The sequence below is a fragment of the Microseira wollei NIES-4236 genome, assembly GCF_020521235.1.
GTDB classification, from domain to species: Bacteria; Cyanobacteriota; Cyanobacteriia; order Cyanobacteriales; family Aerosakkonemataceae; genus Microseira; species Microseira wollei.
Genome location: NZ_BLAY01000011.1, coordinates 1 through 83,822 on the forward strand (window position 1 = coordinate 1; position 83,822 = coordinate 83,822).

General features: G+C 46.4%; 71 protein-coding genes, 8 pseudogenes and 1 riboswitch. Of the genes and pseudogenes, 45 read left to right on the forward strand and 34 right to left on the reverse strand.

Annotated elements, in window-relative coordinates; genetic code table 11:
• A pseudogene (locus MiSe_RS05120) lies at positions 1–828 on the forward strand (RNA-guided endonuclease InsQ/TnpB family protein); the annotation flags it as partial.
• Between the two features lie 12 nt (positions 829–840).
• On the opposite strand, the pseudogene MiSe_RS53655 reads toward MiSe_RS05120, so the two are convergent.
• The 3 genes and pseudogenes from MiSe_RS53655 to MiSe_RS05140 all read right to left on the reverse strand — a co-directional run.
• Positions 841–1,105 (reverse strand): annotated as a pseudogene (locus MiSe_RS53655) (DUF1016 N-terminal domain-containing protein); the annotation flags it as partial.
• A 114-nt stretch (positions 1,106–1,219) separates the two neighbouring features.
• Complete coding sequence (locus MiSe_RS05135) at positions 1,220–4,063, reverse strand: WD40 repeat domain-containing protein (protein WP_226575737.1); 2,844 nt, start codon at positions 4,061–4,063, stop codon at positions 1,220–1,222.
• Positions 4,064–4,426: 363 nt separating this feature from the next.
• Positions 4,427–5,173, reverse strand: a pseudogene (locus MiSe_RS05140) (AAA-like domain-containing protein); the annotation flags it as partial.
• Between the two features lie 529 nt (positions 5,174–5,702).
• Between MiSe_RS05140 and MiSe_RS50775 the strand changes: the two are divergent.
• The 8 genes from MiSe_RS50775 to MiSe_RS05175 all read left to right on the forward strand — a co-directional run bounded on the left by MiSe_RS50775 (position 5,703) and on the right by MiSe_RS05175 (position 14,705).
• The gene (locus tag MiSe_RS50775; RefSeq protein WP_264196348.1) at positions 5,703–7,016 is read left to right on the forward strand and encodes a calcium-binding protein; all 1,314 of its coding nucleotides are present in this window, start codon (positions 5,703–5,705) and stop codon (positions 7,014–7,016) included.
• A gap of 150 nt (positions 7,017–7,166) precedes the next feature.
• Positions 7,167–7,745 (forward strand): AAA-like domain-containing protein, encoded by a 579-nt coding sequence (locus MiSe_RS50780; RefSeq protein ID WP_264196350.1) that lies wholly within the window; start codon positions 7,167–7,169, stop codon positions 7,743–7,745.
• A gap of 2 nt (positions 7,746–7,747) precedes the next feature.
• Positions 7,748–8,125, forward strand: coding sequence for an AAA-like domain-containing protein (locus tag MiSe_RS50785; protein ID WP_264196352.1), 378 nt, complete (start codon positions 7,748–7,750; stop codon positions 8,123–8,125).
• A gap of 25 nt (positions 8,126–8,150) precedes the next feature.
• The gene (locus tag MiSe_RS05155) at positions 8,151–11,084 is read left to right on the forward strand and encodes a UPF0182 family protein (protein ID WP_226575591.1); all 2,934 of its coding nucleotides are present in this window, start codon (positions 8,151–8,153) and stop codon (positions 11,082–11,084) included.
• A 211-nt stretch (positions 11,085–11,295) separates the two neighbouring features.
• Positions 11,296–11,772 (forward strand): HIT family protein, encoded by a 477-nt coding sequence (locus MiSe_RS05160; RefSeq protein ID WP_226575593.1) that lies wholly within the window; start codon positions 11,296–11,298, stop codon positions 11,770–11,772.
• A complete protein-coding gene (locus MiSe_RS05165) occupies positions 11,747–11,899 on the forward strand; it encodes a hypothetical protein (RefSeq protein ID WP_226575595.1) in 153 nt (50 codons plus the stop codon). The genes MiSe_RS05160 and MiSe_RS05165 overlap by 26 nt, the downstream gene beginning before the upstream one ends.
• 1,598 nt (positions 11,900–13,497) lie before the next feature.
• Entirely contained in the window at positions 13,498–13,863 is a 366-nt protein-coding gene (locus MiSe_RS05170; protein ID WP_226575597.1) for a helix-turn-helix domain-containing protein, read from the forward strand.
• Positions 13,864–13,883: 20 nt separating this feature from the next.
• Positions 13,884–14,705 (forward strand): RNA-guided endonuclease InsQ/TnpB family protein, encoded by an 822-nt coding sequence (locus MiSe_RS05175; protein WP_226575604.1) that lies wholly within the window; start codon positions 13,884–13,886, stop codon positions 14,703–14,705.
• A gap of 234 nt (positions 14,706–14,939) precedes the next feature.
• Here the strand turns inward: MiSe_RS05175 and MiSe_RS05180 are convergent, their stop codons facing one another.
• The 3 genes from MiSe_RS05180 to MiSe_RS05190 all read right to left on the reverse strand — a co-directional run bounded on the left by MiSe_RS05180 (position 14,940) and on the right by MiSe_RS05190 (position 18,022).
• The gene (locus MiSe_RS05180; protein WP_226575606.1) at positions 14,940–15,770 is read right to left on the reverse strand and encodes a zinc-binding metallopeptidase family protein; all 831 of its coding nucleotides are present in this window, start codon (positions 15,768–15,770) and stop codon (positions 14,940–14,942) included.
• 4 nt (positions 15,771–15,774) lie between these two features.
• Entirely contained in the window at positions 15,775–16,506 is a 732-nt protein-coding gene (locus tag MiSe_RS53660) for an ABC transporter ATP-binding protein (RefSeq protein ID WP_444980462.1), read from the reverse strand.
• 619 nt (positions 16,507–17,125) lie between these two features.
• Positions 17,126–18,022, reverse strand: coding sequence for a branched-chain amino acid ABC transporter permease (locus tag MiSe_RS05190; protein WP_226575610.1), 897 nt, complete (start codon positions 18,020–18,022; stop codon positions 17,126–17,128).
• Between the two features lie 192 nt (positions 18,023–18,214).
• Here MiSe_RS05190 and MiSe_RS05195 point away from each other — a divergent pair, with 192 nt between their 5' ends.
• The 5 genes from MiSe_RS05195 to MiSe_RS05215 all read left to right on the forward strand — a co-directional run bounded on the left by MiSe_RS05195 (position 18,215) and on the right by MiSe_RS05215 (position 23,320).
• Positions 18,215–18,517, forward strand: coding sequence for a hypothetical protein (locus tag MiSe_RS05195; protein ID WP_226575612.1), 303 nt, complete (start codon positions 18,215–18,217; stop codon positions 18,515–18,517).
• 99 nt (positions 18,518–18,616) lie between these two features.
• The gene (locus MiSe_RS05200; protein ID WP_226575614.1) at positions 18,617–18,904 is read left to right on the forward strand and encodes a cytotoxic translational repressor of toxin-antitoxin stability system; all 288 of its coding nucleotides are present in this window, start codon (positions 18,617–18,619) and stop codon (positions 18,902–18,904) included.
• A gap of 222 nt (positions 18,905–19,126) precedes the next feature.
• Positions 19,127–20,713 carry a glucose-6-phosphate isomerase gene (locus MiSe_RS05205; protein WP_226575617.1) on the forward strand — a complete coding sequence of 529 codons (1,587 nt, stop codon included), beginning with the start codon at positions 19,127–19,129 and terminating at the stop codon, positions 20,711–20,713.
• 343 nt (positions 20,714–21,056) lie between these two features.
• Entirely contained in the window at positions 21,057–21,497 is a 441-nt protein-coding gene (locus tag MiSe_RS05210) for a cupin domain-containing protein (RefSeq protein ID WP_226575619.1), read from the forward strand.
• 200 nt (positions 21,498–21,697) lie between these two features.
• Entirely contained in the window at positions 21,698–23,320 is a 1,623-nt protein-coding gene (locus MiSe_RS05215) for an alpha-keto acid decarboxylase family protein (RefSeq protein ID WP_226575621.1), read from the forward strand.
• Positions 23,321–23,867: 547 nt separating this feature from the next.
• Here MiSe_RS05215 and MiSe_RS05220 read toward each other — a convergent pair.
• Together MiSe_RS05220 and MiSe_RS05225 are read right to left on the reverse strand one after the other, a co-directional pair.
• Positions 23,868–24,536: a 2OG-Fe dioxygenase family protein gene (locus MiSe_RS05220; protein ID WP_226575623.1), complete on the reverse strand. Its 669-nt coding sequence runs from the start codon at positions 24,534–24,536 to the stop codon at positions 23,868–23,870.
• Between the two features lie 145 nt (positions 24,537–24,681).
• Complete coding sequence (locus tag MiSe_RS05225; protein ID WP_226575625.1) at positions 24,682–25,443, reverse strand: HpcH/HpaI aldolase family protein; 762 nt, start codon at positions 25,441–25,443, stop codon at positions 24,682–24,684.
• Positions 25,444–25,562: 119 nt separating this feature from the next.
• On the opposite strand from MiSe_RS05225, the gene MiSe_RS05230 reads away from it, so the two are divergent.
• Positions 25,563–26,213, forward strand: a complete 651-nt coding sequence (locus MiSe_RS05230) for a response regulator transcription factor (protein ID WP_226575627.1) — start codon at positions 25,563–25,565, stop codon at positions 26,211–26,213.
• Between the two features lie 3 nt (positions 26,214–26,216).
• On the opposite strand, the gene MiSe_RS05235 is transcribed toward MiSe_RS05230, so the two are convergent.
• From MiSe_RS05235 to MiSe_RS05245, 3 genes and pseudogenes are all read right to left on the reverse strand, one after another.
• On the reverse strand, positions 26,217–26,732 hold the full coding sequence (locus MiSe_RS05235; protein WP_226575629.1) for a low molecular weight protein-tyrosine-phosphatase: 516 nt from the start codon (positions 26,730–26,732) through the stop codon (positions 26,217–26,219).
• Positions 26,733–26,772: 40 nt separating this feature from the next.
• Entirely contained in the window at positions 26,773–27,417 is a 645-nt protein-coding gene (locus tag MiSe_RS05240) for an HAD-IA family hydrolase (protein ID WP_226575631.1), read from the reverse strand.
• 435 nt (positions 27,418–27,852) lie between these two features.
• Positions 27,853–28,266: pseudogene (locus tag MiSe_RS05245) on the reverse strand (DUF6816 family protein); the annotation flags it as partial.
• On the opposite strand from MiSe_RS05245, the gene MiSe_RS05250 reads away from it, so the two are divergent.
• Complete coding sequence (locus MiSe_RS05250; protein WP_373872748.1) at positions 28,223–28,810, forward strand: hypothetical protein; 588 nt, start codon at positions 28,223–28,225, stop codon at positions 28,808–28,810. The pseudogene MiSe_RS05245 and the gene MiSe_RS05250 sit on opposite strands and share 44 nt — an antisense overlap.
• Here MiSe_RS05250 and MiSe_RS52550 read toward each other — a convergent pair.
• Both MiSe_RS52550 and psbZ read right to left on the reverse strand, forming a co-directional pair.
• Positions 28,725–29,024: a DUF6816 family protein gene (locus MiSe_RS52550; RefSeq protein WP_373872753.1), complete on the reverse strand. Its 300-nt coding sequence runs from the start codon at positions 29,022–29,024 to the stop codon at positions 28,725–28,727. The two genes, MiSe_RS05250 and MiSe_RS52550, sit on opposite strands and share 86 nt — an antisense overlap.
• A 733-nt stretch (positions 29,025–29,757) precedes the next feature.
• Positions 29,758–29,946, reverse strand: coding sequence for a photosystem II reaction center protein PsbZ (psbZ, locus tag MiSe_RS05260; protein WP_226575633.1), 189 nt, complete (start codon positions 29,944–29,946; stop codon positions 29,758–29,760).
• Positions 29,947–30,178: 232 nt separating this feature from the next.
• Here psbZ and MiSe_RS05265 point away from each other — a divergent pair, with 232 nt between their 5' ends.
• The 8 genes from MiSe_RS05265 (at position 30,179) to MiSe_RS05300 (ending at position 41,835) form a co-directional block, all read left to right on the forward strand.
• A complete protein-coding gene (locus tag MiSe_RS05265; RefSeq protein ID WP_226575750.1) occupies positions 30,179–33,136 on the forward strand; it encodes a CBS domain-containing protein in 2,958 nt (985 codons plus the stop codon).
• 433 nt (positions 33,137–33,569) lie between these two features.
• Complete coding sequence (locus MiSe_RS05270) at positions 33,570–34,430, forward strand: STAS domain-containing protein (protein WP_226575636.1); 861 nt, start codon at positions 33,570–33,572, stop codon at positions 34,428–34,430.
• 64 nt (positions 34,431–34,494) lie between these two features.
• Positions 34,495–34,851 carry an STAS domain-containing protein gene (locus MiSe_RS05275; RefSeq protein ID WP_226575638.1) on the forward strand — a complete coding sequence of 119 codons (357 nt, stop codon included), beginning with the start codon at positions 34,495–34,497 and terminating at the stop codon, positions 34,849–34,851.
• Between the two features lie 63 nt (positions 34,852–34,914).
• On the forward strand, positions 34,915–36,000 hold the full coding sequence (locus tag MiSe_RS05280) for an RNA-guided endonuclease InsQ/TnpB family protein (protein WP_226575640.1): 1,086 nt from the start codon (positions 34,915–34,917) through the stop codon (positions 35,998–36,000).
• Positions 36,001–36,149: 149 nt separating this feature from the next.
• Positions 36,150–36,548 carry an anti-sigma regulatory factor gene (locus MiSe_RS05285; protein ID WP_226575642.1) on the forward strand — a complete coding sequence of 133 codons (399 nt, stop codon included), beginning with the start codon at positions 36,150–36,152 and terminating at the stop codon, positions 36,546–36,548.
• A gap of 379 nt (positions 36,549–36,927) precedes the next feature.
• A complete protein-coding gene (locus MiSe_RS05290; RefSeq protein WP_226575644.1) occupies positions 36,928–37,950 on the forward strand; it encodes a SpoIIE family protein phosphatase in 1,023 nt (340 codons plus the stop codon).
• Positions 37,947–39,737, forward strand: coding sequence for an ATP-binding protein (locus MiSe_RS05295; protein WP_226575646.1), 1,791 nt, complete (start codon positions 37,947–37,949; stop codon positions 39,735–39,737). The genes MiSe_RS05290 and MiSe_RS05295 overlap by 4 nt, the downstream gene beginning before the upstream one ends.
• 16 nt (positions 39,738–39,753) lie before the next feature.
• Positions 39,754–41,835: a hybrid sensor histidine kinase/response regulator gene (locus tag MiSe_RS05300; RefSeq protein ID WP_226575648.1), complete on the forward strand. Its 2,082-nt coding sequence runs from the start codon at positions 39,754–39,756 to the stop codon at positions 41,833–41,835.
• A 39-nt stretch (positions 41,836–41,874) separates the two neighbouring features.
• Here the strand turns inward: MiSe_RS05300 and MiSe_RS05305 are convergent, their stop codons facing one another.
• The 6 genes and pseudogenes from MiSe_RS05305 to ffh form a co-directional block, all read right to left on the reverse strand.
• Positions 41,875–42,837, reverse strand: a complete 963-nt coding sequence (locus MiSe_RS05305) for a PhoH family protein (protein ID WP_226575650.1) — start codon at positions 42,835–42,837, stop codon at positions 41,875–41,877.
• Positions 42,838–42,976: 139 nt separating this feature from the next.
• A pseudogene (iscB, locus tag MiSe_RS05310) lies at positions 42,977–44,251 on the reverse strand (RNA-guided endonuclease IscB).
• 331 nt (positions 44,252–44,582) lie between these two features.
• Positions 44,583–44,756 (reverse strand): 30S ribosomal protein S21, encoded by a 174-nt coding sequence (rpsU, locus tag MiSe_RS05315; RefSeq protein WP_226575652.1) that lies wholly within the window; start codon positions 44,754–44,756, stop codon positions 44,583–44,585.
• A gap of 681 nt (positions 44,757–45,437) precedes the next feature.
• Entirely contained in the window at positions 45,438–45,797 is a 360-nt protein-coding gene (locus tag MiSe_RS05320) for a KH domain-containing protein (RefSeq protein ID WP_226575654.1), read from the reverse strand.
• A gap of 25 nt (positions 45,798–45,822) precedes the next feature.
• Positions 45,823–46,083, reverse strand: coding sequence for a 30S ribosomal protein S16 (gene rpsP / locus MiSe_RS05325; protein WP_226575656.1), 261 nt, complete (start codon positions 46,081–46,083; stop codon positions 45,823–45,825).
• A 358-nt stretch (positions 46,084–46,441) separates the two neighbouring features.
• The gene (gene ffh, locus MiSe_RS05330; RefSeq protein WP_226575664.1) at positions 46,442–47,905 is read right to left on the reverse strand and encodes a signal recognition particle protein; all 1,464 of its coding nucleotides are present in this window, start codon (positions 47,903–47,905) and stop codon (positions 46,442–46,444) included.
• A gap of 439 nt (positions 47,906–48,344) precedes the next feature.
• On the opposite strand from ffh, the gene hpsL reads away from it, so the two are divergent.
• From hpsL to MiSe_RS05360, 6 genes are all read left to right on the forward strand, one after another.
• On the forward strand, positions 48,345–50,009 hold the full coding sequence (gene hpsL / locus MiSe_RS05335) for a hormogonium polysaccharide biosynthesis protein HpsL (protein WP_226575665.1): 1,665 nt from the start codon (positions 48,345–48,347) through the stop codon (positions 50,007–50,009).
• A gap of 57 nt (positions 50,010–50,066) precedes the next feature.
• Positions 50,067–51,047: a hormogonium polysaccharide biosynthesis glycosyltransferase HpsN gene (gene hpsN, locus MiSe_RS05340; RefSeq protein ID WP_226575667.1), complete on the forward strand. Its 981-nt coding sequence runs from the start codon at positions 50,067–50,069 to the stop codon at positions 51,045–51,047.
• A gap of 165 nt (positions 51,048–51,212) precedes the next feature.
• On the forward strand, positions 51,213–52,379 hold the full coding sequence (hpsO, locus tag MiSe_RS05345; protein WP_226575758.1) for a hormogonium polysaccharide biosynthesis glycosyltransferase HpsO: 1,167 nt from the start codon (positions 51,213–51,215) through the stop codon (positions 52,377–52,379).
• A gap of 48 nt (positions 52,380–52,427) precedes the next feature.
• Positions 52,428–52,907 carry a GNAT family N-acetyltransferase gene (locus MiSe_RS05350; protein WP_226575669.1) on the forward strand — a complete coding sequence of 160 codons (480 nt, stop codon included), beginning with the start codon at positions 52,428–52,430 and terminating at the stop codon, positions 52,905–52,907.
• Positions 52,908–53,193: 286 nt separating this feature from the next.
• Positions 53,194–54,354: a hormogonium polysaccharide biosynthesis glycosyltransferase HpsP gene (hpsP, locus tag MiSe_RS05355; protein WP_226575671.1), complete on the forward strand. Its 1,161-nt coding sequence runs from the start codon at positions 53,194–53,196 to the stop codon at positions 54,352–54,354.
• Between the two features lie 114 nt (positions 54,355–54,468).
• A complete protein-coding gene (locus MiSe_RS05360) occupies positions 54,469–55,107 on the forward strand; it encodes a peroxiredoxin (RefSeq protein WP_226575680.1) in 639 nt (212 codons plus the stop codon).
• 59 nt (positions 55,108–55,166) lie between these two features.
• Here MiSe_RS05360 and MiSe_RS05365 read toward each other — a convergent pair whose 3' ends face one another.
• The gene (locus MiSe_RS05365; protein WP_226575689.1) at positions 55,167–56,270 is read right to left on the reverse strand and encodes an acyltransferase family protein; all 1,104 of its coding nucleotides are present in this window, start codon (positions 56,268–56,270) and stop codon (positions 55,167–55,169) included.
• A 1,331-nt stretch (positions 56,271–57,601) separates the two neighbouring features.
• Between MiSe_RS05365 and MiSe_RS05370 the strand changes: the two genes are divergently transcribed.
• The 9 genes and pseudogenes from MiSe_RS05370 to MiSe_RS05410 all read left to right on the forward strand — a co-directional run bounded on the left by MiSe_RS05370 (position 57,602) and on the right by MiSe_RS05410 (position 65,810).
• Positions 57,602–58,576, forward strand: a complete 975-nt coding sequence (locus tag MiSe_RS05370) for a cysteine synthase A (RefSeq protein ID WP_226575693.1) — start codon at positions 57,602–57,604, stop codon at positions 58,574–58,576.
• 105 nt (positions 58,577–58,681) lie between these two features.
• On the forward strand, positions 58,682–58,834 hold the full coding sequence (locus MiSe_RS52555; protein WP_373872749.1) for a hypothetical protein: 153 nt from the start codon (positions 58,682–58,684) through the stop codon (positions 58,832–58,834).
• Between the two features lie 18 nt (positions 58,835–58,852).
• Positions 58,853–59,077: pseudogene (locus MiSe_RS52560) on the forward strand (alcohol dehydrogenase catalytic domain-containing protein); the annotation flags it as partial.
• 6 nt (positions 59,078–59,083) lie between these two features.
• On the forward strand, positions 59,084–59,689 hold the full coding sequence (locus tag MiSe_RS05380) for a zinc-binding dehydrogenase (RefSeq protein ID WP_373872754.1): 606 nt from the start codon (positions 59,084–59,086) through the stop codon (positions 59,687–59,689).
• 4 nt (positions 59,690–59,693) lie between these two features.
• Positions 59,694–59,981: a (2Fe-2S) ferredoxin domain-containing protein gene (locus MiSe_RS05385; protein WP_226575695.1), complete on the forward strand. Its 288-nt coding sequence runs from the start codon at positions 59,694–59,696 to the stop codon at positions 59,979–59,981.
• A gap of 595 nt (positions 59,982–60,576) precedes the next feature.
• Entirely contained in the window at positions 60,577–63,132 is a 2,556-nt protein-coding gene (locus tag MiSe_RS05395; protein ID WP_373872750.1) for a DUF4139 domain-containing protein, read from the forward strand.
• Between the two features lie 142 nt (positions 63,133–63,274).
• Positions 63,275–63,778, forward strand: a complete 504-nt coding sequence (locus tag MiSe_RS05400; RefSeq protein ID WP_226575697.1) for an Hpt domain-containing protein — start codon at positions 63,275–63,277, stop codon at positions 63,776–63,778.
• A 97-nt stretch (positions 63,779–63,875) separates the two neighbouring features.
• Positions 63,876–65,615, forward strand: coding sequence for a mucoidy inhibitor MuiA family protein (locus MiSe_RS05405; protein WP_226575699.1), 1,740 nt, complete (start codon positions 63,876–63,878; stop codon positions 65,613–65,615).
• A gap of 54 nt (positions 65,616–65,669) precedes the next feature.
• Positions 65,670–65,810: a hypothetical protein gene (locus MiSe_RS05410; RefSeq protein ID WP_226575700.1), complete on the forward strand. Its 141-nt coding sequence runs from the start codon at positions 65,670–65,672 to the stop codon at positions 65,808–65,810.
• On the opposite strand, the gene MiSe_RS05415 is transcribed toward MiSe_RS05410, so the two are convergent.
• From MiSe_RS05415 to MiSe_RS05430, 4 genes are all read right to left on the reverse strand, one after another.
• Positions 65,807–66,232, reverse strand: a complete 426-nt coding sequence (locus MiSe_RS05415) for a hypothetical protein (RefSeq protein WP_226575702.1) — start codon at positions 66,230–66,232, stop codon at positions 65,807–65,809. The genes MiSe_RS05410 and MiSe_RS05415 overlap by 4 nt on opposite strands.
• Positions 66,233–66,386: 154 nt before the next feature.
• Positions 66,387–66,965, reverse strand: coding sequence for a Uma2 family endonuclease (locus MiSe_RS05420; RefSeq protein ID WP_226575704.1), 579 nt, complete (start codon positions 66,963–66,965; stop codon positions 66,387–66,389).
• 97 nt (positions 66,966–67,062) lie between these two features.
• Positions 67,063–68,202 carry a CAF17-like 4Fe-4S cluster assembly/insertion protein YgfZ gene (gene ygfZ, locus MiSe_RS05425; protein ID WP_226575705.1) on the reverse strand — a complete coding sequence of 380 codons (1,140 nt, stop codon included), beginning with the start codon at positions 68,200–68,202 and terminating at the stop codon, positions 67,063–67,065.
• A gap of 26 nt (positions 68,203–68,228) precedes the next feature.
• Positions 68,229–68,732 (reverse strand): hypothetical protein, encoded by a 504-nt coding sequence (locus MiSe_RS05430; RefSeq protein WP_373872751.1) that lies wholly within the window; start codon positions 68,730–68,732, stop codon positions 68,229–68,231.
• A gap of 4 nt (positions 68,733–68,736) precedes the next feature.
• On the opposite strand from MiSe_RS05430, the gene MiSe_RS05435 reads away from it, so the two are divergent.
• Complete coding sequence (locus tag MiSe_RS05435) at positions 68,737–69,456, forward strand: M15 family metallopeptidase (RefSeq protein WP_226575707.1); 720 nt, start codon at positions 68,737–68,739, stop codon at positions 69,454–69,456.
• 480 nt (positions 69,457–69,936) lie between these two features.
• Here the strand turns inward: MiSe_RS05435 and MiSe_RS05440 are convergent, their stop codons facing one another.
• The 6 genes and pseudogenes from MiSe_RS05440 to MiSe_RS53665 all read right to left on the reverse strand — a co-directional run.
• Positions 69,937–70,497, reverse strand: coding sequence for a hypothetical protein (locus MiSe_RS05440; RefSeq protein WP_226575714.1), 561 nt, complete (start codon positions 70,495–70,497; stop codon positions 69,937–69,939).
• A gap of 107 nt (positions 70,498–70,604) precedes the next feature.
• Positions 70,605–70,790 (reverse strand): hypothetical protein, encoded by a 186-nt coding sequence (locus MiSe_RS05445; RefSeq protein WP_226575716.1) that lies wholly within the window; start codon positions 70,788–70,790, stop codon positions 70,605–70,607.
• 68 nt (positions 70,791–70,858) lie between these two features.
• On the reverse strand, positions 70,859–71,836 hold the full coding sequence (locus MiSe_RS05450) for an RRXRR domain-containing protein (RefSeq protein ID WP_226575718.1): 978 nt from the start codon (positions 71,834–71,836) through the stop codon (positions 70,859–70,861).
• A pseudogene (gene ltrA / locus MiSe_RS05455) lies at positions 71,829–73,617 on the reverse strand (group II intron reverse transcriptase/maturase). The gene MiSe_RS05450 and the pseudogene ltrA (MiSe_RS05455) overlap by 8 nt, the downstream one beginning before the upstream one ends.
• A gap of 573 nt (positions 73,618–74,190) precedes the next feature.
• The gene (locus MiSe_RS05460; protein WP_373872752.1) at positions 74,191–74,406 is read right to left on the reverse strand and encodes an RRXRR domain-containing protein; all 216 of its coding nucleotides are present in this window, start codon (positions 74,404–74,406) and stop codon (positions 74,191–74,193) included.
• A gap of 216 nt (positions 74,407–74,622) precedes the next feature.
• Positions 74,623–74,694 (reverse strand): annotated as a pseudogene (locus tag MiSe_RS53665) (XRE family transcriptional regulator); the annotation flags it as partial.
• Between the two features lie 109 nt (positions 74,695–74,803).
• A riboswitch (TPP riboswitch) is annotated at positions 74,804–74,900 on the forward strand.
• 7 nt (positions 74,901–74,907) lie between these two features.
• Here MiSe_RS53665 and thiC point away from each other — a divergent pair.
• From thiC to MiSe_RS05485, 4 genes are all read left to right on the forward strand, one after another.
• Positions 74,908–76,281 carry a phosphomethylpyrimidine synthase gene (gene thiC / locus MiSe_RS05470; RefSeq protein ID WP_226575720.1) on the forward strand — a complete coding sequence of 458 codons (1,374 nt, stop codon included), beginning with the start codon at positions 74,908–74,910 and terminating at the stop codon, positions 76,279–76,281.
• An 89-nt stretch (positions 76,282–76,370) separates the two neighbouring features.
• Entirely contained in the window at positions 76,371–76,610 is a 240-nt protein-coding gene (locus MiSe_RS05475; RefSeq protein ID WP_226575722.1) for an ATP-binding protein, read from the forward strand.
• A 170-nt stretch (positions 76,611–76,780) separates the two neighbouring features.
• Complete coding sequence (locus MiSe_RS05480; RefSeq protein WP_226575724.1) at positions 76,781–77,539, forward strand: tetratricopeptide repeat protein; 759 nt, start codon at positions 76,781–76,783, stop codon at positions 77,537–77,539.
• A gap of 36 nt (positions 77,540–77,575) precedes the next feature.
• The gene (locus MiSe_RS05485) at positions 77,576–78,442 is read left to right on the forward strand and encodes an alpha/beta hydrolase (RefSeq protein ID WP_226575726.1); all 867 of its coding nucleotides are present in this window, start codon (positions 77,576–77,578) and stop codon (positions 78,440–78,442) included.
• A gap of 150 nt (positions 78,443–78,592) precedes the next feature.
• Here the strand turns inward: MiSe_RS05485 and pyrE are convergent, their stop codons facing one another.
• Positions 78,593–79,201, reverse strand: coding sequence for an orotate phosphoribosyltransferase (gene pyrE, locus MiSe_RS05490; protein ID WP_444980461.1), 609 nt, complete (start codon positions 79,199–79,201; stop codon positions 78,593–78,595).
• Positions 79,202–79,284: 83 nt separating this feature from the next.
• Here pyrE and MiSe_RS05495 point away from each other — a divergent pair, with 83 nt between their 5' ends.
• Positions 79,285–79,722 (forward strand): hypothetical protein, encoded by a 438-nt coding sequence (locus MiSe_RS05495; protein WP_226575730.1) that lies wholly within the window; start codon positions 79,285–79,287, stop codon positions 79,720–79,722.
• Positions 79,723–80,252: 530 nt separating this feature from the next.
• Here MiSe_RS05495 and ltrA (MiSe_RS05505) read toward each other — a convergent pair.
• The 3 genes from ltrA (MiSe_RS05505) to MiSe_RS05515 all read right to left on the reverse strand — a co-directional run bounded on the left by ltrA (MiSe_RS05505) (position 80,253) and on the right by MiSe_RS05515 (position 83,508).
• Entirely contained in the window at positions 80,253–82,049 is a 1,797-nt protein-coding gene (ltrA, locus tag MiSe_RS05505) for a group II intron reverse transcriptase/maturase (protein WP_307731186.1), read from the reverse strand.
• Positions 82,050–82,100: 51 nt separating this feature from the next.
• A complete protein-coding gene (locus MiSe_RS05510; RefSeq protein ID WP_226575732.1) occupies positions 82,101–82,349 on the reverse strand; it encodes a hypothetical protein in 249 nt (82 codons plus the stop codon).
• A gap of 298 nt (positions 82,350–82,647) precedes the next feature.
• Entirely contained in the window at positions 82,648–83,508 is an 861-nt protein-coding gene (locus MiSe_RS05515) for an RNA-guided endonuclease InsQ/TnpB family protein (RefSeq protein ID WP_226575734.1), read from the reverse strand.
• Between the last annotated feature and the right edge of the window lie 314 nt (positions 83,509–83,822).

Below are 83,822 nucleotides of genomic sequence, written 5' to 3' on the forward strand. Positions count from 1 at the left end.
CAAACATCGACTGCTCAAAGATTAAAGAATTTACCATCCTACCTAAGAATGGTGCATTCTATCTTGAGCTTTCCTATCCAGTCCAAAAAGAAAAGCACGATTTAGATATCAATCGTGCTTTATCAATAGATTTGGGAACCGCCGATAATCTAACGGCATGTGTCGATACCTTGGGCAACTCTTTCTTGATTGACGCTCGCGCTATGAAGGCGATGAATCAATTGTGGAACAAAAAGGTATCGACTCGCAAACAGGGTAAGTCAGAGGGATACTGGGATAAATGGTTGGATAGGATTACTCGCAAGCGTAACCATCAAATACGCGACGGAATTAATAAGGCGACTAAGATTGTTATTCAACACTGCTTGAAGCACCAGATCGGTACTTTAGTTGTCGGGTGGAATGAAGGCTTTAAGGAAAGCGCTAATCTTGGTCGAATCGAGAATCAGAAATTTGTTCAGATGCCTTTGGGAAGACTAAAAGAGCGACTGAAGCAGCTTTGCATTTTGCACGATATTAGGTTTATAGAAACTGAAGAAGCTTACACTTCTCAGGCTAGCTTTCTTGATGGTGACTCCCTGCCCAAATATGGCGAAAAGCCAGAAGGGTGGAAAGCATCTGGTAAGCGCATATATCGTGGTTTGTATTGCTCTTCCAACGGTTTGGTTATTAATGCCGATCTGAATGCTTCTGCAAATATTTTGCGTAAAGTAGCCAGCTTTTCTTCGCTTGGACTTAGGCTTACTGGGTAGGCGGTGTTTGACGACCGCAGCGAGAGTTAGGCTTTGGCAAAAGCCTTCTCTGTCCGCAGAATCTCAGTCTCTTTAGAGCTGAGAGTGTCAAATACATCAGATTGGATCGAGAAAACCCTTTCAGATCGGGGAACTCTCGATGGAGATCTTTGGAGAGCTGTTCGATTACTTTTGCCCCCCATCCTTCCTCTCGCTGCCGTTCCAGAATAGAGCGCCCGATTTGCCAATAAAGGAAGATCAGTTCCTGGTTGACGGCGAGAGCTGCCCGAACCTGAGCAGTGCGGATGCGTTCTTTGAGGTCACGCAAGAAGTCATCGTACTTCGTCAGGGAGGAGAGATGTTTGCTTCGGCATGGTTAGCAGAGAGATAGAGAAGCATTCTGGTGGGAAGGAGTAATCTCCTTCTGTGAATTCCTTGATGAATTCGTTAGGAGGAGCGATCGCAGAGTATCGTTTAAGTGTCAGCTTTTATAATTTATCTTTGCAAATACGATTATTTCCTTCTTTTTCAGCAGCAATCTGCAAGTAATCTCGTACCCAGTTGCAGGCATAAGTCATTTCGTCGAGTTGCGAAATCTTGTCTAAGTTCCATAGCAGAAATACTTGCTCGTCACCCGCAGATACAAGCATTTTTCCATTCTGAATAAATGCTGCGCTTCTGACAGCAGAATTATGGCGTTTTAGGGTTTTAACTAGCGAGCCGTTGCTGTTCCATATTTTGATAGTACCATCCATTGATCTGGATACAATATACTGTCCATCATCACTAAAATTGACATCTAATACAGCCGCTTGATGTCCTTTAAGCGTGGCGATCGCGCTGCCATCTGTTCGCCAAAGTTTAACCGTTTTGTCTTCCGAACCAGCGGCGAACAGGTTTTCTTTGGGACTAAAGGCAATACTATTAATAGGAGCTTGATTAGCGGCGATCGCTTTCAGCAATTTGCCATTTGTATCCCAAATTTTGAGGTTGTTATCTAAACCTCCCGATCCGATGAATTTGCTATCGAAACTAAATGCGACTGCCTTGACCGATGCTTGATGACCAACCAAAACTCTGGTTGGTTTGCGATCTGGAATCAGACCTGTTCGCTCGCGCTGCCAGAGTTTAACCAGATTATCGGATGATGCCGTTACAAACCACTTACCGTCTGAACTGAAAGCAATACTACTAACGTAAGGTCGCTCTCCACTTCCAACTTTGGGATTGACCTCTAACGTTTGCAAGCGCGTGCCATCAGACTTCCAGAAAATAACCGTACCATCGCGGGAAGCCGTGGCAAAAAATCGCCCGTCGGGACTGAAAGTTACGTCGTAAATGGGTAGTTCGTGGGCAATAAAAGTTCGATTGGGACGATGGTTAAATTCTCCGGCTGCATTCCGTTGCCAAAGGTTGATTACTCTTTTAAGTCCTACAGAAATGATGCGCTCTTGATTAGGACTGACTGCTACTTGCCGCACTCCACCAGCTTCGGCTATTAACGAGTTAATTAGGGAATGCTGAATTTTCCAGACTCGGATTGTACCGTCTTCAGATGCAGAGGTAAGTAAGTTTCCTTGTAAATTAAAGGCAATTCCCGTCACGCTTCCCTTATGTCCTAGCAGAGTTGCTAATAGTAGGCTCCCTTGACCTGTGTCATCAGGTTTATTTTCTCGCTTTTTCCGGGACTTTGGAGAAGTTGAAGGGAGACCTAACCCCCCAACCCCCTTCTCTGGGAGGGAAGGGGGAGAATTTAGAGGCTCTTTTGTTGTGGGAGAGAGGTTTTCTGGATTATTTGAAAATTCAGGTTCAGTTTGACTTGTTTTATCGGGTCTAAAAGGTTGAGGTGGAGGAAAATCTTCTAAATTTCTGCGATCGCCTCTCGGAGGTCTGGAAGGAAAATCTTCTAAACTTCCGCGATCGCCTCTCGGAGGTCTGGGAGGAAAATCTTCTAAACTTCTGCGATCGCCTCTCGGACGTCGGACTGGAGGTAAGTTTCCTAAACCTTTTTCTTCAGGTTTAGGAGTTGTAGCTGTAGTGCCTTCCCCGACGCGAGCTAGAAGTCGAATTGTGGCATCCTGTCCGGCGGTGGCAAGTAACTGTCCATCTGGACTGAATGCGATCGCCGAGATTCCTGCATTCGGTAGAGTATAGGTTTGAAGTTTCTTCCCGTCGAGTTGCCATAGCACAGCCGAGTGCATATCAGCGTGAGCAATTTTTTTCCCATCTGGGCTAAAAGCTAGCTTGTGAACAGCTCGTATTAAAGGAGGAAAGATTCTAACTAATCTCCCATCTGTTCGCCATAGATGAATAGAATTACCAATCGCAGCTGTAGCCACAAACTGACTGTCGGGACTAAATGCAACTGTTAGCCCTTTTGCAGGTAAGGTTGCGATTAAAGTGCCGTCACTGCGCCAAAGTTTTACCGTTTGTTCTTCACCAACCGAAGCAAATAACTGACCATTTGGACTGAACTTGGCTTCTCCGACTTCGGTTTGATCTGAGTTCAGTATTTTCAGCAATTTGTTGCCATTAATATCCCATATTTGAATCGTGCGATCGGCAGAAGCAGATAAAATTCGTTGTCCATCTGGACTGAAACTAACTGCGTTAGCTGGGACTGTATGCGCCGGACTTTTGCCATCTACTGACATTTCTCTAACAAACTTGCCTTCTTGTTGCCAGAGTTTAACTCTGCCATCTGTTCCGGCAGAAGCAATCAGTTTGCCATCGGGAGCGAGCGCAATATCTTTAATCGCCGTCCCCACAGACCAGCGATTTAATTCTTCAATACCGTAGATCGTCCGTTGAAGTACGTCCTGCACTTGCTCTTGGAGTGCGGTGTCTGCATTATTTAGGTTTTGAAGTTCTTGTTTTGCCTTAATGGCATCGATGATTGCTTCCAGTTGGCGATGGGAATCAAAGTTTCCTTCAGATGAAGATATCAATGCTTTGATGGCGCTAATTTTGGCTTCCCGTTCGCTGATTCTGGCTTGGCGATATTGCCATAAGGTAGCAATTCCCAGACCTAATGTAACTACCAAAGCTGTGCCGATGGCGATGGAAAATCGCTTTTGCAATCGAGCGTTGCGTTTTTCCTGAACCAGTTGAGCTTCTACAGCTTTAATGCGAGCGGCTTCTAATGATTGTTGGACTTGGATGCGATCGCTCTCCACAGAAGCAGCTAAAAACTGATAATCCAAATCGCTCAATCGTTTTCCCTGGGACCATTGTTGTGCATCCCGCAGCGCTTGTCCGCGCAACAGTCGCGACTCATCTTGCCGTTCGGATACAATCCAAGCATCCAGCGATTGGGAATAAGGACGCAACATTTTCAGTTGCCAATCGACCCATTGCAGGTGAAAGACTTCGGCATAAATCTGGTTTTTCACCGGCAAATAACCCTTTTCTTTTATAGCCAGTCCTGATAGTATCAGTTCTATTTGTTCGCGACTGTCATCGGCGGGAATCTGTTCTCCCTGCAAAATTTGCTGATAAATTCCTAGCAATCGTCCGGCGCTATCTTGATTGTTGAGAATGCGGTTGCGAATCCTCCGCAAATGTTCTGGTTCTTCTTGCGCTTCCCATTCTTTGAGGATTCTTTCTCTAACAAGGGTTTCCACCCAATAGGCTTCGTTACCGGGAGGAATTCTCAAGCTGTTGGTGACCGTATCTTGGCTAGAATCTCTCGCTAGCTGACAGAGTTTTTGGGTTAAAAAAGGTTGTCCGTTCGTCCACTTGAGGATTGCTTGCAGCACCGCTTGCACGTCGCCAGTTTGCAGTTTGAATCCTGGGGCTAGGGTTTGAGCTTCGCTGAGGGTGAAGCCATTTAGCTCGATCGCCGTACCGATATTGAACGGGGTGCGTTTGCGATCGCGGATAAAATCAGACGGAGTTGCCACGCCAAACAATGCAAAACTAATCCGCCGATATTCAGGGTCAACGGCTCGCTGATTGTAACAATATCTAATTAATGCAAAGAAGTCATCGACGGCCAAAGGTAAAGTTAGAATGCTATCAATTTCATCGATAAAAATAACCAGTTTTTATTGAGGAAATTTCGGGAGAAGAACATCGCTAATAAATCGACTCAGCCGTTGTAACAGAGAAATATCTACTTCATCATTCCACCAAGTTTTAAAGTTAAATTTGCCCAGCAGCCCGAAGCTTCGCAATAAGTCGAGGGTGATACCCTTATACCATTGCAGCGGCGTAATGTTTTCGCTACCAATATTGGTGATATCCAGCACCGCACAGCGATAACCTGCTGCTTCTAAACGATGGCGCGTGTGTACCAGTAATGAAGATTTGCCCATCTGTCGGGCGTTAAGTACGTAACAAAACTCGCCTCGTTTGAGAGCGGTATAAAGTTCTATATCCGCTTGCCGAGCGATATAGCTCGGAGCGTCAGTCGTGAGGCTACCCCCGACTTGGTAAAGCATGGCGCTGTGATTGCGATCGCATTAGCATTTTACTCGAAGATACCGCAGGAGCCAGAAAGATGGCGAAAAGTTTTCATTTTTAACTTTATTAACCGTAAAGGAACCGAGTTTCTCTGAAAAATATTCGAATTGGAACCAGAGAGCGCAGCAAGAAACAAAGGTGATAGGTTGCCCAAGCCTAAGTCCTGGTTTTTTTACCAGGCAATCGGCGAGGGCGCACCTCCAGCGAGCAGATCCAATCATTCCTAGGTTGGGTTTTGTCCCTCAGACCCTAACCTACAGCTAATTAACTACAACTAATTAACCAGTTTTTCCGGCTAACTTAGCCATTTATTTATAAGAGATTACTTAACTTTATACTATCTTTAAAAATGGCTGACGCAGTTTCTCCTAAACCAGATTATATGAGATTTATGAGATTGAGCATATGAGATTTATGAGATTTTAGGGGTTCTCAATGCCGGGTTGTGTTAGCCAAACTGAGAGTATAAATCAGTTAACGACTCAAACAACAGCAACAGAGGAACCCATGACTAACACAACAGCTATTCAAAACTTGGTCAATGACTTGGTTAAGGTCAACGGTATATTTGGTTTATATAGTTACGCTAGTGCTGTCGATCCTGCAACCGTTTTAAACAATTTAACTAGCAAGACTTCTGACGAATTACTTGACTATCTCGAACAAGCATGCGTTAGCAGCACAACTATCTCAAATTTTGAAAATATTTTTTCACAATCAAACGGTACTTCTCTTTTAACCAGTCTGCTCTCAACCTATAATGGAGGTTTTTCCTACAATATTAATCAAGGTAATAGCAACCTTACTGGCAGCACTGGCAATGATTTGATCGTTAATATAGATGATATTACTGGCAGCTTAACAGGCAACGCTGGCAACGATCTTTTATTAAATGCTAGTTCGGCAAGCAGCACTCTTAAAGGTGGTGATGGCGATGATGTTTTAGCCAACCTCAGCACCGCCAGCAGCACCCTAGAAGGTGGGAGTGGAAACGATCTTCTGGTTAGCATCAGCACCGCAACCAGCACGCTCAATGGCGACGCTGGCAACGATACTCTGATCAACTTAGGCTACAACGCTCAGATGTCTGGCGGCGACGGTGCCGATGTCCTCGTCGGTTGGGATGGCAACGATACGCTGACGGGTGGCAATGGTGCCGACAATTTAAGCGGAGGCGCTGGTGCTGACAAGCTCACGGGAGGCAGTGGCAACGACACCGTGACCGGAGGAGGAGGAGCCGATACTTTTCAATTTTCGGCTGAATACGGTATTACTTCATGGCAGAAAATTGGTTTCTTTAAATTCCCAATCAAATTTGGTTGGCAAAACAGATCAGGAATCGATGTAATTAAAGATTTCAACGCCTCACAAGGAGATATCATCGAGATCGATACTAATTCTTCGTCTTCTGCTGCTACTCTTCGCTCTAATCTCAGTTTCAATGCCTCTACAGGTCAACTTTCTTTTGCTGGCAACGTTGTAGCGACGCTCGAAGGTGTTACCAGCTTCAACACTAGCAGCGTTCAGTTTATGTTACAAACAGTGTGGGAGTGCGAGACCGAACCACTGTCGATCGCCAACACGGATATGCAAAGCTTGGAGAATGCGCTAGCGTTCATTGAGGAAGCCGTATATAAGCATAGCGGCGAACCGCTCACCGATTTGCAAAAATTGATTCTGCGCGCAGCTTGGGAAGGCAATCAGAAAACCTACAGCCAGATCGCGGCTGAATATAACTATTCTGACAAATATCTCCAGCAGGTCGTTGGCCCTAAACTTTGGCAATTGATATCGAACGCTTTAGGGCAAAAAGTTACCTAATCAAATCTCAAAGTTATCCTTACCCAGCAGTTAGCAACTCAAGAGGATAGCAGCAAATCTCCAGCAACAAGAGAGGTTTATTCGGCTAAAAATGCGATCGAATTAGAGTATCCAACCGACAGCGTACCGTTAGGTTCGCCTTTCTACGTGATGCGTACTCCTCACGAACCAAACTGTTATACAAGCGCACTCAAACCAGGCGATCTAATCCGGATTAAAGCCCCTCGACAAATGGGAAAAACTTCATTAATGAAGCGGATTTTAGCTTATGCCAAGGCCAATGAAATTCAAACTGTAACGCTGAACTTTCAACAAGCTGAAAAACAGATACTTAATAATCTAAACACTCTCTTACGGTGGGTCTGTGCCAATATATCGCGGCAACTCAATATGAGTCCTAAGCTAGATGACTATTGGGATGAAGATATCGGCAGCAAAATGAGTTGTACCCTTTACATGGAAGGTTATTTACTCGAAGCCACAGAAACACCTCTTGTACTAGCTTTAGAGGAAGTGAGCGAACTGTTTGACTATCCCAGCGTCGCTCAAGAATTTCTCACTATGCTGCGCAGGCACGAGTACACAAAAGCTGAGCCAAGCTGGCGCAAACTGCGTCTAGTCATGGTACAATCTACTGAAAACTACGTTGCTTTACCGATTAATCAATCTCCTTTTAATGTAGGGCTAGAATTAGCGCCCTTTACCCCACAACAAGTTCAGGAGGAATAGAAGTGAATGGTTTGCATCTATCCAGCGAACAACTAAACCATTTAATGGAATTGCTTGGCGGGCATCCCTACCTGGTTCGCCTTTTGCTCTATCATTGGGCGCAACAACCAGATAGCTTAGAACAATTGCTAGAAACTGCCCATACTGATGCGGGAATTTATCGCGATCATCTCCACCGCTATCTTTGGACATTGCAACAGTACCCCAAACTAAGTGCTGCTTTTGAGCAAGTGTTGAATTCCACCACTCCCGTTGCCATCGAGCAAATGCAAGCTTTTAAGCTTAACAGCATGGGTTTAGTCAGTTGGCGCGGCAATTGCGTCACCTTGACTTGTAATCTGTATCGACAGTATTTTGGCGCTCAAATCCTGTGTAGCTAAAAATAGCCCTCTAGGTAGATAAATTATGGTTGTTAAACGTATTTTTCGACTGGTGGTGCTGCTTTTGGGACTGTGGTTGGGGTTTGACTTTGTTTCCTACCTGGTGACGGAAATTCTGTGGTTTAAAGAAGTCGGAGATTTGCCAGTATTCCTCACCAGAATTAGAACCCAACTGGGGTTGTGGGCGATCGCATTCGGCATCACAGCAGCGTTTCTCCTGTGTAACCTCGATCTGGCACAACGACTCAAGTATCCCACGGATTTGAGCAGAGTAGCAGAGGAGCAGAGGGGATCTTGGGCAGGTGGGCAGAGGAGAGAAAATTATTTACTGAAGGAATCTGGACTTAGACTGCGTTGGTTGCTGCCCATCGTGCTGGGACTGATGTTGCTGGTAGCATTAATGCTGCTGCACTACGGTCAGGTTGTCTTCAGCTTTTGGCATCCGGATCTGAAGAAACCTTTGATATCGCCGCCATTGCCGCCACGCTTCGATCCTACTTCGATTGGGGAATTGTTCGTACCAGAATTGCAAATTTGGCAGTTGGGTTTAGTGGTGGGAGTGGCGATCGCTATCCTTTGGTTATGCCAATTTTGCCTAAAACTGTGCGCAATTGCGCTCAGTTTAAGTTTTGGTGCGATCGTTTCGGCACACTGGGATAAGATTTTGCCATATTTCCATCCCACCGCGTTTAACCGCACCGAACCACTATTTAACCGGGATATCAGCTTTTATGTCTTCAACTTGCCTATTTTGCAACTCTTGGAATTCTGGCTGTTGGGATTATTTTTATATGGATTAATTGCAGTTGCCTTGATTTATCTGCTGTCGGGAGATAGTTTGAGTCAGGGTAGTTTTCCTGGCTTTTCTTTAATGCAGCAACGCCACTTGAATGGATTGGGCGGTGGCTTTATGCTGAGCGTAGCGTTCAGTTATTGGCTGCAACGCTATGAACTGCTGTATTCGAATCGCGGAGTTACCTACGGCGCTTCTTACACCGACGTGACGGCACAGTTGCCAACTTACACGACACTGTCGCTGGTGTCCCTGGCGATCGCTGCTTTCCTATTGTGGAAAACTGTGTTTTGGTTGCCAACAAAGAAGGCAGAAACTGTTAAAATTGCTCCCATTCTTTTTATTACCTTCTTTTTCCTTTTAACTGGTTCCTATTTAATTCCCGCCGTAGTACAGCGCCTAGTTGTTCAACCCAACGAACTGGCACGGGAACGCCCTTACATTGAGCGCAGTATCGCCCTTACCCGTCAGGCATTTGGTTTGGAAGATATTGACGTTGAAACCTTCGATCCTAACAATCAACTCAACTACGATGCTATCAGAGCAAATCCGCTGACTATCCGCAATATTCGCCTTTGGGATACTCGTCCGCTTCTACAAACTAATCGCCAGTTACAGCGAATTCGCCTTTATTACGAGTTCGCTAACGCTGATATTGACCGCTACACGCTGAAATTAGAAGAGGGAGCGGAAAAGCAACAGGCGATTTTAGCAGCAAGGGAATTAGATTACAGTGCCGTACCCTCGGAAGCTCAAACTTGGGTCAACGAACACTTAGTTTATACCCACGGTTACGGCTTTACTATGAGTCCTGTTAATACTGTTGCACCTGGGGGTTTACCGGACTATTTTGTTAAGAATATTAGCGGTCCTACTGCTACGGGAAACGGCGGTGCTTTGGAGACTTCTAGCGCCAACATCCGCGAAAGCATTCCTATTAGTCGTCCTCGAATTTACTATGGGGAAATTACCAATACCTACATTATGGCTCCCACTAAAGTCGAAGAATTCGATTATCCCAGTGGGGAGGATAACGTTTACAACACCTACGATGGTCTGGGCGGGATTAAAATTAAAAATTGGTGGCTACGGTTGCTATTTGCCCAGTATTTGAAAGATTGGCAAATGCTTTTGACGCGCAACTTTACCCCCGAAACAAAGTTATTATTTCGCCGCAATATTAACGAACGAGTGCGAGCGCTCGCTCCCTTTTTACGCTACGATAACGACCCCTACCTTGTAGTGACTGATGCCGAGGGAATCGGCACCAGAAGAGACACAATAACTAACAATTACCTATACTGGGTGATCGATGCTTATACCACGAGCGATCGCTACCCTTATTCCGACCCAGGCAACTATGAATTTAACTACATCCGCAACTCGGTCAAAGTCGTAATTGATGCCTATAATGGCTCGATTTTCTTCTTCGTCGCCGATCCCACCGACCCATTGATTAAAACCTGGCAAAATATCTTTCCTGGACTGTTCAAACCCTTGAGCGAAATGCCGGTAACGCTTCGCAATCATATCCGGTATCCAGAAGATTTTTACAGTACCCAATCTGAGCGCTTTTTAACTTACCACATGACCGACCCGCAGGTCTTTTATAACCGGGAAGACCAGTGGCAAATTCCTCAAGAAATTTATGGTAGCGAACCGCAGCCGGTGCAACCATATTATCTGATTATGAAACTGCCGACGGCGGCGTCAGAAGAGTTTATTTTGCTGCTTCCTTTTACTCCTACCCAGCGTAATAATTTAATTGGTTGGTTGGCGGCGCGGTCGGATGGCGAGAACTATGGCAAGCTTTTACTCTACCAATTTCCTAAGCAAGAATTGGTTTTTGGCCCAGAACAAATTGAAGCTAGAATTAACCAAGATCCGGTTATTTCTCAGCAAATTTCTTTATGGAATAGACGCGGATCGCGGGCAATTCAGGGCAATCTGTTGGTGATTCCCATCGAGCGATCGCTCCTCTACGTCGAACCATTGTACCTGGAAGCCGAACAAAATAGTTTGCCTACATTAGTCAGAGTTATTGTCGCCTACGAAAATAGAATTGTCATGGCAGAAACTTTAGAACAAGCACTTCAAGCTATTTTCCAGCCTCAAAAACCGCCAGCACCTGCTATTATTCGCTCGGTTGAAGAAGCTAGTTCCTAATTTCAGATTTATCAGATGAAAGCACAATCATGCTAATAACTCAAGTTGCTAGTTATCTCATGCATAGAAGCGAATGGCTAATGGCTAATGGCGAGATTGGTAAAAATCCTATATTAGCAATTAGCAATTAGCAATTAGCAACGCCAAAGTTTATAACTAGCAACTTGCGTTAATAGATAAATGCCTTGCTTGCAGCACAATTGCTGGAAAATTGCAAGCCCCTGGAGGAGTAATTTATCAAGACAATTATTGGGTTGTAGAACATTCTCTGGGCCCAGTGTTAGTGCGGGGCTACCTAATTATCAAGCTGAAGCGGCATTGCGAACACTTAGCCGAACTTACACCAGAAGAATCCCGCGCAGGCGGTATAATCCAAAGCACCTGTTTAGCACTCTCAAAGGTAATTAAACCAGATAAGATTCACGTTTGTTCCTGGGGCGAAGAAGTCAAGCACATTCACTTTCACGTGATTCCTCGCACCAGGGATATGCCTGTAGGAAATCTCAAACTGCTGATTTACCTACGTATGAAAAAAATATTCAATCAACTAGGGTTAAATCAATGGGTAACTGATGAAGAAGCAGCAGCAGTTGCTGTTAAAGTACGCCAAGAAATTGCACGGTATTTTACGAAGGAATCATTTTATAGCGGATTGCAGCCCTATGATATCAAATCCGGTTGCATCTGAATCATTAGTAGGGGCACGGCAAGGGAGGAATTGTGCTGGCGACAAAGCTTACTTTAGCCTTAGCCCCTACTACTACGGTTTGTTGGTCAAGCGCGCTGCCATTTTTGCTGCGCGCTTGACCAACTAAGCCTTAAGGCTTTGCTTCACTAGCTTGGAATCCACTGTATAGCCCCTCTATGCTAGGGCTTTAACTTTTGAGGGGGTTTGGGGGAGCTATAAGTCCCACGTCCTACCCCGATAGGCAGGGCTACTTCATTGTGATGAGAGAAAACTTGTCTCCCTACATTTGGCGTTTGCCACCTTGGTCAACGAGAACAGAGGCATACAGCTTCCAACTTTTCTCTGGCGACAATGAAACAGCCCTGCCCCGATAGGGGAGGCGTGGGATACATGGACTCCCCCAAGCCGATTTTATCCGGAAGGGTCCCGGTAAAATCGGCAATGGATGTAGGTTTATAGATCATTGGTTCCGTGTTAGAATCGGTGACATGACTCTGATCATGAACTACTGCTACCGAATTTATCGTGCGACTCGTTTTGCTGAAACTTCCTGGCAATTAGCTTTCAAGAACCCGCAGCACCTTACTAATTGCCAATGAACCCGTAGCACCTTAAGGAAGGGGAAGCAAGCAAGGATTGAACCTTGACAACTCAGTGACTATGGAGATTAAATTCCTCCCACCTTTACATCGGGCTGAATATCGTCTCCCACCTTTCACAGGAGGGCTTCCTGGTACTGGCAGTGCATGGGAGAAACGCGGATAAGCTGGAAACCTCATCTGGTGACACCGCTAGAGAAGATATATACGGTGAGCGCACAGCGAATCTTCTATATCTCGTCGTCACGGTAGGTCTGTGAAAGAGGTTGCAAAACTGGCTCTTTGATTAAATGAGGAGCGACCAGTGAAGGGAAGTACAGAGGGATAAGAGTGTTTAAACAAGCCCCTACGGGACAGCGACTCGAATCCAAAGCTGGAAAACCAGAAGGGTAAACACAGATGCTCAAAATAGGAGCAAGAGGTCAGGGCTGTTGTAACGGATAGAGTGCAACAGAGATGTACCCGGTAAGACCTCCGGCCTAGTGAAGACACCTAAGTATATCGAGAAATAGTCACTGGGAACGATGTAACCTATTAATCTCTCTTCTCAAAAGAGATGTGTCCCCTGAACCTACGTAGCAAAATGGGTCTAGTAACTGACATCAATTTTACACCTGTAGAGGGTACATGAATTGTCTGTTAAGGCTAGAAACACATCTTCAAGTGAAGCAGGTAGCCAACCGTATGAATTAATAGGTAGGACATCCTAAGAAGCCAATGCCTCCGGGAAAGCCGGATGTGGATATGCAGACGTAGGAAGAGCGTAAGACCCTCCACAGGGTCGGTGGAAGCTCCCAGAATAGTAGCTCTCTATAAGCCTAATACGCAGGTTTCGTAGCGTGGGATGAACTTCATGGGTACAGTGAACCAACGGGTGAACGGGTAATTGCCCCCGTGAAAGGCGAATGCAAAACGTCGAACGTCCTAGTAGTCATCAAGGCGGTGAAGAGAAAGAGCGAACTGGTAGGAGTCAAGGTCTAACGGAGTAATCCAACGGACTATCGTTGACAAACGACCACGCGCAGGAGCCGTGTGAGCGCGAAAGTCTCAAGCACGGTTTTGAATGAGAAGTGAAGGAAAGCGATTTCCTCATTGACTCTAACCAAACGCCAGTCAAGAGCAGACAATGCTGCATTGGCTGGAAATATCTCGCCAGGTGTACAACTACGCTTTGCGAGAAATCAAAGACTGGGTGAATTCGCGTAAATGTAGCTTGGACTATTGTTCGCTGGAAAGAGAATATATCATTCCAGCCGACAAGCCGTTCCCCACCTATTACGCTCAACAGAACGCGCTTCCCAAGGCGAAAAAAGAATTTCCTCAATTGGGAGAAGCGCCCTCTCAAGTTCTGCAAACTACCATTCGGAGATTGCACGACGCTTGGAACTATTTCCAAGACAGAGGGTTTGGCTTTCCTCGCTTTAAGAAGTTTGGACAAATCAAGTCCATGTTCCTCAGTTCAAAACCAATCCGATTACTGGGTGGCAGATAGGTCTGCCCAAAGTTGGGAAAATGCCCATCAACTTGCACCGACCCATCCCAGAAGGGTTTGTGGTCAAGCAGGCACGGGTGTTGAGAAAAGCTTCTAGGTGGGAAGTGGTAGTTACGATAGAGTCTGATGTATCAATACCAGACGCTCAACCTCATGGAGATGCGCTGGGTATCGATTTGGGACTAGAGAAATTTTTGACAACCTCTGATAGAGAGTTTATCGCTAGACCCCGCTTCCTGACATCCTTGTACCGCAAGCTTCAATTGCTGCAACGCAAGTATGCCAGAACGAAAAAGGGTTCATCAAACCGCGAGAAAGCAAGGGAAAAGGTTGCCAAATTCCACAACCATATAGCAAGCGTTCGCAAAGATTGGCAGTTCAAACTGGCTAACCATCTGTGTACCAAAGAGGGTATCGGGATGGTGTTTGTTGAAGATTTGAACTTGAAAGCGATGTCGAGAGGGATGTTGAGAAAACACACTCTTGATGCAGCTTTCGGTCAGTTTCTCAACTTGCTCGAATGGGTAGCAAAGAAGCATCAAGTCTATTTTGCGCGTGTCAACCCGGATGGAACGTCTCAAACTTGTCCTAAGTGTGGAACGCACACAAGCAAGAAAGAGCTTTCTCAACGAGTGCATAAATGCGATGTTTGTGGATATGAAACACATAGAGATCATGCAGCATCGGAAGTAATTCGGTTGCGTGGTCTGGAACAATTGAGTACCGTGGGACTCACGGGAATAGAAAACGCCTATGCAGTCGGTCTGCCGGGGGCAGGGGAAATTCTGTCTAGGTCAGAGGCGAAAACTCGTAAGAGAAAAACTAGGAATGCCTTATCGTGAGGTTTGGAAGCCTACACTTACCGCGAGAGCAAAAGTGTATGAGGATGTCACATCTACTTGCCCTACTGTTGGCGCGTGTGGAATAAGGGGGGTGATGCCAGCGGATTTGGTATTAGTCCACTTAAGTGGACTTAAGCTATTAGCCAGTGATTTTAATCACTGGCTGGCTGGCGGGCTGGCGGGCTAGCGGGATCAACAGGTGCAACCTCTAAATATAACGTATATTATACCCTATTATTTTTCATATTCATTCTCCATAAATTCAATAATATCCTTTACATACTCCATTGTTTCTTCTGCCTCATGAAGTACAATATATTCAGCAGGATTGGAGCCGTAACTGTTGTGGTATCCACAAGTTAAATTGATGGCATTTTTACATCTTCCATTATATTTTATAGCAAATACATCTGTTCCGCGTCCAACTACTTCTTGTCTTGGCTTACCCTTTTTAATCGATAAATCGACGAGAGATTTAGCCAAAAATTCCTCACAAATTTGGGTGGCAAAAATTTCGGTAACAATTTCTTGATGCGGCTGATTTCCTCGATCGATTTGAACGAGTAATTCAAAATCGATTAGTTCTGGGAAATCCACTTGCTTAGCTGAAACCAATCCAATTTCTTCATCTGTGGTCAAAAGAATACCCAAGGGCGAGTCAGTTGTTACGGCTAACCATAATGCGTTCGCTACCCCTACTCTATCATCCCCGCCGACTTGCGCTAAACAACTTTCATCCTGAATTACAGCAACTAAATTTTCGAAATGCATCAGGTTTTTAATCGCGGGATTTACTATATAATCCCGTGCTGTTCCCTTGGGAGGTATTCCCTGCAATTGAGCGTGATCTCGGCAGACATCGGTATGACTAACTAGGCATACTTTTGGATTTCCTCGAATGGCTAAAAGATTATGGATACTGGAAAATTCTCCAGATCTTTGGGAGAGATATCGATCTTCTTGGATGGAGAAATTGCGCGACGCCAGAACTTCTTTTATATAAGAACGAAGTTCTAATTCGCTCAGTTTACAACAGGTGACAATCAGTTCGGCAAATTGAGTCAAAATATTACTGTCCTAAATAAGCTGACAAAACTTGCGGGTTAGTTTGAATTTCGGCGGGAGTTCCGGAGGCGAGATTTTTTCCTTCCGCGACAACCCAAACGCGATCGCATAACGACATAATCACATCCATGTTATGTTCGATAATCAGAAAGGTCATGCCTTCGCGATTCCAATTTACGATGCGATCGCATATTTGTTTAATCAGCGTCGGATTGACTCCCGCCGCCGGTTCATCTAATAATATTAACTGCGGATGAGTCATCAAAGCGCGTCCCATTTCTAATAGCTTGCGCTGTCCTCCCGACAAAGACCCCGCATAATCATTCGCCTTTTGCGCCAGTCCAACGGATTCTAGAATCGCCATCGCTTCTTCCCGCAACTGTCTTTCTTCAGTTTTAATTTGCGGTGTTTTAAACCAGACATTCCAGAAATTTTCACCCGTTTGTTTTTGCGCGGCTAATAGCATATTTTCCATCACCGAAAGTCGGGAAAGCACCCGCGCTACTTGAAACGTGCGAACCATTCCCATTTGGGCAATTTGATGGGGTTGTAATTGTTGAATCGGTTCGCCGTCAAAAATCACGCGCCCCCGATCTGGGCGGATAAAATTAGACAGTAAATTAAATAAGGTAGTTTTACCAGCACCGTTAGGGCCAATTAATCCAGTAATACTACCTTTTGCTACTTTAATTTCGGCTCCATCTACTGCTTTAATTCCACCAAAACTTTTATACAAACCGCTAGCTGCGAGTAAAGGAACATCTAGGCGTCGTGGTTGAGTTTTGCCTTCTTCTAAGAGATTGGTATTTGTTTCGGACACCGTTAAAGGAATCCCTGGCGGCGATACCGATTCCCCTGCGGGTATATCTTCAATTTCTGCCAGAATATCTTCCACATCTGAAGACACGGTAAAAGGAATCTCTGTTGGCGATTGCGAGTCGGGTATATCTTCAATTTCTGCCAGAATATCTTCCACATCTGAAGACACGGTTAATCGAATCTCTGTTGGCGATTGCGAGTCGGGTATATCTTCAATTTCTGCCAAAATATCTTCCACATCTGAAGACAGGGTAAAAGGAATCTCTGTTGGCGATTGCGAGTCGGGTATATCTTCAATTTCTGCCAAAATATCTTCCACATCTGAAGACACGGTTAATGGAATGTCTGTTGGCGATTGCGAGTCGGGTATATCTTCAATTTCTGCCAAAATATCTTCTACATCCGCCTGGGACACGGTAAGCGGAATATCCCCGGAAGGATTTTGTGGCTCTGGTGACAAATCTTCTATATCGTTGAGGATATCCTCGATATTTTGAGGCGTATCGAAAGGAATATCGGAATTTTTTTCGGGCTGATTATTTGCCAAGGGTCAATTCCTCCTTTTTGCCCAAGATACCTTGGGGACGCCAGCGCATCAGTAGGATTAAAATCAAGCCAATTACCATAATCCGAAAAGCGCCTAACCGGGAAGCATCCAAAGGCATAATTTGAGGTAAAACAAAGCGAGTCACCGCATCGTAAGCCCAATAGATGATCGTACCCAGGATCGTACCTATATTGTTACCTGCGCCGCCCAAAACGACTATAGTCCAGGCGTCGAAAGTCACAAGCGGCTCAAAATTATTCGGATAAACCGTGGTTAACTGCCAAGCGTAGAACGCACCAGCCAAACCAGCGATCGCTCCCCCTAACATTAAAGCTTGCAACTTGTACCAAAACACATTTTTACCCAAAGCTTTGGGAATTTCCTCATCTTCGCGGATGGCTTTGAGGATTCTACCCCAAGGCGATCGCACGAACCGTTCTAACAGCCAGAACACTAGAAACAACACCAACAAAGCCAGTACCATTAACGCAGGTTTATCGCCTCCTAGCGGCAGCGGGAAGCCTTGCACGCCAAATACTCCAGACTTCCATTCCTTACCGATGGGCAAATCCTGATTGTTGACTACAAGGCGAATCACTTCCGCGACGCCAATTGTCACAATAGCCAGGTAATCTTCCCGCAGTCGCAGCGTTGATATCCCCATCAACAATCCCAACAACGCCGCTAAAGCCATACCCACCAAAGTCGCCAAGATCAGCGGAACGCCCTGCAAACTTAACAGTACCGTAGTATAAGCGCCAACCGTCATAAATGCGACATGTCCGAAGTTAATCAGACCCGTAAAGCCCCACTGTAAGTTTAGACCCAAACAGAACAGGGCATATATCGCCGTAGAAATCGCCAAAAAGACCAGATAGCCAATCATACAGAGTTTCGGGGATAAAATGGCAGAACTTGCGATCGCATTACAGCGGATTGCACTGTGAGTGAGGTACAGCCTTCAGGCTTTGTTTGTATAGCGGCAGCATTAATGCTGCCGCTATACAAACGAATGCTTACCATCAACTTAGGCTGCAATCCGCTGTAACTGCCCCAAACAGTTTACAGGGCGAGTAGGATGGTAGCCAAAGCTCCGCTAAAGCATTTTACTGTAGCAAAGCGAACGCGCAGTATCGACAACAACTATCGATTTTTGGTTATGGATTTTACCAGACGCAGATTACGCCGATTAAACGACCAAATCTTTGAATATATAGAAGCACCCTGCCCAGAGGAAGACTTAGAAAAAGCCTGGAAGGTGATGCAAAGTCTATACTACGACCTTTACATGCTCAGAGCGATCCGCGAAGCCAAGGAAGCCGTGCAGCCAGGGGATACCATGCTATACGAAGAAGCCTTGCGGGTATACCGTTCCCTGTAATTTTCCTTCAGCCTCATCACTCTCAAGCATTCGGCAGTTCGATCATCTGCCGAATTGCTATTTTATTTTCTCATTGGAATGCGACGAATACACGAAAATATGGTAAACGAAACCAAAGAAAGCCAGTCTATAGGACTAGACCTACGTTACACCCGTTCGTTTTTAGTCGATCTGAGGGACTTAGAGTTCTCAGATCAGGAGCGGATATTCGCACTCATCTTTCAAAAATATAGACGGATCGAGCATATTTACGACTTGCCCGGACTGGTGAAGCTTGACGCCGAAGGCACCTTGTACCGCTGTACCCTAGACAAATACACCATCGGCTTGGAATTAAAGGGTAATATCATAAAATTTTGGCGAGTCCTCCCCACGCCAGTAATTTAGAACATGGGGAAGATGGGAAGCTCAAGAGCAGGTGAGCAGGGGAGCAGGTGAGCAGGGGAGCAGGGGAGAATGTACGTTCAAATTCCCCTGGAGCACCTTTTGCACCTTTTGCCCCTGATCTCCCTCACGTCTTGCTAAGTTGAAAAGATACTTGAGGATGAGATTGGCGATTTGGCAGCGTCCTAAACTGAGGTTAGACAAACAACTCAGGATAGGATTTCTATGGATGCCTCGTCACTTTGGCAGCGTTACCAAGACTGGTTATATTACCACGAAGGATTGAGATTTTACCTGGATGTCAGCCGGATGCGGTTTGACGACGCCTTTGTCGAGTCAATGCAGCCCAAGTTTGAGAAGGCGTTCCAGGATATGGCAGCATTGGAAGCAGGAGCGATCGCCAACCCCGATGAAAACCGCATGGTGGGTCACTACTGGCTGCGAGATCCAGACCTCGCCCCCACCCCACAACTCAAACAAACCATCATCGATACCCTAGAAAAAATCGAAACCTTCGCCCAAAAAGTCCATAGCGGCGAAATACATCCCCCCAACGCCCCCAAATTCACCGATATTATTTCCATCGGTATCGGCGGATCTGCCCTTGGTCCTCAATTTGTCGCCGAAGCATTAGCCCCCGACTTTCCTCCCCTGGCGATTCATTTTATCGACAACACCGACCCCGCTGGCATCGATCGTACTCTTAGCAGGCTAAGCGTACGCTTAAACAGTACCCTAGTCATAGCGATCTCCAAATCGGGCGGCACTCCAGAACCCCGCAACGGCATGATTGAAGTCCAAAAAGCCTTTGCGCTTCAAAACCTCGACTTTCCCCAACAAGCCGTCGCCATTACCGGCGTTGGCAGTAATTTAGATAAAGTCGCCAAATTCCAACGTTGGTTAGCAACTTTCCCCATGGAAGACTGGGTAGGCGGACGCACCTCGGAAATGTCCGCCGTCGGGTTACTCCCAGCCGCGCTACAAGGTATCGCCATTCGCGATATGCTAGCCGGTGCCAAAGAAATGGACACCGCTACCCGCGTAGCGGATCTTAAACATAACCCCGCCGCCCTCCTCGCCCTCTCCTGGTACTACGCCGGAAACGGCAAGGGCGAAAAAGACATGGTCGTATTGCCCTACAAAGATAGCCTGCTGCTATTTAGCCGCTACTTGCAACAGCTGGTGATGGAATCTCTGGGTAAAGAAAAAGACCTCAACGGCAATACGGTTTATCAAGGCATCGCCGTTTACGGTAATAAAGGTTCCACCGACCAACACGCCTACGTCCAACAGTTGCGCGAAGGCGTCCCCAACTTCTTCCTCACCTTTATTGAAGTATTAGAAGACCGGCTGGCACCATCCCCAGAAATCGACCCCGGAGTCACATCGGGAGATTATCTTTCCGGTTTCTTACAAGGAACCCGCCAAGCATTGTATGAAAATCACCGAGATTCGATTACCGTCACCATCCCGCAAGTTAATCCTCGCACCGTTGGCGCATTAATAGCGCTATACGAACGCGCCGTCGGTCTTTACGGCTTCTTGGTCAACATCAACGCCTACCACCAACCGGGTGTCGAAGCTGGTAAAAAAGCAGCCGCCGCCATCTTGGAATTACAAAAACGAGTCGTACAGGTTCTGCGCCAGGAAGGCAAGCCGCTTTCTCTGGCTCAAATAGCCGAGAAAGCCGGTGCTACTGACCAAATCGAGGCAATTTACCAAATCTTACGCCACCTCGCCGCCAACAATCGCAGCGTCACCTTACAAGGCGACTTCGGCAAACCCGCCAGCTTAACCGCCAAAGCGCTTTAACCGGGCATTGGGGAAAAGATCCCCACAAAGGGCGGGTTTAATTCAATTGCCCGTTCGTGGCAAATATTGCAGGACTTACCCACGACGATCCTAGAAACCGGGTTTCCAGCTGGGATCTCGAGTTCCCTTTCCCAACGATTTTTCATAGAAACCCGGTTTCTTTGCGTCAGTCCTGTATTGGTCAAACCCGCCCCTGCTGCCTCGCAAACCCGACAATTTTAGTCGTATTTTACATACCATAATTTTGACATATTTTGTGATGCAAGCAACAAATTTTTAGATTGTTTCAGTTAGACTAGAACCAAAGCAAAGATTAAGAAACATTAGGTTTGCATAGATCGGTATGGGCAAAAGCAGAGGAATCGAGAGCCGCCAGCTGGAGTCTATTAAAAGCGGTATGGCGCAGTTTTATACTCCCCAGTCCAGCAACGAAACGATGCTGGTGCAGATAGCAGCAAATACAGTTGACGATTTATTTGTACACCGATATCAAACCGACCAACTATTGGTTGTGCGGGGTAGCTTTGTTTTAGTGACGTTGGAAGATCGGCAGTATCGGTATACACTGATGAGCGATCGCTTCCCAATGGTCGTCACCATTCCACGCGGTGTGCTTCACGGCGCAATTAATCTGACTAATGAATCCTGTTTGCTAGTCAATGCCGTCCTGCGACACGGACCCACCCACGAGAGAGATTATCGTCCGATCAAACGACCTTTCCCCTACGATTTGGAAAAAGTACAAGCATTAATGAAACAACTCGACCAACCCGTTACAGTTTAAGGAAAGAAGTGAAAAACCCGACAATTTGTAGAAACCCGGTAAGCATTTTTGCTTAGTTTAATAAAATAGTAAATTTTTTTGATTTACGTCAAAAAACTTCATAATTTCCTAATATAAACTCCAGGCACTTGTTAGATTGAAAGTAGCGGTTCGAGTGCGGGAAAGATCGACAATTTAGGCGCACTCCAACCCGAAGCAAAATGGTTCAACTAGCACCCCATATTTTTCAACTTTTATACGCACAGGGCGTGCATCATGCCTTCGGCATACCGGGCGACTTCGCTTTGACACTCTACGACGCCCTTGCAGACAGCCAGATCCAACCAATAGTAATGACTCACGAACCTGCGGTTGGCTTCGCTGCCGATGCCTACGCCCGCATTCGCGGTTTGGGTTTAGCTGTAATCACCTACAGTGTCGGTGGGTTGAACATGGTTAACGCCACCGCCGGGGCCTATGCCGAAAAATCACCGCTAGTTGTTTTAAGCGGGAGTCCAGGCGTGCGGGAAAGACGGGAAAAGGATTTACTGCACCATAAAGTTAAAACCTTTGATACGCAGCGGCGGGTTTATGAGGAAGTGACGCTTTATGCGGTAACGCTGGATGACCCGAAAACCGCTGATGCACAAATCCATCACGCCATCAACTACGCGCTGACATTCAAACGTCCCGTTTACCTAGAAATTCCGCGGGATATGGTTTACGCGGAAATCGAGGAAACCGAACAACCTCCCAATCCCCTGAAGCAGACCAAACCCCAGGCGTTGGCGGAAGTTTTAGCAGAGACAACGCAGATGCTAAAGGCGGCAACTTCGCCAGTCATACTTGTAGGCGTAGAAGTGCAGCGCTTTGGGTTGCAGGAAACCGTAGTGGCGCTGGCAGAGAGGTTAGGCGTACCCGTGTGTTCTACGCTGTTGGGCAAGTCGGCGTTTCCCGAAGCTCACCCGCAGTACGTCGGTATCTATAACGGCGAAACCGGAGATTTGCGAGTGCGCGATTTGGTGGAAAAGTCCGACTGCTTGCTGATGGTGGGCGCGTTCATGACCGATATTAACCTGGGTTTGTTTACCGCGCACCTCGACCCCGGGCGCACCATCTACGCGACTTCCGAACGCATTGCGATCAAATATCACCAGTACGGCGATGTTCTGTTTGAAGACTTTGTCAAACAGTTAGCACAGTCGAGTCTACCCCATCACGATCCGGCAAAAATTGTGCCGATGCAGCCGCGAGTTGCCCCTTCTGTGGGTGCAATTTCGATGAGTGGACTGCTGTACGAACTCAATCAATTTATTGATCGGGAAACGCTGCTAGTAACCGATGTGGGCGATCCGCTGTTTTCTGCCAACGACATCAAGATGCAGGAAGGTTCGTCGTTTCTCTGCCCCGCGTACTATGCCAGTATGGGCTTTGCCGTACCGGGAGCGATCGGGGCGCAGCTGGCGACGCCATTTTCGCGAGCGATCGCTCTAGTCGGCGACGGGGCGTTTCAAATGACGGGTATGGAGTTAGTCACCGCAAAGCGACTCGGACTCAACCCCATTGTCATTCTGATCGACAACGGTTGCTATGCCTCGCTGCGGGCAATGGCACATCAGCAGTCTAACTTGGTTAATATCTCTAGTTTGGACTACGCGAAGCTGGCTGAAGTTTTGGGTGGGCAAGGTTTCACAGTTAAAACGAGCGAAGAACTCCGCAAGGCGCTACACGTAGCACGAGAAAGCGACGCCTTCAGTATCCTTGACGTTCATCTCTCGCCAGATGATGTATCCCCCACGCTGACGCGGTTAAGCGGTTTATTTGCTCAAACTTTGAAGGGATAACCGAAAGGTCTGGTGGCAATGTTACAAACAACAGGACTTGCGCCAAGAAACTTTGGTGATACGAAAAATCCTTGGGAAAGGGAACTCGAGATCAAGGTCGAAACCGGGTTTCTGGCAACGCCCTTGCGTAAGTCCTGACAACAAATGGCTAATCGTGAGTTGATTACAGCGGATTGCTTTTCGTGTGAGGTACAGCCTTTTGGCTTGTTTGTGTAGCGGCACAATTAATTGTGCCGCTACACAAACGAAGGTGTACCTCATACGGCTGCAATCCGCTATAACAACAGGACTTAGGCAAAGAAACTTTGGTGAGCCGAAAAATCCTTGGTTTGGGAACGAGAAATCAAGGTCGAAACCGGGTTTCTGGCAACGCCCTTGCGTAAGTCCTGAACAAATCTCGACCATTAGCCATTCGCTACGATCCCAGGACTTACGCAGCAACTCCAGATCTGGTGGAGATGGTGCGTTACTTACGCGAAAGAAACCGGGTTTCTCTGAAAAATCGCGCAGCAAGAAACCCGGTTTCTGGATGTCAGGTCTGAATTTTTTAATCCTGTAACAAGCTAGGAGAAGTCAGAACAAAAACGTCCCTCGTTCCTTGACCCGGAGAAAGCGGTTTAATCGGAGTGGTAAAATGAAAGAACTCGCGGTCGTTAACTAATAGCAGTTCTCCCGGCATCAGGACTTTATTAAAAACCGGCTTTTCCTTTTTAGCTACATACAAATGGGTTTCCCCGCCTGCAATATTTTCCCTATCAACGGCAAAAATTACTACAAACTCACAGCCATCTCTATGAATTCCTTCCGGTGCAGGGTTGCCGAAATTATCCGGCGAACAGCTAGTCCTAATTTGATGAACTCCGATTTCAACTCCGGGATTGAGCTTACAGTAATGGCTAAATTCAAACACAAGTTTCTTAAACTCATCGAGTTCTATCATTGCATCATCAATTTCGGCAAATTCTCGCTTGACCCCGCCCAATAACGGATTGTAGTTCTGGCTTTGGAAAAAATAGCCGTGAGGTAGCTTAATTAACTCACTCCCAAAAATTTTGAACCGGGATAATCTTCTGGAACGGTAATTGCCTTTTATGTAAGGGTCAACCGGAAGATCTCTAAAAAATCCCTTGAAACCCTCTAGCTTAATAGAATCGACTTTTTCTAAAGCAAAACTAATCGCGTAAGCAGATTCCGCTGATCCCCATAGCGTTTGCATTTAATTTAACTCCTTATACGTTGCTCCTATCTCCAGTATTTATTTCTGGAGGCTGATACTTCCAGTGTAGATCAAAATTTTTTATAGTGTCACTAAGTAGACGACAAAAAGTGCAAAGTTATGGTAAAGAAGCAAACATTTCCCTTTAACCGCGTACTGCTTTCAGCAAAGTTTGGCACGCCCGCAGGAAAACGCCCACATCGACGCCGAGGGCGATATACTGTACTCCGGCATCAATCCACTGCTTGGCGGTTTGCGGGTTATCGGCAAAAGTCCCGACAGCTTTCCCGGCGTTGCGGATAGTCCCGACTGCGTTTTGCATCAGTTCGATGACGCGCGGATCTTGCACCTGTCCTGGAATACCCAAACTCTGGGACAAATCGTAAGGGCCGAGAAAGATAACGTCAATGTGAGGCACGCTGACAATTTCTGCCAAGTTATCCACGCCGCGTTTGCCTTCGACGTGAACCACAACCATAGATTCCTCATTCAACTGGTCTGTAATTTGCGTCCCGGCTGATGAGTAAACCCCCGCGCGGGTGTAAAATGAAAGACCACGCTCTCCCAAGGGGCTGTATTTTGCACCCCGAACGACAGCAAGGGCATCGGCTAAGGTTTCGATCTGAGGGACTTGGACGCCTGCGCTGCCAATATCAAGCGCTCGTTGGATTTGCGGTGCATCGTTCTTGCGGACGCGGACGATGGGGGATAATCCCACGCAGTCGGCGGCGCGGCAGAGGTCTTCAGCAACCAATGGATGCAGGGGACCGTGTTCTAGGTCGATGACGACAAAGTCAAATCCCGCGTGTCCGCAGATCTCGATAAACGCGGGATAGGCGCAGTTAGTAAATAAACCAAGTACGACTTCGCCTTGCTGGAGTTTTTGTTTGAGCTGGTTTTTACGCATGATCTAACTAGGGACAGTAACTTAAAAATCGATTTTCTTTAAAAAAATTGATCGGGGTATTCACGTTTTGGGTTGTCTTAACATAGGCTAGGGATAGGGATGCTAGCCATCTGTGATCCATGTCATTGCTGATTGTATTTGTAGATGATGACCCAGGGATTCGCTTGTCTGTCAGCGATTACCTGGAAATGTCCGGTTATATGGTCATGACGGCTAAGAATGGTCAAGAAGCGCTGGCTTTAGTCGAAGCGTATCAACCCCACTTGCTCGTGACAGATATTGTGATGCCAAAAATGGATGGCTATGAACTCGTGCGGCGAGTACGTCAGCGACCAGAATTCCGCCTGCTACCTGTAATCTTTTTAACGGCGCGAACGAATACCGAGGAACGCATTCGAGCTTATGGGTTAGGATGCGATTTTTATCTAGCCAAACCATTTGACATCAAGGAACTGGGGGCAATGATTCGCAACTTGCTGGATCGAAGTCGGGTAATCCAAGACTCGCTGTTACGGGAACAGGTAGCAACCTTGCCAGCTGAGCAGGATGAAAATACGGCGATCGCCACCATTACCTGCAAGCTGACTAAGCGAGAACAGCAAGTACTGGAATTGCTGACTCACGGTCAAAAGAATGGTGAAATTGGGTTGCATCTGCACTTAAGTCCCCGTACAGTGGAAAAATACGTCACCAGCCTGCTGAGAAAAACCTGCACCAATAACCGGGTAGAACTGGTGAGGTTTGCCATGGAAAATCGCATGGTGGAATAGCTGTCAGTCGTCAGTCGTCAGTTGTTTGTGAGTGGTGACAGATGACAATCGCTCGTTGACAATATACTGCAACAACCCTTCACAGGCGTCCAATAGCAGCTCGATTACCCGATTGAATCCCTCTGCTCCACCATAGTAGGGATCGGGAACTTCTTTCAGCGTATGACGGGTGCAGAAATCGCACATCAGTCGCACTTTGTCCCGATATTTTCCCGCCAGATCGAGCAAGAGGATATCCGAGTAATTATCGCGATCCATTGCCAGAATCAGATCGAAGTTTTCCAAGTCTTCTTTGTGAAACTGACGCGCATGACCTTTCATAGGAATTCCCCGCTTGCTCGCAGCGGCAACCATGCGGCGGTCGGGCGGACTACCGATATGATAGCTAGAAGTGCCAGCTGAATCGCAGATAATCGAGCCGCTCAAACCCGCTTGCTCGATCAAGTGATTCATAATATTTTCTGCCGAGGGCGAACGGCAGATATTACCCAAACAGACAAAGAGTAGCTTGTATTGCATCCGTCGCAAGTATGAATTGGTTTCTAATCACTTTACACTTCTATGTTCGCTTCAGCCAGATTCCCCGGATACCAACCGCATTTGCTCCTTGATAATCGGCGTCAAAGCTGTCACCGATGTGCCATGCAGCTTCAGCGGCACACTCGTGTTTTTCCAAACCCTTGATAAAAATTTCCGGTTCTGGTTTTGCTGCACCGACTTCAGTAGAAATTGTAATCGAGGTGAAAAACTCTGCCAAATCGAGGGCTTTGAGTACCAAGTATAAACGGGAGTCAAAATTAGACAGCACCCCCAGTTTAATTCCGGCGTTGTGCCAGTGTTCCAAAGCGGGACGGACATCGGGATAAACTGTCCAGGGAAGGGCAGTGGCAAAGTGGGTATACAGTTGGATAAAGAAAGTCTCAAAGTCGCTAAATTGGTCGATCGCACCAACTGCTTGGAAAGTTGAGCGAGCGATCGCACTCCACCACTCAAACTCACGTGCGACTATCTGCTCTGGTTCTACCCCTGGGAACGCCATCGGACTGCTTTGCTGAAAGCTTTTGTAGAAAGCTGCATCCAACACCGACGCCGGAACATCCACCCCAAAGTCTCGCGCTATTTCACCGTAGACTTCACCCACACTACCTTTAACGCCAAACAGCGTCCCGACGGCATCTAAAAAAATTACCTTTGGTTGAATCATTTTTGAATTTTAGATTTTAGATTTTGGCAGTGGTCATTGGTAATAACTCAAGTTGCTAGTTATCTCTCTGGGAGCGGCTAATGGCTAATGGCTAATGGCGAGATTGGTAAAAATCCTAGATTAGCAATTAGCAATTAGCAAGCTGGCAACGCCAAAGTTTATAACTAGCAACTTGCGTTAATAGGTAATTGGTAATTGGATTCATTAGTCGTTGAATCCTGACAATTACCTATTACCCTCGTGACCACGGATCTACCTGGGAACGCCATTACCAGCTTCCTTGGATCTAACTATCAACTTACGTTAAGATACAGGACTTACGCAAAGAAACTTTGGCGATCCGAAAAATCCTTGGGAAAGGAAACGAGAGAGCAAGGTCGAAACCGGGTTTCTGGTCTCGTCGTGCGTAATTCCTGACATAGTTATTTTTTGACTTTAGTAATTAAAAAATTCTAACCGATAGCGATACAAAGCAACAGGTTTTTTACCCACAGCCAAGTAATTCGGGTCTTGGGGAGACAGGTAAACCGCTGTAATTTGATCTGCCTCGATTAAAGTTCCTGGTGTCTTTTGGTTTCGATAGGCCGTTGTCGTTTCCACCTCATTTAAGTATATATCTTTTGTTCCCCGAAACACTTGCTGACAAACTTCCGTGCTGATAAATAGATCGGGGGAAGGCATCTCGGTTGCTCTACTGGTAACAACTGAAACCAATTTGCGCTCGCCAGGGAGATAAGTAATTTGACGATTGGGGTTATCCGGATCGACCTTAACCGATAGAATTGAGCGATCGCCCAAAACCGCCTTGCCAATATTCAACCCATTAAAAGCGCGATCCGCCACCACCGAACCCGCGAATTTTGATTTTTGTCTTGTTGTCTCGTTCTCGTTGTCTCGTTCCCAGGTTCCTACCTGGGAATGTCTCGTTCTCAGGTTCCTACCTGGGAATGTCTCGTTCTCAGGTTCCTACCTGGGAATGGGGATTGTTGTCTCGTTCTCGTTGTCTCGTTCCCAGGTTCCTACCTGGGAATGTCTCGTTCTCAGGTTGTCTCGTTCCCAGGTTCCTACCTGGGAATGTCTCGTTCCCAGGTTCCTACCTGGGAATGTCTCGTTCTCAGGTTCCTACCTGGGAATGGGGATTGTTGTCTCGTTCTCGTTGTCTCGTTCCCAGGTTCCTACCTGGGAATGTCTCGTTCCCAGGTTCCTACCTGGGAATGTCTCGTTCCCAGGTTCCTACCTGGGAATGTCTCGTTCTCAGGTTGTCTCGTTCCCAGGTTCCTACCTGGGAATGTCTCGTTCCCAGGTTCCTACCTGGGAATGTCTCGTTCCCAGGTTCCTACCTGGGAATGTCTCGTTCTCAGGTTCCTACCTGGGAATGGGGATTTTGGATTGAGCCTTGACAATGCTAGATTACTTGGATTAACCACTTGAAACCTAACCTGAAAAGTTATTGGTTGATTCAGATACCGACGATTACTTTCAAACCCTGGCGTTACAATATTTGGTGCTAACGGATCCGCCAAATCTACCAAAGTACTCGTAACCTTCCAAGTCCCTACCATCCAATCAGGATAAATCAAATCAAAAGCCCCCACAACCGCCTGCACGGGCGGTTTACCATCCCAGTTAGGAAATTGCGCCAACCTATCAGCCAAAGGCCCAGCTAGCGCCTCTCCACCCCAGATCAGCCACGCTAATACTAAACAAAAACTCCAAAATCTTCTCAACTTCTCTTGGCGTCCTAGCGAAGATAGCGCGTTCAAAAATTAAACAGCTTCCACAAGGAAATTATTACTATTTAACGCAAGTTGCTAGTTATAAACAATGGCGTTGCTAATTGCTAATTGCTAATTGCTTATCTTGGATTTTTACTGACATTAGCCATTAGCCATTAGCCATTAGCTGCTATGCATGAGATAACTAGCAACTTGAGTTATTTATGCCCTCGCGGATGCTCTTCTCAAACAAAACTTACCCACGTCGATGCCATCACTTTTTCGGCCTATATCTATAGTTTCCCAAGCAACGATTTTTCATAGAAGCCCGGTTTCTTTGCGTAATTCCTGCCATACTAATCAAGCTAATGCCAGACAGGATCTTTGGATAAAATTTCTCTGACTGGCTGCTCATTTGCATCCTCAGAACTTTAGCTCTTGGATGATCTTTTTGGGTAGGAGCGAGCCGAAAATAGCGGGCAAATAACCTTGGCTGCTGCGCTTCTATTTGTCTTGCCCGCTCTTGTCGGCTCTTTTCGAGTAGCAACTTGATTTAATAGGTAATGGGTAATGGAAATAGCTAACCAATGACCTATTACCAATGACCAATTACCAATAAACTGAGTTAAACCACAAACGAGTTCAACACGGCTACCAGAAGCACCAGAGCGATCCAGACGCCAGAACCTAGCCAGAGCAATCTTTTCGATTGATCCCAATTCTGGGGGGAAGCATAGGCGACTGGAACGCCAACTACCATCACAAAGGACATCACAACCAGAGCTAATAAAGCTAATTGAAACAAAATTGTCATTGCGGTTTCTCCCAATACAGCAATCGAGTCGATCAAACAACGGTACAGCTTGCAGCCCAAGAGGGTCTCGATCTCCCCCAGTAGTACGCTACCAAAAAATGACCCGCTGCAACAGTCAGATGTCAAAATTTAGGTAATGGGTAATGGGTAATTGATCGTAAGTCTCGCACCCTCTATGCTCCATGCCCCATGACCCATGACCCATGACCCATTACCCATGACCCATGCGCCGATGGATTTAGTTTTATGCCACACTACTGCTGATTTTGATGCCTTGGGCGCTGCTGTCGGGTTGACGCGGCTCAAACCGGGGGCGAAAATTGTCCTCACAGGCGGCGCTCATCCGGCGGTGCGGGATTTTTTGGCATTGCACCGGGACGAGTATGCTTTGATTGAACGTCGCTCGGTTAATCCTAAAAAGATTCGCTCGATTGCTGTAGTTGATACCCAATTGCGCGAGCGCACTGGTAAAGCCTCGGAATGGTTCGACTTACCTCACCTTACCGAAATTGTAGTTTACGACCACCACCCCAACGCAGAAACCGATATCCCCGCCACGCGATCCCAAATCGAACCCGTCGGCGCCACGACTACCCTGATCGTCGAACACTTACAAAAATTAGCAGAGGAGCAGAGGAGCAGAGGAGCAGAGGAGCAGAGGAGCAGAGGAGCAGAGGAGCAGAGGAGCAGAGGAGCAGAGGAGCAGAGGAGCAGAGGAGTACAAGAGAATGTACATTCAAATTCCCCAGATCCCCTCTGCACACCTGCCCACCTGCCCACCTGCCCACCTGCACCCATTCTGACGCCTGCGGAAGCGACGGTGATGGCACTGGGTATCCACGTCGATACGGGTTCGCTAACTTATGATGGCGCCACGCCGCGAGATGCTGCTGCTTTAGCTTGGTTGATGGCGCAAGGGGCAAGTTTGCCGGTAATTGCAGAATATATCGATCCGGGATTATCACCCAAATTGCAACACCTGCTCAAAGAAGCGTTAGAAAAATTACAAAAAACAACCCAGTGGGGCTATACAATTTCTTGGGTGCTGCTGCAAACTCCTGGTTATATTCCAGGGTTGTCTAGTCTCGCTTCTCGGTTAGTAGAAATTACCGAAAGCGATGCCTTGCTGCTGGCGGCGGAATATGCGGCGCGGTCAGATGCTAATGAAGATAAAGATGCGGCTTTAAATCTGCCATCTGAAATCTCAAATTTGCGATTAACTGTAATTGGTCGCAGTCAAATCGAAGGCGTTGACCTCAACCAATTATTTCAACCTTTGGGAGGCGGCGGACATTCCCAAGCTGCTGCTTTAATTCTACGGGGCGTCGAGCCGCAGCCAGCTTTAGAACAATTGGTAGAACAATTGGTAGCGCAAATTCAACAACCGCCGACGGCGCGAGAATTGATGTCATCGCCAGTCAGAACAATTCGCCCAGAAACTACTATAGGAGAAGCGCAGCGCGTTCTATTACGATACGGTCATTCGGGTTTATCTGTAGTCAACGCAAAAGATGAATTGGTAGGCGTTATTTCGCGGCGCGATATCGATATTGCCTTGCATCACGGCTTTGCTCACGCGCCGGTAAAAGGCTACATGACGACCAATTTAAAAACGATTACCCCCGATACGCCGCTAACAGAAATAGAGTCGATTATGGTGACTTACGATATAGGAAGGTTGCCCGTATTGTCAAATAATCAGTTAGTGGGAATTGTCACCCGCACCGATGTTTTGCGACAGTTGCACCAAGATAAAACCAGGGGGCGAGAAATAGACCCAGAAAGGGAAAGAAATGGGAATCTTTCTTATTGTCCCTTGCCGCTTTCTCAATTGCGAGATCGCATCGCCCCCCCACTTTGGCACCTCCTCACCGCCGCCGCCAATGCTGCGGAAAAACGCGGTTGGCATCTTTACCTTGTAGGCGGTGCGGTGCGAGACTTACTTTTAGCCGATAGTGCTGAAGGTGAAGATATAGATTCGCCCATCGCCCTGCAAGATATTGATATGGTTGTGGATGGCTTTCACCGCGCGGCGGATGCGGGTGCTGGGGTAAAATTAGCCAAGGAATTGCAAAAAATTTATCCCCATTCCCGATTAGAAATTCACGGCGCGTTTCAAACTGCTGCTTTGTTGTGGCATAAAGATCCGGAATTAGATAATCTCTGGGTAGATATTGCCACAGCTAGAACTGAATTTTATCCTTATCCGGCGGCGAATCCAGAAGTCGAAGCGAGTTCGATTCGCCAAGACCTCTACCGTCGCGATTTTACTATTAACGCCCTCGCAGTGCGAATAACTGCGCCCCGCGCCGGTAAACTGCTCGATTTTTTTGGCGGTTTGTTAGATTTACAAGCGGGACAAATTCGGGTATTGCACGCGAATAGTTTTATTGAAGATCCGACGCGGATTTATCGCGCCGTCAGGTTTGCGGTGCGGTTGGGATTTGAAATTGAACCCCAAACACAAGGATATATTAGACACGCGATCGCCAGCGGGATTTACGAACAAATTCAAGAAAAAAATAGCCGCGCCCCCGCCCTAGAAACTCGGCTCAAAAGCGAATTAAAATACATCTTGCACGCTCCTTATTGGAAACCGGCATTGCGCTTGCTAGCAGAATTGGGAGCTTTGCGCTGCATCCATCCCACCCTAGAATTAACCGAACAATTGTGGTGGCAAGTGCGTTTAGTAGACCGCTGTTTGCAAAGGTTTGACCGGGAAAAAACCCTAGAACATTGGCAAATGCGTCTGGAAGTTTTAATTGCTGCCTTAAAACCGCCCTATCCTGGAAAAGTTGCTTCAAATCTTCAGTTACCCGCAGATAGCATCCAGCGGTTGAGTCAGCTACAAGAGGCTAAAACTAATATTGTAGAATCTTTACCCAAGTGCGAACGCATGAGTGAAATTGTGTTGCTGCTGCGTCAATACCAGCTGCCAACCTTAATTTTAATCGCCGCCTTTAGTCAGCGTGAGGTAAGACACCAAATTTGGCGTTATTTGAGCGATTTGAGCCATATTAAAGCACCCTTGAATGGAAACGACTTAAAAGCGCTAGGATATAAACCTGGGCGTCAGTTTAAAGAAATACTCGATGCCCTGCTAGTAGCAACATTGGATGGAGAAGTGAGCGATCGCACCTCTGCCCTGGCATATCTAGCACAACGCTATCCCCTAAGAGAGGGAAAGTAAATATGTTCAGAGCTTGCACCAATCTCCCAACCCGCCCGGAAATAAATTTCCGGATTGTAGAGACGTTACATGTAACGTCTCTACAAGTCGGTTAAAACCGACTCAATGCCATCAAACCAGTCCGTTAAAACGGACTTTCGCTGCTCGCTGTGGGAATTTATATCATGTCCGCGAGAGATCAGTTGTGTATAGTTGATTGTGCGAAAAAGCGTTTTTTCTCCCCCAGCTCCCCCATCCCCTTTGCTCCCCCAGCTCTCCAAACGCAACCGATGCAACCGGACATGATATTATTCCCTGGCGGGGTATAACATTGGTGCAAGATCTAAATATGGCGAAACAAACATCTATCTAAATATAGACTTTTCCGAACCAGCAAATAGAGTATTTTTTACAGTAAGCTTGCATCTCAGCTTGTGGAGGGGCGATCAATTCAATGGTCTTGAAAAGCAAAAATAGAATAGCAGAAATATTGGATAGATACGAAGCCGACTTGCTCGCCGACTGGCTCTTGGAACTAGACGCTTCCGGTATTCGACGGGATGACCGCATGAAGCTATCCGAGTTGCGCGAACAATGTTCCGAGTTCCTCAGCTTGTTACGTAGCGCCGTACAGCATGGCAACTTGAGCGATATTCAAACCCCAGAGTGGGGTAGTATGCGGCAAATGCTGGCAGATATTTCTCGTTCCCGCGTCCAGCAAGGCTTTTCCCCCAAGGAAGTCGCCAGCTTTGTTTTTTCCTTCAAAAAGCCTTTGTTTGCTCGCTTAAGCCAAGAATTGGAAAAAGAAGGCGCGATCCTAGCTGAAGAAATTTGGCTTTCTACGACGTTAATAGACCAGCTGGCACTTTGGACGACGGAAGTCTATCAAAAAGCGCGCGAGGAAGTAATCCAACGCCAGCAGGAGGAAATGCTGGAACTTTCCACCCCCGTCGTCAAATTATGGGAAGGTATTTTAGCATTGCCGATGATCGGCACCCTCGACAGCGCAAGAACTCAGGTTGTAATGGAAGCGCTGTTGCAGCAAATTGTCGAAACTGGCTCCCAAGTTGTAATTATCGATATTACAGGCGTGCCAACTGTCGATACCCTAGTAGCTCAGCATTTATTAAAAACCGTCGCTGCTGCCCGTTTAATGGGGACTGACTGCATAATCAGCGGTATCCGTCCCCAAATTGCTCAAACTATCGTCCACCTGGGCGTAGACTTGAGCGATGTGGTCACAAAAGCGACGCTAGCAGATGCGTTAGCGCTAGCAATGCAACGCCGAGGACTCACCGTAGTCCAACGCACCTAAATAATACTAAGGACGCTGGCAATTAGCAATTAGCAATTAGCAATTAGCAATTAGCAGGTACTTTGTGGAACGCATTCCCATACTTCAAATGGGTTCATTTCTCCTGGTAACGATCCAGGTAGATATGCACGATCGCTTAGCCCTAACATTACAAGATGACCTCACCAACCGCATCGTCAAAACCGGGGCGCGAGGCGTCCTGATCGATATTTCATCCCTGGAAATTGTAGATTCTTTTATCGGGCGCATTCTGGGCAATATTGCTAGCATGTCGCGCATTTTAGATGCGGAAACCGTTGTGGTCGGGATGCAGCCAGCAGTTGCGATTACACTGGTAGAGTTAGGTTTGTCCCTCACAGGTGTCCGCACCGCTTTAAACGTAGAACAAGGAATGGCGATGTTGCGGAAGTCGTTGGGGTAAGGAACTGTAACTAAATATCTTATCAATTCTGATCATTTCTTCTGGTATGAGGAGGTATCTGAAGTGCTGTTAGGTTTCAAAACCGAATTGAAACTAAACGTTAGGCAACGGACACAGTTAGCCAAACATTGCGGAGTAGCTCGCCATGCGTGGAATTGGGGATTGTGGCTCACCAAAAACATTCTCGACCATAACAAAGCCAACCCCAACGAAAAGCTCAAGTTTCCCACAGCGATTGACCTGCATAAACTGTTAGTAGCTATGGTGAAATCAAAAAATCCCTGGTATTACGAGTGCAGTAAATCCACACCGCAACAAGCATTAATGGCATTGCGCGAAGCTTGGAAACGTTGCTTCAACAAGACTGCCGGAGTGCCGAGATTTAAGAAAAAAGGACGGCACGATGCTTTCACGTTGGAAGGAACGGTCAAAATCTTGGGGAGTAACAAAATTCAAGTACCCGTAATTGGCGTTCTTAAAACTTATGAAAGGCTGCCACAAGTATTAACTAAATCTTGCACGATATCCCGTCAAGCTTCCAGGTGGTTTATCAGCTTTCGCAATGACTGCGAACAGCAAGAGTCAGACCGAATAAGCATTGTAGGAGTTGACCTCGGCATCAAAGCATTGGCTACTCTCAGCACAGGTGTTGTGATAATCAAAGCTAAATCCTACAAAAAATATGCAGCCAAGCTATCAAGAATGCAATGGCTAAATCGCCAGAAAGTAATCGGTTCAAACAACTGGAAAAAGGCACAACTCAAGATTGCTAGATTGCACAAAAAAATAGCCAATATTCGCTCCGATACGTTGCACAAGCTAACGACACTACTTGCCAAAAACCACGGTGTAGTTGTCATAGAAGACTTGAATGTATCTGGGATGATGGCTAATCATAAGCTGGCTGCATCTATTGCTGAACAGGGTTTCTTTGAGTTTCGCAGACAGTTGACCTACAAGTGCAAGTTGTATGGCTCAAAACTCGTTGTGGTTGACCGATGGTTTCCATCCAGCAAAACTTGTTCTAATTGCGGAACTAAAAAAGAAACACTCGGACTCTCTGAGCGAGTGTTTGAGTGCAGTCATTGTGGCAAAGTAATTGACCGCGATTTAAACGCAGCGATTAATCTGTCAAAAACCGTCAGTTAGACGGGGTTAGCCTGCGGACTGGTGAGTGCCGACACCGCCAGGATGAAGCAGGAAGTAAGCTTCCAACTACACATGAGTAGATTTGTCTAGTTTTGAGTAGTTGTGAGTAGGTCTTATGTAACGGTTCCCTCCAGAGGAAAACGACAGCCATGCTAGAACGTGAGATAGTCGAGATTCGCTCCTCATCAGACGTTGTGGTGGTTCGGCAGAAAGTGCGAAGTCTGGCGGTAGAATTGAAGTTCAGCTTGGTAGACCAAACCAAAATCGTCACCGCCGCCAGCGAACTGGCGCGGAATACGGTGGACTACGGTAAGGGAGGAACGGTGACGCTGGAAGTCCTCAACGTCGGAACCCGTAAAGGTTTGCGCCTGACGTTTGAAGACAATGGTCCCGGCATTCCAGATATCGATCTGGCATTGAAAGACGGTTACACCACGGGGAGTGGTTTGGGGTTGGGGTTAAGCGGCGCTAAAAGGCTAATGCACGAGTTTGAAATTGCCTCTGAAGTTGGTAAAGGAACCCGCGTCACAATTACGCGCTGGCGTTAATGTTTTAGAGGGTAAAAGATATCGAACGGAATTTTTGCTCTCAAAATCGGGACTGACGCCAATAAACTTACCCAGAAACCCGGTTTCTAGGAATGAAACCCAACCACCCTAAACCTTGAATCTGTTGAATTTCCCTCGACTCTATCCAACTTACCCAAAATTAGTATAACTACCACCGAGTAGAGCAAAAATTTTGATAACCTTTATCTAAACAGTCATAAATCTATCTTAAGGTAGGCGATATACTTAGCAAAAGCTTGTTGAATATATGTCTAAAGTCAGATAGTCAATTCCAGAAAAATATGCAAGTTGATTTGAACCGGAATTTTAAGCTACTCAATTAGTATAAAATCTACAGTATAACCGGAAAAATCTCCTCATGAAAGATTGTATTGCCCTACCAATTACAGAAACCTCGCAAGTCGGAGAAGCGCGCAGGTTTGCCTCCGCGCTGGCGACGGATATAGAATTCAACGAGACAGAACGGGGCAAAGTAGCAATTATCGTCACGGAATTAGCAAACAACCTAATTAAACACGCAAAAAACGGGGAAATCATTCTGAGAAGTTTGAGAAATAACGCAGAATATGGCATAGAAATTATCGGCTTAGACGCTGGACCTGGAATGGCGAATATCCCACAATGCCTGCGGGATGGTTTTTCCACGGCAGGAACGACGGGGACGGGTTTGGGGGCAATTGGGCGTCAATCTACTGTTTTTGACATTCATTCGGTGCCGGGGGTGGGTACTGTTTTAGTCGCACAACTTTGGCCTAAGAAAAACGCAGGAATTGCCTTGCGGAATACCGAACCTTTAGAAATTGGTGTGGTGAATTTGCCCAAACTGGAACAGGAAATATCCGGCGATGATTGGGCTGTGGTAAATTTGTCTAACCGCAGTTTAATTTTAGTGGCGGATGGATTGGGAGCGGGAATTTTAGCAGCAGAAGCAGCGCGGGAAGCGGTGCGAATCTTTCGTGCCAAAGCTGCACTCAATCCTAAAATAATTATGGAAATGGCTCACGCGGCTTTAAGAAGTACGCGAGGGGCGGCGGTAGCAATTGCGGAAATTAATCGAGTTGAAAAAACCGTACAATATGTGGGAATTGGCAACATTTCGGGTGCAATCGTGACGGGAAATAAAAGCCAAAGTATGGTTTCTTATAATGGAACGGTAGGGCATCAAATTCGCAAAATTGAGGGATTTGTTTATCCTTGGAACGATGGCTCGATTCTAATTATGCACAGCGATGGTTTAGGCACTCAATGGTCGTTAGAACGCTATCCTGGCTTGATTTCGCGCCATCCGGCTGTAATCGCCGGAACCCTATACCGAGATTTTAAGCGATCGCGCGATGACGTAACTGTATTGGTGGCAAAACAAGTAACAACTGACGAATGATTTATCCAATTCTGACTGTAGAAATACGCTTCGAGCAAGATATTGTTTTGGCACGCCAGCGGGCGCGTCAAATTGCTAACTTATTGGGGTTTGATATCCAAGAACAAACGCGCATCGCTACAGCAGTGTCAGAAGTTGCCCGCCACGCTTTCCAGTATGCAGGTAAAGGCAAATTCGAATTTCTGATAAAAGGGCAATCTCCCCAAGTATTTGTTACCCGCATTTCCGATAGCGGTGAGGGAATAGCCAATTTACAAACCAACTCGCATAATGGGATGGGATTGGTAGGGGCGCGACGTTTAATGGATGAGGTGATAGTTGAATCATCCCCTGGGCGGGGAACTGGGGTGCAACTAATTAAGCAGTTTCCCAAGCACGGGACTTCCCTAACCAAGACTCAATTAAATCAAATCGTAGATCAACTGACGCGCCTGCCTAAAGATCCATTTGCCGAAATTCAACAGCAAAATCAGGAACTATTGCAAACTTTAGAAGAATTACAAAAGCGACAGGAAGAATTAGCGCAACTCAACCAAGAATTAGAAGATACTAATCGGGGAGTAATCGCGCTTTATGCCGAGTTAAACGATAAAGCTGAATCACTCAAACGCGCCAGCGAACTCAAAACCCGCTTTCTTTCTAATATGAGTCACGAGTTTCGCACGCCGCTGAATGCAATTCTGAGTCTTTCCGATATGTTGTTAAACCATCTGGATGGAGATTTGACAGCAGAACAAGAAAAGCAGGTAACCTTTATTCGCAAGTCAGCAGCGTCGCTGACTGACTTAGTTAACGACTTGCTAGATTTGGCAAAAGTCGAAGCTGGAAAAGTCGATGTTCGCGTCACCGCTTTTGAAGTGACGGATTTGTTTAGCGCGTTGCGAGGAATGCTGCGCCCCCTGCTAACTAATAACGCCGTTGCTTTAATTTTTGCAGAACCCAGCGCTATTCCCACCCTAAAAACCGATGAAGGAAAAGTTTCTCAAATTATGCGTAATTTTATTTCCAATGCGCTTAAATATACCGAAAAAGGAGAAGTGCGAGTAACTGCTAAAATGGGGGCGAACCAAACCGTTATTTTTTCCGTCGCAGATACGGGTATCGGCATTGCACCTGAAAACCAAAGCCGCATTTTTGAAGAATTCGTCCAAGTCAATCATCCCCTACAAAAACGGGTGAAAGGAACTGGGTTAGGGCTACCCTTGTGTAAAAAACTATCCGAGTTGCTGGGAGGAAGCGTTGCTCTCCAAAGTACCCTGGGGGTTGGTTCCACATTCTCTGTTACCCTGCCTATCGTTTATTGTGCAGCGCCAGAAACGGATTTTGGGGCAGGGAATGACGGCGATAATTTCACTAACAATCCAAAAATTAACAACCAAAATGCCCAATCCGCATCAAATTTACTTAAAAAAATTTTAATTATTGATGATGAGGAAGTGTCTCGTTATACAATTAAAAGTTGGCTGGCGGATATTCGCTGTACTGCGATCGAAGCCGCCGATGGTTACGAGGGGTTGTATCGAGCGCGAACAGAACAACCGCAGGCGATCTTGCTGGATTTGCTAATGCCTGGGTTAACTGGATTCACCGTTTTAGAGCAGTTGAAATCCGATCCGGCAACCTCTGCAATTCCAGTAATTATAGTCACCTCGAAGCGCTTGGAGGCTCAGGAATACGAGCAGCTGGCAGCAAGAGCAGTTGCGATTGTTTCTAAAGAAAGCAACTCGCGGGAGGAAGCGATCGCTCAACTAAGAGCAGCATTCTTAAAAGCCGGATTAAATTTTTAAAGATGAGGGATGAATCATGGAGGACGAACTAAAACAATCGCGAATCATCCTAGTTGTAGACGATGATGACGCCAATCGCTATGTTGTTTCTCGCATTTTGCGTCAGGCAGGTTTCCTGGTCAAGGAAGCAGCAACGGGTAGTGATGCTTTGCAATTGGCAACCGAGCAACCAGATTTGATTATTTTGGATATTAAACTGCCGGATATCAACGGGTTTGAAGTGTGCCAGCAACTCAAAGCAGAACCCGCTACCAGTTTAATTCCCGTCTTGCATCTTTCTGCGTTTAAAGTCACTGCTGCGGATAAAGTCCACGGGTTAGACAGCGGCGCAGATGGCTACTTAACCCACCCAGTGAACCCACTGGAATTAATTGCTACAGTCAAAGCGCTGTTACGCATCCGCCAGACTGAAAAACAATTACAGCAAAGCGAAGAAAAATTCCGCGCTATCTTTAATCAGACATTTCAGCATATTGGAATTTTGTCACCAATTGGTTCGATTATTCAAGTCAATCAGTCGGCATTAGATTTTGCTGGACAAAAGCTAGAAAATGTGGTAGGACGTTTTTTGTGGGAAATGCCTTGGTTTTCTGCCTCGCCCGTCTCTCTAACCTGCACTGAGCAGCAGTTGCAAAAAGCGATCGCACTAGCTGCTACAGGTAAGTTTGTGCGGTATGAAGTCCAGATGCAAGGCGCTTTCGATACAGTCGCGACGTTCGACTTCTCGATCAAACCGATACTAGACGAGAGGGGAAACGTGGTACAGCTAGTTTACGAAGGAAGGGATATAAGCGATCGCAAGCGTGCAGAAGAAGAACTGCGTCGTGCTAACCAAGTCAAAGACGAATTCCTCGCCGTACTGTCCCACGAGTTAAGATCGCCGCTGAATGCGATTTTGGGTTGGTCGCAACTACTGCGTACCCGTAAGGTAGATGGAGTAGCGACTTCTCGCGCATTGGAAACAATTGAGCGCAATGCCAAATTGCAGACTCAAATGATTGAAGATTTGCTCGACATTTCCCGGATTATTCGGGGCAAGATAGAACTCAATATTGCCCCAGTCAACCTAGTTGTACCAATTGAAGGCGCGATCGCCACGATGCAGTTGGCAGCACAAGCTAAAGCAATTCAAATTCAAACCGCATCAGACCCCAATGGGGCAATAGTTTTAGGCGATCGCAACCGCTTGCAGCAAATTGTCTGGAATTTGCTTTCCAACGCGATCAAGTTCACCCCCCCTGGCGGACAGGTGGAAATCCGACTCGAACGGGTAGAGCAGGGGATCTCTGGAGATGGGGAGATGGGGAGATGGGGAGATGGTGAGATGGGGAGATGTGGAGATGGTGAGAATATAGATTCAAACTCCCCTCTGCACACCTGCACACCTGCCCCTCTGCCCCTCTGCCCCCCTGCCCCTCTGCCCTATGCTCGAATAACAGTCAAGGATACGGGTAAAGGCATTAGCGCTGATTTTCTGCCTTACGCCTTCGATTATTTTCGCCAAGCAGATAGTTCGATGACTAGAAATCATGGGGGACTGGGACTCGGTTTAGCGATCGTGCGGCATCTGGTAGAGTTGCACGGCGGTACAGTTTACGCCGCAAGTCCGGGAGAAGGAAAGGGAGCAACCTTCACCGTCATGCTACCGCTGATCAACGATCGATCCCCGACAAAACCCGACAGGGATGGGTGGGAGAGTTACGCAGATCTCAGCGGCGTGCAAGTGTTGGTAGTTGATGATGAACCCGATACCCGCGAATATATTACCTTCGTATTACAAGAGTCTGGGGCAGTCGTCACCGCAGTTGCTTCGGCAAACGAGGGACTCAAGGCACTTGACAAATCGCTACCCGATGTGCTTTTGAGTGACATTGGGATGCCGGGGAAAGACGGATATGCTTTGATGCGAGAAATTAGAGAGCGATCGCCAGAAGAAGGAGGAGAGATTCCGGCGATCGCGCTGACGGCATATGCCAGAGTTGAAGACAGCGAACAAGCTTTATTAGCAGGCTTTCAAATGCACGTATCTAAACCCGTCGAACCCGATAATTTAATCACCGCGGTTGCTAATTTAATTGCAAACAAAGCTAATGGCTAATGGCTAATGGCTAATGGCTAATTGGTAAATTTTTTGGCATTAACTACCAGCTTTTTCATGTCGTTCGTAAGCTTCCACAATCTTTTGCACTAGGGAATGGCGCACGACATCTGCTTGGGTTAGCTGACAGAAGCCAATGCCTTCTACATGTTGCAGGATTTTTTGCGCCACGGATAGACCAGAGGGTTGATTCGGCGCTAAATCGGTTTGGGTAATATCTCCAGTTACGACCATGCGAGAACGAAATCCCAGGCGCGTCAGCAGCATTTTCATCTGCGCGGGGGTGGTATTTTGAGCTTCATCGACAATCACAAAGGCATTGTTAAGGGTACGTCCCCGCATGTAGGCGATGGGAGCGACTTCAATGATGCCGCGTTCCATCAGATTGGGGATTTTTTCTGGGTCGATGAGTTCGTATAAAGCATCGTAAATCGGACGGAGATAGGGGTTGACTTTTTGCTGGAGATCCCCTGGTAAAAACCCCAACTTTTCACCCGCTTCTACTGCTGGTCGAGTTAAGATTAACCGTTCGTACTCGTTGGCTAAAAGTGCTTGAACGGCTAAAACGACGGCGAGGAAGGTTTTACCGCTACCAGCAGGTCCGATGCAAAAAGTCAAGTCGTGGGTGCGGATAGCTTTAACGTACTGTCGCTGACGGAAGGTTTTGGCGCGGATTTCTTCGCCTTTGCGGGTACGATAAAGAACGTCGCGCTGTAAATCTTGCAACTCGTCGGTGCGGTGGGTATCGAGAGCGTGACGCGCGGTGAGAATATCGACGCTAGAGATAATTTTGCCTTTGCTCCAGAAATCTTCAAGCGAGCGCACCAATCTTACAGCGAGGTCAACTTGATTCTCAGTACCTTTGATCTGTAAGTCTTGTCCCCGCATTACCAACATCGCACCTGTTTGCTTCGACAGGGTTTTCAGATTTTCTTCTTTGTCGCCAGATAGAGCGATTGCGCTTTCTATACTTGGCAGTTGAATTGTCGTCCCCTCTACCATTCCTGTGACTTCCTCCCACACTAAATGCTACGCATTATAGTGTGGGCTTCCTAACTCACCGAAAGTCAGAGGGTGGAAGCCCCTGCATTTATCCATGGGGAGGAAACCCGTAGGCGAATTTATTCGCCGTCCAAATATCTTAGAATCCATACGAATAGCCATCTTTTTGATGAATTGGTGTACAAAATCTGTAACTAATGCCAGCAACACGACCTACCTTGGTGGCAATATCAAAGCTTCCAGTTTTACGGCATAGTAAGCGTCCGACCTATTCGCCTATCTTTTTCCCGGAAGTGACAACAGCTTTGACAATATCGCCAGTTCTGAAGCCAAAGTGAATCTGTTTATGTTCGCGGTGTCTAACAGGAAAACCATAACGGTCAGTACCGCACATTTGGCGAGTCCCCCACCCAGTACACTTAATGCGTAATGGTTGCTGGGTCAGTAGCTTTATGCTGTCAATGCTTCCGACACAAGCCGCATCAATCCAGTGTTGTTTGGGTAGCTCAAACCGAGTCCGGTTATATTTGGTTTGTCCTCCAGTCCCCGTGGTTGTAGGGAGGAGAGTTTTTAATGTCCCCAACAATGCCCACCGAGTAGAGTTAACAGCGGATGCATCTTTTAATGGTTGTTTAGCTTGACTATGAATTGTCTCTAGCCTCGCAGGGTCTTTCTTGAGCAACTCATCAATTGATTTATTTCCCTTTTTGACATTGCATTTTTGACAGCTTAGAGTGAGGTTGGATACTCGGTTGCTACCACCCTTGGCTTTTGGGTGAATATGTTCAATTTGCAACGGGACACCTTCTTTACTGCAATAAGCACACTTGCGCCCCCACTTCTCTAAAAGATACTGCCTAACTTCATAGCCAGCGAGTTCGCCCTGTTGATACTCCACACCGTCAATTTCTGGGTTTTGTAGTTTTTGGGTGTCGAACTTAACCAGTTCCATGAAAATTTGGGCAATGGGTGTATACCGGCAAAGACGTTTTACCCAAGTCTCAACGGTGAGAACACGATGCATCAGGGATGGGGGTAGCCATCCGTCTTTCCGCTGGCGATTATCAAAACGTGGCTGCCGATACCTAGTTTTCCGGTTACGACGGCTACGGCGTAGTGACAGTCTAGACTCCAATGAATCCTTAATCTGCCATCCTCTATGCTCTAATTCAGCACACCAGATAACCTTGTCGCCATCTAAAATTGAAATTCCTGAAACCCTACTACCGGGGTCAAGTTTGATAACTAATGGCTTGATAACAGGGCTGTTGACTGCATGTTGCAATATTAGGGTAAAGGGATACATTCTGAACACAGCGGCTTTACCTTTGTCCAGCAGTTCCCTTGCTCGTTTTGGCCTAACTGGATTTAATGGTTTCCTGTTTTTATCAACAACAAAAACATAATTTTGCATTGCTGCATACACCTTGCGGGTAATGTTTGCTATGCCTCCTGCCTCGGCACGCTGCGCGAACGACAATGTTTAAGGTCGGTAACTATCCAAACGACACTCGTTTATTCTCCATACACCTGTTTAATCGTGAGGTTCTAGGGTTCAGGACTAGCAAGCATCCTGAAGTAGGTCTTTAACTCTTGCCTTAAACGAGTAGTCTGGTCAGGTTGGAGAGAATTGCAAACCCCTGCCTTCTAGGCATGGGGTCTGCTATCAACTAGAGAACCCTGACAAGCTCTACAGGCGTCCAATCGCGTCCTATAAGATCGGCCTTCCAGCCAGATCGGCATTTCTAGTACGATCGCTTGCGGGAAGCTTCCGCCTTACGCTTGCGGCGGAGGCTGGGTTTTTCGTACCGTTCGCGACGCTTGACTTCCGACAAAATACCGGCTTTTTGAATCTTCTTTTTAAAGCGTCTTAACGCCGAATCTATCGATTCATTTTCTCCTAAACGGACTTCTGCCACGCGCTATTATTCACCTCACTTATGCTCTTAGTTTGGATTGTTAATTAGCGACTGATTGGTTACTTGTAGACACGTTAACTGCAACGTCTCTACAGCGATCGCCTCTATAGTATTGCACCTGAAAAGTCCCTATAATTAAACAGCTGTTTTAGAGCCATTTAGGCCAGCAGCTTGTAGGAAGTACTTTTCACGCCTCAATACTACGTCATCGACCGGGCTGTTTAAGGAGTTTTCGCCATCTCCACAGACAATTGTACCCAACTGCGACAGAACCTCAAGGTGCTGATCGCCTTTCATTCCACGAGCTAAAAGCACATAGAAGGAAAGGCGAGCGTCCTTGATTGTAATGGTTTTGCAACTTCTGCCTTTCAAAACGTGTGTAAACCTGTTGGTTTCTTGGTTTGACCCAAGCACATCGCATCTTTTGCCAGATGTATGCCCTGACGCGGGGAAGAGACGAGTAGTACCTGTCTGTTGTCTCAAACAAATACGGTTTTTAGACCGTTTGGGGCATTTCTGCCTCCACCAACGCCAATCAACGTTTTTTGATTCTATGGCTGTGGCGTCAACCCTTAACTTCCGTAGTTCGTCACGCTACGTTTTTCGGCATAAACATTGGTAACGATGTTTGATGATGTTTGCCGAAAGAAGTGTTGGCGATCGCCATCTCCCATCTACATGCTAGCTGCGGAAGCGGATTCTGGGCGAAGACCTGGGAACCGGAGCTTTGCGAGGTGGGGAAGTTCTTGTGGGAGGATCATGGCTTCCCGCACCATTTTCTCTCTCTGGCCCTATACCACCGTAAATATCCAGGTAGACTGATTGTCCAGCGGCTTTGGCCGCCGCTTCAATCACTGTCCGGATTGCCTGAATATTCCTGCCACCCCGACCAAAGACTCGCCCTTTATCTTCTCCTTCAAACGCCAGACGAATCCAAACTTTTGGTTTGCTGGGGTTTGTTTCGCAGTCTATCTTCAACGAACTTGGCGACTCTAAGAAAGGCTGCACTAGAAATCGCACCAGTGCAGCATAATCTGGCATAGCTACTTGGGCTGGGATGGAGGGTTTACTGGGTGGCTTTTGCGCGGACCTGCTCGAAAACATTAGCTTTTTCCAAGATGTGGCGAACGGTGTCTGTTGGCTGCGCTCCTTGTTGGATTCGCTTAACGATCGCAGGAATGTCTAGCTTTGTTTCGTCGGTTCTGGGGTTGTAGAAACCCAGTTCTTCCAAAGGACGACCATCGCGACGCGAGGTACTTTTCATGGCAACGATCCGGTAGCTAGCTTCCCGCTTTTTGCCGTATCGTTTTAATCGAAGTTTGATCATGTTGCAGCAATCATGCTCTCAATTGTGACTAATCATCCATTGTACGTGCTATACAGAACTTGGCTAAACTTCTTACCCAGAGTTCACCATTCAACTAGAATTACTTTCTCTTGGGTCTGCTTCCTGCTTCCACCAAGGGAGTCGGCTCCTTCTTGTCCACAGGCGTCAATTCGGGTGTAGCCCACCCTATGAAGCTTTGGAGCGCGGGTGTACAAACGTGACGTTAAACTTCCCTAAGCTTTAGGGTGCGTTAACGAAGTGTAACCCACCATCTCTATCATATGCATTGTCGCTGGGTAAGTCCCGTCTCAGTTTGACGCGCCCAAGGCTGGTTTTGCCAGGGTTGCCCCCTTTGACTTCAAAGTTGACCAAAGCCTTTTTTCTTTTTGTCTTTTTTCTTTTTCGGCTTGGCTGCCCCCTGGTTATAACCCCGCCAACCGGGTGGCGCTGGACGGTTGCCCCCACCAAAGGGAGAAAGACCCCCTCCCGGCATTCCAGGCATTCCCGGCATGGCAGGCATCCCGCCCCCTTGGCTCATTTGCTGCATCAGACTCCGCATTTTTTGGAAATCGCTCACCAGCTTGCTGATATCCGATTCTTGGTAGCCGCACCCGCGGGCAATTCGACGGCGGCGACTGGGGGACGCCGATAGCAAATCCGGGTTTTGGCGTTCCTCTTTGGTCATCGAATTAATCATCGCTTCAGCCCGCTTTAACTGGGCTTCTCCTTGCTGGAGTTGGTCGGATGAGAGCTTGTTCATCCCTGGAATCAGCTTGAGCAAACCCCCCAGGGACCCCATATTTTTCAGCAGCCGCAACTGCTTGAGAAAATCCGTAAAATCAAACTTCGCTGCCAGGATTTTCTCTTGCATCTTGGCGGCGTCTGCCAAGTCCATTTCTTCCTGGGCTTTTTCTACCAGCGTCAGGACATCTCCCATCCCCAGAATGCGCGACGCCATCCGGTCTGGGTAAAACGGTTGCAGCGCTTCTACCTTTTCCCCGACGCCGACAAACTTAATCGGCTGACCGGAAACCCGCCGCACCGAAAGCGCTGCCCCACCGCGCGTATCCCCGTCCAGCTTGGTTAAAATCGCACCCGTAATGCCGATTTGATCGTGGAACGTGCGGGTGAGGTTCGCCGCCTCCTGCCCCGTCATCGAATCCACTACCAGCAAGGTTTCGTGGGGTTTAACCGTCTGCTTGATGCGGGCTAATTCCGCCATCATGTCTTGGTCGATTTGCAGGCGACCTGCGGTATCGATTATTACCGTATCTATGCCTTCTGCCTTGGCTCTTTCTACGCCCTGACGGGCAATTTCCACTGGGTTGGCATCAGTGCCCAGTTGAAATACGGGTACGTTAATTTGCTGACCCAGAGTAACGAGTTGGTCAATCGCCGCTGGTCGATACACGTCCGTCGCCACGAGTAGGGTAGAGCGATTTAACTTTTGCAGGTGTAAAGCCAGCTTAGCAGTAGCCGTAGTTTTACCCGTCCCCTGCAACCCCGCCATTAGCACGATAGTCGGGCGAGTTTCTGCGATCGCTAGGGGGACATTGGTTTCCCCCATCACGGCTACCAACTCGTCGTAGACAATTTTGATAAACTGCTGGTCGGGTCGCACGCCAGCAAAGACTTCGGCTCCTTGTGCCTTGACTTCGACCTCGGCAATAAAATCTTTAACGACCTGGAGGTTTACGTCTGCTTCTAAGAGGGCGCGACGCACTTCCCGCAGTGCCTCTTGTATATTCGACTGGGAAATGCGATCCTGCCCCCGCAGTTTCTTCCAGGCAGCTTCTAAGCGTTCGGATAGGGCATCAAACATAGAATCGGTACTTTATCAGATATCAGTTAACGAGTGAAGTACGCACCACCAGACCTAGGGGGTCTGGTGGGGGCTTCCAGTTTCATTCGCCGTTGCCACGTTGGCTCTCCGGAACAGGCATCCGGTGATGGTCTGACACAGGGTCCACGATCTTGCCGTTCCAAGCATCAGTGTGCCATCATCGCAAAAGGTTAGTCTTCGCGCCAGGAGTGACGATTGGTGGCTCGACAATTATACCTAAGTGCGATCCCTATGAGCCAACAGGTTAAGAGCTTCTCTTTATTGTATGCCTTTAGAGCAAGTTTCCAAATATTGGTAACTTAAGCTGGCATTTTTCCAGCATAATTATCAAAGATAGCGAGATTCATTTAATTAAAATTAGCGGTTAATCAACTATTATCGTTAACCTTTAACTCGAAAGCAGCTTGAGATTTCATTCATGGCAAAAACTAACTCAAAGAAGAAATCTAAAAAACAGGCTGCATCTGAAACTCCTAAACTCAGTCCCAAGGAGGAAGCCGCAATAAAAAGGCAGGCGGCGAAGCAGCGACAAGAATTCATCACCTACACGAGTGCCGTTGTCGGTGGATCGCTGTTTCTGGGCTTAATGCTGTTTCCAGTTGGCGGAGAGAAAGCCACAGTCGGGGTATTTGTCGGGTTAGTCGCGATGTGTCTGTCTTTCAAATATTACCGTCAAGCGCTTTGGGCATTTCTGATCTATGTGCCATTTGGTGGTACGGTTGTGTATGCGGTTGCTGGCGGAAATGCGCTATTCCAACTGGCAAAAGATGGGTTTTACATTCCGGCAGTCGTTACCCTTTATCAGGAATGTAAGCGGAAACGGCAGCCTTTTCTGATTCCCGAAAATCTCAAACAGCCGTTGATATTTTTACTGGTGCTTTGTTTGCTGACACTGCTGGTTGTCAACGGCGCCCAGCAGTTTGCACCTAAAAAAACTGGTCAGCCGATTATCCTGGGACTGATGGGGCTGAAAGTTCTGCTGGGATACCTGCCCTTAATCACCTGTGGTTACTATCAGATCCGCAATAAGAAAGAGTTGCTATTTTTGACCCGATTGCATCTGGTTCTGGCGATTATTTGCTCGGCTTTGGGGTTTATTCAGTACTTTTTCCTCACCAGCGGCAAGTGTGTGGGAACGCGGGGGATGTCTGGAGAGGCTTTATTTAAGGCAACCCTAGAAGCACGGTGTTTGGTGGGTGGTGCGTTGGTGTTTAGTCCTGAAGTTGGGATGATTCGCTTGCCAGGGACGTTCGTTTCTCCCTGGCACTGGGCTTGGTTTTTGATTGGTAATGCCTTTATGACGTTTGCCACTGCTTTTAGCGACCCCTCGCCGCTGTGGCGGATGTCGGGTTTGGTTGGCATGGCTGGGGTTTTTGTCAATGCGGTGATTTCTGGTCAAAGAATTGCTCTGGCATTGGTTCCCGTAGTCACGATTATTTTGTTGGTGCTAACTGGTCAAGTGGCTAACTTGAAACGGTTTATACCCATAGCATTAGGACTTGGGGTGCTGGGGGCTGTTGCTGCGGCGATGTTCCCCGCAATTATCCAAGAACGGGTGCAAAGCTTTGTAGACCGCTGGAATGCTTCACCCCCCACTGATTTTATTGCCGCTCAGGCGGGTAACACCTCTGGCAGACAAGAGGGAATTTTTGGAGCGGGTTTGGGACGTGCTACAAACTCGGCACGAGCTTTTGGCAACGTGGAGTTAATCGAAACTTACTATCCCAAAATGTTTCACGAAATCGGCCCGTTGGGGGTGGCGGCATTTTTGGGACTGGTGACAACCCTAACTTTCGTCACCTTCAAAGCTTACCGCTCGGTGAAGGAAAAAAATTTACGCAGCTTTGGTGCCAGTTTTTGGGTGTTTGTTTTGGTCATCAGTTACAACACTTACTGGTATCCTTTGGATACCGATCCGGTTTGCGTTTATTACTGGTTTTTTGCCGGAGTGATTTTAAAATTGCCGGAAATAGATAAGCAGGAACGGGAAAAATTAGCCGCAGAGGAGGCAAACGATCCGAAAAATAAAAAGAAACGAAGTCTCAAATCTAATAAAACCGCTACTACAAAGAAGGCGGCGTAACTGGTAGATAATAAAGCCAGTGGCGAGGCTAGAACTGACAAAAGGAGCTGCTTGACCGTGACTTGGCCTTTGATTTCGGTAGTTATTCCCACTTACGGACGCGAGGAACCTTTGCGGGATACGATCGCGGATGTATTGCAGCAAGATTATCCAAATTATGAGGTGCTGGTGGTCGATCAAACAAAGACGCACCAGAGCGAAACTCAAGCTTATTTGGAAAAACTGGCGGCGGATGGCAAAATTCGCTGGTTTTGCGTTGATTGGGCGAGTTTGCCGGGGGCGCGGAATTATGCGGCGCGGCGGGCAATGGGGGAGATTATTCTGTTTATTGACGATGATGTTCAGCTCAAACCCGGTTATTTAGCTGCCCATGCCCGTAATTATATAGATCGTCCGGAGGTGGGGGCAGTTGCTGGGCGAGTTTTCGACCGGATGAAACTAACTGATTCCGGCGGAGAATTGACGATTGAGGATTTACCCCCCCAGGCGATGGACCCCGGAATTGCTTGGTATTACATTGATTTGGTGCATACAGTAAAGCCGCAGCAAGTAATTTCGGCGAGGGGATGCAATATGTCTTTTCGTCGGGAAATCTTTACGAAGTACGGACTGCACTTTGACGAACGGTTTAAAGGCAGTGCGGTGCGGGAGGAATCGGATTTTTGCTTAAGGTTGCGGCAGACTGGTTATAAGATTTGGTACGACCCAGAGGCGGATTTAGTTCACTTGGGGGAGGAAACGGGGGGTTGTCACGATATTAGTACTCGCAGTCTCCGATACCAAATCACCTTCTATCACAACCACTTCTTAATGGCACTCAAAAACTTAACGCCTTTCCAACAAATGCGATTATTTGCTCGCTTGTTTGACTGTCACGTCTTGGGGAATCCTCCTTGTAATAAAAGTGGTTCTCCCATCAAAATTATCACCCGCGCTGGATTCTACTCGCTGGGATTTATTAACGCACTGGGAACCATGCTCAAATCTACGATTGATGACGGTCAAATTTACACTCAACAAGATAGCGTTAATGGGTAATGGCGTTCCCAGGCGACCGCCTGGGTCACGAGGGTAATGGCGTTACTAGGCTCTGCCCTGGTCACGAGGGTAATGGGTATTAATTTAGATTTTATTGCTATATTTTTACCAATTACCAATTCCCAATTACCAATTCCCAATTACCAATTCCCAATTCCCAATGTTATGAAAATTTTAGTTGCTAGCCACACCTATATTGTTGACCTCAATCGCGAAAAGCTACGGGCTTTAGCTACTCTGGAACCGGGAATTGAAGTCACCGTGGTTGCGCCGCGCCGCTGGCAACCCGGTGGCGTTCAAAATAAGACGATTGAAACGCAATTTTTACAGGAAGGTTCGTTTCAAGTTGTGCCGGTTTCTAATTTTAGTCAAAACAATCAAGGATTGCTTACTTTTGGCGCTGATTTGATTTCTTTGTTGCGCCGATTTCGCCCTGATATTATTCAGGTTGAACAGGGTTCTAAGGCTCTGGCTTATGCTCAATTTATTTTCCTGAATCAGATGCTGGGATTAAAGGCAAAGAATGTATTTTTTACTTGGTGGAATTTGCCTTATGAATTAAAGTTTCCCGTTTCTGTTCTGGAAGCTTATAACCTGAGCAACACTCACGGAATTGTAGTGGGAAATAAAGATGGGGCTGAAATTTTGCGCCAGCGCGGCTACAATGGCCCGATGAAAGTTATGCCGCAACTCGGTGTTGATGAAATTCGGTTTAAACCCCAGCGTCAACCAGAATTAGCGGCAAAATTGGGGATAAATTCGACTGATTTTGTTGTCGGGTTTGTCGGGCGATTTGTTGAGGAAAAAGGATTGCTGACGCTGCTATCAGCACTGGCGGGGTTACATGATAAACCCTGGAAATGGCTCTTACTAGGTCGCGGCCCTTTGCAATCAAATTTAATGGAACTGGCAGCAGAAAAGGGAATAAAAGATAAACTGATTTGGGTAGAAAGCGTTCCCCACGATGAAGTTCCTTGCTATATCAATTTGATGCATACTTTAGTGCTGCCTTCCGAAACAACTTATAAGTTTAAAACTCTGACGGCAGCGGGGTGGAAAGAACAGTTTGGTCACGTGTTAATTGAAGCAATGGCTTGCAAAGTGCCGGTGATTGGTTCTGATTCTGGCGAGATTCCCCATGTGATTAAAGATGCTGGTTTAGTCTTTTCAGAAGGGAATGTGGAAGATTTGCGAAATTGTTTATTGCAGTTGATGGAACAACCTGAATTAAGAGATAATCTGGCTGAGTTGGGTTATCAACGGGCAATGGAACAATATACAAACAAAGCTTTAGCTAAGCAATTGTTGGATTTTTATAAGGAAATTAGTTAAACGAACCACAGAGGACACGGAGAAGGATGGGAAGGGGGTAATTTGAGAATGCTAGGAGAACAAGATATTAAGATAAGAGAGGCAAATAAACAGGAAGACTCTCTGATTGCCAGACATTTTTATCAAATGTGGCGGGACAATGATGTTCCTACCCAATCTATCCAGTATAATTGGCTTGAAATTACGCTTCAATTTATAGAACGCGCGCGTCAAGAACTCTGCTACAAAGCTTTTGTAGCAGAGATTGATGGTGAAGTGGTTGGGTCTGCTGGGTGTCAGCTTTTTGCTGGTTTATACCCACAGGCGCTAGCAGAAGAATACCGGAAATATGGATATATTTGGGGTGTCTATGTTGAACCGCCTTTCCGAGGACAGGGTATTGCTAAAAAACTTACTGGTATGACAGTGGATTATTTAAAGTCCCTTGGCTGTACTCAGGCTATTCTACACGCTTCTCCATCAGGCAAACCTGTTTATTCTAGCCTTGGCTTTTCACAAAGCAATGAAATGCGGTTGGATCTGATTTGAAAATTGGTAATGGGTAATTGGTAATGGGTAATAGACTTATCAGGACTTACGCAAAGAAACCGGGTTTATCTGAAAAATCGTTGAGCCAGGAAACGAGAGATATACAAAGAAACAAAGGTGATGGCAAGGTCTTGCGTCAGTCCTACTTATGTTGAAAATAAAGTATAGGGCTGCTAGTGTCGCCCACACCACAAGACTTTGTGCGGAGGTATAGTTAACTTTTGCAAGAGTGTTACCAATTACCAATTACCAATTACCCATTACCAATCACCAATTATCTAAAATTATGCGAATTCTGCAAATTGTTCCTTCAATTTCTTTAGTTTACGGTGGCCCCAGCCAAATGGTGCTGGGTCTTTCTGCTGCTTTGGCTAGGGCAGGGGTTGAGGTGACGGTTCTCACTACTGATTCTAATGGAGATACGGGGCAACCGCCGCTGGATGTTCCCTTATATCATCCCGTCGAACAAGATGGGTATCAGGTGCGGTATTTCCGCTGTTCTCCTTTCCGCCGCTATAAATTTTCCCTCGATTTGTTGCGTTGGTTATATCAACACGCCAAAGAGTTCGATCTGGCACATATTCATGCTTTGTTTTCGCCTGTTTCTTCTTTTGCGGCGACTGTGGCGCGATCGCGCCACCTACCCTACATTCTCCGTCCCCTCGGCACTCTCGATCCAGCCGATTTACAGAAGAAAAGGCAGCTAAAACAAATCTATGCCGCGCTGCTGGAAAAACCTAACATCGCCGGTGCTGCCGCTATCCACTTTACCAGCCTCCAGGAAGCTAAAGTTTCAGAACGATTCGGTGTTTCTACCAAGGATTTGGTCATTCCCTTGGGTGTCACCCCTTCTCCCACCCACAACAAGGGCGAATTGCAATCCAAAATTCCGATAGTGCTTTATATGTCGCGGATTGACCCAAAAAAGGGGTTAAATTTGCTACTTCCAGCTTTAGAAAATCTTTTAGCTGAGGGATTTAAGTTTCATTTTGTGCTGGCTGGTGGGAATCCGCAAGACCAGGCTTATGAGGCGAAAATAAAGGCACAGGTACAGGGGTCGCCGTTAGTAGAACACACTACTATTACTGGATTTGTCACGGGCGATCGCAAAACAAACTTCCTACAACAAGCCGATCTATTTGTCCTGCCTTCTTATTACGAAAACTTTGGGATTGCCGTAGCAGAGGCGATGGCATCTGGAACGCCCGTGGTAATTTCAGATGGAGTTTATATTTGGCAGGATGTGCAGCAGGCAGAAGCTGGCTGGATTGCATCTCTTACCCTAGAATCACTGATGAAAGCGTTAAGATTAGCACTTAGTAATGCTGAAGAAAGACGGCTTCGGGGTGAAAGGGGGAAAGAATATGCGTTGAGGCATTATAGTTGGGATGCGATCGCGCAACAGACCATCGGGGCATATCAAGAAATTCTGTCCGAAAGAGCATAGTAGAGGGCTTTGGGCAAATTGTAAAAAGATCTAAAGCCCGACCGGAGAACCGGATTTTATGGCACAATCGCAAAGTAGATAATTGATCGGTTTCAAAATCAGGGGAAACTTGTTATGGCGCTTAGATTAGGCGACACTGTACCCAACTTTACTCAAGCCTCTAGTGAAGGCGAAATCAACTTTTACGACTGGGCAGGCGACAGCTGGGTGGTTCTATTCTCGCACCCTGCGGATTATACACCTGTTTGCACGACGGAATTAGGGGAAGTCGCCCGCCTCAAGCCAGAATTTGACAAGCGCAACGTGAAAGCGATCGCTCTGAGCGTAGACGATGTAGAATCCCACAAAGGCTGGATCGGCGATATTGAAGAAACCCAAAGCGTCCAGCTCAATTATCCGATTCTGGCAGACCCGGATAAAAAGGTTTCTGACCTTTATGACATGATCCACCCCAACGCCAGCAATACGGTAACAGTTCGGTCTGTGTTCGTGATCGACCCGCAAAAGAAACTGCGTCTGACCTTTACCTATCCTCCCAGCACGGGGCGCAATTTTGATGAATTGCTGCGGGTAATTGACTCTCTGCAACTAACGGATAATTACAGCGTGGCAACTCCTGCCAACTGGAAAGATGGGGAAGATTGCGTAATTGTCCCATCCCTCAAAGATCCGGAAGTGCTGAAGCAGAAATTCCCCAAAGGATATGAGGAAATTAAACCCTATCTGCGGATGACGCCTCAACCCAATAAGTAAGGCAAAAGTCAAATAGGGTGAGCAATACTCACCCTATTTTCTTTTCCCATATTGTTAGCTTATACTTTAAAGTGTCGCTTTAAATTGTTGATGGGCTGCTCGATATACTGCCATGAAAGCATTGCCACAACAATCGTGGTTACAGTGTTAAGCACAAATTGAATTCCCACTGACTTGGGATAGGAAAAGCCCAAATAATTCAGGATAGTAGGAACAACCGCTCCAGCTACAAAACTGTGATAAATGTATATTCCATAACTAATCTTACCCAGGTAGACAAGCGGTTTGAATTCTAAAATACTCCCTGTAATGTTCCCGAAACCCCGTGCAGCGCCATCTACTACCCAGACAAAAAACAAAGCGTTGATACTATCTTGAACGACTAATCTGAGTCCAGGATCTATATGGTTTTTGGTAATAATGAGAGCGAAAGACAACGAACCTCCGATCCAAAAACCCAAATTAGATAACAAACTCTTAGCTCTAGATCTATTCTGGTTGTAATTGTAAAATGCTAATAAAGCTCCTAAGCCAAGGGAATCAAAGCAGGCGGGGGTAAGCAGGTTGATTCTAATTCCGTCGTTTAATGCCATTTGCAGGCATAAAATCCTGAACAAAGGCGCGATTATAATTGTTGAGTAAATTAGCTTATCAAGATGCTTTTTAGGCACGAATAAAACAAACAAAGGCCAAAATAAATAAAATTGAAACTCAATAGCTAAAGACCAAAAGGGTGAATTAATATCCCACTTATGCCAAGCATAGTAAAAATTGGATAAGTAGGTAAAATGCCAAATAAAAGATGGATGAAGCCCTAGAAAAAATCTTGTTGTTAAAAAAAGAGTGAGATAATAAATAGGTAAAATTCGCAGGAAACGCCGGATATAAAAATTGCGTATATTAACCCAAATGCGTTGATTACCTTCTAGGTTTTCCCTAGTATTTAATAAGATAAAGGTAATCAGAAACCCACTAAGTACAAAGAACAACTTGACCCCAAGTGTACCTACTCCAACCGTGGAATTCAAAAAAAATTGTTGAGGTAGCCAGTGGTAAACCAGTACACCAAATACAGCTATTGCTCGTAAAGCATCTAGCTGAATCATGTGTTTTAACTGATTTTGTTTTTTGACTTTTCCGGTGAGTTGGAGTTGTAATTGCATGGAGATTTTGGAATGGCGAATGCATGTTGAATGGTGACGGTTTCTGTCTAGTAGCCGCCTTGTAAACCAAGGAAAATATGCACATAAAAATATCAGTAAACCCTTAAGGGTTTACTATATGCACCCCAAAAAAAGCTCCCCTCAACACCTACGATTAAGAGCAAGTAGGCGGCGCAAGAATTACTGTTAATGAAAGAGTGGCGAAAAGGCTAGCGCACCTAGTTACCAGTCGCCACTGGGGATTAAATATTAGCCAAAAGACGGGTATTCATTTTCACAAACCTTTCACAAAATATTAGCTGTAGGCCAATCAATGCATAACCATATTGCCTGACTGTCAATCGAGATAACAGGGAACAAACTTACCGACAGAAGTCATAGGCATACACTCGATATTGCTGGCACTATATCCATAATCATACTGTAAATTTTTAGATCTGTGTCAAGATCCCCCTGGAGTAAACCAACCTCAACAATGAAATTAGTGGGTGGCTCTGGGTCACTTTAATTTTTAAATATGCTATGGCATAGGTCGGGGATCGCTTGTCTTTATTGGCGTTCGCATATTTATTTAATATAAAAAAACATCAACAAAAAGTAGGAATAATGCATAAATACTGAAGTATTAAGCAACTAGAAAAAGTTTTCATAAATCGGCAGTTCCTATCTGCAGGAAAATACGGTAAAGTTGAGAACGAGGTAAAAAATGAAGCGATAGCAGGGTATCCCAGAAAATTGAAGAGGACGCGGGGACACCCCATGGTAGGAGCCAGGGGATTCCAACTTTGAAGAAGACGGGTCAAATGGGAGACAAGGGAGAGGGTCGCTGTGATGAAAAACTCCCCGCGTCCCCGTGTCTTCTTCTCTTCTCCACAAATAAATTCGGGAGGCTCAAGACTAGGTGCTGCTCACTGGAGAAGGGTGCAAGAGAGCATCTCCCCTTCCCCGCGGAGCGAGCGTCGTTTTGGTCAAGGGATCGGTAAAGCTGATTAATTGGCTCAAATGCTTGCAGCCGTAGGCATTTGCCATACCCGCTGGTCAGAGGGTCTGATGAAACCAGGTTTGGCACGCCAAAAACTCTTGTGGGGTAGGCATCCTGCCTGTCTTTGATATCATGTCCTTAGGTATCGGTAGTATATGGATGGCTAATTGCTAATTGCTCGCTTGCTAATTGCCAGCTTGTCAATTGCCTCCAGAGCAGCCATTAGCGATTAGCTATTAGCAGTTACACAACCGTTGCTATTGGACATGATCTGACTTGGTATTCGGTCCTTGTCTAATACCGATATAGGTCAAAATCTTTATAGCGAATGACATTAGGTAAATTGACGATGGAGATCAAAGACGGATTTGTCGGCACAATTGGCAACACGCCGCTGATTCGCTTGAACAGCTTTAGCGAGGAAACTGGATGCGAAATTTTGGGTAAGGCAGAATTTCTCAATCCAGGCGGTTCGGTTAAAGACCGCGCTGCGCTCTATATCATAAAAGAGGCAGAAGAAAAAGGCTTGCTCAAACCAGGGGGTACGGTTGTCGAGGGAACCGCTGGCAATACGGGAATTGGACTGGCGCACATTTGCAATGCCAAAGGCTACAAATGCCTAATTATTATCCCAGATACTCAATCTCAGGAAAAAATGGACGCATTAAGGACGCTGGGTGCGGAAGTCCGTCCCGTTCCCGCCGTCCCCTATAAAGACCCCAATAATTATGTCAGGCTATCCGGTCGAATTGCATCTGAAATGGAAAATGCCATTTGGGCGAATCAATTTGATAATTTAGCAAACCGCCGCGCCCATTACGAAACGACGGGAAAAGAAATTTGGGAACAAACCGATGGCAAAATTGATGCTTTTACCTGCGCTACCGGAACGGGTGGAACTTATGCGGGAGTGTCGATGTATCTGAAAGATAAAAATCCCAACGTTAAAACAGTTTTGGCAGATCCGATGGGTAGCGGACTTTACAGTTATGCCAAAACGGGAGAAATCAAAATAGAAGGAAGTTCGATTACAGAAGGGATTGGTAACAGCCGCGTTACGGCGAATATGGAAGGCGCACCCATCGACGATGCGCTCCAAATTGATGATAAACAAGCAGTAAAGGCGATCTATCAACTGCTAAGAAAAGATGGACTGTTTATGGGTGGTTCTGTGGGAATTAATGTAGGTGCGGCTTTTGCGCTTGCTAAACAGATGGGGCCTGGTCATACAATTGTGACAATTCTTTGCGACGGCGGTGCGCGGTATCAGTCGCGGTTGTTTAATCAGGAATGGTTAGCGGCAAAAGGTTTGTTACCTGATTAGTCAGTCGTCCCGCTAAAAAGCAGCGGGGCGGGTTTATATAAACTGTCGATTCACTTTATATATGGTTGGTAAAACCCGCCCCTACACAACTAAAAACTGACAACTATGCAAATCAACGCATTGGTAGCTTATCAGTCTGGTGAAGGCTTGAAGCCTTATAGTTTTGAACTACAGCCACTGCAAAGTTATGACTGCTTAATTAAAGTTTTAGCTTGCGGTATCTGTCACTCGGATATTCACATGATCGATGGTGACTGAGGGAACTCCCGGTATCCGTTAGTACCCGGTCATGAAGTTATTGGGGAAGTGGTCGAGGTTGGGAACCAAGTACGGCATCTTAAAGTGGGCGATCGCATAGGTGTAGGATGGCAAATGTCATCCTGTCTGCAATGCTCTGATTGTCTCAAAGGTAACGAAAATCTCTGCGACCAAAGCCAAGCATTGATTGTAAAAGGCTATGGCGGTTTCGCCGATTACTTAACGATAGATTCGCGTTTCGCCTTTCCCATCCCCCCCGGAATTGACACCGAAGTTGCAGCGCCGCTGTTGTGCGGCGGTATCACTGTATACTCGGCTTTGCGCTATGCTGGCATGACTTGCGGGCAAGAAATTGGCATAATTGGCATCGGCGGTCTGGGTCATTTGGCGGTGCAGTTTGCCAGTCATTTGGGAAATAGCGTCACGGTTTTTACCACCTCTGATGATAAGGCGCAGTTTGCTACCCAACTAGGGGCGCGTCACGTCGTGGTTGTACCCCCCGGAGCATCCCCGCCCGCTGCCAAACAAAAGTTAAATATAATACTCAGTACGGTTCCGATTGCCTTAGATTGGGAGGCTTATTTGCAATATCTCGATTCTGACGGGACTTTATCGCTAGTCGGCGTGCCTTCGGAGCCGCTGAATATACCGCTGTTCCCTTTACTTATCAAGCGTCGCCTGGTTATGGCTTCTCCGATTGGTGGGAGAGGGATGATGATGGAAATGCTTTCGATTGCGGATCGGTTTGGCATTAAACCGATTGTAGAGACGTTTCCTTTGCCACAAGCGAACGAGGCGATGCAGAAAGTCAGGGATAACAAGGTACGCTATCGAGCCGTTTTGACAGTTAGTTAAGGCAATGGAGTCTGCTAGAACGGTTTTAGTTTGCCAAAATAAAGCCTGTCGCAAACAGGGTGCGGCTAAAGTGCTAGAGGCATTTCAGGCGCATCCTGTGGCGGGGGTTTTTGCGATCGCATCCCGTTGTCTGGGACAATGCGGCAATGGGCCGATGGTACTGATTTTGCCGGAGGAAGTTTGGTATAACGGGGTACATCCCGATGAAGTGCTAGCAGTCGTAGAACGACATTTGCGGGGAGGTCAACCTGTAAAGGCAATGCTGTATCAAAAGTTTCATCGGCAGAATTAAATGGGGATTTAAGTCAAATTCAGATCTGGCACCTGTTGCTTGTCCCCCGCCCTGGAATATAGCGGTTTGCGACTTGATAGAATACATTTTTGCATAAGTTAATAGTCCGCTACGCCTTGCTTAGTTTGTCAAGCGCGCACCCTTAAGGGTGCGCGCTTGACAAACTAAGCCACAAGGGCTGTATTCCACCAAGTCACAAACTGCTATAAATTCCCAGGGTTTTTAGCCTAAGTCCACTTAAGTGGACTGGTTTGTATTTCAGTCCTGTTTTAGAGGACTTTTGCTATCAGCTTTGGAATTTATTCCCTGGCGGGCTGTGGGTATTAGTGCAAGATTTCAGTCATAATTAATTGGGTCAGGACTTACGCAGGTCGAAGCCAGAAACCGGGTTTTTGATAGAAACTTTGGTGTTTGCGTAAGTCCTGTGGGTATATCCCTATCGGGATCGGTGTTGTATGGGGATTCAGGGTGAAAGTCTTACTCAAATCTGGCACAAAGGCACAGGACAAAGTCCCGTTGTGGCATAGGGAGAAAGCAGCCAGCGTCCACTAAGACTTAAACTGCATAAGTGCAATGGGGCAAGACATAGATATAAATGGAAGTCTTAGGTCAAAATGAAATTATGACCATCGCACAACTCACATCCAGAATCGACGCGGTTAAAATCTACGCTGCTGGTGCCACAATCACCCGCATCGCCGAGTTGCGCCTCACACCAGACTCATTGCCAGAACAAGTAGAAATTCCTTCATTGCCTCTAGCTTTGGATGATACCAGCGTCCGGGTGCGGGTTGAATTCGATGGCGGTAATGTCCCCATTGCATCGGATATTCGCATTGGTTTAGCTGTTCCTCCGCCATCAGAAACACCCAATCCACCAGCGGATGAGGAATTGCGTGCCGCAAAAGCAGAAGTGCAGCGTCTTGAGGATATTATTGCCCTAATCGATAACGAGATTGCAGTATTATCTGGGCTAGAAGTACCGGATCGCCCGGAGGGAGAACCTGGGAAAGCACCACCGCCGTCGCCGATGGGTGCAAGACTCGCACTGGCGAATTTCAGCGACGAACAAATCCGCGCCAGAATGCAGGAAAAGCGAGAAACATTAGAAATGTTGCGTCAGGCGAAAGAACATCTGGCAGATTTACAACAAAAACAGACACTTGCTTCTACTGCTAGAAATGCTAGACCGAACGAACTTCGCAAAACTGCAATTGTTAGTTTAAGTTATGAAGGCGAATTCAATACAGAGCAACAAACGCTGTTAGTTATAGAGTATTTTGTACCGGGGGCGCGTTGGACTCCGACTTATGTTTGTCGTTTGAATAGTGCAAATTCAACTGCAAATATTGCAGTTCGCGCCTTAATTTGTCAGAAAACGGGTGAAGATTGGTCGGGGGTGCGGTTGGAACTTTCTACCGCATTGCCGATGACTTGGTGTGCCTTGCCAGAATTGCCTTCGTTGCGACTGGGGAAAGCACAACCTGTGGTGAAAAAGACTGGTTGGCGCAGACCTCCTATTGGTGCAGAGATTTTGTTTCAAGATTACGATCGGCAGAAAAGAATTGCGCTTGCTGCTGTTGCCAAAAACCAAACCAGCATCAATTTTTCCTACCCATCTGTACCACCATTACCCAAGCAAGTGGCGGAGTTTAATCTAAAGACATTACGTACAACGTCTGCTTTTGAAGTCAATACCCAGCAGATTGAATTCGAACAACAGATGGCTAGCTTCAACCGGAGGGAGCGCGAGCTATTCCTCGCTATGAAAGAGGCGCAGCGCCAAGCCGAAGAACAAGAACAGGCTAAAGAAGATTTGCAACGCCAAGTAATCAGGATGCTGGATGATGTGGAAGGGGCAGCACGGGGGGATCTAACCGTCCAAGCAGAAGTCACTGCCGACGTGTTGGGAGGTCTTGCCGACGCCTTTAACCTCACGATTCAAAATTTGCGAGATGTGGTACAGGATTTGCCTCCGAAACATCCAGCTAGACAAAGATTTCGCGTTTCCTCAGAAGAAGAAGTAACGCCATTTGGAGCGCGTGATATTGATGAATGGGAATTTCAGGATGATGATTTGGGGAATATACCTGATTTTGCTCCAGGTGATGCAGCCATAAATCCAACCTTATCATCAACCAGCCAACGCAGCAGAAAACTAGCTAAAAAAAGGAATTTTCCAGCTAGTCCTTCGCCGCGAGCCGAATTAATGGGTCGAGGTTTAAGTTTACGAGGTAATTTGCCCGCAGATATAACAGATGATGTAAGCGATCGCATCGCCTACGGTTTAATGCGACTAGGCGCAGCAGAAGACACAGCCAAGCGCGGTAAATTATTAATAGAACAACGAAACGAAGCTTATTTAGAAATCCTCGAACGCCAGAAAGTTGTTGTAAATTTTGACATCACAAAAGTCGTCCAAACGGCAGTAACCAAAGCCGAAAGTTGCCTTTATCTCAACCTTCCTCCCGGTGGCATTAACGTGCGAGAAGTTGCAGCTTCTTTTGACTATGCCTACAGCGCCGATGGACGCCTCGATGTCCCTTCAGACGGTCAATTTCATTCTGTCGCGCTCACAAACAAAACCACAAATGTAGACCTGCGATATATTGTCGTTCCCCGCGAAGATACCAACGTTTTCCCCATCGCCGAACTTCACAACCCCCTACCAGCACCGCTACTAAGTGGATCTGCTGATGTTTACGTAGATGGCGAGTATATTTTATCGATCAATATTGCCACCGTACCGCCAAAAGGAAAAATGGAAATCGGACTGGGAGTCGAACAAGCAATCAAAGTAGCCAGAAACACATCTTATCAAGAATCCCGCTCTGGCACGGTATTAGTAGCGTTTAACGAAATGCAACATAAAATTGACATCGAAATTGCCAATCGCCTGTCCAAAGAAGCGCGAATTGAAGTACGGGAAAGAATACCCGTTCCCCAAGAAGGTGCTAAAGTAGATGTGCAAATCAACCAAGTTACGCCAGCGTGGGAAAAGTACGAACAAGAGGAACGCGGCACACCGATTCGAGGCGGTTATCGCTGGCGGGTAAAAGTACCTGGTGGACGCAAAGCAATCCTATCAGTTGACTACACGATTAAAACCTATGTCGATAGCGAAATCATCGGAGGAAATAGGCGAGAGTAATAATACTTCGTGGAAAAATCCCTGCAACGGGTGAAGCGCCGATAAAAAAAACTTGTTGATATATAAAGATATCCATATGATTTCCCTGGCGCATTAAACCGATATCTTAAATCAACACAAAACATTTATCAGGGGCAAAACTATGCAGCCGGAACGACAAAAACGAATGATCGGCTACTTTATTGAAGAGGCTACAACACACCTAGATACCATCGAACAGGGTTTGGTAAATTTGAGCAACAGTATTGATAAATACTCGATTGTTAACGATCTTTTGTTTGCTGCTCACTCCCTCGCCGGGGGAGCCGCGATGATCGGGCTTGACAGTATTTCCAGTATTTGTTCCAATTTAAAATCTTGCTTTCAACCCTTGCAATTGGAAAGTTCGGTAAAATTTGACCTGAAGCTAAAAAAAATGTTCATGCAGGCATTTTACGGGATTAAAGAGTTAGTTTATCATCTGAATCAATCTGCAGAACTCAGCGATGCTAAAGCGATTAAAGTTATGTCAGAAATAGAAATAACTTTGGCTCAAATTAGGGATTATATCGATGGAATGGGGAAGCGAACGCTCCAAAAGGACCCCCCCACTTTTTTAACCGATGAAACTCTATCCATGTTCGATGATTTTTTTATGAATGGGTAATTGCTAATTGCTAATTGCTAATAGGTCACAATTATTACCTGGTTACCGCTGGCAATTTAGCGTTGACGTAGACATTAATTAATCAAGGGTGATCTCTATGCAAGCACTTCAACCTCCAGTATCGGTCATTCAAGAATTAACTTTAGATGCGCCTGTTTCTATTGTGACGCTGCTTGAAGACCGCGCACAAGTGCGGCGAATTGGCAAGAGTAATTTTACTCCAGGACTGTGGCGAATTAAAGTAGAACAAGTCGCACCAGTTTTATCAGATAAATCCCTGCGCGCCGAATTTTGTCAGGACTATCCCAACGCACGCATTGATGATGTTAGAGTGCGGCGGGAAATGTTAGTTAAAGAAGCCGATAAACCAGATGAAATTAAAGCATTAGAAACCGAAATCCGTTCGCTAACCAAAACCTTTAACAATACCGCTGAAGACCGCCAGCACCTCGAATCTTGCTTTGAAAAAGTCAATGCTATCCTGACAAAAGGTTTGCAAGAACTGCCTATCGATGCCATTTGGGGACAAATCGATCCTAGAACTTGGCGCGAGCAATTTTCTAGTCTGTTTAAACAATTGCGAGACTTGCGGGTAGAAATTTTGAATAGCTATCACACCCAGCAAGATTTAAGTCAGAAAATTAATGACTTGATTGCTAAAGCAAGTGCATTATCTCGTCCCGATATGATGTATAATGCCCGCATCGAAGCAGATTTAATGATTCCTCAAGCGGGAGAATATGAAATTGCCTTTGATTATGTCGTTCCTAATGCTATGTGGCGTCCTTGGCATCAGGCGCGTTTGTTGAGGACTGAAGTCCTTACTACTAACTTGGAGGGGACTGAAGTCCTTACTACTAACTTGGAGGGGACTGAAGTCCCTACTACTAACTTGGAGGGGACTGAAGTCCCTACTACTAACTTGGAGGGGACTGAAGTCCCTACTACGAACCCACCTGCAAACTTATCTTTTCGCGTTGATGGTTGCGTTTGGCAACGCACGGGGGAAGATTGGAAGGATGTAGATTTAGTATTTTCTACTGCAAGAAGCTCGCTGGGAACTGAACCGCCGCTGTTAACAGATGACACTTTAAATGTTCAAGAAAAATCTCAGGCAATTATTATAGAAGCTCGCGATCAGAAGATTCAAACAACTGGAAGAGGAATAACCCAAACCGCTGTCCCTGAAGAAACTCCTGGCACTGTAGACTTACCAGGCGTTGATGATGGCGGCGAAGTCCGTACTCTCCGACCTGCAAAAAAAGCGACAATTCCTTCTGATGGTCGTCCCTACCGCGTGCCTATTTTTTCCTTTGAGTCGGCAGCGGAAATTGAGTATATATTAATGCCGGAAATGTCGTGTCAAGTTATGCTTAAAACCGCACAAACCAATACTTCTCAATTTCCCATTTTGGCAGGACCAGTTGATTTAGTAAGAACATCTGGTTTTGTCGGTCGTACCGAGGTTTTATTTATTGCACCAGGTGAGAAATTTGCTTTAGGATGGGGGCCAGATGGTGCAATGCGGGTGCAACGGACTCAAACCGAAGAAAGAAAAAAAGATCATCTCACCCGGTGGAATATTGTCACCACTACGACCAAGTTATTCCTTTCTAATATTGGAGCAGAATCAAGAACGATCAAAACCACTGAGCGAGTGCCAATTTCGGAGTTGGAGCAAGTAAAAGTTGAGGTAATTTCAGATAAAACTTCCAACGGCGTGCAACCTGATGAAAATGGCTTTTGTACTTGGAATTTCCAGATGGAACCTTACTCGCAACTCCAGGCATCTCTAGTTTACCAAATTTCCGCCGCACCAGAAGTACGAGGGATTTAGGGTTAATGTAGGGGCACGGCATTAACCACTTTTGCGATAGTAAAAAATTTGTCTATGCCGTGCCCCTACTGGGACAGCACGGCATTAACCACTTTTGCGATAGTAAAAAATTTGTCTATGCCGTGCCCCTACTGGGACAGCACGGCATTAACCACCTTTGCGATAGTAAAAAATTTGTCTATGCCGTGCCCCTAATTGTCGGTCAGTTGTACAACTTTTGGTAGCAAACTCCGATAGGGAGGTGGAAGACTTTCCTCTAAGCAGGTATAAGCGGATTCTTTAACTAATATTTTGCCCGTCCAATCGGCACTAAAATCTTCACCAGGGATAAATCCCTGTGCGGAGAGGGTTAGACAAATCAAGTCTTTCACTTCTTCTAGCAAATCCAGGTGAGTTTCTAAATCGTAAAAGTTGTTCAAAGTCCATTCCAAGGTCTGGGAGTCGGTTTCGGATAATTCCATTAGGACTGTTGTGAAGATCTCGGTTGTGTAATCAAAACCCGCTAAAGCACTTAGGGTTTTTCTATAAGATTCTACTAGAGTTTTGTTCTGCTTCTTTAGGGCGCGGATAATCAACCGACAGCTAAAGTCAAACATTTCAGCAGAAGTGCGATACATGATAACGCTCCTTGGGACTGAAAATTTAGAGAGGATGCTTAAAGGCAGTGTGCCTGCCCGATAGCTTCTAGTGTCTAACAGATCCGATGGGGTTGAAGGAGAAGTTAGCGATTTTAAGGAGAACTTAAGCAAGATTTACACAGAACTGGGTTCGCTACTGAATTGCTTTAGTAAATTCTGTTACAGCGTCGTAATGGTCTGCGTATAAGGTATATCGACTCAACAGGGCGATATCTAAGTCTGGCAATAACTCGCTGCGCTCAATTTGTTCGTAGCGATCGCGCCAGCGATACAGTTTGAGTAAGCCATCTTCCCAAAACCAGACTTCCGGAACGCCAATTCGTTGATATAATTCTAATTTGTTGATTCCTCCACTGGTGAATATTACCTCAATTACCAAGTCGGGAATGGCTTTCTTTGTTTCCAAATTGTAGGATTCATCCGGATCTTTTTTCGCATTTTGCTCTTCGCTACCTAGAGTCGGGCCACCTCGACGATAGAATCGAATTCCCTTCTCTCTCATGTAAGCTTCAATCAGTAAGCCAATTGTACTTTTAGCATCCTCGTGTTCTGGACTATTTGTTCTAATCTCTAAGATGCCATCTAAATAGGTAAACCTGACTCCGGCTACATTTTCAAATGCTGTTTCGATGGCTTCTAGCTGCGACCAGCTAATGCCATAAAATGTCAAGCAGCGTTCTTGAATTTCTGGTTGGGATATAGTTACTGCCACGATTGGTACTCCTTGTGAGAGCCTGGAAGAGTAATTATTTAACGAACCACTCCAGGCACAGAGGACGCAGAGGTAAGAGAAAAGAAGAGGATAGTCGCTATTGGGGTTGGCGCGTTAGGAAGGGGAGATCGACTATTTGGCCTTCGGTTTCTCCTACTTGGACTTTTAATCCTTCACCACCGGCTTTTGTGCGGATATAAGCTAAGCCAAATGGCCCTTTTTCGGTTTCGGTGTAACTTGTTAGCTTGCCAATTTTTTCTTCTCCTATCATGATAGGGGTTCCGGGTTCGGCGGGTGCGTTGAGACGGACTCCCCAGAGTTGCTGTTTTACGCCTTTATATGTGTTCAATCTGGCAATTGTTTCTTGACCGATATAGCAGCCTTTGTTGAAAGAAATGGTTTGCCACAATCCAGCTTCGAGGGGATTATAATCATCGGTTAATTCCCGGTCTGGTACGGGGCGTCCTTGTTCGATTCGTAACCGTTCCCAGATGCGATCGCCCATCGGTACTGCCCCCGCTTCTACTAATTTTCCCCACAACGCCGCTGCATTATCAGCTGAGACAATCAGCGTATATCCAGGTAGTGCCAATCCACTCCCAACTGCAACGCGAACATCGATTTGATCCCCCCCTGACCCCCCCTTGATAAGGGGGGGATTCCCCCCTCGATTCCCCCCTTCTGAAGGGGGGTTAGGGGGGATCTGCAAAACTTGGTGATTGGCGTAAGCTTGTCCCACAATTGCAGTTGCACCCAGTTTATCCAACAGGGCGTCACTTCCTGCCCCAATCAAGGTGAACGTCGCAGTATCATCGGTGACATCTTTTAACTGCACCCGATCCATCGGGAACAGATATTTATCCATCAATTGGATTAACTGCTGACGCCGACTAGGTGAAACCAGCAACAGTACGGTATCTTCGGTTACATATGCGCTTGCTAAATCTATAGTCCGCGCGGTGGAACTGACAAAAACCGTATCGCAGCCTTGTCCTGGTTTTAAGCTTTGAAAATCATTGGTAGTTTGATTGTGCAGGAAACGGAGGCGGTCAGTATCGGCAACTTGGATGCGTCCCCAGTGGGAGCGATCGCATACTACCACGCCCTGTTTTGCGGATGCGTTCGCGCAGCGTGCCGTCAGGCGTATCGCTGCCTCATCGTTGCCAAAACTCACTACCACCCCATCTGCAAAAATTGCTCCAGCAGCCGTCAAGACATCCTGCAACGCCTGAATCATTGAATTTCCTTCCTTTTTAACCTTTATTAAATTATCGGCAGATTGGCAAATATCTGCCTGACTGTCTGCTGTGCCTTTTCATCTAAGCGATTCCAATCTACATTTCCCGTCTCATCGATCAGGCTAGTATCGATCTCGACTTCGAGATTGTCTGGATCGACAATGACAAGATTGTAGTTGCAAAAGCAGACCTGATAACAAAGTTCCCACAGATCGAGGGTAAATTGCTGACTTTGATGTTGCAAAATTAACCGATATCCTGGATAGGGTTGCGGCAGGCGGACGAGAGCTTCTTCAATTTCTTCTCGTGCCTCTGGCGACGCATTTTGGAGTTGTTGCCGCAGTTGTTGTACCCTGGCTTTTGTTTCCTCGGTTGTCCCTTCAGGCCAAACTGGCACATCTTCGTAAGTCCCTTTCCAGACAGATTCTTCCAACTGCTTGCGAATGTTATCTAAAATGCGGAGGAAAGCTGGTTGCATCAGCAGTTCCGCTTGTTGCCATGCGACGATGTTTTTTATTTTCGGCGGCATACTTATGATTCGATCCTGGGCGAGAGCAATTAGTTTTATCTTATTAGTAGCTTTATATATATCATGTCAGAAATCCGACTTTATACCTATTGCTACCTCTGCCACTCCCCCAACGACAGTATTTCAGACAGATTCAACTGGATATAATAATATTGCCGAATCTCAAGTTAAAAATAAGGATCAACTCATCGATATTCCCTCAGTTAATCCCAATATCGTCCTCGACATCCGCTATGCTACTCAGAATAATTTTACCAAAAGAAGACTCTACCCCGTAGCGCGATGCCTGCTAAGAGCATCTGTTGCCAGAAAGCTTTCTCTCGTGCAACAAGATTTGGAAAAACAAAGTTTGGGGCTAAAAGTTTACGATTGCTATCGCCCCTTATCTGTTCAAAGACAAATGTGGCGATTGTTTCCCAATCCTCGCTACGTCGCCAATCCTGCTATAGGTTCGCGACACAATCGCGGAGCAGCGGTAGATCTGACGCTTGTAGATAGAAATGGCAATGAATTAGAGATGCCAACCGAGTTTGATAATTTTACCGTGAGGGCGCATATAAATTATAGCGGCGGCAGTTCCCGTTCTCGGAGAAATCGCCAGCTCCTGCAAAATTCGATGAAACAACGTGGATTTATGCCAATGCCAAGCGAATGGTGGCATTTCGATGAGGCGGGATGGGAAAATTTTCCAGTTCTCGATCTGCCGTTGGAATCAAGTCCTTAATTAACGCAAGTTGCTAGTTATTCAAATTGGTAATTGGTAATTGGTAATTGGATTCATGACTCAGTCTACTCTTGAGTCATCAACCCGGTTTCTGCGTCGATTTCTCGCTGTCAAACCCACGATTTTTCAGAGAAGCCGGGTTTCAATGCCAAGGGATGTAATATTATGTCCGGTTGCATCGGTTGTATATAGTCGATTGTGCGAAAAGCTGTTTTTTTCCCTCCCACTTGCCCACCTGCTCACCTGATCGCCTGCTCAGGTCATTTTCCTACCAGGATTTGAAGCGCGGGCACCGACGCCCACCCCACAAGAAAAAATTCAGTACTTACCCACGACTCACCTATCACCAAAGTTTCTTGCTGCGATTTCTAGTTGCTTGTCGAAGAATAGAAACCCGGATGGGTGAGCGTAAGTCCTGATATTTTTGCCGAGGGAGCCATTAGCCATTAGCAATTAGCCGCTATGTCTGGTGCGTCATTTTCAATTTCTCCGCAAGCGGGGTCTTCTTACTTCTGGAATCCGCTCTAAAACAGCTTTATAAACGTAAACGCGAGCGCAATATCTTGCTGAAGTAGAACAGGTAGCTTCGATGGCAACATTGCTAACATTGGTAACATCAAATGAGAAAGAAGCTGTTTGTCCAGCACCAACTGTCCGAGTTGCCGCTTGTCGCCCATCCAGGTAAATATTGACGATGTTGGCAGGACTGCCTGCATCGGTGTCAAGCATCCCCAATCCCAACTCCAGGGTTTTAAATTTAGCTTGCTCGTCCTCGTCTCTGATTCTACAGGTGACTGACGCCGAGCCATTGCTGGGATTGAGATTCATCAGACTTCTGTAGACGGCTCTGGCTATGGCAATATTTGTTTCATCATATCGAAAGCGTCCGGGGCCACTACCGACGCATACAGTCCGTACCAGGGAAGACGTGCGTATGCGTTCCCGTTGCTGTCCCTGTACGACTTGTTGGCCTAGAGTTACTAAGGCTAACAATAGCATCGCACCAGGGATGAGTTGCGCTATCAACTTGGTTTTTTGCATAGGGAAACTGGCATAACAGGTAAAAATCCTTACTAATCATATCGGAATCTTTCGCGCCAAAATTGCCCGCTTTTATGCTTGGGGAGGTTTGTCAGGCGCGATCGCATCTACTCTATACCCGTAGCTGCGTCTTCCTTCGCCTCAATAATATCCCCCAGATAAAGCTTGACGAACTCCCTAGCAGCATCGGGATTAATTTCCAAAAGAGCTTTTGTAATTTCTGCAATCGTCTCCCCAGTTGGATCGGTGCGTTCGTGGGTCCAGCGATACACGACGGTGCGCTCAATGCTCATCTAAAAAGCTCAGTTCGTTTAGGAAACCGTGGGTATGCGCGACCACAGAGGAACAAGAAGCGGCGGTTTTAACCGCCGTCACAATTAATCCGGTTGAGCGTCGCATCAATCGGACGAGAGTTTTTGCTAAATTGGCCTAACCGTTGCCAATTTTGGTCAGATATAGAAACTTGTTTTTCTGTATCACCACTCACCCATCCGTGAAATGTTTTGGCTCCTTGAGTGGCTTCTACGTAGTCACCTTTGCGAAACCCATGTCGGGTAACAGTGCCACCGTACTTCCGCCTAATTCCACCCTTTGCGGCAACCGTCAGATGCAATTGGCGGCGGCAAACGGTCGGACGACGAATCACGGTAAACGGTGCAGGCGTTACAATTACGCTCCCGTGCCATCCCATCGTTTGGCGGTCAATTATGCCGTACTGAATAAACGCGGTACAAGCTAGGGCAACACCATCTACAGCATGAGTCGCAGGAATCGCATCACCCTTGGAATGCTTTTGTTTGTGCAGTCCTAAGTGCTGTCTGATATTTGCAGTCTGCCAGCCTTCAACTTGTTTAACCTGGCAATAAGTTTCTAGGTTTTCTATCTGCCATTTTTGACCAACCATTACTGGGCTAAACCCTTTGTTACCACGCGCTTTGATAATTTCGTAAGCGATTGTAGCGATCCGATAGATCAGCGATAGCTCATCAACTACGCCCTGTTCAAGTTCCCGATTAGCTCGGATACTTGGAGGCAGCTTAGATTGACGGCGATTGTCAAACCGTTTCTGACGGTGAGCGCGTTTGTTAAAGGCGAGCTTGCGGTTAATCCTGCGTCCTCTGCGGCAGCGTCGCATCATGGCACGTTGTTCCATCCGCTCTTTCACCGTTTTGAACGGCAATTGGAGATGAGCTAACCACAGGGTAAACTTTGCGGACTGCACACCAATACCTGTGTAGTTAAACTCAACGAGTCTCTCACGAGACCCGTTGGTCTCCAAAACCGTGCTTAACAGTTTCCCGTTACACGGCTCCTCAGTGATATGGTGATTGTCACGCATACCTCATTACCCATTTATCCTGAACTTTTTTAAGTCTTTTGGTGGGCTTAGGCTCGGTACTATTACAACCGGATTTGTTGCCGAGACTGCTATCGTTGGCAGTCTTTGTATCGTGGCAATGTCTGTGTAGGAGTTGCCAATTCTCGTAAGAATCCTTTCCACCTTTCGATTTGGGGATTTTGTGGTCAACTTCCATCACATCGTTTTCACGAAAATATAATCCGCAATGGGTGCATTTCCCTTTTTGCTGTTTGAGAAGCTTAGCAACTCTAATAGGCAATTCCGGGTTTTTCCCCATTCTTGAACTCCAATAAACTAGGTTTCCGTCGTATGGCGACGATTCGCCTTTAACTTTCACATGCCTAACTATTGGAGTATCGGCATGGTCTATTAACCGAACGGCTGGTTTACCGCCTTTCCTGGTTGCGAATACCCAGTTATCACCGTCGATTGTTTGCCAATATTTCTTTGACACCCATTCCCTACTTTTGCGAGGGTGACGGCGTTTTGCCCAAGCTTTTAGCTTTTGATAGGTTAGGTCATCTAGGTCTCTATATGCCTCACTACTGACCGCTGTTGAGTAGTAGTTAGCCCAACCCTTTATAAGCGGGTTTAACCTTTTGATTAGCGCCTCTTGCGGCGCTGATTTGTGGGCTTCAATCTCTTTAGCTATTTGGTCGTAGTGTACCTTCTGCTTTTCCTTGCTTGGGGTGATGATTGTTTTAAAACCTTGCTTAGAGTGGTATTTCCCTGTGGGGAATTGTTGTACCTTAAACCCAAGGAAGTTGAAACCTGGTTCTTCTTGCCCGTACCTGTGCAGTGTATGGGCAATTCTCTTCTTGCTCGGTTTTAATTCCAAGCCCATGCCTTTTAACCATTCAGAGATTATCTCCCTGCATCTTTGGATAACGGTTATGTCACGCGCGAGAATCACGAAGTCGTCGGCATAACGAATTAGGCTCAGGCTGCGACGATTATCTCGTTTCCCTTTTCCACTTCTGGTGGGTAAGGTATCCGCATATTGCTTTATCCGTTCTTCCATCCCGTGGAGGGCGATGTTTGCCAGTAATGGGGAAATGACTCCGCCCTGTGGCGTTCCAAGAGATGTGTCGAAGTACTGCATATTGTCCATCACTCCCGCTTTTAACCATGCACGAATTTGACGGCGAATGGTGGGGAATGTATTCAGTTTGTTGAGCAGTGCTTCATGGTCGATGCGGTCAAAACATTTGGCAATGTCGGCATCCAGAACAAATTTTGGCTTGAGGTGGATGCTGGTGAATATTGCTTCAATCGCATCATGGCATGAGCGTCCTGGTCGAAACCCGTATGCGTTAGGCTCGAATCGCGCTTCCCATTCTGGCTCTAGTGCTAGTTTGACAAGTGCTTGCAAGGCGCGGTCTTTGATTGTAGGTATACCTAAAGGTCGCTTCTCTTCCGTCCCTGGCTTAGGAATCCATACTCGCCTGGTTGGGCTGACCTTTGAACCCAGTTTTAGTTTTCCAGTTAAGGCTAGACGTTGCTTTGGGGTCAGGCTTTTTTGCCCGTCCACACCTGCCGTCTTTTTCCCAAGGTTATCCTGGGTAACTCTACGAACCGCTATCATTCTTGCTGACCAGGATTTCATCAACGTATGAGTGGAGTCTGCGAACTGCTTTTACATCACCACGTTGAGAGGCAAGGTAGATTCTCTTTTGGAGCTTATACACTCGGCGTTCTAGCTTGCGCCAGTTGACCGAGCGCCATTCCACCATCAGTTGTTGAGACTGTGTTTTAGACATTTGTACTCACTACTTAAGACTCTACCTTCCATATCACCGTGAGTCTGTCTGCATATCCCTCGCGTTACCGAGGGCCTTCGCTTCTGACTCAATCCTTCCCGTCCGTAGCATCCGGTTAGCACCTACTTTTGGTATCGACCTCCAAAAGAGCATACGGAGGGTTAATTCGTTTCCGATAGTCATTGTTTTGAAACCTTTAGAGCGATGCTTTCCACCGGGTTTATTGAGAGTGCTTACTGGTCAGAAACACACCTGCCAGCCTCATATCCTTTGCCTTTTGGCTCCAGCGCAGAAAGCCTTATTTCGCTGGTCCCCTGTAACGATGGTTAAGTGCATCTTCGCTTTCGCTGCTCGTGGGTTCTTGCTCGACGGGTCGCCAGATTAGGCTTCCAGCTTTCCGCTTTTTCACCCCGCTTTACGGATTGAAGGCTACTCTCTACCTTTGGGGTGATGCTGTCACCACTGCACTTGTGGGGAGGGACTTGTTTGTTCAACTCACCCTCATGACTATCGAATTGTCAAGGTTCTTTTTCCTTGCGGCTAATCCCCCAGAATCCTTGTGGGTTTTGGTTTCTAGCCAACGAATCGCACATGTTTGCCGGGGTCGATACCAACTGCAATAGGCTGCGTGTTGGTAGTCCGAGGGCATCTGATTAGTTGAATTTGGAAAACACCAAGGTCGTTATAAACAACCCGTGCTTTTCCTTCTTTGAGCCAACGTCTTGCTCTACTGGCTTTTGTAGGCATTAACGGTTTGCCTGATGGCGCTAAAACTGGTACTCGTTTCATGGAGATAATCCTGACGAGAAAGTTATTAGTCCCCTCGCCCAACACAACTAAGATGACTGACCTTTACGCCACACCGCTAACAAGACGGTTTAGAGATAATCCGATCTGGGGAAGCAACCGGAAGTCTGTGCCAAGTTGTGTCTCAATGGGCTAGTCACACACGTAAGACTTGCTTCTTACAAGCCCCGTCTATGGGAGAGCGGGGTTTGTGACTTTGACTGCTAGCTTGTTCTGGCTGATTTTGTAGGATTCCAAGACTTGTTTGAGCGCTCTACCTGCTTTTCCCATAACATAAATTGTGTCCAATGAAGATATTTTCCCCAAAGTTACGGATTGCTACAAACCGTCAAATTTTGGCAACGGGCTGACTGGGATCCCCCTGTGGTGGTAGGATGACAGCCATAGCTAGGGGTGTCTGTAAAACCAGGCTGAGATCAAACCCTTGGTACCTGAGTCTGGGTAATACCAGCGGAGGGAAGCTGTTTATTCGAGGAATTCAATATGCGTTCAGATTGGGTTGCCAAGCGTCGTGGTGAAAGTAACGTGACGCAAATACACTACGCCCGCCAAGGCGTCATTACCGAAGAAATGCACTACGTCGCCCAACGGGAAAATCTCCCAGTTGAGTTAATTCGCGACGAAGTAGCGCGGGGGAGAATGATTATCCCCGCTAACATCAATCACACTAATCTAGAACCGATGTGTATCGGCATCGCTTCTAAATGTAAGGTAAACGCCAATATCGGCGCTTCCCCCAATTCCTCGAATATTGACGAAGAAGTCAATAAGCTCAAACTGTCGGTAAAATACGGTGCCGATACCGTGATGGACTTATCCACAGGTGGCGGTAATTTAGATGAAATTCGCACCGCAATTATCAACGCTTCCCCAGTCCCCATCGGCACTGTACCCATCTACCAAGCATTAGAAAGCGTCCACGGCAAGATGGAAAATCTGACGCCGGATGACTTTTTACATGTGATTGAAAAACACGCCCAACAGGGTGTGGATTACATGACAATTCACGCGGGAATTTTAATCGAATACTTGCCTTTGGTGAAAACCCGCCTCACCGGAATTGTTTCTCGCGGTGGCGGTATTATTGCCAAGTGGATGCTGCACCATCACAAACAAAATCCCCTTTATACCCACTTCAACGACATCATCGAAATCTTCAAGAAATACGATGTTTCGTTTAGTTTAGGGGATTCTTTACGCCCCGGTTGCACTCACGATGCCTCTGATAATGCCCAACTCGCGGAACTCAAAACCCTCGGACAATTAACCCGCAAAGCTTGGGAACATAACGTGCAAGTGATGGTGGAAGGTCCCGGTCACGTGCCAATGGATCAAATTGAATTTAACGTCAAAAAACAGATGGAAGAGTGTTCAGAAGCACCCTTCTACGTTTTAGGGCCATTGGTAACAGATATTGCACCCGGATATGACCACATCACTTCTGCAATTGGTGCGGCAATGGCAGGGTGGTACGGAACTGCGATGTTGTGCTACGTGACACCAAAAGAACACTTAGGACTGCCGAATGCAGAAGACGTGCGGAATGGGTTGATTGCGTATAAAATTGCCGCCCACGCTGCCGATATTGCAAGGCGTCGTCCGGGAGCGCGCGATCGCGATGACGAACTCTCCCGCGCCCGTTACAATTTTGACTGGAATCGTCAATTTGAATTAGCCCTCGATCCGGATCGCGCCAGGGAATATCACGACGAAACTTTGCCAGCAGATATCTATAAAACTGCTGAATTCTGTTCGATGTGCGGGCCAAAATTCTGTCCGATGCAAACTAAAGTTGATGCGGAAGCTTTAGAAGAATTGGAGAAGTTTTTGGCTAAGGAACCTGTGAGTCAGTCCTAGATGCTAAATAATGCTTAGGGAGTAGGAATATAGATTGTCTCTTTTCTATTCCCTAGCTTTTAGTCAGACAAACTTTACCAGTCTAGTCCATGTCAGAAGTTAAGCAAAAAACCAAACCCATTCAAAAAATTATCTTTGGCAGTCCAGGCACAGGAAAAAGCTATCGGGTTCGTGAAATTGCCAATTATTACCGCAGAAGATTTGAGTATTACATAAAATCAGAAAATACAGAAGAGATTAAAAGTAGAAGTATAAGAAAGCAATTTGTTTATGAATATCTTATTCAGAGGAATGAAAACTTTTTGCTCAAAGATTTTAGTCGGTTTTAACCGAATTGAGCTAAAAGCCTTTGAAATTTATTTCCGGGCGGGTGTTCCGGCAGGCGCAAGATGTGAGTTAACGCACCCTACTTTCGACTATTGGTTTCCGAAATTGCATTCTTGCCGTTGTAGCTAGATATGGCTCCTACTTTTGCGATTATTAAGCGTAATAATAAAGTATGGCGAGACAATCATTCTCAACGCTGCAACAAGAAACACCAGAAAATCCAGGTATTGCATCGTCTGCATTTCCCCTGCCGGGAGGGGGAATTACTTTGCTGATACTAGGGATAATTATCGGTTGGCTGGTTGTGCGCGATCGCAATTCACCGATTATGCCCGATCCTAATCATGGTAATCAACCCCACTTCACCCAAGCACTTCAGTGGATTGCCTATAGCAAAGCGTTAGAAAAATCTCAGCAGTATGAGCAAGCAATCGCAGCTTACGATCGAGGCTTGACCGATTTTCCCCATGATTTTCGATTATGGCACGAACGGGGACTGCTGCTGGCAAAGCTACAACTGTTTGAAGCAGCACTCGAAAGTTACAATCGCGCCTACGAATTGAAACCCAATCAGCCAGATTTGGCACACGAACGCGGCGACGCTCTCTTGCAGTTAAAACGGTACAAAGAAGCGAACGCATCTTTTGATATCTGTTTGCGGTATTTTCCCTATAGCGCCCATATATTGGCAGATAAAGGTTACGCGCTCTATTGTTTGGCACAATATGAAGCAGCCTTGAAAGTCCTCAATCAAGCGCTGAACAATGCCACCCACGATCGCAATACGAGTGCTTATGCTCGCTTCTATCAAATTGAATCTTTGATTGAGTTAGGACAGTTTGATGCTGCTTTACAGTCATCTCAGCAAGCCATGAAGCTTTATCCTAATGAGTTGTTGAAAGAACAGCAAAAAAAATTGTTATCAATGTAGAATGATTATACACTCGGTGAATCTGTCTGACAAAAGATGCTGAAAACTTGGCGAAAAGGCTTGTTGAGACTGGGGAAAATGAGTGCGCTCGCTTACACCTCCACCTGCGGTATTTTATTCTTCAGTCAGCCCTACTTTATCTTTAAACCAACTCGCACTTTCCCAAAAAATCCTGAATTTTATAATATCAAATATCAAAATGTTTATTTACCAGTCCCCGGAAGTTCAAGCAATGACGTAATTCATGGATGGTGGATTCCATCTCAACGACGGAATTTAGGCACGTTACTCTATTTACACGGCAACAGTTTCAATATAGGCTCTAATATTACTCAGGCTTACCGTTTTCACCAACTGGGTTTTTCCGTCTTGCTAATTGACTATCGAGGATACGGTAAAAGTCAAGGCAATTTTCCCAGTGAATCTCAAGTTTATCAAGATGCTCAAATCGCTTGGAATTACCTGGTAAAACAAAAACAAATTCCAGCCAATCAAATTTTTATCTACGGTCATTCATTAGGCGGTGCAGTAGCGATTGATTTAGCAGTAAAACATCCAGAAGCAGCCGGATTAATTGTGCAAAATTCTTTTACTTCAATGCAGAAGATGGCAGAACTAGATCCTTACTTGCGGATATTTCCAATTAGTTTAATTTTAAGACATCGATTTGATTCTATTACTAAAGTTAAATCCTTGCGGATGCCTGTGTTGTTTGTTCACGGCACTGCGGATGCGATGATTCCCAAAACAATGAGCAAAACCTTGTACGCTGCTGCACCCGAACCTAAACAGTTGCTGCTAGTTCCGGGTGCAAAACATAATAATGGAGATCTTTTTTTTAATCGCAGCGAATATCGCCAAGCTATCCAAAATTTTGCCGCATCAGCACGAAATGGTAGGTAATTGTAGGTTGGTTTGATATTATAAAATGCGGAGATCTAAGATCTTGTACAAATCGCCAGACGAGGCGGAGCTTCGTTACTTTCGTTCCCAGGCTCGAGCCTGGGAACGAGATGTGGTGGGCTGCTGCCTCCCCAGGGGGCAAGACCCAACCTACAGATTTTTGTACCGCTGCTGAATTTCCCGAATCGAAAATACTGCCTCAAACTTCAATCCAACACCTTGGTAAAATTCAGCACCACCTTGTTCTCTATCTACCAGTGAAATTACTCGATCGACGCTATAACCAGCCCCGCGCAGCCGTTCCACCGCTTTCATCGCCGATTGTCCGGTGGTTACGACATCTTCTAAAACTACTACTTTCGCCCCTTCTGGTAAATGGGGGCCTTCTATGTAAGCTTTTGTACCGTGTCCCTTGGCTTCTTTACGGATAATGAGTGCGGGAATCGGTCGATTTTCAATAGCAGAAACGACGCTCACTGAGGCTACAATTGGATCGGCTCCTAAAGTCAATCCAGCCACGGCGTCAGTATCAATCGGTAGCATTGGTAACAGAAGGCGAGCGATTGCTAAAGCTCCTTGAGGATGGAGGGTCACCTGCTTGCCGTTGATGTAATAAGAAGCACGCTGCCCCGAAGAGAGAACAAAATCACCTTCTTGATAAGCTAGATGGCAGAATAAATCCAGAAGTTGCTGGCGCAGCAGCGTCAGATCTGATGTCATAGCCCAGACACCGGAGTGGGCAGGTGTTCCAATCGTCATCGCCGTTGAGGGGTTGAAATAGCCAACCACGATCTTAGACCCAAAGTTGAGCTAGGATTTGAAAAAATGTGAGGGTGAATGATATGGGTATGCGATTGAGTTGCCTTAAAGGCGTAATGATTGTTGTAGCTGCGGCTGGTGGTTTTGCTAACAGCGCGATCGCTGACCCCTATATTTTCGTACCTGACAATGACAGAGCGGTTCGCATCGATCAGCAATTCAATCGGGTCTTTTTTAGCAACGATAGAGAGTTCTTCAAAAATCGTTCTATCGAGCGGCAATTGGACTTTCTGTTCGGACTGAGGAATTCTTACCCCGAAAACGAAATTAATCGAGATGGTAGGGGAGTCCACAACCTTTATGTAGAAGTGCTGGAACGGCAGGTGGGCAGCGATCCGATACTGCTTACCCCCGATCTGCCAAATCCCTTCAATACCTCGCTGCGACAGCTACCGCCCTCTAGTTTTAGCCGCCCATTTGGGGGGCGGGAGTTGATCAACGAGGAACTGCCGCCGCGTTAACGGTATAGTTACCATAGTCAGTCCATAGTCAAAAGCCAAGCCCAAATCGTCAATGGGGCTGTTGACACTCCCCGACCTGAAGGTGCGGGGATTCTTAAGACATTGCGGTCTTAATATCCCTGTTTGTAGGGTTCCCAGGCTCACCGCCTTTGTCCAAAGGACGCGGTGATACGCCAGTTGCTCCACTTGGGGAAACCCCAAGACCGCACTGGCTCTTCTCCTTACAGTATTTTGGGCGTTTAGTGGCCTTAGCCACAGGTTCCGTCGAGTCCCGGCGTACCATTTCTAATGCTCTGTCCCTAATGTTTTTCGCTTGCCGTAATATCAGCATGGGCCAAAAATCCACAAGCCGAACAGATGAACTTTTCACCATCACGATTTGAGCGGTCAATATGCCCGCAATTTCTGCATTCAGTGCACCGAATGTTTCGGATTAATCTTGATTGCGCTCTTGGTGGAGTCGAGTAGAAAGTCGCCTTTCTACCCTCTCCTTCAAAACCGGACGTGAAACTTTCGCTTCATCCGGCTCCTCAATGAAATGGCTCTATGTCATGAGTACCAAGACTTCCGTCAGTGGTTGTCTTTGTGTCATGGCAATGTCTATGGAGGGCTTGTAGGTTCGCATAGGTATTTTTGCCCCCTTTTGATGTTGGTACAATATGGTCAATTTCTATCAAGTCCCCCGGTTTAAATGGTAGTCCGCAGTGATTGCATTTTCCCTGTTGTCTCTTAATTAGAGTTGCCAATTTTGTAGAGACTTCAGGGCTTCGACCCATGCGTGTACTCCAATATATCCAATTCCCATCGTAAGGACTTCTTTCTCCTTGAACTTTGGTAAAAACCTTGATTGGGGTTTTTGAGTGTTTTTCAAGTGTTAGTCCTTCTTTGGTGCTAAAACACCAGTTATCGTTTCCTACTGTGTGCCAGTATCGATCTGATATTTGGTGTTTATTGGAATGAATGTTTCTACGCCTTGCCCAAGCTCGGAGTTTTTGATATAACAGAAAATCCATTTGATTAAAGGCTTTTTGACTTGTCACAGTCGAGTAATAACTAGACCATCCTCTAATTATCGAGTTTAGCTCTTTTATTAAGATCGACTGCGGCTTTGTGAGATGAGTATCTACTATTTCAGCCAGTTTTCTCTGGTGGGCTTTCTGTTTTTCCTTGCTAGGGGTGATGATTGTGTTAACCCCTAATATTTTCCCTTGGTAACTGGTGGCGCTGCGGTAATCTCCTGATGGGTATTGTTGGATATGAAAACCCAAAAAATTGAACCCCAGTTTTCCGTTTTTCTCGTTAAATGTGTGAGTTATTTTTGTTTTGCTGGGTTTGAGTTCCAAGTCCATACCTTTGAGCCATTCGGATATTATTTCTTGGCAGTGACTCACCACATTTATATCTTCATGTATGACAACAAAGTCGTCCGCGTATCTTACGAAGCTGAGCGACTTTACCTTAGTTTGCCAACTCACCTGATTTCCTTTTGGATTTCGGATGTCTAGTGTTTTAGCAAACTCCATGAGTCTTATTTCCATTCCATGTAAGGCTATGTTGGCTAATAATGGGGATATTACTCCTCCCTGGGGAGTTCCTTCATTCGTTGGAAATAAGCTTTTCCCATCCATTACTCCTGATTTTAACCAGGATTTAATTTGTTTTTGAAGTCTGGGAAATGTGTTTATCTTTGCCAAGAGTGCCTCATGGTTGATTTTATCGAAGCATTTTGCAATATCGGCATCAAGCACATATTTGGCTTTTTGTCTAATTGCGTTATATATTGCTTCGATTGCATCGTGGCATGAGCGTCCGGGTCTAAATCCATAGGAGTTACTCTCAAAGAGCGCTTCCCATTCTGGTTCGAGTGCTAGTTTTACTAGTGCTTGTAATGCACGGTCGTGCATAGTGGGTATTCCAAGGGGTCTTTTTTCCTTAGTTCCAGGTTTTGGTATCCATACCCGGCGGGTAGGTTTAGTAAAACCTGTTAGTTTAAGGTGTTTAATCAATTCGAGTCTTGCATTGGGTTTTAGGGATTTAATTCCATCAACTCCTGCTGTTTTCTTGCCTTGATTGTCTTGGGTTACTCGGCGCACTGCAAGACATCTAGCACTCCATGACCTAATTAGGGTTTTTTGAAGCTTTCGGACTACCTTGACATCACCACTCTTCGAGGCTTGATATATCCGTTTTTGCAACTTGTAAACACGTTTTTCTATCTGTTTCCAGGGTAATTCCTGCCATTGATAGTCAGGTTGCACCCCTAAACAGATGGGAAAGTCGTGTTCCCATGCCACCCTAAACTTCAGTTTGGTTTTGGCCTTTTTCATTGCTACTTACCGCTATATCATCCATTTCATCGTGGGTACGTCAGCGTATCCTTATGTTTCCAGAAGGCATTTGCTTCTTACCCAATCCCTTCCCTCAAATGCTTGCGACTGGTTGTCTTCTTGAGTATCGACCACCTCAAGAGCATTTGTGGGGTTACTTCGTTCCGAGACACCATTGATAGGAACCTGTAGAAGTGTTACTATCCACCGGGTTTGTAGGCAGTGCAGGTTGGTCAACGAGGAAATTGCCAACGCCTTATCCATGCCTTTTGGCTTGGGCTGATAACCGTCGTAGCCCATTTGCCATCACGATGGTTCGGACATAACTTCACCTGTCGGTTACTCATGGGTTCTTGCTAGACGGGATTTCCAGTACGGTTCTGGATTACCGTCGTTCATCCCCGCTTCACCCGTTTGATCACCATTCGCCCAGGTGGGGGATGCGCTTTCACCTCTGCACTAGAGGGGTAGGGCTTGGAATTTCTAGGATAATTTTCCTCACCTACATGGTGTCTCAGTTATCATCTCTAGAGGATTTAAGTGCGTATTCAATCTTTCGATTACTCCAGAGAAGCCAGCCACCCTTGAGTATTACTACTCATTTCGGCTGAACGAATCGCACTCCTAACTTTGCAGCTAGATACTCGATCTTTAAGCTCAATTCATTCCAAGCAGCATCAGAGATAGCGCGATTTAACCCAACTTTTCTGGATTGTCCATTCGGTAAAAACCTCCCACTCTCCTCATCTTTCTTCACCCGACAGCGACGTAGCATACCAGAGACGTTCAAGTCTTCCAAAGCAATTGCATCCACTCGTCGGGAAACAATAGCATTAGCTACCCACCATTGATAAGCTTGTCGCTTATCGCTGATTTTCTTATGCAGGCGTCCAACTTTTCTTTTCGCCTTTTTCCGGTTATTGCTACCTTTAACCTTGCGATTAACCCGCCGCTGCCTCACATGCCGTAACTGCTTAACTTTCTTGTTGTTGCCAAACTTAGGATTGGCAAACTGATGCCCATCGCTCATGTGTACCAGTTTGACAATTCCCAGATCGCATCCAATAACAGATCTGACTTGGGTTAAAGATTTAGCCACCAGGTCTGGTACGGTTTTCTCCTCAATTCTCAGCGATACATACCACCCATCCTGGCGTTGCCGGAGCGTTGCCGCTTTGATGGTAAAACTATCTGGGATAGGTCTGGAGTTATAGAATCGCATCCACCCCAACTTGGGCAAATAAATCTTGTCTCCTTTAGTTTTTACACCCATCGCATAGGTGAACGAGGTGAAGTTGCTGCGATTCTTGAATTTGGGAAAACCCCTGCCTATGCCCTTCGGGCACGCTGCGCGAACAAAGAAGTTTTTGTAGGCCATATCCAGACGTTTTACATTCTGTTGCAAAACGGTTGAATCTATTAGAGCATACCAAGGTCTAGATGCTTTCAGTTGCGGCAATGCCGTAATTTGAATGTCGCCAGCGCTGCGGCGGGTATTTTTAGCAGTTTCGGTGTCTTTCCACGGTTCTCCCGTGGCACCGTTCTTGCTAACGAAACAGGTTAACGGACAAGCTGAGGCACGGGTTCTAATATCGCAGTAATCTCCTTGGATGAATTGTTGATTGTCTTGACCAATCCTGTCGCCCAGTTAGAGTCGATAGAAGCCTTGCGACTTTTACCTCTCCTTCAGAACGGTACGTGATACTTTCGCATCATTCCGCTCCTTGATAATTCCATCCTTGTTATGGATACGATTCAAGACTAACTATCGGG

Coding starts and splice junctions, on each gene's coding strand:
- MiSe_RS05135 (WP_226575737.1), bottom strand. CDS start 4,063: ATGTTGCGTCCTTATTCCCAATCGCTGGATGCTTGGATTGTATCCGAA.
- MiSe_RS50775 (WP_264196348.1), top strand. CDS start 5,703: ATGACTAACACAACAGCTATTCAAAACTTGGTCAATGACTTGGTTAAG.
- MiSe_RS50780 (WP_264196350.1), top strand. CDS start 7,167: ATGCGTACTCCTCACGAACCAAACTGTTATACAAGCGCACTCAAACCA.
- MiSe_RS05155 (WP_226575591.1), top strand. CDS start 8,151: ATGGTTGTTAAACGTATTTTTCGACTGGTGGTGCTGCTTTTGGGACTG.
- MiSe_RS05165 (WP_226575595.1), top strand. CDS start 11,747: ATGATATCAAATCCGGTTGCATCTGAATCATTAGTAGGGGCACGGCAA.
- MiSe_RS05170 (WP_226575597.1), top strand. CDS start 13,498: ATGCTGCATTGGCTGGAAATATCTCGCCAGGTGTACAACTACGCTTTG.
- MiSe_RS05175 (WP_226575604.1), top strand. CDS start 13,884: ATGCCCATCAACTTGCACCGACCCATCCCAGAAGGGTTTGTGGTCAAG.
- MiSe_RS05190 (WP_226575610.1), bottom strand. CDS start 18,022: ATGATTGGCTATCTGGTCTTTTTGGCGATTTCTACGGCGATATATGCC.
- MiSe_RS05195 (WP_226575612.1), top strand. CDS start 18,215: ATGGTAGCCAAAGCTCCGCTAAAGCATTTTACTGTAGCAAAGCGAACG.
- MiSe_RS05200 (WP_226575614.1), top strand. CDS start 18,617: ATGGTAAACGAAACCAAAGAAAGCCAGTCTATAGGACTAGACCTACGT.
- MiSe_RS05205 (WP_226575617.1), top strand. CDS start 19,127: ATGGATGCCTCGTCACTTTGGCAGCGTTACCAAGACTGGTTATATTAC.
- MiSe_RS05210 (WP_226575619.1), top strand. CDS start 21,057: ATGGGCAAAAGCAGAGGAATCGAGAGCCGCCAGCTGGAGTCTATTAAA.
- MiSe_RS05215 (WP_226575621.1), top strand. CDS start 21,698: ATGGTTCAACTAGCACCCCATATTTTTCAACTTTTATACGCACAGGGC.
- MiSe_RS05220 (WP_226575623.1), bottom strand. CDS start 24,536: ATGCAAACGCTATGGGGATCAGCGGAATCTGCTTACGCGATTAGTTTT.
- MiSe_RS05225 (WP_226575625.1), bottom strand. CDS start 25,443: ATGCGTAAAAACCAGCTCAAACAAAAACTCCAGCAAGGCGAAGTCGTA.
- MiSe_RS05230 (WP_226575627.1), top strand. CDS start 25,563: ATGTCATTGCTGATTGTATTTGTAGATGATGACCCAGGGATTCGCTTG.
- MiSe_RS05235 (WP_226575629.1), bottom strand. CDS start 26,732: ATGCAATACAAGCTACTCTTTGTCTGTTTGGGTAATATCTGCCGTTCG.
- MiSe_RS05240 (WP_226575631.1), bottom strand. CDS start 27,417: ATGATTCAACCAAAGGTAATTTTTTTAGATGCCGTCGGGACGCTGTTT.
- psbZ (WP_226575633.1), bottom strand. CDS start 29,946: ATGACAATTTTGTTTCAATTAGCTTTATTAGCTCTGGTTGTGATGTCC.
- MiSe_RS05265 (WP_226575750.1), top strand. CDS start 30,179: ATGGATTTAGTTTTATGCCACACTACTGCTGATTTTGATGCCTTGGGC.
- MiSe_RS05270 (WP_226575636.1), top strand. CDS start 33,570: ATGGTCTTGAAAAGCAAAAATAGAATAGCAGAAATATTGGATAGATAC.
- MiSe_RS05285 (WP_226575642.1), top strand. CDS start 36,150: ATGCTAGAACGTGAGATAGTCGAGATTCGCTCCTCATCAGACGTTGTG.
- MiSe_RS05290 (WP_226575644.1), top strand. CDS start 36,928: ATGAAAGATTGTATTGCCCTACCAATTACAGAAACCTCGCAAGTCGGA.
- MiSe_RS05295 (WP_226575646.1), top strand. CDS start 37,947: ATGATTTATCCAATTCTGACTGTAGAAATACGCTTCGAGCAAGATATT.
- MiSe_RS05300 (WP_226575648.1), top strand. CDS start 39,754: ATGGAGGACGAACTAAAACAATCGCGAATCATCCTAGTTGTAGACGAT.
- MiSe_RS05305 (WP_226575650.1), bottom strand. CDS start 42,837: ATGGTAGAGGGGACGACAATTCAACTGCCAAGTATAGAAAGCGCAATC.
- MiSe_RS05320 (WP_226575654.1), bottom strand. CDS start 45,797: ATGCCAGATTATGCTGCACTGGTGCGATTTCTAGTGCAGCCTTTCTTA.
- rpsP (WP_226575656.1), bottom strand. CDS start 46,083: ATGATCAAACTTCGATTAAAACGATACGGCAAAAAGCGGGAAGCTAGC.
- ffh (WP_226575664.1), bottom strand. CDS start 47,905: ATGTTTGATGCCCTATCCGAACGCTTAGAAGCTGCCTGGAAGAAACTG.
- hpsL (WP_226575665.1), top strand. CDS start 48,345: ATGGCAAAAACTAACTCAAAGAAGAAATCTAAAAAACAGGCTGCATCT.
- hpsO (WP_226575758.1), top strand. CDS start 51,213: ATGAAAATTTTAGTTGCTAGCCACACCTATATTGTTGACCTCAATCGC.
- MiSe_RS05350 (WP_226575669.1), top strand. CDS start 52,428: ATGCTAGGAGAACAAGATATTAAGATAAGAGAGGCAAATAAACAGGAA.
- hpsP (WP_226575671.1), top strand. CDS start 53,194: ATGCGAATTCTGCAAATTGTTCCTTCAATTTCTTTAGTTTACGGTGGC.
- MiSe_RS05360 (WP_226575680.1), top strand. CDS start 54,469: ATGGCGCTTAGATTAGGCGACACTGTACCCAACTTTACTCAAGCCTCT.
- MiSe_RS05365 (WP_226575689.1), bottom strand. CDS start 56,270: ATGCAATTACAACTCCAACTCACCGGAAAAGTCAAAAAACAAAATCAG.
- MiSe_RS05370 (WP_226575693.1), top strand. CDS start 57,602: ATGGAGATCAAAGACGGATTTGTCGGCACAATTGGCAACACGCCGCTG.
- MiSe_RS52555 (WP_373872749.1), top strand. CDS start 58,682: ATGCAAATCAACGCATTGGTAGCTTATCAGTCTGGTGAAGGCTTGAAG.
- MiSe_RS05385 (WP_226575695.1), top strand. CDS start 59,694: ATGGAGTCTGCTAGAACGGTTTTAGTTTGCCAAAATAAAGCCTGTCGC.
- MiSe_RS05395 (WP_373872750.1), top strand. CDS start 60,577: ATGGAAGTCTTAGGTCAAAATGAAATTATGACCATCGCACAACTCACA.
- MiSe_RS05400 (WP_226575697.1), top strand. CDS start 63,275: ATGCAGCCGGAACGACAAAAACGAATGATCGGCTACTTTATTGAAGAG.
- MiSe_RS05405 (WP_226575699.1), top strand. CDS start 63,876: ATGCAAGCACTTCAACCTCCAGTATCGGTCATTCAAGAATTAACTTTA.
- MiSe_RS05410 (WP_226575700.1), top strand. CDS start 65,670: ATGCCGTGCCCCTACTGGGACAGCACGGCATTAACCACTTTTGCGATA.
- MiSe_RS05415 (WP_226575702.1), bottom strand. CDS start 66,232: ATGTATCGCACTTCTGCTGAAATGTTTGACTTTAGCTGTCGGTTGATT.
- ygfZ (WP_226575705.1), bottom strand. CDS start 68,202: ATGATTCAGGCGTTGCAGGATGTCTTGACGGCTGCTGGAGCAATTTTT.
- MiSe_RS05430 (WP_373872751.1), bottom strand. CDS start 68,732: ATGCCGCCGAAAATAAAAAACATCGTCGCATGGCAACAAGCGGAACTG.
- MiSe_RS05435 (WP_226575707.1), top strand. CDS start 68,737: ATGATTCGATCCTGGGCGAGAGCAATTAGTTTTATCTTATTAGTAGCT.
- MiSe_RS05440 (WP_226575714.1), bottom strand. CDS start 70,497: ATGCAAAAAACCAAGTTGATAGCGCAACTCATCCCTGGTGCGATGCTA.
- MiSe_RS05445 (WP_226575716.1), bottom strand. CDS start 70,790: ATGAGCATTGAGCGCACCGTCGTGTATCGCTGGACCCACGAACGCACC.
- MiSe_RS05450 (WP_226575718.1), bottom strand. CDS start 71,836: ATGCGTGACAATCACCATATCACTGAGGAGCCGTGTAACGGGAAACTG.
- MiSe_RS05460 (WP_373872752.1), bottom strand. CDS start 74,406: ATGAAACGAGTACCAGTTTTAGCGCCATCAGGCAAACCGTTAATGCCT.
- thiC (WP_226575720.1), top strand. CDS start 74,908: ATGCGTTCAGATTGGGTTGCCAAGCGTCGTGGTGAAAGTAACGTGACG.
- MiSe_RS05475 (WP_226575722.1), top strand. CDS start 76,371: ATGTCAGAAGTTAAGCAAAAAACCAAACCCATTCAAAAAATTATCTTT.
- MiSe_RS05480 (WP_226575724.1), top strand. CDS start 76,781: ATGGCGAGACAATCATTCTCAACGCTGCAACAAGAAACACCAGAAAAT.
- MiSe_RS05485 (WP_226575726.1), top strand. CDS start 77,576: ATGCTGAAAACTTGGCGAAAAGGCTTGTTGAGACTGGGGAAAATGAGT.
- pyrE (WP_444980461.1), bottom strand. CDS start 79,201: ATGACGATTGGAACACCTGCCCACTCCGGTGTCTGGGCTATGACATCA.
- MiSe_RS05495 (WP_226575730.1), top strand. CDS start 79,285: ATGGGTATGCGATTGAGTTGCCTTAAAGGCGTAATGATTGTTGTAGCT.
- ltrA (WP_307731186.1), bottom strand. CDS start 82,049: ATGAAAAAGGCCAAAACCAAACTGAAGTTTAGGGTGGCATGGGAACAC.
- MiSe_RS05510 (WP_226575732.1), bottom strand. CDS start 82,349: ATGGGCTACGACGGTTATCAGCCCAAGCCAAAAGGCATGGATAAGGCG.